Source organism: Micromonospora sp. NPDC048909, from assembly GCF_040649635.1.
GTDB lineage: Bacteria > Actinomycetota > Actinomycetes > Mycobacteriales > Micromonosporaceae > Micromonospora.
Genome location: NZ_JBEZFU010000001.1, coordinates 1,160,572 through 1,275,914 on the forward strand (window position 1 = coordinate 1,160,572; position 115,343 = coordinate 1,275,914).

The window sequence follows — 115,343 nt, forward strand, 5'->3', positions numbered from 1 at the left end:
GTGCCCCGCGCGGGGGGGGCGCGGGGCTCCGGGGTGTTTGGGGGGGGGGGGGGGGCCCCCCGTCGGTGTCACGCCTCGCCCGAAATGCTGCGGTGGGCCGGGGCGCGGGCCCCGGCCGCCGGCTCAGCCGGAGAACGGCTCGAAGCTGACCACGGTCACCTTGATGTCGGCGCCGCTCGGCGCCGTGTAGGTGCAGGTCTGCCCGGCCCGGCCACCCAGGATGGCCTTGCCCAGCGCCGACTCGGGGCTGTAGACGGTCAGGTCGGTGGTCGACGCGATCTCGCGGGAACCGAGCAGGAACGTCTCGGTGTCGTCCTTGTCGTCGTCGAAGTAGATCGTCACGACCATGCCGGGCGAGACCGCGTCGGCCGACGGAGCCCCGCCGACCTTGGCGGTGCGCAGCAGCTCCTGCAGGTAGCGGATCCGCCCCTCGGCCTTGCCCTGCTCCTCGCGGGCGGCGTGGTAGCCACCGTTCTCCCGCAGGTCGCCCTCCTCGCGCCGAGCGTTGATCTCGGCCGCGATGACCGGCCGGTTGGCGATCAGCTCGTCCAGCTCGCCCTGGAGTCGGTCGTAAGCGTCCTGGGACAGCCAGGTGGCGGGCGCCTCGTTGCCAGTGGACACAGGCGGTCTCCTCAGTTGTGCGTGGCTGGCTGACAGGTGAACTACCAAATTACCAGTGCGGTACGACAAGAGGTGGCGTCGATCACCCCTGGTGCCATCGTCCGGCACGCTTTGTCAGGGTGTCGACCGAGTTCCGTCAGCCGATCGTCCCGCCGTCGGGACGGGCCCGATCGCTGAACCTCAGGTCGCTCAGCCGGTCGGGCGGCAGCGCAGCACCTCGCCGATGAACGCCCGCCCGGTGGTCGCCAGCAGGTGGCTGGTGGTCACGTGCCGCTCCCCCGGGGGCGCGGTGACGGTGATCTGCTCCCGGGCCACCTCCGCGCCGTCCCGGTCCCGGGCGCGCAGCAGGCACACCGTCGACCCGCCGGCCGGCACGGTCACCCGGAAGTCGAGTCGTAGCTGGTTGTCGGTGATGTCCGTGTACGTGATGACCTGTGCGTCGTAGTTCGGGTCACCGTACTGCCGGTAGAGCCGGACCGAGATCAGGCTCAGCACGGACACCAGCACGACCAGGGCCACCGTGGCCAGCAGGACGCGGCGGCGGCCACCGGGCTCCCGGCGACGGCCGTAGCGCCCCGGCGGGAAGACCGGCGCTCCCGGTGCAATTGTGGCGTGCGTCTCGCTCACCGGCGGGTATCTCCTGGCGTTGTTGTCGGTGGCATCGGCAAGAATGGCAGTGTCCATTCTTCCAGCCCGGCTCTCGGTAAAGCATGGCAGGTCGACCACGGGTGTCGACCGGCCGGCGTCCCGCGGGCCGCCGGCACGGAAGGATCACGGCAGGTCCGCCGGCTCGGCCCCGGGCCCACCGGTCGACCCAGACGAGGAGTGCCGACGTTGGCAGAGCAGTTGCGTCTCATGGCCGTTCACGCGCACCCGGACGACGAGTCCAGCAAGGGCGCCGCGACCATGGCGAAATACGTCGCCGAGGGGGTGGACGTCCTGGTCGCCACCTGCACCGGCGGTGAGCGCGGCAGCGTGCTCAACCCGAAGCTCGACCGGCCGGACGTCTGGGCCAACATCGGTGAGATCCGCCGCGCCGAGATGGACGCCGCCCGGGCGATCCTCGGCGTCGAGCAGGCCTGGCTCGGTTTCGTCGACTCCGGGCTGCCCGAGGGCGACCCGCTGCCGCCGCTGCCCGAGGGGTGCTTCGCCCTCCAGGACGTCGAGGTGGCCGCCCGCCCGCTGGTGCGGCTGATGCGCCAGTTCCGTCCGCACGTGGTCACCACGTACGACGAGGAGGGTGGCTACCCCCACCCCGACCACATCATGTGCCACAAGGTGACGATGGCCGCCTTCGAGGCCGCCGGCGACCCGGAGCGCTACCCCGAGCTGGGTGAGCCCTGGCAGCCGCTCAAGCTCTACTACGACATCGGCTTCTCCAAGGCCAAGATCATGGCGCTGCACGAGGCGATGCTCGCCGCCGGTCTCGAGTCGCCCTACGAGGAGTGGCTCAAGCGCTGGGACGAGCGGCCCGACAAGGGCCCGCGGATCACCACCCGGGTCGAGTGCGCGGAATACTTCCCGGTCCGCGACGACGCGCTGCGCGCCCACGCCACTCAGGTCGACCCGGACGGCTTCTGGTTCCACGTGCCGATGGAGCTGCAGAAGCGCGCCTGGCCGACCGAAGACTTCGAGCTGGTGCGTTCGATGGTCGACAGCCCGATGCCCGAGTCGGACCTCTTCGCCGGGGTGCGGGAGACGGCGCATGCCCGCTGAGTCAGCGCGGCGCTACGCTGGTCACCAGTCGCACATCGGAGGAACGCCATGTTGACCGCTGCCCAGGTGCTCGCGGAGAACAACTTCGGGGACACCCGCACGGGCGGCCTGGCCGGGCCGATGGGTCTCTTCCTCATCCTGGTGCTGGGCGCTGCCACCGTCCTGCTGATCCGCAACATGAACGCGCGGCTGCGCCGGCTGCCCGACCGCTTCCCCCAGCAGGGCCGACCGGTCGAGTCGGGTCGGACCGAGGCGGAAGTCGCCGATCCGACAGACGGGACCGGGGGGCCGGATTCATCCTCGGACGCTCCCATGGGCCGTCAGCAGCGCCGGAACGGGTAGTCGGCGCATGAATCACGCCCAACCCGGTCGTCGACCCCTGTTGCGACCACCGGGTTTGGCTTAGCCTTCCGCCGGGGGGACCAAAAGTCCCCGAGCCGTGCGCGGAAGGGGGTGCCGATGACTGTCACAGCAACGGCCACCCGCCGTACGCTCGATCGTCCCGTCCGCGGGGCGGGTCGGTGACCTCCGGCAGGGCCGGCGAGCAGGTCGACCGGCTCGGATTGCGTGAGACTCCACCACGGGTGCTGGTGCTCACCGCCGCGGTCACCCTGACCGCCCTCGTGGCCGCCGCGGTCGGGCTGAGCCTGCCGGACCGCCTCCCCGCCGACGACCCGATCCCCGCCCCGGCGCGCTACGGCATCGCCGTGGCCGTGCTCGCCGTGGCCCAGCTGTTCCGGCTGCGGTTCCGCGCCGCGGGCGGCATGGTGAGCATCACCTGGGGCGAGGCCGCCCTGATCATCTGCCTCTACCTGGTGCCGCCCGGCTGGCTCCCGTCCGCCACGCTGCTCGGCGCTGGGCTCGCCTGGTCGGCGCTCTCGGCGTTCGGGGAGCGGCGGCCGGCGCTGGAGGTCGTCCGGATCGCGGCGTCACTGGCCGCCGCGTCCGCGGTCGCCGTGTCGGTCACCACCGCGCTGGGGCGTCCGCTGCTCGCCGCGCCCACCCCGACGCTGGCCGCCGCCATGGTCGCCGGGTCGGTGACCTACCTGCTCGTCACGGCCTGGCTGGGCGGGGTCACCCTCGGCCTGCGGCACGGCGTGCCGATCGGGCCGGCGCTGCTCGCCGCCGTGCGCGGCAAGCAGCTGATGTTCGTCGGCAACGTCGCGGTCGGCCTGGTCGTGGTGGCGCTGCTCGAGGTCGACCCGCGTTGGCTGCTGCTGCTCCCTCCACCGCTCTGGCTGCTCCAGCAGACCTACCGGCACCGGCTCCGGGCCGATCAGGAGCGCCGGACCTGGCGGGCGTTCGCCGACGCCACCGCCGCGCTCAACCAGCTCGACGAGCGGGGGGTGGCCAGCGCGGCGGTCACCGGGGCGCTGGCCCTCTTCGACGCCGAGCTGGTCGACGTGGACGTGGCCCGCGGTGACGGCCGTTGGCGGCGCTACCGGGGCGACGCGGCCGGTGGCCTGGTCGACCGGGAGATCGCCCAGCCCGGGTCCGAGGAGCCGGACGAACACGAGCTGGTGCGCCCGCTCGCCGTCGGCGCCGTGCCGGTCGGCCGGCTGCGGGTCCGCTTCCCCCGCACCGCGCCACCCACCGGCCGGGAACGGGACGCCGTGGCCGCGTACGGTGACGCGCTCGCCGCCGCGCTGCACGACGCGGCGACCCATCGCGAGCTGCGGCTGGTCACCGCCCGCTCGTCGTACGAGGCGGTGCACGATCCGCTCACCGGGCTGGTCAACCGGGCGGCGATGCTCGGCAAGGGCGACCAGGCGCTGCGGCAGCTCGCACACGACCATCCGGTGGCCCTGCTGCTGCTCGACATCGACCAGTTCAAGGAGGTCAACGACACGCTCGGGCACGCCGCCGGTGACCAGCTGCTGCGGCTGACCGCCAACCGGCTGGGCGCGCTGGCCCGCACCGGCGACCTGCTCGGCCGCCTCGGCGGCGACGAGTTCGCGCTGCTGCTGACCTCGGTGCCGGTGGTCGCCGACCGGACGGCCCCGATGGCGTACGCGCTGCGCCAGGCCCGCGAGATCGCCGAGCGGCTCGCCACGCCGACCGAGGTCGCCGGGGTGCGGATGTCCGTCGAGGTCTCCGTCGGTGTGGTGGTCGCCGACGCCGGCACCGCCGACCTGACCGAGCTGCTGCGCCGGGCCGACATCGCGATGTACCAGGCCAAGGAGGGCGGCGGCAACGTCGCCGCGTACGACAGCACCCGGGACGCGGCCAGCACCGACCAGCTCGCGCTCCTGGCCGAGCTGCGCGAGGCGCTGAAGGTGGAGGACCAGCTCGTGCTGGCGTTGCAGCCGGCGGTCGACCTGTCGACCGGGGCGCCGACCGGGGTGGAGGCGCTGATCCGTTGGCGGCACCCGCGCCGGGGTTGGCTCAGCCCGGTCGACTTCATCCGGCCGGTGGAGAACAGCGAGCAGCTCGGCACCTTCACCCGCTATGTGCTGGACAAGGCGCTGGCGGTCGCCGCCGGTTGGGCGCGCGAGGGGCTGGAGGTGCCGATCTCGGTCAACCTCTCCGCGCGCAGTCTGCTCGACCCGCGGCTGCCCACCGAGATCGCCGAGGCGCTGCGGCGGCACCAGGTGCCCCCGCAGCGGCTGGTCCTGGAGATCACCGAGACGGTGGTGATGAGCGAGCTGGAGGTCATCGACGAGGTGCTGGCCACGCTGCGCTCGATGGGCGTGCAGCTCGCGGTGGACGACTTCGGCACCGGATTCTCGTCGTTGACGTTCCTGACCCGGATCGCGGTGGACGAGTTGAAGGTGGACCGTTCGTTCGTGATCCGGATGGTCGACTCTCCGGAGGCGGCGGCGATCGTGCGGACCACCGTCGGGCTGGCGCACGAGTTGGGGCTGCGGGTGGTGGCCGAGGGGGTGGAGACCGCCGAGCAGCGCTCTGCCCTGGCCGAGCTGGGCTGCACCGCGGCCCAGGGCTACCACTTCTTCAAGCCGATGCCGGCCGACAAGATCAGCGCGGTGCTCGGCACCCTCCTGGACGAGGCCCGCCCCAACGTCTTCCCCCTCCGCGCCGACGGCGCCTCCTGACCCCCACCCGGGCCCGGCGGCGGGTGGATAGGGTCGTTGGGTGAATCGACTCGCCGACGCCACGAGCCCCTATCTGCTCCAGCACGCGGAGAACCCGGTCGACTGGTGGCCGTGGTGCGAGGAGGCCTTCGCCGAGGCGCGCCGCCGGGACGTACCCGTGATCATCTCGGTCGGCTACGCCGCGTGCCACTGGTGCCACGTGATGGCGCACGAGTCGTTCGAGAACGAGTCGGTGGCCGCGCTGATGAACGGCGACTTCGTGTCGATCAAAGTGGACCGCGAGGAGCGGCCGGACGTCGACGCGGTCTACATGACCGCCACCCAGGCGATGACCGGCCAGGGCGGCTGGCCGATGACGGTCTTCGCCACCCCGGACGGAACCCCCTTCTTCTGCGGCACCTACTTCCCCCGCGACAACTTCCGCCAGCTGCTCCAGTCGGTGGCCACCGCCTGGCGTGACCAGCGCGAAGCCGTGCTCCGGCAGGGCGCCGCCGTGGTCGAGGCGATCGGCGGGGCCCAGGCCGTCGGCGGACCCTCCACGCCGTTGGAGGCCACGCTGCTCGACGCCGCCGCCGCGCAGCTCGCCGAGGAGTACGACGAGACGAACGGCGGCTTCGGCGGCGCGCCGAAGTTCCCGCCGCACATGAACCTGCTCTTCCTGCTCCGGCACCACCAGCGCACCGGATCGGACCGGAGCCTCGAGATCGTCCGGCACACCTGCGAGGCGATGGCCCGCGGTGGCATCTACGACCAGCTCGCCGGCGGCTTCGCCCGCTACTCCGTAGACGGGCACTGGACCGTGCCGCACTTCGAGAAGATGCTCTACGACAACGCGCTGCTGCTGCGGACGTACACCCAGCTCTGGCGGCTCACCGGCGACCCGCTCGCCGCCCGGATCGCGGCCGAGACCGCCGCGTTTCTGATCGATGACCTGGGCACCCCGGAGGGCGGCCTCGCCTCCGCCCTGGACGCGGACACCGAGGGCGTCGAGGGGTTGACCTACTCCTGGACTCCCGCCCAGCTCACCGAGGTGCTGGGCGCGGAGGAGGGCGGGTTCGCCGCCGACCTCTTCGCGGTCACCGAGACGGGATCGTTCGAACACGGCACGAGCGTGCTGCGGTTGGCCCGGGACGTCGACGACGTCGATCCGGCGGTGGCCGCCCGTTGGGAGACGGTCCGGGCCCGGCTTCGTGAGGTGCGCGACACCCGGCCACAGCCGGCCCGCGACGACAAGGTGGTGGCCTCGTGGAACGGGCTCGCGGTCACCGCGCTGGTCGAGCACACCGCGCTGACCGGCGACCCGGTGACCGCCGCCGCGGCGACCCGGATCGCCGAGGTTCTCGCCCAGCGGCACCTGGTGGACGGCCGGCTGCGCCGGGTCTCCCGGGCCGGCGTGGTCGGCGCGCCCGCCGGGGTGCTGGAGGACTACGGCTGCGTGGCCGAGGCATTCTGCGCGATGCACCAGCTCACCGGCGAGGGGCGCTGGCTGGAGCTGGCCGGCCGGTTGCTCGATGTCGCGCTGGAGAGGTTCGCCGCCCCGGACGGCGGGTTCTACGACACCGCCGACGACGCCGAGCGGCTGGTCACCCGGCCGGCCGACCCGACCGACAACGCCACGCCCGCCGGCCGGTCGGCGGTCGTCGCGGCGCTGGTGGCGTACACGGCGTTGACCGGCGAGACCCGCTACCGGGAGGCGGCGGAGGCCGCGCTGGCCACCGTGGCGCCGATCGTCGGCCGGCACGCCCGGTTCACCGGGTACTCGGCGGCCGTCGGGGAGGCGCTGCTCTCCGGGCCCTACGAGATCGCGGTGGTCACCGACCAGCCGGTGGGTGACCTGCTGATCGCGGCCGCGCACCGGCACGCCCCGCCGGGGGCGGTGATCGTGGCGGGCCGGCCCGACCAGCCCGGGGTGCCGCTGCTCGCCGACCGGCCGATGGTCGAGGGGCGGTCCACCGCGTACGCCTGCCGGGGGTTCGTCTGCGAGCGGCCGGTCACCGAGGTGGCTGACCTGGTCGGGCAGCTCGCCGGCCGGTAGCGGCGGCGCCGCCGGGCCCCGATAGGCTGGCGCCGCTATGGATTCCCGTACCGGTCTGCCAGTTGTCGGCATGGTGGGTGGTGGCCAGCTGGCCCGGATGACCCACCAGGCCTCGATCGCCCTCGGCCAGTCGCTGCGCGTCCTCGCGCTGGCCCCCGACGACGGCGCCGCGCTGGTCGCCGCCGACGTCCAGTACGGCGATCACACCGATCTCGCCGCGCTGCGCACCTTCGCCAAAGGCTGCGACGTGGTCACCTTCGACCACGAGCACGTGCCGAACGAGCACGTCCGCACGCTCGCCGCGGAGGGGGTCACGCTCTATCCGCCGGCCGACGCGCTGCGGTACGCGCAGGACAAGCGGGCGATGCGGGAGCGGCTGACCGAGCTGGGCGCCCCGGTGCCGGCCTGGCGGCCGGTCGGCACGCCGGACGACCTGGTCGCCTTCGGCACCGAGGTGGGCTGGCCGGTGGTGCTCAAGGCGGCCCGTGGCGGCTACGACGGGCGTGGCGTCTGGATGGTGACCGACGCGGCGCACGCTGCCGAGCTGGCCGGCACGCTGCTCGCCGGTGGCACCGAGCTGATCGTCGAGGAGCGGGTGCCGCTGCGCCGGGAGTTGGCCGTGCAGGTGGCCCGCTCACCGTTCGGTCAGGTTGCCGCCTACCCGGTGGTGGAGACCGTGCAGGCCGACGGCATCTGCGTCGAGGTGCTCGCACCGGCCCCGGATCTGCCGGAGGAGCTGGCGCTCGCCGCCCAGCAGCTCGCCATCGACCTGGCGACCTCGCTCGGCGTGGTGGGCCTGCTGGCGGTCGAGCTGTTCGAGGTGGCGGGGCCGGACGGCAGCCGGATCGTGGTCAACGAGCTGGCGATGCGGCCGCACAACTCGGGGCACTGGACCATCGAGGGCGCGCGTACCTCGCAGTTCGAGCAGCACCTGCGGGCGGTGCTCGACTACCCGATGGGCGACACGTCGCTCGCCGCGCCGGTGGTGGTGATGGCGAACGTGCTGGGTGGCGAGCCCGGCGGGATCTCCGTCGACGAGCGGCTGCACCACCTCTTTGCCGCGGAGCCGGGCGCGAAGGTGCACCTCTACGGCAAGCAGGTCCGCCCGGGCCGCAAGATCGGGCACGTCACGGTACTCGGCGACGACCTGGACGACGTACGGGCGCGGGCCGCGCGGGCGGCCCGCTGGCTGCGAGAGGGACACGAGTGAGCGCGAGGAGTGAGCTTGCGAGCCCCGCAGTCGGGAACGAAAGGCAGTCGAGAGTGACGGTCGTCGGGCTGATCATGGGCAGCGACTCGGACTGGCCGACCATGAAGGCCGCGGCCGAGGTCCTCGACGAGTTCGGGGTGCCCTACGAGGTCGGCGTGGTCTCCGCGCACCGCACCCCGGTCAAGATGATCGAGTACGGCCGCACCGCCGCCGACCGCGGCCTCAAGGTGGTCATCGCGGGGGCCGGCGGTGCCGCCCACCTGCCCGGCATGGTCGCCTCGGTGACGCCGCTGCCGGTGATCGGCGTGCCGGTGCCGCTGAAGCACCTGGACGGGATGGACTCGCTGCTCTCCATCGTGCAGATGCCGGCCGGTATCCCGGTCGCCACCGTGTCGATCGGCAACGCCCGCAACGCCGGTCTGCTCGCCGTCCGGATCCTCGGGGCGGCCGACACCGAGCTGCGCGCCCGGATGGTCGCCTACCAGGAGGGCCTGGAGCAGATGGTCGCCGAGAAGGACGCCAAGCTGCGCGCCACTCTCGCCTGATCCACCCGGGTTCGGGAAGGTTGCACCGCCTGCCGTCACCCACCCGTCCGTCGCGCTGAGTAACCCGCCGGCCGGGGTCGCGTCGCCAACCCCGATTCCTTTGCTCTGCTTCAGCGGCGGCAACAGGCACGGAGGGTGACAGAGGGCGATGAACTCAGTGCCGCCGGTGCCACCGGTAACCGCTGCTCACGCTCCTGTTGCCGGGAGTGAAGCAGAGCAAAGGAGCGCGACAGGCCAATGGCCTGGCCGTGCCGACGGTGACCCTCCGTCGCGGGCGCGCCCCCTACGGTGAGTAGCCGTCTGCGGGGGCCGCCAGGGCCGAGCGCCGACGAACGCCGGAAGTGCGAGCGCCGGAGGTGCGAGCCGTCGAGCGGCATGCGCTGTCGACAACGGTGGGGACCGTCAGGAGCCGGCCCTCATCTCATGCCGCGCAGCGCGGTCTGCAGGCGCTCCTGGGCGCGGCGGCGGCGCTCGTTGCTCGCGCCGAGGATCAGCAGCAGGATGCCGACCGGGATCAGCGCCAGCCACGGCCCGAAGGCGAACAGGGCGTGGATGGCGGTGGTCGCGGTGACCGTGGCCCCGACGATCACCGGCGCCTGCTGCCGGCTCGACGAGCCGAAGACGAGCACGGCGACCCCGCCGAGCAGCAGCAGCACCTGCCGTAGCGTGCTGGACTCAGTGGCCAGCACGATCGCCAGGGTCGGCACGAAGGCGGCGACCAGCGCCGGCCCGTACGCCACCCAGCTGCTCATGTCCGGCCGGTGACGCAGCTCCAGCACGCCGACCAGCAGGGCCAGCGCGGCGAACGGCAGGGTGTACGCCTCGGGCAGCGCCACGTCGGCGACCCGCATCAGGATCCACCAGGCGGTGATCTCGCAGACCACCACGGACCAGAAGAGGATCCGCCGCTCCACCGGGCGGCGGCCCGGCCGGGCCGCGGCGATGCCCAGCACGGCGCCCCAGGCGGCCAGCAGGGCGGCGATGTGCCGGGGCGAGTCGAAGGCGAGCGCCAGCGCGATCAGCGCGGCGGCGTATCCGCTCCACTCCACTGTCGCGGCCTCGCGCTGGGCCTCGGGACGGCGGAGTCGGGGCAGCGTCGCGGCGAAGACCTGCAGCGCCGCGCCGACCGCGAGCACCCCGAAGGCGGACCAGACCGCCGCCAGCCCGGCGACCAGGCCGGCGGTGAGCACGAAGAGCTGCGCCATCAGCGAGGCGAAGAGCCAACCCAGGATGCGGGCCCGCTGGGTGGTGCCGAAGAACGCCGCCACCGCGCCCACGCCGACCGCGCCGCCGAGGGTGAAGAGTGTCAACTCCCGGGTGGCCAGGCTGCCGGCAAGTCCCGCGCCTCCGGCGGCCAGACCGATGGCGAACACCAGCACCCGGGCCAGCCGCAGCGATCGGGCCGGTTCGACCAGCGGGGGCGGCGGGGTCAGCGCCAGTCCCAGCATCGAGATGGTGAAGACCGAGAGCGCGGCGAGCACGCTGGCCGGCCAGCCACTGCCCAACGCGATCGGGGTGATCAGCAGGGTGACCGCCGCGCCGGGCAGCACCACGGGCACCGCGCGGGAGCGCCGCCCGCCGCTGAAGCCGGTGGCGGCCAGCGCCGCGGTCACGGTCAGCAGTAGCGCGGTGAGCACGTGGGTCGGGTCGACCGCGCCGGGCGGTGGGGTGAGCAGCTCCGGAGGTGGGCCCTGCCAGATCCGGGCCAGCGTCTGATGCGGCTCGACCAGCGCGACCTCCAGGGCCTGCGCGATCGAGGCGAGCGCCAGGGCGGTCGGCAGCGCCGCCGCGGCCAGCGCCCCGGCAGCCGGGCTGACCCGCCAGCGGCGCCGCTCCGAGTCGTCCGGCAGCCGGCGCATCGCCCCGTTCAGCAGCACCGACCAGCGTCGCACCGGCTGGGCCGACCCGGCCGGCGGGACGGTCGCCCCGCGGACCAGCTCGGCCAGCACGCCGAGCAGGGCCGCGGCGGCCGCGTAGACGCCGACGGCGAGGCCGGTGGGGAAGGCAGCCAGCGCACTGACCGTGGCGCCGCCGGCCACCGCCACGCTGGCCCACGGCAGATACTGCGGCACCTGCCGGCGGACCGCGGCCACCGCGGCCAACCCGAGGCTGGACGCGGCGAGCGCGCCGGTCAGGACCACCTGCGCCGAGTGGCCGAACTCGGCGGCGAGCGCGGCGACCGCACCGGGGAGGGCGAGCAGCGCGGCTCCGGCCGCGGCCCCGCCGATCTGCACCAGGTGCGGCGGCATGCCTTCGGTCTCGATCTCATCCACCAGCGGTCCGGCGAGGTTGCGGGCGAGCGCGGCCACCACCACGCCGATCAGCGCGATGCTGCCCAGCGCCAGCGCGGTCGTCCACGGCCGGACCAGGCCGGCGCCGGCCGCGTGCAGGGCGACCACCCCGGCGACCGTGGCCCGGGACAGTGCGGCCCGCGGGTCGATCGCGGCCACCGCGGCCATCCCGAAGACGGTGGCGACCATGCCGCCGACCAGGACCGGTGACCACCAGGGCAACTCGAACGCGGCCGGTGCCCCGATGGTGGCGAGCACCACGGCCACGCCGGAGACGTCGTAGCGCCACGGGGGCGGCAACAGGATCCCGGCGGCGACCGCGAGCAGCGCCAGCGCGATCGGCGCCTGCCAGGTCGAGCCGCCGGTGGGCGCGGCCGGCCAGCCGGAGAGGTCACCGGCCCAGATCGGGCCGGGAGTGGCGAGCACCCCGACTCCGCCACGCAACGCGGTCCAGCCCGCGAGCAGGCCGATCAGCAGGCCACCCACGGCGAGGCCGAGGATCGGCCCGCGTCGCCACTCCTCCGGCATGGCGCGGGCCGCCACGGCCACGACCAGCACCAGCCCGGCGGCGACCGCCAGCTGCCCGCCCGGGGCGAGCACGGCGGCGATCCGCAGCAGCGTGGCGATCAGCGCGGCGGTCACCGCGGCGGCGGCGAGGTCCGAGCCGTCCAGGGTGAGGTCCGAGCGGCGGCCGGCGTCGATCGACGGGGCCAGGAAGAGCAGCACCGCGGCGACCAGCAGCAGCGCGGCGACCCAGGCGTCGGCCACGGTCGCTCCGGGGGCGCCGAAGGCGGCGGCGGTCACCACCAGCGCGCCGAGCCCGGTGCCGACCGCCAGCGGCGCCGGGATGTGCCGCTGGGAGACCTGCACGATCGCGGCGTAGCCGAGCGTCACGCAGACCGCCAGGAAGGCGGCGGCCAGCACCGGAATGGTCACCTCGCGCAGGCTCGCCGGGGTGGGCGTCGAGTCGGTGGGCACCGTCGCGGCGACGAACGCGGCCACCGCCCCGGGCAGCGCGAACGCGGCGCCACCGGCGGCCCAGGCGGAGACGAGGTCGGTCGCTGCCGGGGCGATCCGGACCCGGGGCGCCACCGCCACCAGGACCCCCGCCGTGAAGAGCACCAGCAGGACGGCCGCGGTGAGCGCTGGCCGGGCCAGCCCGGCGCCCGCGCCGAACAGGCCCACCCCGGCCGCGCCGATCGCGTGCGCCAGGGCGGCCCGGGTGGTCCGGGCGGAGAGACCGGCCACCCCGATGCCGACCGCGGCCAGCACCATCGGCCACGGCGCCACCGCCCAGCCGAGATCGAACGAGGCCGGTACGGCCAGCGCGGTCAACGCCGCCCCGGCCACCGCGAACTCGCGGCGGATGTCCGGCGGCAGGGCCAGCACCGCCGCGACGGTGAGCAGGAAAGCGCTCGCGGCGAGCTGCCAGGCGGCCGGACCCACCGCGGCAGCCAGCTCGGCGGGGTAGCGGTCGAGGTCACCCGCCCAGGCGGGCAGCGCGGCCCGTACCGGGGCGACGCCGGCGCGCAGCGCGCCCCCGGCGACCACGAGCCCGCTCACCGTCAGCGCCACCGCCGACGCGAGCTGCGGCCCGCGCCGGGCGGCCTCCGGGACGGCCCGGACGGCGAGCCCGGTGACCGCGATGACCGCGGCGATGAGCAGCAGCGCCCGCCCGGGCAACGCCACCGAGGCGATCCGGCTCAGCGCGCCGATGACGGCCAGGGTCAGGATGCCGGCGCCGACGTCGGGCAGCGGCGGGCGGCGCAGCGCCAGCGTGCCGGCCAGCGCGACGGCGGCCGCGAGCAGCAGCACCAGCCCCGCGCCGGTGGCGGTCGGCACTGTGCTCGCCCGGAGCAGGGCGGTCACCGCGTACGCCAGGGCGACCGCGACCGCGATCCCGTGCAGCAGCCAGGTCAGCTCGCGCAGCCCGGGGACCGGACGCGCGGGCTGGTCGGCCGGGGTCGGTTCCACCGGCGCGACCACCTCGCCGTCCTCCTCCGGCGCGCCCTCCGGCCGGCTGTCGGCACTCCGTTGCCGGGGCGCGGCCCCGGGGGCGGTGGCCGCCGGCGGCTCGGGAAGGTCTCGGCGGACCGGCCGCTCGATCACCACCCCGGAGCGCACCAGCCAGAGGTCGAGCAGGGCGACCACGGTCAGCGCCAGGGCCCAGCCGCCGGGCCCGGTGATCCGGTCGTACGCCAGCAGCGGCACCACCGGCTGGGCGGCGAGCACGGTGGCGAACCGGGGAGTGCGCAGCCCTGTCCAGCCGGCGTAGCCGACCGACACCGCGGCGGTGGCCGCGAAGATCACGCCGGTGAAGACCGCGCCCGAGGCGCCCCCGTTGCCGATCCGGTCCACCGCCCAGAGCGCGTACCCGGCGAGCGGCACCAGCAGCAGGCCGACCGCGGCGATCGTCTCGGCGGTGGAGGTCAGCCCGCGCCGGGCCAGCACCGGCGGGGCGAGCAGCAGCAGCACCGTCGCGACGACCAGAATGGCGAGCCGGGCCAGCGCGTCCATCGAACTGGTGGCCACCGCGGCGAAGACCACCGCGGCCACGCCGAGCAGCAGCGCGCCCAGCCCGAGCGGGATGTTCTGCACCTCCCGGGAGGACGCCTCCGGCGGGTGCTCGGGATCGTCCGCGTCCAGCCAGTTGGCGGGGGGCGGCGGGGGCGGCTCGCCCGGACCGGGCGGGTTGCCCTGCCGGGGCACCCGGGGCGGGGCGCCGGTGGCGGCGGTGGGTGGGCGGCGACCGGGCCGCTTACGCAGCACCCGGCGCGGCCGGGTGGCCTGCTTGACCCGCTCCTCGCCGGCGTGCGAGAGGATGTCGCGCTGGAAGAGCGCGGCCTGCATCTTGGCGGCGATCTGCCGCTGTTCACGGGCGATGGCGGCGTCGCGCGCCTTCATCTCCGCGATGGACCGCTCGATGTCCGCCAGATGTTCCACCCACTGAGGCTGTTCGGCGTTGCAGTGCGGGCAGCGGACGGCCGGCTTGATCTCCCGGCCGCACGAGGAGCACTGAAAGGTCGCCACGACACCCCTCCGCCCGCACTGTGGACTCCCACTGTCGCAGCATGCCCAAAGCTGGCGCGATTTTCGACAGTTGTCGGCGGGTCCGGGACAAACGAGTCCGGGGGCACACAGGAAACGGCCGGCCGCGGAGCAGTTCCGCGACCGGCCGTCGTGACGGGTGGGTCAGGGGCGGCCCATCCCCCGGTACTCCCAGCCGGCCTGCGTCCACAGTGCCGGGTCGAGGCAGTTGCGTCCGTCGACCACCTTGCGGCCGGCCACCAGCTCGCCGAGCGCGACCGGGTCGGCGTTGCGGAAGTCGGCCCACTCGGTGAGCACGCAGACCAGGTCGGCCCCGTTGGCCGCGTCGGCCATGCTGGTCTCGTAGGTCAGCTCGGGCATCGCGCGGCGGGCGTTGTCGGTGCCCTGCGGGTCGAAGACGTGCACGTCCGCGCCGGCCTTGTGCAGCAGCGCGGCGACCGAGAGCGCCGGTGCGTCGCGTACGTCGTCGGTGTTGGGCTTGAAGGTGGCGCCGAGCACGGCGACCCGGGTGCCGGAGAGGTCCGGCCCGGCCGGGCCGGAGCGGCGCCCGAGCAGCTCGGCGGCGAGTTGGAGCACCCGGGTGCGGCGGCGCTGGTTGATCAGGTCGACCTCGTGCAGGAACCGCAGCGCCTCGCCGGCGCCCAGCTCCTGGGCCCGGGCCTGGAAGGCGCGGATGTCCTTGGGCAGGCAGGCGCCACCGAAGCCGAGGCCGGCCTGGAGGAACCGGTTGCCGATCCGCGGGTCGTAGCCGATCGCCCGGGCGAGCTGGGTGACGTCGCCGCCGGCGACCTCGCAGACCTCGGCCATCGCGTTGATGAAGGAGATCTTGGTGGCCAGGAACGCGTTCGCGGCGACCTTGACCAGCTCGGCGGTGGCGAAGTCGGTGACCACCAGGGGCACCTCGCGGTCCTCGGTGGCGGCCAGGTCGAAGACGCCCTTGTGCGCGGCGTAGAGCATGCCGTTGGCCCACTCGCTCTTCACGCCGACCACGATCCGGTTGGGCCGCAGCACGTCGTCGACCGCGAAGCCCTCCTGGAGGAACTCGGGGCTCCAGGCCACCTCGACGCCGAGGTCGGCCGGGGTGTGCTTGCCGACCAGCTGCTCCACCCACTCGGCGGTGCCGACCGGCACGGTGGACTTGCCGACGATCAGCGCCTTGCGGGTCAGGTGCTGCGCCAGGCTGGTCACCGACGCCTCGACGTACGACAGGTCGGCGCCCATGCCGTCGGCGCGCTGCGGGGTACCGACGCAGATGAAGTGCACGTCACCGAACTCGGCGGTCTCGGCGATGTCGGTGCTGAACCGCAGCCGCCCGGCGGCGATGTTGCGCTTGAGCAGCTCGTCCAGCCCGGGCTCGTGGATCGGCACCTGACCGGCGTTGAGCATCGCGATCTTGTCGGCGTCGACGTCGAAGCCCAGCACGTCGTAGCCCAGTTCCGCGTAGCAGATGGCGTACGTCGCACCGAGGTAGCCGGTGCCCAGGAAGGTCACCCGCGGCCGAGCGGCGCCCGAGGGCGGCGTGACCGCCGCGATGGCGGGCACCGGCTGGCTGTTGGGGTACGGGATCGTCACGCCTGTCTTCTCCGCTCGCACTGGGCGGCGCACCGTCGCGTCGCGCTCTGCTGTGGCGCCGAACCGGGCACCGGAGGGGTGATGCTGGTCTTTCCTATGCTCGCCGGGCGACGTCGGCGCTCATCAAGCACGAGCGTACGCCGCGGTAACTTGTACCTGAACCTTGGTCGCTATCCTTCAGTCTGCGCGGTCAGCGGTCAGCGGACTGCACAGACTGCGCATGATAGCGGTGAAGGGGAGGGGCCGGCATGGCCGCAGAGGAGTCGTTCGACGTCTACCGGTTGCCCGAGGAGCACGAGGCGATCCGGGAAGCGGTCCGTGAGGTGTGTACGGCGAAGGTGGCGCCGAACGCCGCCGAGGCCGACGAGACCGGCGAGTTCCCGAAGGCGTCCTACGAGGCGCTGCGTGCGGCGGACTTCCACGCCCCGCACATCCCGGTCGAATACGGCGGCGCCGGCGCGGACGCCCTCGCCACCGCCATCGTGATCGAGGAGGTCGCGCGGGCCTGCGCCTCGTCCTCGCTGATCCCGGCGGTCAACAAGCTCGGCACCATGCCGCTGCTGCTGGCCGGCTCCGAGGAGCTCAAGCGCCGCTACCTCACGCCGGTCGCCGCGGGCGACGCGATGTTCTCCTACTGCCTCTCCGAGCCGGAGGCCGGCAGCGATGCCGCGTCCATGACCACCCGCGCGGTGCGTGACGGGGATCACTGGATACTCAACGGCGTGAAGCGGTGGATCACCAACGCCGGGGTGTCCGAGTTCTACACCGTCTTCGCCGTCACCGACCCGTCCGCCCGGTCCCGGGGTATCTCCGCGTTCGTGGTCGAGAAGTCGGACCCGGGGGTGAGCTTCGGCGCGCCGGAGAAGAAGCTCGGCATCAAGGGCTCACCGACCCGCGAGGTCTACCTGGACAACGTCCGGATCCCGGCGGACCGGATGATCGGTGCCGAGGGGACCGGCTTCGGCACCGCCATGCGCACCCTCGACCACACCCGGGTCACCATCGCCGCCCAGGCGGTCGGCATCGCCCAGGGCGCGCTCGACTACGCCAAGGGCTACGTGCGTGAGCGCAAGCAGTTCGGCAAGGCGGTCGCCGAGTTCCAGGGCGTGCAGTTCATGCTCGCCGACATGGGCATGAAGCTGGAGGCGGCCCGGCAGTTGACGTACGCGGCGGCCGGGAAGTCCGAGCGCGGCGACGCCGACCTGACCTACTTCGGCGCGGCGGCCAAGTGCTTCGCCTCCGACGCGGCGATGGAGATCACCACCGACGCGGTGCAGCTGCTCGGCGGCTACGGCTACACCCGGGACTATCCGGTCGAGCGGATGATGCGCGACGCCAAGATCACTCAGATCTACGAGGGCACGAACCAGGTGCAGCGGATCGTGATGGCCCGCCAGCTGCTCGGCTGAGCGGCTGGTCGGGGGCGGGCCGGGGATGCCGGCCCGCCCGCGGTCTCAGCGGATGCCGGTGCTGTCCTCGGGCCGGTTGGTGGAGCGGGGCGGCGCCGACCAGGGCGACTCGCCGCCGGTGCGCCGCGGGAGCGGCTCGGTCGGCGTCGACGGGTCCGGGTAGCCCAGGGTGAGCGGGGCGGTGTCCCCGTCGGTCGAGTCGGCCGGCGGCCAGTCGGTGAGCGTGAAGTCACGCGTCGGCGTGTCGGACGGCGCCGGGACGGGGGCCGCCTCGACCGCCGGGTGCGGCCAGCGACGCCAACGCTGCACGCTGAAGGTGGCCATGAGCAGCAGCAGGCCGATCAGGAAGAGCGTGCCGTTCTCCACCGGCAGCTGCAGCGGGAGCGGATCGCCGAACACCTTCCAGCCGTCCGGGATGGCCTCGCGCACCTCGAACGGTGCGGCGAACATCCCGATGTACGGGGTGACCAGCAGCAACCCGGCCGCCAGCGTGCCGGCCGGCGAGATCCGCAGCGTGCCGAGCAGGCCCAGCAGGACACCACCGACACCGAGGTAGACGGCCGGCTCGATCAGGTTGGCGGTGTTGAACGTTCCGATCTCCACCCAACGGTCGACGGTTCGGCTCGACCCGTCCTGTCCGAGCGTGACCAGCACCCACGTGACGGGTGCCACCACCAACCCGGCGAGGAAGCTCCAGAGATGACGCATTCGCGCACCGTACCGTTTTCGACATGACCGAGCACCCCTCCACCGCACCGTCGGGCAAGCCGACGTCCTACTCCCGGGTCACGTTGAGCCGGATCATGACGGCCGTGGACGTCAACCTCTACGGCACCGTGCACGGCGGTGTCCTGATGAAGTTCGTCGACGACGTGGCCGGGGCCGCCGCCGCCCGGCACAGCGGCGGCACGGCGGTGACCGCCGCGATCGACGAGATCGTCTTCTCCGAGCCGGTCCGGGTCGGCGATCTGGTGCACGCGCACGCCCAGGTGAACTGGAGCGGCCAGACCTCGATGGAGGTCGGCGTCCGGGTGGTCGCCGAGCGGTGGGACTCGGCCGAGGACGAGCCGGTGCGGGTGGCCACCGCGTATCTGGTCTTCGTCGGGGTGGACGTGAGCGGCGCGCCACGGGCGGTCCGGCCGGTGCTGCCGGAGACCCCGGAGGACGAGCGCCGTTTTCGGGAGGCGGAGATCCGGCGGGCGCACCGGCTGGCCCGCCGCCGGGCGATCCAGGCCCACCGGGCCGGCTGAGGGACCGGTGCCCCACACAGGGTGGCTGGTGGGGGTGTGGGCCGGGCACGCGTCGGCGGCGGCACCCGGTGCGCAGAATGGCGCTCTGAGGTAGGGCAAGATGGCGCCACGGCCCATTCACAGTGTCGTGTCAGGGCCAGGGGAGGGTGGAGCAGTGGGTGACGTGCTGTGGACGCCGCCGGCGGACGTACGCGAGCGGTCCCGGATCGGGAACTACCTGCGCTGGCTGCGGGAGCACCGCGGCCTGGACTTCGCCGACTACGACGCGCTGTGGCGCTGGTCGGTCACCGACCTCGAGGCGTTCTGGAGCTCGATCTGGGAGCACTTCGAGGTGGTCGCGCACACCCCGCCGACCGCGACGCTGGTCGACCGGAGCATGCCCGGGGCGCGCTGGTTCCCCGGCGCCACGCTCAACTACGCCGAGAACGTGCTGCGGCTGCCGGGCCGGGGCGACGACGACCCGGTGGTGATCGCGTACGGGCAGACCCGCCCGCCGGTCACCCTCACCGCGGCCGAGCTGCGCGAGCAGGTCCGCCGGGTGGCCGCCGGCCTGCGCCGGCTCGGCGTCACCGCCGGCGACCGGGTGGCGGCGTACGCGCCGAACATCCCGGAGACCTACGTGCTGCTGCTCGCCACCAGCAGCCTCGGCGCGATCTTCTCCTCCTGCGCGCCCGAGTTCGGCACCCGCAGCGTCACCGACCGCTGGCAGCAGATCGAGCCGAAGGTGCTGGTCGCCGTCGACGGCTACCGGTACGGCGAGAAGGCGGTGGACCGGCGGGCCGAGGTGGCCGCCATCCGGGCCGCCCTGCCGTCGCTGCGGCACACGGTCGGCATCGGCTACCTCGACCCCGCCGGCGCCCCAGTGGGGGCGATCTCCTGGGCCGAGCTGGCCGCGCCGACCGACGAGCCGCTCAGCTTCACCCCGGTCGCCTTCGACCATCCGCTCTACGTGCTCTACTCCTCGGGCACCACCGGGCTGCCCAAGCCGATCGTGCACGGGCACGGGGGCATCCTGCTGGAGCACCTGAAGATGCTCGCGCTGCACCACGACCTGGGCCCGGCCGACCGGTTCTTCTGGTTCACCACCACCGGCTGGATGATGTGGAACTTCCTGGTCTCCGGGCCGGCGGTGGGTGCGGCGATCGTGCTCTTCGACGGCAACCCGGCCCACCCGGATCTGGGCGCGCTCTGGCGACTGGCCGAGGAGAGCGGCACCACCTACTTCGGCACGTCCGCGCCGTACCTGCTGGCCTGCCGTAAGGCCGGGCTGGTGCCCGCGGAGATCGCCGACCTCGGCGCGCTGCGCGGCCTCGGCTCGACCGGCGCGCCGCTGCCCGTCGAGGGCTTCACCTGGGTGTACGAGACGGTCGGTGACCAGCTCCAGCTCCAGTCCCTCTCCGGCGGCACGGACGTCTGCACCGGCTTCGTCGGTGGGGTTCCGCTGCTGCCGGTGCACGCCGGTGAGATCACCTGTCGGGCGCTCGGCGCCAAGGTCGAGGCCCGCTCCGCCGACGGCACCCCGGTCATCGGTGAGCTGGGCGAGCTGGTGATCACCGAACCGATGCCGAGCATGCCGGTGGGCTTCTGGAACGACCCGGACGGCGTGCGCTACCGGGAGGCGTACTTCGACGTCTACCCGGGAGTCTGGCGGCACGGCGACTGGATCACGATCAACGAGCGCGGTGGCTGTGTGATCACCGGACGCTCCGACGCGACTCTCAACCGGGGCGGCGTGCGGCTGGGCACCGCCGAGTTCTACTCCGTGGTGGAGGGGATGGACGAGGTCGTCGACTCGGTCGTCGTGCACCTGGAGGACGACGAGGGCGGCGCCGGCGAGCTGCTGCTCTTCGTGGTGCTCGCCGAGGGGCTGGAGCTGGACGACGCGCTCCGCCGCAAGATCTGCCGTGAGCTGCGGACCGCGCTCTCGCCCCGGCACGTGCCCGACGAGATCCACCAGGTCCGCGCGGTGCCGCGCACCCTGTCGGCGAAGAAGCTCGAGGTCCCGGTCAAGAAGATCCTCACCGGCACCCCGGTCGACCGCGCCGCCGCCAAGGGCGCCCTGGCCAACCCCGAGTCCCTGACCGCCTTCGCCCAACTGGCCCAGCGCCGCGCCCCGCACGACCACCCCACCCCCGCCTCCTGACCGGCCCGGGGCGGGGCGGGGAGAGGGGGGTCAGGTCAGGGCGCGGGTGACCTTTTCCGTCGTCTCGCGGGCGGGAAGGCGGGACGGGTCGAGGTTGCCGCAGAGCACGAGGCTGGCGCCGACGCTGAGCGGGGCGAGCAGCCAGTCCACCGGGTCGGGGTGGCGGGCTGCGTCGACCAGGACCCGGTCCCCGGCGGTGAGGCCGAACTCCGTCGCCCGGGCGGCCGCCCGGGCCAGCAGGTCGGCGTCGCCCGAACCGGCCGCGTACGGGGTGAAGTGGTCGCCGTGGCCGCGTACCTGCACCACGAAGTCGGCGAAGCCGGACGGCACGTCGCGCAGGGGCAGGGCGAACGGGGCCAGCGCGAACGCGTACCGCTCGCCCGCCGGCCAGGCCTGCGCCTCGGTCACCCGGTCGGCGGCGGCGAAGAGCACGTCGACGGGGCCCGGCGCGTCGGTCACCGTGAGCCCGGCGGACCAGCAGCCCAGCAGCACCGCGGCGGTCTGCCAGTGCGGCGGCAGGAGCACCCCGGCGGTGTCGTCGGGCCCGAGGGCGACCTCGTCGACGAGCAGGTTGGCCGTCTTGGCCACCCAGTTCGCCAGCGTGGCGCCGGAAAGTTCCGTGCGTTCGCCGGTGGCGTCGTCGTACCAGGTGAGCAACGGTCGCGTGGGGTCGGGCGCCACCGCGTCGGCGAGCGTCCGGGCAATGTTCTCGGCCATCGGCGCGAACGATACGCGCTCGCGGGCCGTACTCGATGACGATGACAAGTCGGCGTACCGTCGGGTCGCAGTCAGCGTCCGGGGCGGGCTCCGGCGTAGGCTTATCCCCCGGAGTGTTGTTCCCCACAGATCCACCAGCATCAAGGAGTCGCCCCGTGACCGCCGGTCGCCCGCCCCGCGTGCTCATCGACGCCACGAGCGTCCCCGCCGACCGCGGCGGCGTCGGTAGATACGTTGACGGCCTGCTCGGCGCCCTCGGCAAGGTGTGCGGGTCGGGGGTGGAACTGGCCGTGGTCAGCCTCCGCACCGACCTGGAGCGCTACACCCGGATGCTGCCCGGCGCGGAGATCATCCCCGCCCCCGCGGCCGTGGCGCACCGCCCGGCCCGGCTCGCCTGGGAGCAGACCGGGCTGCCGATGCTCGCCCAGCAGGTCGGCGCGCAGGTGCTGCACTCGCCGTTCTACACCTGCCCGCTGCGGGCGGGATGTCCGGTCACGGTGACCGTGCACGACGCGACCTTCTTCACCGAGCCGGAGCACTACGACAAGTCCCGGCGCACCTTCTTCCGCAGCGCGATCAAGACGTCGCTGCGCCGCGCCGACCGGGTGATCGTGCCCAGCAAGGCCACCCGCGACGAGCTGATCCGGCTGCTGGACGCCGACCCGACCCGGATCGACGTCGCCTACCACGGGGTCGACCACGCCGCCTTCCACGCCCCGAGCGAGGAGGAGAAGGCCCGGGTGCGGGCCCGGCTGGGGCTCGGCAGCAGCAGCTACATCGCGTTCCTCGGCGCCAAGGAGCCGCGCAAGAACGTGCCCAACCTGATCCGCGGCTGGGCCCGCGCCGTCGGCGACCGACCGGACCCGCCGGCGCTGGTGGTGGCCGGCGGTCAGGGGCACGACGACGACATCGACCGCGCGGTCGCCGAGGTGCCGTCGCACCTGCGGCTGCTGCGCCCGGGCTACCTGCGCTACGCGGACCTGCCCGGTTTCCTCGGTGGCGCGCTGGTCGCCGCCTACCCGTCCTACGGGGAGGGTTTCGGCCTGCCGATCCTGGAGGCGATGGCGTGTGCCGCGCCGGTGCTCACCACGCCCCGGCTCTCGCTGCCCGAAGTGGGCGGTGACGCGGTCGCCTACACCAGCGAGAGCCCGGATCAGATCGCCACCGACCTGACCGCCCTGCTCGACGACGAGCAGCGCCGCTTGACGCTCGCCAAGGCCGGGTTCGACCGGGCCAAGGAGTTCACCTGGGAGTCCAGCGCCGAGGTGCACATCGCGGCGTGGAGTCGGGCCCGGTCCTGATGCCGCGCGTGGCCCGGGCAACCAGCCGCCCGTGCGAGCGACCGTCGGGCATGATGTGCTGATGCTCTACGCCGTCATCCCGGCGGGTGGCAGCGGCACAAGATTGTGGCCGCTGTCCCGAGCCGGGCACCCCAAATTCCTGCACCCGCTCACCGGGTCGTCCGCCTCGCTGCTCCAGGCGACCGTCGAGCGGTTGGCGTCGCTGACCACAGCGGAGCGGACGCTGGTGGTCACCGGCGCCGCGCACGTGACGGCGGTGGCGCGGCAGCTGACCGGCCTGCCGGAGGAGAACATCCTGGTCGAGCCGTCGCCGCGGGATTCCTGCGCGGCGATCGCGCTGGCCGCTGCGGTGATCGCCCTGCGTGACCCGGACGCGGTGATGGGCTCGTTCGCGGCCGACCACCTGATCGGCGACCCGCAGCGGTGGGCGGAGGTGGTCCGGGAGGCGATGCGCGGCGCCGAGAAGGGGTTGCTGATGACGGTCGGGATCACCCCGACCCGCCCGGAGACCGGCTACGGCTACCTGGAGTGCGGCAAGCTGCTCGGCGACGGCGCGCTGCGCATGGTCGCCGAGTTCAAGGAGAAGCCCGCCGCCGACGTGGCCGAGGCGTACGTGCGCTCCGGCCGGCATCTCTGGAACGCCAGCATGTTCGTCTGGCGGGTGGACGTCTTCCTCGCCGAGCTGGCTCGGCAGCAGCCGGCCCTGCACTCCGGCGTCACCGCGATCGCGGCGGCGTGGGGCACCCCGGAGCAGGACGACGTGCTGGGCGCCGTCTGGCCGACGTTGCCGAAGATCTCCGTCGACTACGCGGTCATGGAGGGCGCGGCGACCGCCGGGCGGGTGGCGACGGTGCCCGGCGACTTCGGCTGGAACGACGTCGGTGACTTTCACACCCTCGGCGACGTGCTGCCGGCCGACTCGGCGCGCAACGTGGTGCTCGGCGGCGCGAAACCGGGAGTGCTGCTGCGCGACAGCACCGGCCTGGTGGTGGTGCCGCACTCGGGGCGGCTGGTCGCCGCCATCGGGGTGCACGATCTGATCGTGGTGGACACTCCGGACGCGGTGCTGGTCTGCCCGCGTGACCGGGCCCAGGACGTCAAGGCCGTGGTCGACGAGCTCAAGGAGCGGGGCGAAGAGGGCTACGTCTGAGCGCCGCGCGGGCCGGCGCGACGAGCTGGACGGTCCCGTCGGCCAGCGGCTCGGGCAGCCGGTCCGGCGGGAACCAGCCGAGCGCGGCGGACTCGTCGCTGACCTGCTCCACCGCGCCGGCCGGGGCGACGACGGCGAACCGGACGTCGTGGTGCAGCGAACCGCCCTGGCAGCCGACCGGGTGGATGTCCACGTCGATCGGTACCGGGTCGATCCGCAGGCCGGCGATCCCGGACTCCTCGGTCGCCTCGCGCAGCGCGGCGCCGACCAGCGTCGGGTCGCCCGGCTCGCAGTGCCCGCCGAGCTGCACCCAGCGGTGCAGCTTGCCGTGCAGGCAGAGCAGCACCCAGGTGCCGGTGGCGTCGAGCACCAGCACGCTGGCGGTGACGTGCCCCGGGCGGTGCTCCCGGCTCATCGCCACCGGCCCGGCGGCGAGCAGCGCGAGCGTCCGGTCCCGGGCCACGGCGGCGGCCGGGCTGGTCGGTGTCCAGCCGGCCAGCAGCGTGGTCGCGTCCGCGTGCAGCGCCGCGTACGTGGTGGCCGGAGCGGTGGTGGGCGGGGCTTCGGGCATGCCGACACTGTACGAGCAGGTGCCGCCTACCCTTGCCGGGTGACCCTGCAACTCCTCGAGTTCGTCGTCGGCGGCAACGAGGCCAGCGATCTGCTACCGGTCCGGTCCGCGGCGCTGCTGCGCGCACACGGTGCCCGGCGCGGCTTCTGGACGGTGCTGGACGAGGGGCCGGTGGAGCGTTGCCTGGCCCTGCTGTTGGAGCGGGACGACGGAGCCTGGGTCGCCCACCACGTGCCCGCCGACGCCGGAATGGAGAACGGCCGGACCGAGGACGGCGAGGCGCTCGCCCACCACGACGGCTGGGTCTACGTCTTCGGTTCGCACTTCGGTTCCAAGGCCGGTCCGCTGCGGCCCCGACGGGCCTTCGTCGCCCGGTTCCGCGAGGACGACGCGACGACCGGCCCGCTGCCGGTGCAGGTGGTGCGGAACCGGTTCCGGGTGCACCGGGCGATCAACGACGCGCTCGCCGGCGCGGCGTTGACCCCGCTGCCGCCGGGGGAGCGGGTGCGGGCCCGGTTCATCGTGGAGACCCTGGCCCGGGGCACGGCGAGGGCGAAGAGCTGGGTCAGCCGGCTCGCCCCGGACGATCTGCCGTTGAACGTGGAGGCGGCGGCCTTCACCCCGACCGGGACGGTGCTGCTCGGGCTGCGCTTTCCGGTCACCGCGGACGGCGAGCCGATCCTGGTCGAGCTGGCCGGCGTACCGGCCATGTTCGACGCCGAGCCGGCCTGGCCGCTGGCGGTGCGGGCGTACGCGCTCAGCGGGGTGACTCCGCCCGGCGCGTTGACCGGGTTCCGGGCGATCGCCGCCGGCCCGGACGGCGGGTACGCGGCCGTGATCGGGTCCATCGACGCGCTCGGCAAGGGCTCGGTGCTGCTCGACGACCATCCCGGCGGCGGTGAGGTGACCTCCCGGCACATCCGGTTCCGGCTGCCCGCCAATCCGTCGCCGGCCCTCGCCGGCGACCCGGCCGACGTGCCGGCGGGGGACGCCCACCTGCTCGCCGGGGAGGTGGTCGCCGACCTGGCGCCGTTCCACCACGTCGAAGGGCTGGCGGAGCTGGACGGCCGATGCTTCTACGTCACCGACGAGGATCACCGGGTGGCGCTCTGGGTGGGTTGACGCGCCGGTTCGCAGGGCCGCAGCGGGTCGTCGGTCGGCGGCGCGCCCGATGGCGGTCGCCGGGCGGGCTGGCGGTGCGGCGGTGGCTGGCGGTCGGGCCGCGTCGCGTGCGCCGGGCGGGACAGCCGGGCGGCACCCCTGCGGTGCAAGGGCCGCAGACCCTCGTGGTGCCGCCCGGTCGCCGGTCCTCCCCGGTCCCGGTGCCCGGATGCCGAGCGCGTTTGACGCGCCGACACCGCTGGTGGGCAGTGGAAGCATGCCCAACCGGCCCCGAGGGCGTCGAGGTTTTTCAGCCGTGGCTTAAAGATGGAGATAAGTGCCGGCCGGTAGAGTGCAAACGGTCGTCCGGTAACCCCCACCGGGCGAACGGGAGCGGGTCATGCTGAAGATCTACTTTTCCGGTGAGGACATCCTCCGGACCCGGGTCGCGCCCGGAGCCGACCCGGTCTGGGAGATGGTGCTCAGCCTGCACCTGCTGCAAGGTCGGAGCCGGGATCCGCTGATGGCCACCTGGCGCCGGGCGGTGGCCCGTGGCCTGCGCCAGGACATCGCCTCCGACCAGCTCCGGCTGCTCTTCGCGCTGAACCCGCCGCGCGGCTACTTCCCCGACTTCCTCACCCCGTACGCGAGCGTCAGCGGCTTCGAGTCGGGTCTGGACGCGGTCCGCAGCACGCCCGTGCCGCTGCTGCACCACGACCTGACCGTGCTGGCCGCCGAGAACCTGCTGCCCTCGTCGGCGTCGGCGCTGGCCCGGGGTGAGCCGGAGGTGCTGCGGCAGCTGACCGACTCGATGGAGCAGTACCGGTCGCTGGCGATCAGCCCGTACTGGGCACGGATCCAGGCGGCCGTGGAGGCGGACCGCAGCCGCCGGGCCCGCGCCCTGCTCGACGGCGGGGTGGAGGGGTTGCTGACCAGCCTGCGGCCGGCGATGCGGTGGGACTCCGGTGTGCTGGAGGTCCGCGACTACCCGGACAGCCGCGAGCTGCACCTGGACGGGCGAGGGCTGCTGCTCGTGCCGTCGTTCTTCTGCGCGCGTACCCCCGTCGCGCTGCTCAACCCGGCGCTTCCGCCGGTGCTGGTCTATCCGGTGGACCGCCTCGGTGGGCTGGCCCCCGCGTCGGGGGAGGGCGGCGGGGTGTCCGGGCCGAACCCGGGCCGGGAGGCGCTGGCCGCGCTGCTCGGTCGGACCCGGGCGGCGGTGCTGGAGGTCAGCGACGACGGCTGCACCACGGGCGAGATGGCCCGACGGTTGAACATCTCGGCGGCGGCGGCCAGCCAGCACGCCACCGTGCTGCGCAACGCCGGACTGCTGGTCAGCCAGCGGGACCGCAACACCGTGCTGCACACCCTGACCCCGCTGGGCCGCGCCGTCCTGGAGAGCTGACCCCGGAGGTCAGAGAGCCAGGGTCAGCGGGCCAGGGTCAGCGGGCCAGGGTCAGCGGGCCGGGGTCAGAGGGCCAGGGCGGCGCTGGCGGTGCTGTGCGCGGGCGGTGGCAGCAGCAGGGACGGGACTCCCTCGGCGGCCAGGGCGATCCGCAGCCGGTGCAGGTCGGCGCCGAACCGGACCAGGTCGGTCGGGTCCACCGGGGTCGGCGGTGAGCCGAGGATCAGGGTGGTGGCCTGCTCCGGCCAGCCGGGCACCGCGTCGATCAGCCCGGCGCGCAGCTCGTCGTTCTCGGCGACCAGGGTGAAGACCGTGCCGGGCGCGACCACGTCGGTCACCGCGGCGAGGGCGCGGCCGACTGCGGCCGGGTCGGCCGGGCTCGGGCCAGGACCGTCCGGCAGGGTGACGGCGGCGGCCAGTCCGGCCGTCCTCGCCTCGGCGGTGCCGAGCGAGAAGAGATCCTGCGCGGCGTCCCGGACCAGCGCGGTCGCGCCGACCTCGTCCGGGTCGGAGCGGGTGGTGGCCAGGTAGCCACGGACCACCGCGACGGGCACCTGGTCGATCTTGCCCTTGATCAGCTCACCGGCGCCGGCCAGCTCGTCCACCACCGCCATCTGGGTCAGCTGGAGCTCGTTGCCGTACGCGTCGACCTCGCCGCGGTGGTCCCGGATGGCGTCCATCCCGGCCACCCCGAGGGCCACGTCGGTCAGCCCGTTGCGCCACGGCCGCCCCATGGTGTCGCTGATGATCACGGCGACGTCCAGGTCGTAGCGCTCGCGCAGCGTGGCGCGTAGCGCTCGCGCCGAGGCGTCCGGGTCCTTCGGCAGCAGCACCAGCCGGGTCTTGTCGACGTTCGAGGCGTCGATCCCCGCCGAGGCCATCACGAAGCCGTGGTGGGTCTGCACGATCCTGGTCGCGCCCCGGGCGGCGACCACCCGGGCCGTCTCGGCGGCCAGCACCTCGTCGCGGGCGGTGTCCCGCTCCGGCCCGTCCGCCGGGACGTCCACCAGCCGCCCCTCCGCCTTGGAGACGATCTTGCTGGTCACCACCAGCACGTCGCCGTCGCGCAGCCAGGGCGCCGCGGCGGCGATCAGCGCCGCCACGTCGTCGCCCTCGGACACTTCGCCGATGCCCAGCACCGGCAGGATCTCCAGCTTCACCGCAGCTCCACCGCGGCGCGGACCATCGCCGCCGTCGCCGCCTCGTCGGTCATCCGCAGCGGTACCGCGCGGACGGTCACCTCCGGCACCAGCGTGCCGGCATCCTCCTCGGCGACCAGCCAGCCGTTCAGCAGGCCGCCGGCCGACCGGCCGCCGTAGAGGCCGCCCACGCCCGCCGCGCTGCACTCGACGCCGAGCACCGCCAGGCAGCGGTCGGCCATGCCGCGTACCGGCGCGCCGCCGATGATCGGCGAGACGCCCACCACGGGGGCCGGGCCGTCGATGATCGCCTCGCGCAGCCCGGGCACGGCCAGCACCGGGGCGATGCTCACCACCGGGTTGCTGGGCGCGATCAGAACGATGTCGGCCGAGGCGATGGCGTCGAGCACCCCGGGCGCCGGCTTGGCGGTCTCGGCCCCGACGAAGACGAACCGGTGGGTCGGGATGTCCGCCCGGTAGCGCACCCACCACTCCTGGAAGTGGATCGCCCGCTGGCCGCCGTCGACGTCGTCCGTGCCGGCGGCGCTCGCGGCCGCGGGGCTCGTCCCGCTCACGATCGCGTGGGTCTCCAGCCGGTCGTCGGTCGCCGGCAGCAGCCGTACGCCGGGTTGCCAGCGGGTGGCCAGCGCCTCGGTCACCGCGGAGAGCGGATAGCCGGCGTTGAGCATCGTGGAGCGCACCAGGTGGGTGGCGATGTCCTTGTCGCCCAGGCCGAACCAGGTCGGCTCCGCCCCGTAGGCGGCCAGCTCGGCCTTGACCGTCCAGCTCTCGCCGACCCGCCCCCAGCCCCGCTCCGGGTCGGCGCCGCCGCCCAGGGTGTACATCACGCTGTCCAGGTCGGGGCAGATCTTCAGACCGTGCAGCCACAGGTCGTCGCCGACGTTGACCACGGCGGTCACCTCGGCGCCCACCTGGCGGGCGTACTCCCGCACGCCGACCAGGAACCGGGCGCCACCGATGCCGCCCGCGAGAACCACGATGCGCATGTCGTCCATCCTCGCGCACGAGGCGCCTGCGGTCCGCCGGTGGTCGGGGAGACTAGGCTCACGTCGGCAACTGTCCGCTTTCGCCCCGAGGGGGAGCTCGTGACCAGCCCCGCCGAGCCCGCGTCCGCCGACGCGACGCAGGCCCGCCAGCTGACCAAGCCGCTACGCGAACTGGCGGCGCTCGTGCTGCTCGGCGCGAATGCCGTTCTGCTCTTCGTCGGCCTGATCAGACTGCTGACGCCCGCCGATTTCGGGACCTTCACCGACCGGGCGGGCGGCACCTTCTTCGCGTTCATCGGCGTCGAGGCGGTGGTGTTGCCGGTGCTGGCCGTGCTGCTCGCCACCCACGTCCAGCCGGTGCTGGCGAAGGCCAAACTGATCACCCAGGTGGCGCTGGCCGAGTACGCCGCCAGCGCGCTCTTCGGTGCGCTGACCTTCCTGATGTGGCTGGTCGGCCGGCTGGCGGAGGGCGAGGTGCTCGACGCCCTGCTCGGCCTGCTCACCCGGGTCGCCTGGCTGGCGATCTTCGCGGTCGCCGCGTACGTCGTCTTCACCGTCTGGCGGGCGCTCTACTACGTGCCGAAGCCCAAGCCCCAGCCGGGCGTCTACGGCTCGCCGCAGGCCGGCTGGCCACAGCAGCCCGGTGGCTGGCCCGGCGCCGGCCAGCCGGGGGGCGGCTATCCGGCTCCCGGTCAGCCCGGTGGCTACCCCGCTCCCGGTCAGCCCGGCGGTTACCCGGCCCCGGGTCAGCCCGGCTACCCCGGCCCGTACGCCGGCCAGCCCGGCCAGTACGGCCAGCCGACCCCGCCGTTCGCCCCGGCGCCCCAGTCGGCGCCGCCGTTCAACCCCGCGCCGCACTCGGCGCCGCCGGCCAACCCGGTTCCGCAGTCGGCCCCGCCGGCCAGTCCGGCCCCGTACTCGGCGCCGCCGTTCGGGCAGCCGCCGTCGGCCGACCCGACCCAGGCGATCCCGCGCCAGCCCGCCGAGCCCACCCAGGCGATTCCGCGCCCGACCGACGGCGAGAGCGACCGTACTCAGCGGATCAACCCGGGCGACGACCCGAACGCCCCCCGCTGACCCGGCCGCGTCGCGCACCGTCGAGCCGCGCGCACCTTCGGTGAAGGAGTGGCCTCCCGCGCCAGGGAGGCCACTCCTTCCGTGTCGTCGCCGCCTGATCCCGCGCGGGGTGGGGTTGCCCACGGTGCGGGCGGAGGTGGCGGCGCGGTCCCGATCACGGCTTAGGCTGAGCGGATGGTTGATCGCACCGAGTCCGGCCCGACCGAGGCGAGCGTGCGCCGGGCGTTGCGCCGGGCCGCGACCGGGCGGGCGCTGGACGTCGACGAGGCGACGGCGCTGCTCGGCGCTCGCGGTGAGGCCCTCGACGAACTGCTCGGCGTCGCCGCCGGGATCCGCGACGCGGGGTTGCGTGAGGCCGGCCGTCCCGGCGTGGTCACGTACTCCAAGAAGGTCTTCATTCCGCTGACCCGGCTCTGCCGGGACCGCTGCCACTACTGCACCTTCGCCACCGTGCCGCACCGGCTGCCGGCGCCCTTCCTCGACCGGGACGAGGTGCTCGCGATCGCCCGGGCCGGTGCCGAGCAGGGCTGCAAGGAGGCGCTGTTCACCCTCGGCGACCGGCCGGAGGAGCGCTGGCCGGCGGCCCGCCAGTGGCTGGACGAGCGGGGCTACGACTCCACGTTGGACTATGTGCGGGCCTGCGCCGTGGCGGTGCTGGAGGAGACCGGCCTGCTGCCGCACCTGAACCCCGGGGTGCTCTCCTGGTCGGAGCTGCAACGGCTCAAGCCGGTCGCGCCGAGCATGGGGATGATGCTGGAGACCACCGCGACCCGGCTCTGGTCGGAGCCGGGTGGCCCGCACTTCGGCTCGCCCGACAAGGAGCCGGCGGTGCGGCTGCGGGTGCTCGACGACGCGGGCCGGGTCGGGGTGCCGTTCACCACCGGCATCCTCATCGGCATCGGGGAGACGCATGCCGAGCGGGTCGACGCGATCTTCGCGATCCGTCGCGCGCACCGGGAGTACGGCCACCTCCAGGAGGTGATCGTGCAGAACTTCCGCGCCAAGCCGGACACCGCGATGCGCGGCATGCCGGACGCGGAGCTGCACGATCTGGCCGCGACGGTGGCGGTGGCCCGGGTGCTGCTCGGGCCGCGAGCCCGCATCCAGGCGCCGCCGAACCTCATCGCGGGCGAGTTCGACCTGCTGCTGCGTGCCGGCATCGACGACTGGGGCGGGGTGTCGCCGCTGACCCCGGACCACGTGAACCCGGAGCGTCCCTGGCCGCACCTGGACGACCTGGCCCGGCGTACCGCCGAGGCCGGGTTCACCCTGCGGGAGCGGCTCACCATCTACCCGGAGTACGTCCGCGCCGGTGACCCGTGGCTCGACCCGCGGCTGCTCGCACACGTCACCGCGCTGGCCGACCCGCAGACCGGGCTGGCCGTCGCGGACGCGCGCCCGGTCGGCCGCCCGTGGCAGGAGCCGGAGGAGGTGTTCGGCGGGCGAACCGACCTGCACATCACCATCGACAGCACCGGCCGCACCGACGACCGCCGGGGCGACTTCGACAGCGTCTACGGCGACTGGGCCGAGGTCGCCACGAAGGTGACCGCGGCACCGGCCGCCGCCGGCTCCGGCGACGCCGACCTTCGGGCCGGCCTGCGGCTCGCCGCCGACGACCCGGCGGCTCTGCTGGAGCCCCGGCACTCCGACGCCGCGCTGGCGCTCTTCGGCGCCGACGGGCCGGCGCTGGACGAGCTGTGCCGGCTCGCCGACGACGTCCGCCGCGCGACCGTCGGCGACGACGTCACGTACGTGGTCAACCGGAACATCAACTTCAGCAACGTCTGCTACGTCGGCTGCCGGTTCTGCGCCTTCGCCCAGCGGGAGCGGGACGCGGACGCGTACCGGCTCTCGGTCGACCAGGTGGCCGACCGGGCCGAGGAGGCGTGGGCGGCCGGCGCGACCGAGGTGTGCCTGCAGGGCGGCATCGACCCGAAGATGCCGGTGACCGGGTACGCCGACATCGTGCGGGCGATCAAGGCGCGGGTGCCGCAGATGCACGTGCACGCCTTCTCACCGATGGAGATCGTCACCGCCGCCGCGAAGGCGGGCGTGCCGGTGCGGGAGTGGCTGACCCTGCTGCGGGAAGCCGGGCTGGATACCATCCCGGGCACCGCCGCGGAGATCCTCGACGACGAGGTCCGCTGGGTGCTGACCAAGGGCAAGCTGCCCGCCGCCGCCTGGGTCGACGTGGTCAGCACCGCCCACGAGCTGGGCATCCGCTCCAGCTCCACGATGATGTACGGGCACGTCGACCACCCGGGGCAGTGGCTGGCGCACTTCCGGGTGCTGGCCGGGGTGCAGGACCGCACCGGTGGTTTCACCGAGTTCGTGGCGTTGCCGTTCGTGCACACCAACGCGCCCATCTACCTGGCCGGCATCGCCCGGCCCGGGCCGACCTGGCGGGAGAACCGGGTGGTGCACGCGATGGCCCGGCTGCTGCTGCACGGGCGGATCGACAACATCCAGTGCTCCTGGGTGAAGCTCGGCGACGCGGGCACGGTGGCGATGCTCCAGGGCGGCTGCAACGACCTGGGCGGCACGCTGATGGAGGAGACCATCTCCCGGATGGCCGGCTCGGCCAACGGTTCGGCCCGTACCGAGGAGCAGTTGCGGGCGATCGCGACGGCCGCCGGGCGTCCGGCGCGTAAGCGCAGCACCGCGTACGGTCATCTGCTGCCCTGAGGTCGAACCTTTTCGCGTCGCCGGCCGTACCAACGGACGCCGGCGGCGGTAGCGGCGAGGACCGCCGTCGGCGCCCCCCGGCGGGCTCCGGCGGCGGCCGTCACGCGGCGCGCGGCCGGCTCCCGTCCGACCTCGCGGGCGTGCCCGCGCCGCCGGAAAGGTTGCCCATGACCAGTGAAGTGCGGAAGCGGCCCTGGCCGCGACTGACCCGCCGGCAGACGTTGACCGCGGCGGCGAGCGCGACGCTCGGTGCCGCCGCGCTCACCGTGCCCGGCCTGTCGGCCGCCCAGAACGCCCCCGGCGCAGCCGCGGCCGACGAGCCGATCGTGGTGCACCTGCGCGACGCCGCCACCGGCACCATGGACGTCTTCGTCGGCACCTCCCGGATCGAGGTACGCGACCGCGGCCTGGCGGAGCGACTGCGGCGCGCCGCCCGTCGCTGACCGATCCCACCGCACTCCATCCGGCCACGGCGCGGACTCATCCGGCGCCCGGCCGGTCCTCGACCCGTCCCCCGCCCAGTGAGGTTGGTCCGCCATGTCTTCGCACCGCGAGGCTCCGGAAATCGCCAAGGATCCGGTCGCCGATTCCGCTGACCTGTACGCGTTCGTCAGCCCCGATCGCCCCGACTCGGTGACCTTGATCGCCAATTATGTGCCGCTGCAACTTCCTTCCGGCGGCCCGAACTTCTTCGAGTTCGGCGACGACGTGCGCTACGAGATCCATATCGACAACGACGGTGACGGGCGTCCCGATGTCACCTACCGGTTCGAATTCACCACCGAGATCACGAATCCGAACAGTTTTCTCTACAACACCGGGCCGATCGAGTCGCTGGACAGCCGGAACTGGAACCGGCGGCAGTTCTACAGCCTGACCCGGGTGGCCGACGGTCGGGAGCACCGCCTCGCGCACAAGCTGCCCTGCCCACCGTGCAACGTCGGCCCGCTCTCCACGCCGAACTACGCGGAGCTGGTCCGTCAGGCGACGTTCACCCTCTCGACCGGCGAGCGGGTCTTCGCCGGGCAGCGGGCGGACGGCTTCTTCGTGGACCTGGGTGCGGTCTTCGACCTGGGCACCCTGCGGCCGTTCCAGCAGCTGCACGTGGCCGGGAAGAAGCTGTTCAAGGCCGAGGGGGAGCCGGTCAACGCCACGGACCGGATGAACGTGCACAGCATCGCCGTCCAGGTGCCGCTGGACATGGTGCGCCGCCGGGCCAACCGGTACGCGGTCGGCGACCAGGCGTCGGTGATCGGCGTCTGGACGGCGGCGTCCCGCCGGCAGGTCCGGGTGCTCGGCGGCGATCCGGGCGCGGAGGTCTCCACCGGCCCGTTCACGCAGGTCTCCCGGCTGGGCAATCCGTTGTTCAACGAGGTCGTCGTGCCGATGTCCAAGAAGGACCTGTGGAACTCGCTGCCGCCGTCGGAGGACAAGCGGTTCGCCCGGTTCGTCGAGCAGCCGGAGCTGGCCGCCCTGCTGCCGGCGCTCTACCCGGGAGTCTTCGCCAACCTGGAGCGGCTCAACAAGTCCAAGAAGGCCCGAGCGGACCTGGTGGCGCTCCTGCTGACCGGGGTGCCGGCCGGGCTGATCGACGGCTTCACCAACGCCACCGGCGACGTCCAGGCCGACATGCTGCGGTTGAACACCGCGATCCCGCCGAGCCGCCGTCCGGACCGGTTCGGGGTGCTCGGCGGCGATCTCGCCGGCTTCCCCAACGGTCGTCGGGTCGGCGACGACGTGGTCACCATCGCGCTGCGGGCGATCGCCGGGCTGACCGTGCCGCTGGTGGACAAGGCGTTCCGGCCGGACGCGGCGGCCGCCGCGGTCACCCCCGGGTTGAGCGCCGCCGACGTGACCGCGCCGTTCCTGGCCGGCTTCCCGTTCCTCGGCACGCCGTACGACGGGTTCGGCAACCCGTCGGCGGCGGCGTGACGGGGGAGCGGGCATGGAACCGAGCGCGTACGGGCCGTCGGAGACCGGCAGCGTCGTCCTCGACGTGGGCGGTGCGACCGGCGCACTGATCATCTACACCGGACGGGAACTGCACGGACGTGAAATCGAGATCAGCCCGGCCGACCGGCCGGACGGGCCGCGTACCCACGCCGCGGTCCGCGAGCGGCGGGTCCAGGACGGGGTCTTCCACAGTGCCGTCTACCCGTACCTGCCCGCCGGGGTCTATACCGTCTGGTGGGACGAGCGGAGGACGGCCGGAGCGATCTGCGTCACCGGCGGGGTGGTCGCCGAGTTCGTCTGGCCGAGCAGCGTTCCGTCGGGTTTCGACTGACGTCGGGCCGGCCGCCGTGCGCCGCGCCCCGTCCACCATGTGGACGGGGCGCGGTTGTCGTGTCCCGCTCGACGGGCGGTCCGGCGCTACTCGGGTTAACCTGTGCCCCACCAAGATCAGCATTGCTGTCGGGGCCTTCCGGCGGCGTGTCCACGTCCGCCCGACCGGGCCGCTGAGGAGGTCGCCACGGGAGAAATCTCCGGCAACTCGCCGGTGAGGGCGTTACTCGGCCGGGGTCTGAATCGATAGGGCAGGTTGCGAGGGCCGGGTGGCCGGATGGCCGTCCGGGGGTCTGTCGGGAGGGCGACTCCATTATCAAGTTTGGCTTGACGGCGCACGCATTACACGCGTGTAATTTGAATGGGGTTGTTCGCACGGAACGCAACAAACCGGACCGTACGGACTAGCACGCCTTTCGCGTGGGGGGTTGCAGCGGCGATGACGCCGGTGCGCGACAAGGAGGCATTTGATGGACGGCCAGCTTGAGGTGGCCGACCTGCTCGGAAACGCGCCGGAGTGGCAGGAGCGAGCGCTCTGCTCGCAGACCGATCCGGAGGCGTTCTTTCCCGAGAAGGGCGGCTCGACCCGTGAGGCGAAGCGGATCTGCTCGCGTTGTGAGGTCAAGACGGAGTGCCTCGAATACGCTCTCGGCCACGACGAGCGGTTCGGGATCTGGGGTGGGCTCTCCGAGCGGGAGCGGCGCAAGCTGAAGCGGCGGGCGGCCTGACCGGTGCCGGTTCCGGGCGGTGGGGGCCGCCCGGTTCAGGCCCTGTCCGGCGTGCCAGGTGCGGCGGTGCACGGTGGCCCGGTCGGGGGGCGAGCCGCTAGGCCAGTTCGTCCGGGTCGACCCCGAGCAGGTTCGCCACCTGCTCGATGATCACGTCGTGCACCAGGTCGGCGAGATCTTCCCGGTCCATCGCCCGGAACTCCAGCGGACGGCGGTAGAGCACGATCCGTGGCGGCACCTCCTGCCGGCCCGGTCGGCCGGGCAGCAGGCGGGCCAGCGGCACCTCGCCGTCCTCCAGCACGTCGGAGTCGTAGACGTTCAGGTCCGGCGGGACGTCCTCCACCGCGAACTCGACCCCGGCCAGCTCCTTGGCGAACCGGCGCTCCAGGGTCTCCACCGTGTCCAGGACCAGGTCGTCGAAGACCTCGGCCTTCGTCCGCGCCAGCGGCACGGTGGCCGGCACCAGCCGCCCGCGCAGGCCGCGCCCGTGCCGGTCGCGGTGGGCGCGCCGGCCGGAACCGGGGCGGCGGTGTTCCGGGCTCGTCATGAGGCAAAGGGTAGCCCCCACGCGGGCCTGGCCTGCGGCAGCGCCGCGCGCTGGCGCGCCGGAGTCCGGGGCGGCGGGCCGGCGCCGCGAATTGTGATCACCGTGACGGGCGTGTCGCAACGCGAAGCGGTGCGCCGGACCCGGTAATGGGGATACCCTGCCGCCGTGAGGTCACCACGGCGCTGCTCCCGTAACGGCTGCCCCCGGCAAGCGGTCGCCACATTGACCTATGTCTACAACGAGTCGACCGCGGTGGTCGGCCCGCTGGCCGCCTTCGCCGAGCCGCACACGTACGACCTCTGTGAGCCGCACGCGCGCAGCCTGACCGCCCCCCGGGGCTGGGACGTGGTACGCCACGAGGGCGAGTTCGAGCCGCCGCCGCCCACCACCGACGACCTGGTCGCCCTCGCCGAGGCGGTCCGGGAGGCGGCCCGCCCGGCCCCCCGCCCGCCGGAGGACGACCGCGACCAGCAGGCCCACTCGACCGGCCGGCGCGGCCACCTCCGGGTCATCCCGCCGAACCTCTGAGCGGGGCGGTCAGCCGAGCGGCACCTGGACCGCGACGTCGTGCTTCGGGTAGTAGCTCTCCACCCGGTCGGCGCCGTACTTGTCGCGGAACATCGCCACCACGTGGTCGACCTGGTCCGGTTCGGTGATCGGGGTGGCGGGCGCGTTCACGGCCGTACCGTTCGCGGCCACCCGGATCATCGGCGTCCGGCTCACGTTCTTGTACCAGTCGCTGTCCGAGCCGGTCACCGGCACCAGGAACATGCTCTGCTCCTCCTGCACGAACCACACCGGGTGGCTGATCTGCCGTCCGCTCTTCCGCCCGGTGACGGTGATCTCGATTTCCTGCTCACCGTCGAACGCGTCCATGACCGCCTCAGTGCTCACGCCAACCTCCGTCAAGCTCCCTGAGCTGCTCCTGACTGTCAGGCTATGGAGCCGGACGGCGGCCCGGTGCCGGTTCGCCGAACACCCGCGGCGGGCGCGGCGGCCGGGTCAGTGCCCGAGGAAGCGGCCGAAGAGCGCCGCGCGTCGGGACGGGCGGCCGGTGCGGGTCTCGGCCGCGTCGGCCGAGAACATCACCCGCAGTCCGGCGTTGACCGCGAGCCAGCGCACCGGCTCCGGCTCCCAGCGCGGTGACCGGTGGCCCACCCAGGGCAGCGCGGTCAGCTCACTCGGCACGCCCCGGATCAGGTCGGCGAGGGTGCGCCCGGCGAGGTTGGTCGTCGAGACCCCGTCGCCGACGTACCCGCCGGCCCAGGCGAGCCCGGTCGCCCGGTCCAGCCCGACCGACGCCGACCAGTCGCGGGCGACGCCGAGCGGGCCACCCCAGCGGTGGGTCAGCGGCACGTCCGGGCCGAGCACCGGGAAGAGGTCGCCGAGGGTACGCCGCAGTGCCGCGAAGACCGCCGGCTCGCGGTCGTAGCCGGGCCGGACCCGGGAGCCGAAGTGGTAGGGGGCGCCGCGCCCGCCGAAGGCCAGCCGGCCGTCCGCGGTGCGCTGCCCGTAGATGATCACGTGCCGGTGGTCGGAGAACGTCTCCCGCTCGGCCAGCCCGATCCGCGCCCAGGTCGGCTCGGGCAGCGGCTCGGTGGCGACCATCAGCGAGTAGACCGGCACCACGGCGCGCCGCTGGCCGGGCAGCGCCGGCGTGTACCCCTCGGTGGCGCGGACCACCACGGGCGCGCGGACGACCCCGGTGGGGGTGACCACCCGGCCCGGACTCAGCTCGCGGACCGGCGTCCGTTCGTGGATGGTCACCCCGAGCCGCTCCACCGCCCGGGCCAGGCCCCGGGCCAGCTTCGCCGGGTGCACCGCCGCGCAGTGCGGCGTGTACGTCCCGCCGCGTACCCCCTCGGCGGCGCAGCGGGCGGCGGCCTCGCCGGCGTCCAGCAGCGCCAGGTCCGCCGGGCCGAAACCGAACGTCCGCGCCTCGTCGACGGCGGCCCGGGCCCGGCCGAGCTGGGCGTCGCTGCGGGCGAGCACCACCGTCCCGCCGGCCGCCCAGTCACAGTCGATGCCCTCGGCCGTTACCACCCGCCCCACCTCGCGCACCGTCTCCTGCATGGCCCGCTGCATCGCGATCGCCGCGTCCGGGCCGTGCCGGCGGGCCAGCCCGGTGAGCGAGGTGGGGAAGAGCGCCGAGCACCAACCGCCGTTGCGCCCGGACGCCCCGAAGCCGGCGATCTCCTGCTCCAACACGGTGATCCGCAGCGTCGGGTCGGCGCGGGCCAGGTAGTAGGCCGTCCAGAGCCCGGTGTAACCGGCGCCGACGATCACCACGTCGGCGTCGGCGTCGGCGGGCAGCGACGGCCGCGGCGTCAGCGGATCGTCCAGCGTGGAGAGCCAGTACGACAGGTCCTGGTAGCGCATCAGCACTCCGGTGCGTCGGCCGAGGGCGTCGACGCGCCGGTCAGAGGCGCTGCCATGCCTCGGTGAGTACGGCACGCAGGATCTGCTCGATCTCGTCGAACTGCTGCTGCTCGGCGATCAGCGGCGGGGCGAGCTGCACCACCGGGTCGCCCCGGTCGTCGGCGCGGCAGTAGAGGCCGGCCTGGAAGAGCGCGGTGGAGAGGAAGCCGCGCAGCAACCGCTCCGACTCGGCCTCGTCGAAGGTCTCCCGGGTGGTCTTGTCTTTGACCAGCTCGATGCCGTAGAAGTAGCCGTCGCCCCGCACGTCGCCGACGATCGGCAGGTCGTTGAGCTTCTCCAGGGTCGCGCGGAACGCCCCCTCGTTGGCCCGGACGTGCCCGACCAGGTCCTCGCGGGCGAAGACCTCCAGGTTGGCCAGCGCGACCGCGCAGGAGACCGGGTGGCCGCCGAAGGTCACCCCGTGGGCGAACATGCCGGTCTCGGTGAGGAACGGCTCCATCAGCCGGTCGCTGGCGATCATCGCGCCGAGCGGCGCGTAGCCGGAGGTGATGCCCTTCGCGGTGGTGATGATGTCCGGCTGGTAGCCGTAGCGGAGGGCGCCGAAGTACTCGCCGAGCCGGCCCCACGAGCAGATCACCTCGTCGGAGACGAGCAGCACGTCGTACGCGTCGCAGATCTCGCGGACCCGCTCGAAGTAGCCGGGCGGCGGCGGGAAGCAGCCGCCGGAGTTCTGCACCGGCTCCAGGAAGACCGCGGCCACCGTGTCCGGGCCTTCCCGCTCGATCGCCCGGCCGATCTCGTCGGCGGCCCAGCGGCCGAACGCCTCAGGCGAGTCACCGTGCTCCGGGGCGCGGTAGAAGTTGGTGTTCGGCACCTTGATGCCGCCCGGGACCAGCGGCTCGAAGTCGCTCTTGATGCCCGGCAGGCCGGTGATCGACAGGGCGCCCATGGAGGTGCCGTGGTAGGCGATGTAGCGGCTGACCACCTTGTGCTTGTTGGGCTGGCCGGTGCGCTTGAAGTAGGCGCGGGCGAGCTTCCACGCCGCCTCCACCGCCTCTGAGCCGCCGGTGGTGAAGAAGACCCGGTTCAGGTCGCCCGGGGTCAGCGTGGCGATCTTCTCGGCCAGCTCGACCGCCTTGGGGTGGGCGTAGGACCAGAGCGGGAAGTAGGCCAGCTCGCCCGCCTGCTTGGCGGCCGCCTCGGCCAGCTCGGTGCGGCCGTGGCCGGCGTTGACGACGAAGAGGCCGGCGAGGCCGTCCAGGTAGCGGCGCCCTTGGGAGTCCCAGATGTACGCGCCCTCGCCGCGCACGATGGTCGGTACCTCGCCGGCGGAGTAGCTCGCCATCCGGGTGAAGTGCATCCAGAGGTGGTCGGTGGCGTTGGCCATGTCAGCCCCATCGGTCGTCGGGCCGGTTCAAGGGGTGACGCCGGCCGCTCTGCCCACGGTTATCGCACAGCCCGACCCGGAAAGGCAAGTGGTATCGGTGGTGTTCTGGCGGTACGACAACGGATTTAGCGAGCCGGCACGTTGATGGCAACGGAATCCGTATTGCTATTTTCACGCCCGGGTCGCCCACGCTCGGCGCGGCGGCGACCGACCCTGGTTCGGCCCCTTTGCTCTGCTTCACCCCAGGAAACGCCGGCCGTCCGGTATCCGGACGCCGGGTGTTGCCCCCGCTGAAGCAGAGCAAAGGGCGGACAGGGGGTGTCCCGGGTCCGCCGGTGCGAAGGCGTGGCTGATTCACTCGGGCTCATGGAAGTCGGGGCGTTGAGGTGGCGCGGATACCGCGACTTCCCGGGCGTCGAGTGGATCAAGCGGCTGAGCGTCAGGCCGTACCCCAGGTGTAGGTCTGCTTGCGGAGCTTGAGGTAGACGAACGCCTCGGTGGAGAGCACGCCCTCGACGGCCCGCAGCCGTTGCAGGATCTCCAGCAGGTGGTCGTCGTTGCGGCAGACCACCTCGGTGAGCAGGTCGAACGAGCCGGCGGTGATGACCACGTAGTCGACCTCCACCAGTTCGGCCAGGCGGTCGGCGACCGCCTCCAGGTCGCCGTCGGTGCGCAGGCCGATCATCGCCTGGCGGGGGAAGCCGAGCTGGAGCGGATCGGTGACCGCGACGATCTGCATCACCCCGGCGTCGAGCAGCCGCTGGACCCGCTGGCGTACGGCGGCCTCGGAGAGCCCGACGGCCTTGCCGATGGTGGCGTACGGCCGGCGTCCGTCCTCCTGGAGCTGCTCGATGATCTGCTTGGCAACGTCATCGAGCAGAGCGTGGCTGGCACCGTCACGGACGGTGACCCGCCGCCCGCCGTTGCCGTTCTCCTGCTGCCGGTTCGTCATCGACCGCTCCCCATGTCCGTTCCCGCGCGGTTAGCCTAGTGCCTCGCGCAGTCTGGCGTATTTCGTCGTCTAGAGCTAATCCCGCAACGGAATCCCTTGTAAGGAAGGTCACCCCATGTCAGGATCAGTCGTCAATCGCACCTGACCCTCCCGCCGGCGCCGTCACCCCCGTCCCCGCCGCCGACGATGACCCCCTTTAAGGAGTCGTCACATGCGTAGTCCCCTCCGGCCACTCTCCCGGCGCGGCCTGCTCACCGGCGCCCTCGGCTCGGCCACGATGCTCGCCGTCGGCGGCGCCCTCACCGGGTGCGGCACCAAGGGCGCCCAGCAGACCGAAGCCGGTTGCGTCAGCGAGGATCTCTCCGGCACCGAGAAGAAGCTCGCCTTCTCGAACTGGCCGCAGTACATGGACGTGGACGAGAAGGACGAGTCGAAGCGGCCCACCCTCGACGCGTTCATCGCCAAGAGCGGCATCCAGGTGACGTACACCGAGGACGTCAACGACAACAACGAGTTCTTCGGCAAGGTGCAGAACCAGCTCGCCGGCTGTCAGCCCACCGAGCGCGACATCATGACCCTCACCGACTGGATGGCCGCCCGGATGATCCGGCTCGGCTGGATCCAGAAGCTCGACAAGTCCAAGATGCCCAACGTCGAGGCCAACCTGCTGCCGTCGCTGAAGGGCCGCTCCTTCGACAAGGACAACCAGCTCGCCATCCCGTGGCAGTCCGGCCTGGCCGGCCTCGCCTACAACGGCAAGGTCACCAAGGAGATCCGGACCGTCGACGAGCTGCTCACCCGCCCCGACCTCAAGGGCAAGGTGACCGCGCTGTCGGAGATGCGCGACACGATGGGCCTGCTGCTCCAGTCGAACGGCCACGACCCGTCGAACTTCACCGCGGCGCAGTTCGACGACGCGCTCAACAAGCTGAAGAAGGCGGTCGACTCCGGCCAGATCCGCAAGTTCACCGGCAACGACTACGCGCCCGACCTGGCCAAGGGCGACATCGCCGCGTGCGTCGGCTGGTCCGGCGACGTCATCCAGCTCGGCTTCGAGGACGAGAAGGTCAAGTTCGTGGTGCCCGAGTCCGGCGTGATGCTCTGGTCGGACAACATGCTGGTGCCGAACAAGGCCACTCACAAGGGCAACGCCGAGCAGCTCATGAACTACTACTACGAGCCGGCGGTCGCCGCCCAGCTCGCCGCGTACGTGAACTACATCTGCCCCGTGCAGGGCGCGCAGGCCGAGATGGAGAAGATCGACCCGGAGCTGGCCGCCAACCCGTTGATCTTCCCGGACGAGGCGATGCTGTCGAAGTCCAAGGTCTTCATGGCACTGGACGAAAAGCAGGAGCGCGAGTACGAAGGCAAGTTCCAGCAGGTCATCGGGGCCTGACGACGGGATGGGCGGGATGACAGTGGCACGCGAGACCCCGGCCGGCGACCTGCGACTGGCCAACCTCACCAAACGGTTCGGCATCTTCACCGCGGTGGACGACCTGAGCCTCACCATCCCGCAGGGCTCGTTCTTCGCCCTGCTCGGGGCGTCCGGGTGCGGCAAGACCACCACGCTGCGGATGATCGCCGGCCTGGAGGAGCCGACCAGCGGGCAGGTGCTGCTCGGCGACCGGGACATCGCCCGGCTGCGTCCGTACAAGCGGCCGGTGAACACGGTCTTCCAGAGCTACGCGCTCTTTCCGCACCTGAACATCTTCGAGAACGTGGCTTTCGGGCTGCGCCGGCGCGGCATCCGCTCGGTCGACGACGAGGTCCTGCGGATGCTGTCGCTGGTACAGCTCGACGACTACGGCAGCCGCCGGCCGGCCCAACTCTCCGGCGGGCAGCAGCAGCGGGTCGCGTTGGCCCGCGCCCTGATCAACCAACCGCAGGTGCTGCTGCTGGACGAGCCCCTCGGTGCGCTCGACCTCAAGCTGCGCCGGCAGATGCAGATCGAGCTGAAGCGGATCCAGACCGAGGTCGGCATCACCTTCGTGCACGTCACCCACGACCAGGAGGAGGCCATGACGATGGCCGACACGGTCGCGGTGATGAACGCCGGCCGGATCGAACAGCTCGGCGCGCCGGCCGACATCTACGAGTACCCGGCCACCGCGTTCGTGGCGAACTTCCTCGGCCAGTCCAACCTGCTGGCCGGCGAGGCCGCCGGCACCACCGGCAGCGAGGTGCCGGTGACCGCGCACGGCACCCGCTACTCGGTGCCCGCCGACCGGGCCCGCGCCGACCGCGGGCCGGTCCACCTGGGCGTACGCCCGGAGAAGCTGCACCTGGTCGACTCCGTCGACCAGGTCCCCGCCGGCCACCAACACGTCACCGGGTTGGTCACCGACGCCTCCTACGTCGGGGTCAGCACCCAGTACCTGCTGCGCACCGGCTGGGGCAGTGAGCTGTCGGTCTTCGCCGCGAACAGCGGCGCGACGGCGCGGCTGGCCGTCGGCGCGGAGGCGGTGGCGCACTGGGATCCGCGGCACGCGTTCCTGCTGCCGCGGGAGCCGGGCGAGACCGACCGGACCACGCCGGTACTGGACGAGCCGGTCGGTGTGACGCCATGAGCCTCGCGCACATGACCACCGGGCAGCCGGCGGCGGGACCGCCGCCGGCCGCCCGGCGCGGGCGGCACCGGTTGCTGCCGTACCTGCTGCTGCTCCCCGGCGGGGCCTGGCTCTTCGTCTTCTTCGCCGTGCCGCTGTTCCAGCTCGCCGCGGCCAGCCTCTACGACCCCACCGGCTCGCTCTCCACCGGGTACGCGCTCACCTGGGCGTTCGGCAACTACCCGGACGCGCTGACGGCGTACTGGCCGCAGTTCGCCCGGTCGTTCCTCTACGCCGGGCTGGCATTGGTGCTCGCCCTGCTGATGGGCTACCCGCTGGCCTACGCGATCGCGCAGAAGGCCGGCCGGTGGAAGAACCTGCTGCTGGTCTGCGTGGTCGCGCCGATGTTCACCAGCTTCCTGGTCCGCACGCTGGCCTGGAAGACGATCCTGTCGGACAACGGCTGGCTCGTCGGGCTGCTGCGCGACATCCACCTGCTCGGGCCGGACGGCCGACTGCTGGCCACGCCGTTCGCGGTGGTGCTCGGCCTGACGTACAACTTCCTGCCGTTCCTGGTGCTGCCGCTCTACGCCAGCCTGGAACGGCTGGACTACCGGCTGCTCGAGGCGGCGAGCGACCTGTACGCGAGCCCCGTCCGGGCGTTCCGCAAGGTCACCCTGCCGCTCTCCATGCCCGGCCTGGTCGCCGGCACGCTGCTCTTCTTCATCCCGGCCAGCGGTGACTACATCAACGCCGAGCTGCTCGGTACCCCGAACGAATACATGATCGGCAACGTCATCGACTCGGCCTTCCTGGTCCGGCTCGACTACCCGCAGGGCGCGGCGCTGTCGTTCCTGCTGATGGCGGCGATCCTCGCGGTGGTCTTCGTCTACCTGCGCCGAGCCGGCACGGAGGAGGTCCTGTGAGCGCGAGGAGTGCAGCGCAGCGGAGCCCCGCAGTCGCGAACGAAAGGGGGGCCCTGTGAGGTTCTCCCGATGGCTGGCTGATCGGTGGGTGATGGGCCTGGCGCTGCTGGTGCTCGGCTACCTGTCGCTGCCGATCGTGGTGGTGGCCGGGCTGTCGTTCAACCGCCCGTCCAGCCGGCTCTCCTACGACTTCAACGAGTTCACCCTCGACAACTGGCGCAACCCGTGTGCCACCTCCGACATGTGCGACGCGGTGCTGCGCAGCGTGCAGATCGGCTTCATCGCCACCGTGGTCGCCACGCTGCTCGGCACGCTGATGGCGTTCGCGCTGGTCCGGCACCGCTTCCGTGGCCGGGCCGGGATCAACGTGCTGATCTTCCTGCCGATGGCCACCCCGGAGCTGGTGATGGGCACCTCGCTGCTCGCCCTCTTCGTCTCCGCCGGGGTGCCGCAGGGCTTCTGGACCATCGTCATCGCGCACGTGATGTTCTGCGTCTCGTTCGTGGTGGTCACCGTCAAGGCGCGGCTGGCCGGGATGGACTCCCGGCTGGAGGAGGCCGCGATGGACCTCTACGCCAACGAGTGGCAGACCTTCCGGCGGATCACCCTGCCGCTGGTGCTGCCCGGCATCGTGGCCGCCGCGCTGCTCGCCTTCTCGTTGAGCTTCGACGACTTCATCATCACGAACTTCAACGCCGGCACCACCGTCACGTTCCCGATGTACGTCTGGGGTGCCGCCCAGCGGGGCATCCCGCCGCAGGTCAACGTCATCGGCACGGCGATGTTCGTGATCGCGCTGCTGCTGGTGCTGGCCAGTACGCTGCGCGGCCGGCGGACCCGCCGGGCCGCCCTGCCGGTCAGCCCGGTGGGCGGAACCGCCCGGCGCCCGTCATGACCCGCCCCGGCATCGGCCGGGCGCTGGCCGACGCGGCGCCCGTGCCGTACTGGCTGGACCGCCCGGAACGGCCCGACCCGCTCCCGCCGCTGCACGGCACGCATGCCGCCGATCTGCTCGTCGTCGGCGGCGGTTACAGCGGGCTCTGGACCGCGCTGCTGGCCAAGCGGGACGACCCAGGCCGGGACGTGCTCCTGGTCGACGCGGGCAGCTGCGGCTGGGCGGCGTCCGGACGCAACGGCGGGTTCTGCGCCGCCTCCCTCACCCACGGGCTGGCCAACGGGGCCGAGCGGTTCCCCGGCGAGATCGACGAGCTGGAACGGCTCGGCCGGGAGAACCTCGACGCCATCGCCGCGACCGTCGCCGAGTTCGGCATCGACTGCGACTTCGAGCGCACCGGCGAACTCGCGGTCGCCGTCGAGCCGTACCAGCTCGACGGGCTCGCCGAGGAGGCTGAGCTGGCCCGCCGGTACGGCCACGACGTTTGGCTGCTCGACGCCGACGAGGTACGCGCCGAGGTCGACTCGCCGACGTACCTCGGCGGGATGTGGGACCGCAACCGGGTGGCCATGCTCGACCCGGCGAAGCTCGCCTGGGGGCTGCGCCGGGCCTGCCTGAGCCTCGGGGTGCGGATCGCCGAGCACACCCGGGTGACCGGGCTGCGCCGCGACGGGGCCGCGCTAGGGGCCAACACCGTCGGTGGCCGGGACGCCGCACCCGGCCATGTCCGCGCCCGGCAGGTCGTGCTCGCCACGAACGCGTTCCCGCCGTTGCTGCGCCGGCTGCGCTCCTGGCTGGTGCCGGTCTACGACTACGCGCTGATGACCGAGCCGCTCGGCGACGACGAGCGGAAGTCGATCGGCTGGGCGAATCGCCAGGGTCTCGCGGACACCGGCAACCAGTTCCACTACTACCGCATCACCACCGACGGACGGATCCTCTTCGGCGGGTACGACGCCGTCTACCACTACGGCAACCGGACGACCCCGGCCCTGGAGCAGCGCTGGGACACCTTCAACGCGCTCGCCGACCACTTCTTCACCACGTTCCCGCAGCTGGACGGTCTCCAGTTCAGTCACCGGTGGGGCGGGGTGATCGACACCTGCACCCGGTTCTGCCCGTTCTTCGGCACCGCCTACGACGGGCGGCTGGCGTACGCGGCCGGCTACACCGGCCTCGGCGTCGGGGCCACCCGGTTCGGCGCCCGGGTGATGCTCGACCTGCTCGCCGGCGGGGACACCCCGCTGACCCGGCTCGACCTGGTGCGCAGCGCGCCACTGCCGTTCCCGCCGGAGCCGTTCCGCGCGGCCGGCATCAACCTCACCCGCTGGTCGCTCGCCCGCGCCGACGAGCGCGAGGGGCGGCGCAACCTCTGGCTCCGTACGCTCGATCGTCTTGGTTTGGGGTTCGATTCCTGATGCGCATCCTGCTCGTCGGCGCCGGTGGCGTCGGCTCCGCCGCCGTATCCATCGCCGCCCGCCGCTCCTTCTTCGAAACGATGGTGGTCGCCGACTACGACCTGGGCCGGGCGAGCCGGGCCATCGCCGAACACGACGGCCGGTTCGTCGCCGCCCCGGTGGACGCCTCGTCGGCGGAGGCCGTCGCCGCGCTCTGCCGGGAGCACCGGATCACCCACGTGCTCAACGCCGTCGATCCGCGCTTCGTGCTGCCGATCTTCGAGGGTGCCTTCGCGGCCGGGGCCGACTACCTGGACATGGCGATGTCGCTGTCCCGCCCGCACCCCACCCACCCGCACGCGGAGACCGGCGTGAAGCTCGGCGACGAGCAGTTCGCGCGCGCCGATGAGTGGGCCACGGCCGGCCGGCTGGCGCTCTGCGGCATCGGCGTCGAGCCCGGGCTCTCCGACGTCTTCGCCCGCTACGCCGCCGAGGAGCTCTTCGCCGAGATCGACGAGATCGGGGTACGCGACGGCGCGAACCTCACCGTCGACGGCTACGACTTCGCCCCGTCCTTCTCCATCTGGACGACCATCGAGGAATGCCTGAACCCGCCGGTGGTCTGGGAGGCCGACCGCGGCTGGTACACCACGGCGCCCTTCTCCGAGCCTGAGGTCTTCGAGTTTCCCGAGGGGATCGGCCCGGTCGAGTGCGTCAACGTGGAGCACGAGGAGGTGCTGCTCATTCCGCGCTGGGTCGACGCGAAGCGGGTCACCTTCAAGTACGGCCTCGGCGACGAGTTCATCGAGGTGCTCAAGACGCTGCACAAGCTGGGACTGGACTCGACCGCACCGGTCCGGGTCGGCGGCGCCGCGGTGTCGCCCCGGGACGTGGTGGCCGCCTGCCTGCCCGACCCGGCCACCCTGGGCGAGAGGATGCGCGGCAAGACCTGCGCCGGCACCTACGTCACCGGCACCGGCGTCGACGGCCGCCCCCGGCGGGTCTACCTCTACCACGTGGTCGACAACGAGTGGTCGATGAAGGAGTACGGACACCAGGCGGTGGTCTGGCAGACCGCGGTCAACCCGGTGGTGGCGCTGGAGCTGCTCGCCGGCGGCGACTGGGCCGGGACCGGCGTGCTCGGCCCGGAGGCGCTGCCGCCACGACCCTTCCTGGACCTTCTCACCGGATACGGCTCACCCTGGGGGATGCAGGAGCGATGAGTCGCTACGGAGCGATGTACGGGCCCGACCTGACCTTCCTCGGGGTGCCCGCGTGTGACCTGTCCGAGCCGGCGTCGTTCGCCGACGCGGACGTGGTGATCGTCGGGGCGCCGTTCGACGGGGGCACCTCGCACCGGCCGGGTACCCGGTTCGGGCCGTCGGCCATCCGGCAGGCCTGCTACCTGCCGCACGACGGTTCCCGCCCCTCGCTGGCGCTGCGCGTCGACGGCCTGCAGGACCTGCGGGTGTACGACGCCGGCGACGTGGAGATGTTCGCCGGCGACATCGAGCGGTCGCTGGGCGCCCTCGAAGCCGCGGTGCACGCGGTCGCCTCGTCGGGCGCGATCCCGATCGTGCTCGGCGGCGACCACTCCATCGCCCTGCCGGACGCCACCGGGGTGGCCCGGCAGCACGGGCTGGGCCGGGTGTCGCTGGTGCACTTCGACGCGCACGCCGACACCGGCGACATCGAGTTCGGCAGCCTGCACGGGCACGGCCAGCCGATGCGCCGGCTGATCGAATCCGGGGCGGTGCGCGGCGACCGGTTCCTCCAGATCGGACTGCGCGGCTACTGGCCCGGCCCCGACACGCTGTCCTGGATGGCGGAGCAGCGGATGCGCTCGTACGAGATGACCGAACTGGTGGCCCGGGGTCTCGACGACTGCCTGTCGGAGGCCTTCGCCATCGCCACGGACGAGTGCGAGGGGGTGTTCCTCTCCGTCGACGTGGACGTGGTCGACCCGGGCATGGCGCCGGGCACCGGGACACCCGAGCCGGGCGGGCTCACCTCCCGCCAACTGCTCGACGCGGTCCGCCGCTGCTGCTACGAACTGCCCGTGGTCGGAGTGGACGTGGTCGAGGTCGCCCCGCCGTACGACCATGCCGACATCACCGCGTACCTGGGCAATCGGGTGGTGCTGGAGGCGCTGTCGGCGATCGCCCGCCGCCGCCGCGACGCCGCCGGCGGCCCACCCTGGGATCCCCGCCAGCCCCTGCTCGACGGCCGCTGACCACGCCGGTACCCAATCGCCGCTCTGCGGGGCGATAATCGGGCGATGGGCCAGACCACCGCCGAGCAGTCGCCACCCCGCCGCCCCGACGCGCGGGCGGCCGTCCTGGTCACGCTCGGCTGGTACGCCGTGCTCATCGCGGCCGGCTTCGGCGGGGCCGCCCTGCTCTCCGGGGCCGTACCGGCTGGCTGCGGCGACGAGTGCACCTCGGAGCGGGACGGCTGGCTGCTCTTCGGCCTCTACACCGTGACGCCGGCGCTCTTCGTGGCGATGCTGGTCAGCCTCGTCCTGCTCCGGCTGACGGCGACCCGTCTGCGCTCCGCCCTCGCGGCCGGCACGCTCTCCGCCGTACCCCTGCTGCTGCTCGCCGGCGGCCTGGCCGCCCTGATCCTGCGGTAGTCCTGGCTCCGCCGCGATCGGCTCGGTCTCCGGTGGCCGATCGGATCGTGACGCAGGGGTGGGTGTGGGAGCTAGCACGGCGGGGGCCGGGGCGGGAAGTTTCCACAGGAGGGTGGGTTGTCCACAGGGCGCCTGCTCGGGGTCGAGTGGAGTGCTGGAGTGCTGCAGCGTGCCGGGGCATGTCAGAGCTGTACCGCTACTCGGATCTGCTGAGATCGGGCGTTACCCGGGAGCAGGTGCGACAACGTCTCGAGGCTGGGCAGCTGGGTCGGCTTTCGAGAGGGGTCTACGGGCCGGCTGACGATCCGATCCGCCGCCTGCCGGCGCTCTTCCGGCGGCTTCCCGAAGGTGCCGTCGTCGGGTTCTCCACCGGCGCTCAACTGCACGGCTTCGGGGCTGCCCGCGGAGACGTCCACGTGATCGTGCCCGCAGGTGTGGTCGTACCGAGGATCAGAGGCATCGTCGCCCACGAGGCTGTGCTGCCGGTTCGGGATCCCGTGCAGCTGGCCGGAGTGCCCTGCGCACCGGCTGCCCGATGTGCCGTCGACCTTGCCCGGACGGCGCGCCGGATGGATGCGATGCCGTTGCTGGACCTGTGTCTGCGGGTGGGCGCGTGCCGGCCGGAGGAGCTTCTGATTGAGGCAACGCGCCATGCCCGGTTGCGCGGCGTATGCCAGGCAAGGCAACTGGTCCGGCTCGCCGACCCGCGCTCGGAGTGTCGGCAGGAGAGTCAGTTGCGGCTTCTGCTGATCGATGGCGGTCTGCCCGCACCTGAGCCCCAGTTGTGGGTGCGGGACAGGAACGGCATCCCGCTCTACCGGCTTGATCTCGGCTACCGGAAACGCCGCGTCGGCGTCGAGTACGACGGCAGGACCCACCTCGATCGCGACCGTCTCCGGCGTGACCGGTCACGAATGAACTGGCTCGCGGCCAACGGTTGGCGGATGCGCTACTTCACCGACATCGACCTCTATCAACGCCCGCAACAGATCCTCGCCACCATCACCCCGCTCCTCCACCCTGACCCCGCCCCTGCCCGGTCGATCTTGCAGTTGTGGTGCCTCACAAAACGCGCGAACCGCGAGCAAACAGGCACCACAACTGCAAGATCGCCGGGGCGCGGCGGGGTTGGGTGGGGGTCAGGCCGCCAGGTGGGAGCGGATCAGGAATCGCACGCCTTCGGGGGCTTCGAGGGAGAAGCCGCTGCCTCGGCCGGGTACGACGTCGACGGTGAGGCGGGTGTGTTTCCACAGCTCCCACTGGCTCGTCGACATCCAGAACTCGACCGGCTCCGGTACGCCGTCGATGCGCAGCGACGCGAGCAGCACGTCCGAGCCGCCGGTGCGGAACTCGCCGGCCGGGTAGCACATCGGGGCGCTGCCGTCGCAGCAGCCGCCGGACTGGTGGAACATCAGCGGCCCGTGCTGCTCCCGCAGTGACCGGAGCAGCACGGCCGCGGCCGGCGTCACGCCCACCGGATCAGCCATCAGAAGAAGCCGAGCTTCTTGGGGGAGTAGCTGACCAGCAGGTTCTTCGTCTGCTGGTAGTGCTCCAGCATCATCTTGTGGTTCTCCCGGCCGATGCCGGACTGCTTGTACCCGCCGAACGCGGCGTGCGCCGGGTAGGCGTGGTAGCAGTTGGTCCAGACCCGGCCGGCCTGGATCGCCCGCCCCGCGCGGTAGGCGGTGTTCATGTCCCGGGTCCAGACGCCCGCGCCGAGCCCGTAGAGCGTGTCGTTGGCGATCTTCACGGCGTCGTCGAGGTCAGCGAAGGAGGTCACCGAGACCACCGGGCCGAAGATCTCCTCCTGGAAGATCCGCATCGAGTTGTCGCCCTCGAAGATGGTTGGTTCAACGTAGTAGCCGCCCGACAGGTCGCCACCCAGGTCCGCCCGTGATCCTCCGGTCAGTACCTTCGCGCCCTCCTGCCGGCCGATGTCCAGGTAGGACAGGATCTTCTCCAGCTGGTCGTTCGACGCCTGCGCGCCGATCATCGTGTCGGTGTCCAGCGGGTGCCCCTGCTTGATCGCCGCGGTGCGGGACACGGCCGCCGCCAGGAAGTCCGAGTAGTGGCCCTGCTGGATCAGCGCCCGGGACGGGCAGGTGCACACCTCACCCTGGTTGAGCGCGAACATGGCGAATCCTTCGAGCGCCTTGTCCAGGAAGTCGTCGGAAGCAGCGCTGACGTCGTCGAAGAAGAGGTTGGGGCTCTTGCCGCCCAGCTCCAGGGTCACCGGCTTGATGTTCTCGCTGGCGTACTGCATGATCAGCCGCCCGGTGGTGGTCTCGCCGGTGAACGCCACCTTGGCCACCCGCGGCGAGGAGGCCAGCGGCTTGCCCGCCTCGACGCCGAAGCCGTTGACCACGTTGACCACGCCGGGCGGCAGCAGGTCGGCCACGAGCGACAGCCAGTAGTGGATGGACGCGGGGGTCTGCTCGGCCGGCTTGAGCACCACGGCGTTGCCGGCCGCGAGGGCCGGGGCCAGCTTCCAGGTCGCCATGAGCAGCGGGAAGTTCCACGGGATGATCTGCCCGACCACGCCGAGCGGTTCGTGGAAGTGGTAGGCGACGGTGTCGTCGTCCAACTCGCCGAGGGAGCCCTCCTGAGCCCGGATCGCCCCGGCGAAGTAGCGGAAGTGGTCGATGGCGAGCGGGATGTCGGCGGCCAGCGTCTCGCGTACCGGCTTGCCGTTCTCCCAGGTCTCGGCGACTGCCAGGGACTCCAGGTTCTCCTGCATCCGGTCGGCGATCCGGTTGAGGATCAGCGACCGTTCGGCGACCGAGGTGCGGCCCCACGCGTCGGCGGCGCCGTGCGCGGCGTCGAGCGCCTTCTCGACGTCGTCGACGGTGCCCCGGGCCACCTCGCAGAAGGTCTGCCCGGTGACCGGGGTGGGGTTCTCGAAGTACCGTCCGCCGTGCGGCTTGACGTACTCGCCGCCGATGAAGTGGTCGTAGCGGGACTGCCAGTGGGTGGGCGCGTCATAGCGCGTCATGGTTACCTCCGCCGTCAAGGTGCGGTGACGGCGGCGACGTTAGTTTCGCCGACGTTGCAGCCACGTTGCGCGCGGTAGGTCGTACTCCCCGGCGAGCTGTTGGATGCGAGCCACCGCGAGGGGCCGGCGCGGCGCGCCCGGCGGCAGCGCCCGGGCCAGCGCCTGCCAGGCTGCCAGGTCGTCGGCGCCGGTGGGCGTCGCGGTCCAGGCCGTGAGCAGCGCCGGGTCCGCGGCGGCCAGCACGGCCGCGCGGAGCTGGCCGTCGATCAACCGGCGCAGGCGCGTCACGCCCGGTGCGTCCGACCCGGGCAGCAGAGCGCCGGGGTACGCCTCGAGCGCGCCCGCCGGGTCGCCCCGGTCGAGCAGTTCGACGACGGTACGGAAGTCGGCGCGCACCCTTGCCCGCAGCCGGTACGGGCGGGAGTCGAGCAGCTCCGGGCCGAGCACCCGGCGCAGCCGGGACAGCTCGGCGCGCAGGGTCACCGGGTGCAGCCGGTCGTCGCCGTACAGGTCGAGGCCGAGCTGCTCGCCGGTGCGCCCCTCGGGGTGGTCGATCAGCAGCGCCAGCAGCTCGCTGTGCCGGCGGCCGAGCCGGATCCGCCGCCCGTCGACGCGCAGCTCCGCCTCGTCCCGGCCGAGCGCGGCGACGGTGAGCACGCCCGGCTCGACCGGGTCGGCGACGAGCTGCGCCTCGGCGGCCCGGGCGGTGGCGCGCACCAGGGCCAGGCTCTGCGGGTTGGCCAGGTGGTCGCCGCCGGTGATGTCGACCGCGCCGAGCAGCCGGCCGGTGCCCGGGTCGTGAATCGGCGCGGCGGCGCAGGTCCAGCGCTGCACCGGCCGGCTGAAGTGTTCGGTGGCGAAGATCTGCACGCTGTGGTCGACCGCCAGGGCGGTGCCGGGGGCGTTGGTGCCGGCGTGCGCCTCGTCCCACCGGGCGCCGGGCACGAAGTTCATCCGCTCCGCGTGCCGGAGCACCCCAGGGTGCCCCTCCACCCAGAGCAGCCGCCCGTACGCGTCGCAGACCGCCATCAGGTGGGCGCCGTCCTGCGCGATGCCGCCGAGCAGGTCGCGGAAGAGCGGCAGCACCCGGGCCAGTGGGTGGGCGGCTCGGTAGCTCTCCAGCATGTCGTCTGTCAGGTCGATCGGCGGGGTGGTCTCCGGGTCGAGCAGCGCCCCCGCCGAGCGGCGCCACGAGTTGGCGACCACGTCCCGCAGTCGCCGGTCGGTGCGGCGGGCAGCCTCCGGGCCGCCGGCGAGGAAGGCCTCGTGCGCGGCGCCGACCTGCGCGATCCGCTCCACCGGATCGACGCCGAATTCCAGGGCGAGCCACGGGTCGGCCATGGGCGACCTCCTCCCGCCCATGGTGACCCAGCTCACCCTCGATCGCCAAGCACGGGGCGGTCGATCGAAATCTAGCCATTGACAAGATAGCTCTCGCGGCGATAACTTGACGACGACAAGATTGGGTGTTCGGGGAGGTCGGGACGATGGAGTTCGCAATGGTGCGGCAGCTGTGGCAGTTGATCGAGCCGGTGCATGCGCTGCTCTACTACGCACCCGAGGTGGCCCAGGAGGCCGCCGCGCTCGGCCTGGCCACCGACGAGCGTTGGCCCGGCTACTTCGCATTCCGCTCCGCCCCGCTCGGCGCGGCCGGCCCGAACCTGGTCACCGCCACCTACTACAGCTTCAGTCCGAGCATGGTTGCCGAGTACGTCCCGGCGGTCTGGGCGACCGCCGACCCGGACAAGGTTCTCGCCGCCCGGCTGTCCGGGATGGACCGCGCGTTGCGCGCGGTGCTCGGCGACCGGGTCGACTCGCCGGAGCTGGCCGAGGCCGCGGCGCTGGCCTGCCGGGCTGCGCGGGCCGCAGATCTCGCCGGTCGGCCGTTGGCGGCGGCCAACGCCGACCTGCCCTGGCCGGACGCCCCGCACCTGGCGCTCTGGCAGGCCGCCACGATCCTGCGGGAACACCGGGGCGACGGACACGTCGCCGCGCTGCTCACCGCCGGGCTCGACCCTGTCGAGGCGCTGGTCTCCTTCGCCGCCGTCGGCGCCGCGCCGGAGGAGGTCTTCGCCAGCCGGCGGTGGTCCGCGCCGGAGTGGGCGGCCGCGCGGGACCGGCTCGCCACCCGCGGCCTGGTCGACGGCGCGGGCGTGGCGACCGACGCCGGCCACCGGCTCCGCGACGAGGTGGAGCGGCGGACGGACGAACTGGCCGTCGCGCCGTGGCGGGCGCTGGGCCCGGCGAGCGGGCGCTTCGCCCAGCTGGTCGCGCCGCTCACCGGGGCCGTGGTGGCGTCCGGGCTGCTGCCCGCACAGAGCACCCTCGGGATCCGCCGCCCCCGCTGACCTGTCGTGACGTAGCTCACTGCCGGCCCTCGGCTGCTCCGCGTCGGCACGGATGAACGCCCCAGAGGGCGCGGCACGTGCGTCGGCGTACCGCTCTGGCTTGCCCGCATTTGTCCCCGCACCGGCGGCGTGGAGGATGGCTGCGGCGGGTGCTTACAGAACCCTTAACTCCTGCTTGAGACGGTGTGCCGGACGACGAGGGAACCACGGGGAGCGGAAGCGTGCGGGTGCTGGTGGCGGACGACGAGCGGTTGTTGGCGGACACCGTCGCCGAGGGGCTGCGTCGCCTCTCGATGGCGGTCGACGTCTGCTACGACGGCGACGGTGCGCTGGAGCGGATCGGGGTCAACCGGTACGACGTGGCCGTGCTGGACCGGGACATGCCCGGTCACACCGGTGACGAGGTGTGCCGGAGCCTCGCCGGGTCGGACGCCGGCACCCGGGTGCTCCTGCTCACCGCGGCGGCCGGCATCCGGGACCGGGTGGAAGGCCTCGGGCTGGGCGCCGACGACTACCTGACCAAGCCCTTCGCCTTCGCCGAACTGGTCGCCCGGGTACAGGCGCTCGGCCGGCGGTCCGCCCCGGCGGTGCCGCCGGTGCTCGAGCAGCACGGTGTGCTGCTGGACGTGGCCCGGCACGCGGTCACCCGGGACGGTCAGCCGCTCAACCTGAGCCCGAAGGAGTTCGCCGTGCTGCACGTGCTGATGCGCGCGGACGGCCAGGTGGTCAGCGCGGAGGACCTGCTGGAGCAGGCATGGGACGAGTTCGCCGACCCGTTCACCAACGCGGTGCGGGTCACCGTGATGACCCTGCGCAAGAAGCTCGGCCAACCGGCCGTGATCCACACCGTGCCGAAGGCCGGCTACCGGCTCGGCGGGCCGGAGTGAACCCGCGCCGCCGCGTCCTGCTGGTCGGCGTGCTCGCCCTGCTCGTCGGGTACGCCCTGACCGGCCTGACGAAGTTGGTGCTGAGCCTGGTCTGGTACCGCGGCGTGCAGTTCTGCGACCTGTCGCTGCCCGGGTCGGGGGTGCTGTGCGAGCCGGCGCGCCGACTCGACGCCCTCCTGCTCCCGCTGGCGATGTTCGTCCTGCTCGTGGCCACGGGGACCGCCATCTGGGGCGCCGCGGTGTGGTGCCTGCGTCCGGTGCGGGACCTCGCCGGCCCTGTCGCGCAGGTGGGCCCGCAGAACCTCGGTCACCGGATCCGCCCGCGGGGCCGCGACGAGCTGGCCGGGCTCTCCCGTGCCATCGACGAGATGATGGAGCGCATCTCCGCCGGATACGAGGGGCAGCGGCGGTTCGCCGCGAACGCCTCGCACGAACTGCGTACGCCGCTCGCGGTGCAGCGGACGCTGATCGAGGTCAGCATGGCCCAGTCGCTCACCGGCGAGCAGCTCCAGCTGCTGACCGCCCAACTGCTGGAGACCAACGAGCGCAACGAGCGGCTCATCGAGGGGCTGCTCACGCTCAGCGAGAGCGACCAGGGGCTGCGCTCCCGTACGCCCCAGCGCCTCGACGAGATCGTCACCACCGTGCTCGCCGCGCACCAGGACCGGGTGACGGCGGCCGGCTTGACGGTGGAGACCCACCTGGCCCCGCGGGTGGTGCTGGGTGAACGGGTGCTGCTGGACCGCCTGGTGACCAACCTGGTGGAGAACGCCATCAAGTACAACCGGCCCGGCGGCACGCTCACCGTCGCGGTCGGCGCGACACCGGCGCTGACGGTGGTCAACACCGGCCAGGTGGTGCCGGCCGAGGCGGTCGCCGGTCTCTTCGAGCCGTTCCGGCGGCTGGCCCGGGACCGGACGAACCACGGCGGCGGGGCGGGGCTCGGCCTCGCCATCGCCCGCTCGATAACCCAGGCGCACGAAGGACTCATCGACGCCCGACCCGCCGAGTACGGCGGCCTGCGGATAGACGTCCAGCTACCCGCACCGCACTGACCCGGCGCAGCTCCGAGCGCCCCCGACGGGACCGCGTACCGCGGCACCCCGGCCTCCGTCGTGCCCGGAAACCGGCCGGCCCGCACCGCCGCGGGCGTCGGCCAACCCCGCAAGGCCGTCGACCAACGCCGGTCGGCCAACGCCGTCGACCGACCCGGAAGTAGGAGATGACATGTCCCGCACGAAGCCACCCGAGGCCGCCCCGGCCCGGGTCGACGTGCCGGAGGCCGCCCGGTGGCTCGCCGGCCGGGTGCTCCGCACCCCCGTGCTGCGCTCCCCGGCGATCGACCGGCTCGCCGGCGTCCGGGTGCTGATGAAGGCGGAGAACCTGCAGGCCGGCGGCTCGTACAAGATGCGCGGCGCACTGCTCGCGGTCGGCCGGCTCGCCGCGGCCGGACACCGCGGGGTGGTCGCGCAGAGCACCGGCAACCACGCGGTGGCGGTGGCGCTGGCGGCTCGCCGGTACGAGCTGACCGCCACGGTGGTGCTCCCGGCCGACGCGGCGCCGACCAAGGTCGCGCGGGCCCGGTCGGCGGGGGCGCGGGTAGTCCTCGCCGGCACCACCGTCGAGGAGCGGGTGGCCGTGGCCCACCGGATCAGCGACGAGACCGGTTCTCCGCTCGTCGACGCGTACGACCATCCGGACGTCGTCGCCGGCCAGGGCACCGCCAGCCTGGAGCTGATCGAGGAGGCCGAGCGGGCCGGCACCCCGCTGGACGCGCTGGTGCTGCCGGTCGGTGGCGGCGGCGGCGCGGCCGGTGCCTGCCTGGCTGCGGGTGACCGCCCGATCGAGGTGTACGGCGTCGAGCCGGTCGGCTGCGACTCGCTGGCCCGCAGCCTGGCCGCCGGCCGGCCGACCCCGGTCGAGCCGGCGCCGACGATCGCCGACGGCCTCCGGCCGTCCTGTGTCGGCACGCTGCCGTTCGCCATCCTGCGGACCAGCCTGCGCGGGGTGGTCCGGGTGGACGACGAGGAGATCGCGGCGGCGTTCCGGCTGCTGCTGCTGGAGCTGAAGGTGTTGGCCGAGCCGTCCGGGGCGGCCGGCCTGGCCGGGGCGCTACGCCTCGCGGCCGAGGCCGGACGGCGACACGGCACGGTCGGCGTGGTGCTGACCGGCGGCAACGTGGAGGCGGAACTGGTCGCCCGGCTGGCGACCGCCCGGCCCGCCCAACTGACGAGCATGGAGGGGGTGGCCGCATGAGCGCGCCGATCCGGATCGGAATTCTGTTCGGCGGGCCGTCGGCGGAGCACGAGGTCTCCTGCGCCTCCGCGCTCGGCGTGGCCCGGGCCCTGGCCGGCGGCGGGTACCGCGTCGTCGCCATCGGCGTCACCCGCACCGGCGGCTACCGGCTGGTCCCCGACGCGGTGCTGGCCGACCTCGTGGCCGGCACGGCGGCGGAACGGGCCATCGACGACCGGCTGACGGTGACCGGGCCAGCGGTGGAGCTGCGGCCGGGGCCCTGCCCCGGCACGGCGGTGGTCACCGCGGCGGACGCGCCCGGCGCGGTGCACGCCGAGCTGGACGTGGTCTTCCCGGTGCTGCACGGCCCGTTCGGCGAGGACGGCGTGGTGCAGGGGCTGCTCGAGGCGCTGGGCGTGCCGTACGTGGGGTGCGGGATCCTCGCCTCGGCGGTCGGGATGGACAAGGTGGCGATGAAGCGGGCGCTGCGTGCCGAGGGCGTGCCGATCACCCCGCACGTCTCGTTCGACGCGGAGACCTACCGGGCCGCCGAGGACCCGGAGAAGCTGGTGCTGGGGCTGCGCCGGCCGCTGTTCGTGAAGCCGGCCCGGATGGGCTCCTCGATCGGGATCTCCCGGGTGACCGACGGCGACGATCTGGCGACGGCGGTCGAGGAGGCGCTGCGGCACGACAACCTCGTCGTGGTCGAGCAGGGGGTGACCGGCCGGGAGCTGGAGTGTGGCGTGCTCGGCGGCTCCCGCCCGGAGGCGTCGACGGTGGGCGAGGTGCGGGTCACCGGCGGCTGGTTCGACTACCAGCAGAAATACTTCGGCGACGCCGACCCGATGGTCGTACCGGCGCCGCTGCCCGACGAGGTGACGGAGCGGATCCGGGAGCTGTCGTTGCGCGCGTTCGCCGCGATCGGCGGCTGGGGGCTGGCCCGGGTCGACTTCCTCTACGCCGAGGCGACCCGCGATCTCTACGTCAACGAACTGAACACCATGCCGGGCTTCACCGCGCATTCGATGTATCCGAAGGTGTGGGCGGCCGCCGGGGTCGGCTACCGGGAGATCCTCGACCGCCTGGTCGGGCTCGCCTTCACCCGGCACGCGGCCCGCCCCGCCGGCACCGTCGCGGGGGGTGCCCGGTGATCCTGCTCTCCGACCCCCGCGTCGCCGCGGTGACCGGAGCCGACGACGGCGAAGAGCTGGTGGACCTGCGCGAGCTGCCGGAGCTGCGGCTGGACGCCCGGGCGGCCGATCCGGCCGGGGCGTACGCCCGGCTGCGCCAGGGGGTCGCGGACCGGTTGCTGGCCGCGCAGCGCTCGCTCCCCGCCGGCCTGCGCCTGCTGGTCATCGAGGGGTACCGGCCGTACCGCGCGCAGCTGGACATCTTCACCGGCTACCAGGAGGTGCTGCGTCGCAGCCACCCGGACTGGTCGCCGCAGCGGGTGTACCGGGAGACCACGAAGTTCGTCGCCCCGGTCGAGGTGGCGCCGCACAGCACTGGCGGTGCGGTGGACCTGACGCTCTGCACCGACGACGGGGTCGAGGTGGAGATGGGCACCGCCGTGGACGCCACCCCCGAGGCCAGCCGCAACGCCTGCTACACCGCCGCGCCCTCGATCGGCGCCGCCGCCCGCCGGCACCGGCGGATCCTGGTCGACGCGCTGAGCGAGGTGGGCCTGGTGAACTACCCGACCGAGTGGTGGCACTGGTCGTACGGCGACCGGTACTGGGCGCTGCTCACCGGCGCGCCGCACACCCGTTACGGGCCGATCTGACCCACCGTCGGGATCCCGGTTCCGGCGGCGGTGAACGATTCGGCGCTCCCCATCCGTACCAGGCGTCGTAGGACACCACCGGACGACGGGAGACAACGGTGAAGGTGCAGCGAAAGCACGTGCTGGCGGCTGGTGTGGCGGTGGCCGCCGTGGCGGCCGTGGCGGTGGGCACCGGTCTCGGGTTCGCGGACACCGCACCGGCACGGGAATCGGTGTGCCAGGGGTCGGTGACCTTCTCGGCCGAGGGCGGGGCGCCGGCGGCGACCAGCGACCGGTTTCCGGTGGGCACCCGGCTGCGGGTGACCAATCTGGACAACAACAAGGCGGCCACGGTGACGGTGACCGGCCCGTCGGGCAGCTGCGTGCTGCTCAACGCCGCCGCGATGGAGCTGGTCCGCGAGCCGGGCAAGAACGTCATCCGCCGCAACGTGGTGGAGCGGGTGGACGACGCCGCCGCCCAGCCCGCCCCGGCGCAGCCGGACGGCTCGGTCCGACCCGGTGCGGCCTCGCCCGGCGCGCCCGGTCCGGCCCCCCGCTCGGCCTGCTCGGGGGCGATCACCTTCTTCGCCGAGAGCGGGGCGGCGCCGGCGGCGACCAGCGACCGCTTCCCGGCGGGCACCCGGCTGCGGGTGACCAACCTGGACAACAACAGGGCGACCACGGTGACGGTGACCGGCCCGTCGGGCAGCTGCGTGCTGCTCAACGACGCCGCGATGGAGCAGATCCGGGAGCCGGGCAAGAACCTGGTGCGCCGCAACACCGTCGAGGTGCTGCGCTGACGGAGGCGGGAAGCAGGGGCCCGGCTGCGGGCCCCTGCTGCCGGCTCAGCCGAAGGCGACGTCGAGGATGTCCAGCCCCCGGGCCAGCTCGACGTCGGAGATCACCAACGGGGGCAGGAAGCGCAGCACGTTGCCGTACGTGCCGCAGGTGAGGGTGAGCAGGCCGGCGGCGTGACATGCCGCTGACACCGCTGCGGTGGCGGCCGGATCCGGGGTGAGGGTGCCCGGCTGCACCAGCTCCACGGCGAGCATCGCACCGCGACCGCGTACCTCGGCCACCCGCGCGTTCCGGTCGGCGATCGCCCCCAGCCGAGGGGCCAGCACCGACTCGATCCGCCGGGCCGCGGCCGTCAGGTCCAGCTCGTGCATGGTCTCGATGCTGGCCAACGCGGCGGCGCAGGCGATCGGGTTGCCGCCGTACGTGCCGCCGAGGCCGCCGACGTGCACCGCGTCCATCAGCTCGGCGCGGCCGGTCACCGCGGCCAGCGGCAGCCCGCCGGCGATCCCCTTGGCCAGGGTGATCAGGTCGGGCTCGACGCCCTCGTGCTGGCAGGCGAACCAGTCGCCGGTGCGGCAGAACCCGGTCTGGATCTCGTCGGCGACGAAGACCACCCCGGCCGCCGTCGCCCACTGGCGCAGCGCGGGCAGGAACCCCGGCGCCGGTACGACGAAGCCGCCCTCGCCCTGGATCGGCTCGATCAGCAGCGCGGCCACGTTCTCCGCGCCGACCTGCTTCTCGACCAGCTCGATCGCTCGGGCCGCGGCCGTCGCGCCGTCCAGCCCGCCGTCGCGCAGCGGGTACGACATCGGCACCCGGTAGATCTCTCCGGCGAACGGCCCGAACCGGTGCTTGTAGGGCATGTTCTTCGCGGTCAACGCCATGGTTAGGTTGGTCCGGCCGTGGTACGCGTGGTCGAAGACCACCACCGCCGGCCGTCCGGTGGCGTGCCGGGCGATCTTCACGGCGTTCTCCACCGCCTCGGCACCCGAGTTGAACAGCGCCGACCGCTTCTCGAACCCGCCCGGGGTCAGCGCGTTGAGCTGTTCGCAGACCGCCACGTACGACTCGTACGGCGCGACCATGAAGCAGGTGTGGGTGAAGCGTTCCACCTGCGCCCGCACCGCCTCGACCACCTTCGGGGCCGAGTTGCCGACGTTGGTGACCGCGATGCCGGCGGCGAAGTCGATCCACTCCCGCCCGTCGACGTCGGTGATCGTGCCGCCAGCAGCGGAGTCCACGTAGGACGCGATGACGCTGCCGACCCCCCGGGCCACCGCGCCGCCACGCCGCTTCTGCAGCTCGTCCGATGTCGTCATGAGTGTCAGCCCTCGATGTTGTGCATGACGTGCTTGATCCGGGTGTAGTCCTCCAGGCTGTAGACCGAGAGGTCCTTGCCGTGGCCGGAGTGCTTGAAGCCGCCGTGCGGCATCTCGGAGACGAACGGGATGTGCGTGTTGACCCAGACGCAGCCGAAGTCGAGCCGGCGGGTCATCCGCATCGCCCGGCCGTGGTCCCTGGTCCAGACCGACGCAGACAGGCCGTAGTCCACGCCGTTCGCCCAGCGCACCGCCTCGTCCTCGTCGGAGAAGCGCTGCACGGTGATGACCGGCCCGAAGACCTCGTCCTGGATGATCTCGTCCTGCTGCCGCAGGCCGGAGACGACGGTCGGGGAGTAGAAGTAGCCGCGCTCGCCCACCCGGGTGCCGCCGGCCTGGATCGCGGCGTGGTCGGGGAGCCGGTCCACGAAGCCGCTGACCCGGGTCAACTGGTTGGCGTTGTTCAGCGGGCCGTAGAGCACGTCGGCGTCGTCCGGTGCGCCGGTCTTCGTGTTGCGAGCCTGCTCGGCCAGCGCCGCCACGAAGTCGTCGTGGATGCCGGGGCCGGCCAGGACCCGGGTCGCCGCGGTGCAGTCCTGCCCGGCGTTGAAGTAGCCGCCGACGGCGATCGCCTCGGCCGCCGCCGCCAGGTCCGCGTCGTCGAAGATCACCACCGGGGCCTTGCCGCCCAGCTCCAGGTGGGTGCGCTTCAGGTCGGGGGCGGCGGCGGAGGCCACCTCCATGCCGGCCCGGGTCGAGCCGGTGATCGACACCAGCTGCGGGGTCGGGTGGGAGACGAGGGTACGGCCGGTGTCCCGGTCGCCGCAGACCACGTTGAACACGCCCGGCGGGAAGAACTCGGCGGCGATCTCGGCCAGCAGCAGCGTCGACACCGGCGTGGTGTCCGACGGCTTGAGCACCACCGTGTTGCCGGCCGCCAGCGCCGGGGCGATCTTCCAGACCGCCATCATCAACGGGTAGTTCCAGGGCGTGACCTGGGCGCAGACCCCGATCGGCTCGCGCCGCACGTACGAGGTGTGCCCGGCCATGTACTCGCCGGCCGACCGGCCCTCCAGCATCCGGGCCGCCCCGGCGAAGAAGCGGAACTGGTCAACCGACGGCGGCAGTTCCTCCTCGGCGGTCAACTGACGCGGCTTGCCGGTGTTGCGGACCTCCGCGTCGACCAGGTCGGCGGCCCGGGCCTCGACCGCGTCGGCGAGCTTGAGCAGCGCCTTCTGCCGCTCGGCCGGGGTGGCGTCCCGCCAGCCCTCGAAGGCGCCGGCGGCGGCCTTCATCGCCGCGTCCACGTCGGCGGCGCCGGAGACCGGTGCCTGCGCGAAGACCTCACCGGTGCACGGGTCGACCAGGTCGGCGTACCCGCCGTCCACCGGGTCGACGTACTGGCCGTTGACGAAGTTGCGCAGCTGCTGCTGGTCACTCATGAGGAGTCTCCGAGGGGTGGCCGAGGATGAGGTCAGCGGAGGTTATCGCAATCTGACTGCCATCTTCGCTACTGAATTCGCGGCAGACAAGGCCTTGGGCGACTGTTTCCGTGAGCCGATGGCGTCGTCTACGCTGCGCACGTGGAGCCGAGAGCCTGCTACGTCGCCGGTCGCCCCGTTCACGGTGCGGGCGAACTGACCGTCCACCACCCGTACGACGGCCGGGCGGTGGGGCGTACCACCCTGGCCACGCCCGACCAGGTCGAGACCGCCGTCGCGGCGGCGGCCGAGGTGGCCGCGGAGGCCGCGGCCCTGCCCGCTCACGCCCGCGCGGCGGCCCTGGACCACGTGTCGCGGCGGCTCGCCGAGCGGGCCGAGGAAGTCGCCGCGTTGATCACCGCCGAGAACGGCAAACCGTTGAAGTGGGCCCGCGCCGAGGTCGGACGGGCCGTCTCCACGTTCCGGTGGGCGGCGGAGGAGGCCCGGCGGTTCTCCGGTGAACTGCAACGCCTCGACACCGACCCGGCCGCGGGCGGACGGATCGCGCTGGTCCGCCGGGCGCCCCGTGGCCCCGTGCTGGGGATCGCGCCGTTCAACTTCCCGCTCAACCTGGTGGCGCACAAGGTGGCCCCGGCGATCGCGGTCGGTGCGCCGATCATCGTCAAGCCCGCGCCGGCCACCCCGCTCTCCGCGCTGCTCCTGGGCGAGCTGCTCGCGGAGACCGACCTGCCGCCGGGGATGTTCTCGGTGCTGCCGCTGCCCAACGAGCGGGCCGCCGAGCTGGTCACCGACCCGCGGCTGCCGGTGGTCTCGTTCACCGGCTCCGGCCCGGTCGGCGCGGCGATCCGCCGCTCGGTGCCCGAGAAGCACGTCACCCTGGAACTGGGCGGCAACGCGGCCGCGGTGATCTGCGCGGACTGGACCTCGGACGAGGACCTGACCTTCGCCGCGCAGCGGATCGCCACCTTCGCGAACTACCAGGCCGGGCAGTCGTGCATCGCCGTGCAGCGGGTCTACGTGCACGAATGGATCTACGACGGATTCCTGCCGCGGCTGGTCGCCGCCGTGCAGGAGCTGCGCACCGGCGACCCGACCGACGAGCGCACCGACGTGGGGCCGCTGGTCTCGGAGGACGCCGCGCGCCGGGTCGAGGCCTGGGTGGACGAGGCTGCGGGGGCCGGCGCGACCATCGAGGTCGGCGGCCGGCGCGACGGCGCGACGTACCCGCCCACCGTGCTCACCGGGGTGCCGACCGACGCCAAGGTGGTCGCCGAGGAGGTCTTCGGGCCGGTGCTGGTGGTCGCCCCGGTCACCGACGACCAGGCCGCGTTCGCCGCGGTCAACGACTCGGCGTACGGGTTGCAGGCGGGCGTCTTCACCCACGACATCCAGACCGCTTTCCTCGCCGGTCGGGTGCTCGAGGTGGGCGGGGTGATCGTCGGAGACGTCCCGTCCTACCGCGCCGACCAGATGCCGTACGGCGGGGTGAAGGGCAGCGGCGTCGGGCGCGAGGGGCTGCGCAGCGCCATGGACGACTACACCGAACCCCGCGTCATGGTCCTCACCGGCCTGCGGCTCTAGCCCACCCGGCAGCCGGTCTGCGGCACGGTCACCAGGTGCCGTCGTCGCGGACCCGGGCCGGCGCGCGGCCGAGCAGCAGGGTGGTCAGCGCCTCGTCGACGTCCGCGCCCAGGAACCACTCGCCGGCCTGGTCCAGCGCGAAGACCCGGCCCCGCTCGTCGACGGCGAAGATGCTGTCGCCGTGCTCGGAGCCGAACGGGAAGAGCCGCACACCCAGCACGGCGCCGAAGTCGGCCAGGACGTCGGCGCTGTGCGCACCGTGCAGCGGGTTGGTGGTGAACCGGTTGATCCAGACCTGCTCGCCCGGCCCGCGCCGGCGGCTCGCCAGCGCCGGGAAGGCGGTGATCGCCCGTACGGCGGCGGGAAACGCCTCGTGCTGGTGCTGCCGGCCGACGACCTCGCAGGTCTCCCCGATCGCGCCGGTCGCCAGCGCCGAGTTGAAGATGCCGTCCTCCCAACCCGCGTCCATCAGCGCGTCGCCCACCTCGGCGGGGAAGCGCCCGGGGTGGTGCGGGGAACGCGACTCGGGCCGCCACACGGTGGTGAACGCCAACTCCGCCCAGGAGAAGACGTTGAAAAAGACCAGGAAGTTCAGGCACGAGTCGCAGGGACGCTCGGCCGCGCCGCCGGCGGGGTCGCCCGGCTCACGAACCCGGAACACCTCGAAGCGGGCCGCGCCGAGCAGCGTCTCGGCGTCGCCCATGCCCATCGGCGCGATGCCCTCGGCGGCGCGGCGGTGGTCGTACTCGTGCAGCACGTCGGAGACCACGATCAGCTCGGCGTGCCGGTCCCCACCGCGGGTCAGGTGACCCGGGGGAAGCTCGTCAAGATAGCGGCGGACGAGGGGATGGTGCCGCAGCCGCACGTCACCCTTCGCGCCCTGGGCCCGGAACAGCCGGCCGGAGACGTTCAGGTGCGCGGTGGCGGCCGGGGTCGGCAGCCGGCGGATCTCCCGGAGCACCTGGCTCGCCGGATCGACGGTTCGCGGCGGGGTCGGCCCGGTCGGGCGGGTGCGCCGGTACATCTCCTCGACCACGGCGGGCGGCACCCGCGGCCAGGTGGTCACCTCGCCGGTCTCCCGGTCGACCACCGTCGTCGGCAGGTCACCCGGCAGCGTCCGCGCCTGACCGGAGACCGTGGACGAGATGACGAAGCCGAGGTCGAACTCGGCGACGATCGGGGTGCACTCGTAGCCCAGGCGTTGCGAATCGCGACGGGCCCAGACAGCGGCGAGTTGCTCGGCCTGTTCACGGTCGATCACGCATCGAAACTACCGGACCCCACGGATTTCGTGGCGCCCGGTATGGTTCGCCCTACACACGGTGACGGGGAGGGCGGCGTGGCGGAAAGCCTTGACCGGGAAGGGAATCAGCGCCTCCGGGCGCGGTTCGACGAGGTGTACGGGCAGTACCAGCAGCTCAGGTCCGGTTTGGACGAACTGCGGGGCCGGCTCGCCGAGCTTCGGGTGACCGAACGCTCAGCCGACGGTCGGGTGAGTGCGACCGTCGGGCCCCGCGGCGAGCTGATCGCGGTGGAGCTGCACCCCGCCGTCTACGGGGACCGGGACGCCGTGGCGCTGAGCCGGACGATCACCGAGACCGTGCGGCGGGCGAACGCCGCCGTGGCGACCGCCACCCAGGACCTTTTGGCCGGCTACCTGCCCGCCGGATCGGGCTCGATGGAGTTCCTCCGCACCGGTGACTTCAACGCGTTGCTGAGCCGGGCCGACACCGGCCTCGGCCAGGGCAGGTGACCGACGTGGCCGACGGGCAGCTCTGGCTCGACCCCGGCCGGGCCCGGCGCGGGGGTGCCGACCTCTCCCTCGCCGGCGAGGCGGTGACCGCGCGGCGTGCACAGGTCGGCGGCGGGATCGCGGCGGCGAGTACGCAGCGCCCGTGGGGCCGGGACGACATCGGGGCGGCGTTCGAGCGGGTCTACCGGGGAGCGGAGGAGACCGTGCTGCGGGCCTGGGACGGGGTCGGCCGGTGCCTCACCGGCCTCGGCGCCGACGTGGTGCGTTCGGTCGACGCCAACCTGGAGACCGACGCCGCCGCCGGCGGGCGGCTCGACCGGATCGCCGACCCGCGGCGCCACCCACGCTGACCGGAGGAGGCCCCGATGAGCCTGCTACCCAGCCCGGTCCCGCACCCGCTGGACCACTCACCCTGGGATCTGCCCGGTTGGATGTACGAGGCCCTCGACTGGGTGGTCGGCGTCGAGTGGCCCGAGGGGAACGAGCGCGCCGTCTGGGACCTCGCCGACCAGTGGTACGCGGTGGCCGCCGCGCTGGCCGGCCCACAGGCCGACGCGATGGCCGCCGCCGCGGAGGTGCGCAGCGGCTACGGCGGCATCGGCGCGGTGGCGGAGGCCTTCGACGCGGCCTGGCGGCGGGTGGCCGAGGGCGACGAGGCGCCTTTGCCCATCCTGCTGGCGGTCAGCACCGACCTGGGCCGGCTCGTCGAGGAGTGCGGCTGCGACATCGAGGGCGCCAAACTCGAGGTCTGGATCGAGCTGGGCATCCTGGTCGTCGAACTGCTGTCGGTGGCCGTCGCCGCCGCGCTGACCGCCGGTGCGGCCTCGCCCGCCGCCGGCGCCGCGATCACCGCCAGCCGGTTGATCGTGCAGCAGATCTTCAAGCGGCTCACCGCGCAACTCGCCCGCAAATCCCTTCAGCACGGGCTCCGCGAGGCGGGCGAGCGGGCGGCCAAACAGGTGACCGAGGCAGGCGTACGCGGACTCGCCCGGCGAGCGGCTGTCGGCGGGCTGACCGAGGCGGGTGAGGAGACCGGGGTCAGCCTCGCCACCCAGGCGTACCAGACCTCCACCGGTCGCCGGCACGGTCTGGACCTGACCGACCTCGGCGCGTCGGCGGTCGGCGGGCTCGCCGGTGGGGCGGCCGCGCCGCTGGCGGGGCTCGGCCGGCACGCCGGCGGGTGGCCCGCCCGCGCCGGCGAGCACCTGGGCCGGGAGATGGTCGGCGAGGTGATCGCCGAGAACGCCGCCGGGCTGGCGACCGGGCAGGGCCTGACCTCGCTGGAGGACGCGGCCCGGGCCGCCGTCTCCGGTGGGGCCGGCTCGGCGACCGCGCAGGCCGACACCGCCCTCCGGGCCCGACTCGACGGTCAGCTCGCCGCGCTGGGGGACACCGCGCTGTCCTCGACCAACCTCACGCCGGGACCGGCCGCTCAGCCGGGTCGGCCGTCGGCCGGCCTGCCCGATCTGGACGTACCTCAGCCCCGCCCGGCGGCCGAGGCCCCGGAGTCGGACGCGACGGGTCGCCCCGAGCCGCTGGCCGGCGCGGGCTCGGCTGGCGGGCTCGCCGGCGCGACCCTGCCAGCGGATTCCGGCCCGGCCCGCACGGCCCCGACAGTCTCCACGGAGCCCTCGACGCTCGGCCCGCCCGCCGCGAACGTGATCGACACCGGCCGCCCGGCACCCACATCCGCCGACGTCGCGCTGTCCGGATCCACGCCGGTCACTGCCGCCATTGCGGCACCCGAGTCCGGGCTCGCCCCCGGTGGCGCGGCGTCCGTCCCCTGTCCGGCCTCTGTCGGTGGCACGGTCTCCGTTCCCGGTCCGGCCGCTGCCGGTGGCACGGTCCCCGTTCTCGGTCCGGTGCCCGCTGGTGGCGCGGTGTCCGTGGAACCGTTGGCCAGCGCGCCGGCCGTCAGCACGCCGGTGGCCGCGCCGCCCGCCGCCGTACCGGTGCCGGCGACCGCGCCGGGACCGACTCCGGCACCCGCTGCGCCGGCCGTGCCCACCCCGGGCCTCCCTGCCGCCGTCAACACCGGCGCACCGATCGCACCGCCGCCCTGGGCGTCCTCGATCGCCCCGCCGGCGGTCACCGACCGGGTGGACCGGCTGCCGCCGGGACGTCCGGCGGCGGACGCGGCGGCTACCGCACCGGCGCCGTCGGCGCCGTCCCCGCAGCCGCTCCGTCCGGTTCCGCCTGCTCCGCCGGTGCCGTCGGTTCCACCTCTCCCGCCGGTTCCGCCGGTTCCGCCGGTGTCGCCGGTTTCGCCGGTCGAGGCGGTGGCACCTGGGCTTGTCGGCACCGAAGGGCTGCGGCCGAGGACCCCCGAGTGGTACGCCGCCGTCTGGGCGGCCGACCGGGATGCCTTCGAGCGACGCCGCTACCGGGGCCACTTCGAGCACCAACGGACGAACTACGAGGCGAAACTCCGCCGGGACCGGGCCGCGGAGCTGCGGGTGGCCGCCGACCGCAGCTACGACGGGGCCCGGTGGCTGATCGGCCAGGGGCGCGCCATGGCGCGCGCGGCCCGCAACGCCGACGCGGAGCGGCTCTTCCAGGAGGGACGTCGCCGGGAACGCCGGCGTCACCAGCAGTTGGACCTCGCCAAGGCGGCGCTGGCCGGCGCCGCCGCACCGACCGTGGTCGGCGTCAGCGAGCCGGACTTCCGCGAGATCAACGACGACGTCGGCGACCTCGCACCCGGCGCGGTCGAGACGGTGGACCGTTCGGCGCTGACGGGAGACGACCATCCGCCACCGATCGACCGGACCCGTTCCTACGGCCGGCCGGGCGGACTACGCCCGCCGTTGAAGCTGCACCAGACCGACGTCGAGCGGCGGATGCCCCGCGAGCCTGACGGTCGGGTCACCCGCACGGCGGATCCGCGCCGGGGCGGTTGGTTCCGGCTGATGAACGACGGCGGTCCGGCCGCCGATCCGACCCGGGGCATCAACTGCGTCGACTGCACGCTGTCGCTCTTCGACACCTGGATGCACGGCCGTCCCCGGGTGGCCGCGCCACGGACCTTCGACGCCTACGCCGCCGGCGACATCACCCGGCCGCTCAACGGCGAACAGCACGGAACCCGACGGATCGAGGACGTCACCGGGGGACGGTTCCAGCGGCTCTGCGAACCCGGCGCCGACGCCCAGCCGGCCCAGCGGCGGCACGCCGTCGACCACGGCTACCGCAACCTGCACGACCAGTTGCTGTTGGGCGGGCACGGCAGCTACGCCTTCGTGGTCAACACCTGGGAGGGCGGCGGTTCGCACATCTGGGTCGCCGTCAACCAGAACGGCAGCGTGCTCTATCTCGACCCGCAGACCGGCCGGATCGCGTCACAGCCGATCTACCGGCACACCGGCGCCCCGTATCCGTACAACGTGGTGGACGTCGACATCCTCGTGCTCGGCCCGGACGGCCGCCCGATGCCGATGTCCGGCCTCCGCCGGGGCCGGTTCAGCGTCCGCCCCGACCTGCCCGAATACCCGCCCGCCACCGAGCACGAAGGGTACGGCGAGCCGTACCTCAACCGCATGCACCTGATCGCCGGCCCGGGATCGGCCGCAGGGGCGGGGGACGTGCCGGTCGGTGCGATCCTGGCCGGCTGCCCAGACCTCAACGCGGCCTTCGCGACTGGAGTGGCCCCGAACGAACTGGCCGCCGTGCTGGACGCGCCGACGTTACTGCGACTCGTACCGCGACTCGACGAACTCGCGGCGCGGGACCTGGCCACTTTCTTCGCCGACCCCCGGGTCCGGGAGATGTTGGACGAGTCCCAGCGGAGGCCGCCTACAGAGGAGCCACAGCTCGCCGAGAAACTCGTCCGGCAGGTGGTGGAACGGCCCGACCTGGCGCGCATGATCCTGGCAACGCCCGAGCTGCTCAACTCGTTGACCGCCCGTCCGCTGACGCTCTATCACCTCAGCAGCCACCAGCAGGCGATAGACGTCCTCGGTGAGGTGCTCGACGACATCGCGGTACGAGGTGCCGAGGCGGTGGCGGCGGAGGGTCCACCGTCGCCCCGACCGACCCCGCTCACCGAAGAGCAACGGCGCATCAGCCGCAGCGTCGCTGTCAAGCCCGCAGGGGTACTCCAGCAGGGATTTGACCGTGACCGTCGGGCCGACGCCTCGTACCGCGGGCGCTATCTCGACAATCTGTATCTTGACGCCGCTGCCGCGCAGGTGGACCTGAACCAGCTCGCTATCGCGCTCGCTCATGTCGACGGGGTGCAGGTCGGCCAGCCTGGTTGGCGGAAACAGCCCAAGGACCGGCGACGGGCCGAGGACAAGGTGAACAAGTACCAAGGGGATGCTTCGCGGCTGCTCGACCTCGCTGCGGCGAAGGTCGAGTTCCGATCCCTCGACCATCTCTATGCGGCACTTGCCCGGGTACGCGACCACCCCGATCTCGCAATTGTGGCGTTCGAGGACCGGTTCGTTGAGCTCCAGGGCAGCGGCTACCGGGACGTGCAACTCATCCTGAAGATGCGGAACGGCCACCTCGCCGAATTCCGGTTGCACCTGGCGACTCTTGACGAGGTAGCCGTCTGGGAGCACTCCCTGTTCGAAGTGCGACGTGATCTAGAATCCCTCGCACGCGCTGAGGGCCGGCCGCTGACTCCCGAGGAGCGGGCGATCGCAGACGGCATTCTGCGTCAGGAGCAGGAGCTCTTCTGGCGAGCGTTGCTGGCGACGTACGAGGAGAACGGTTGATGACGGGAATGCCCGGCCTGGTGCTGCCTTCGTACTACCTCTACTACGCGTCGCCGGTGAAAATCGTTGCCACCCCCGATGGTGGGGCGCGCGTCTGGCGGATATCGATAGACACCGGCGGCTGGCTGGAGGAGAACGAGCTCTTCAGTGAGATTGTGTTCGCGGTCGGCGGCGAGATCTTCAGTCGTCGGGTTGAAGAGTTCGTGCAGGAAGTGGAGGCCTACCGCTCCCACTACCTCTCCGGCGAAGGTCCGGTCTTCGCTCTCTACGAGACAATCAAGGCGATCGAGGAGGTTGCCGAACAGGAACGGCGTGACCTGACGGCGCGGGAAATTGCCTTGATCCGCGGAATCCGGCGGAAGACGTTCGTCATCTTCGAGGAGCAACTTCAGCGTGCGGGAGACCAGGGCGCCGACCCCGGGTTGGCGGCTTAGTCGATGGGGTTGGCCTATTACCTGATCGACCGCGAGGGTGTCGAGAAGAGTCCGCGCGGCATTTTCGTGATGGGCGTGCGGAGTGGGGCGCGATTCTGTGGGACCACCGAGAGCACGCCTGGGTCTACGATCCGGGTCTGGTCACCCGATTTCTCGACGACTACCGAAATGCCGACCGCTACCGGTCAGTGGAGCGTCAGGTCGTCCAAGGGTTCGTCCGCGATATCACCGGCCAGACGACGATGCCGGATGAAGCGGTATTCCGCGCCGTGCTGGCAGGCGGCGTGGGCCACTAGCGGCCAAGCCGGTCGGTAGCGACCGTCGTCGTGATGCTTTCGCACCACCTAAACTGGTTGCCGCCCACTCCCTTCTCGGCAAGGGTCGCCGGTATGGCTGATTCGCCCGCTGACAACGCCAGGGACAAGCCTGGAGACGGTGCCCCCGCCCAGGGCTTCGCCTGGTCGAACATGTTCGTGCACCCCGACGACGACCCGCGCTCCGAGGGCGGCTTCGACGACGAGCGGACGATTCTCGTCGGGTATCTCCGCGACCAGCGGCTCACGTTGCAGTTGAAGTGCGCCGACCTGGACGCCGAGGCGTTGGCTCGGCGGGCCGTGCCTCCGTCGACGTTGTCACTGCTCGGTCTGGTCCGGCACATGGCCGAGGTGGAACGCGGCTGGTTCCGCCGGGTGATGGCCGGCGAGGAGGCGCCGAAGATCTACTACACCGAGAACGATCCGGACGCCGACTTCAACGGTGCGGTGGCGGACCCCGACGTGGTCGCCGAGGCGTGGCGGAACTGGCGGGCGGAGGTGGAGTTCGCGGAACGGCTGGTAGAAGAGACGGCCGACCTCGGCGCTCGGGGGCGTACGCGCCACGGCAGCGAGATCTCGCTGCGCGAGCTGCTGGTCCACATGATCGAGGAGTACGCCCGGCACAACGGGCACGCCGATCTGCTCCGCGAGCTGATCGACGGCCGGATCGGCCAGTAGGGCTCAGGTAGACCATCGTGACCTGCGACGCCGCGATTCCGGCCACCGATCGACCCGGCGGGAGCCGGCCTCGGTGAACCACCCGCAGAGCCAGCCGCCGGAGGCGAGCCGGGCAGCCGTGACGGCGGGTCGCGGCGGGCCGCGCAGCGTGGCGGAGGCGATCGCCGTACAGGAGGAGTTGCGCCCCCGGGTCGATCTGGTGGGGCCCGGCCCGGCCGCGCCCGCGACGGTGGCCGGGCTTGATGTCGCGTACGCCGAGAGCGGTGACCTCCTGGCCGCGGCCGTGACCGTGCTCGACGCCCGCACGCTCGACGTCGTCGATGAGGCGGTGAGCGTCGGGCGGCCCGCCTTCGGGTACGTCCCGGGGCTCTTCGCCTTCCGGGAGCTGCCCGCGCTGCTCGCCGCGCTGGACCGGCTGAGCACCCGGCCCGACCTGCTGGTCTGCGATGGGCACGGGCTGGCTCACCCACGCCGGTTCGGGCTCGCCTGCCACCTGGGCGTGGTCACCGGTCTGCCGGCGATCGGGGTCGGGAAGACGCCGCTGATCGGTGCCTGGACACCGCCGGCGGCCGAACGGGGTGCCTGGTCGCCGCTGCGCGACGGCGATGAGGTGGTGGGTCGGGTGTTGCGGACGCGCGCCGGGGTGAAGCCGGTCTTCGTCAGCGTCGGACACCGGATGAGCCTGGCGAACGCCACCGACCAGGTGCTCGCGTTGACCCCCCGCTACCGGTTGCCGGAGACCACCCGCGCCGCCGACCGGTTGTGCCGCGACGCCCTCGCCGCCGCCCAGGAACGCGACGCCCTCGCCGCCGCGCAAGCGGCCTCCACCCGGGACGCCGCCGCGCAGGAAGCCAGGCGGGCTGCCGCCACCCAGGAGGCCGCCACGCGAGAGGCCGGCGGACGGGAAGCCGCCGGCCGGGACCGGACGCAAGCCGGAGTGGACGGGCCGCCAGGAGGGTAATGCGGCGCACATCCGGGGCGCTCTATGACCGGTGGGCCAGGTGGGGCGGTAGTAGCCTGACCGGCGGACCCCACCCCGGGGCGGAGAGACGGCGAGGTGGTCATGGCGATACGTCGGCACGCGGCGCGGTTCGCGGCGGTCTGCGCATTGCTGGTCGGCCTGGTCGCGCTCGGCGCGTCTCCGGCGCAGGCCGACGAGGACTCGGTGCGGGTGCGTTCCGCCAGCAGTTTCAACGCCGGCGGCTCCGCACAGGGGGTGAATGTGGAGGTGCGCAAGCGCACCGACGGCTGCGTGATGCTGCGTACCTCGCTCGGGCTGCGCCTCTCCGGTCTCGCCGCGAACCAGGTCACGGTCCAGGTCAACTACGGCGGACGCTGGTTCCCGGTGCCCTCCGGCGGCGGCGACGGCGCGGTGACCACGCAGCAGACCTCGCCGGCGAAGCCGACCCTCTGCAAGGGCAAGGGCATCACCGTCCGGTACCGGGTCGGCTTCGCGGCCGGCGCACCGGACGGTCGGCTCACCGTGATCGGCGAGGCGACCACCGCGACCGGACGGGAGCTCGGCCGGGGCGCCGCCTCGTCCCGGGTGGTGAACAAGCGCGCCAGCGCCTCCCCGACCCCGTCGAAGAAGCCGTCGCCCACGCCGAGCCCGGTGGCCACCGCGGCCGCTGCCGACGCCGGCACCACCCCGGCCGCGCTCGCCGAACCGACCGGCGGCCCCGACACCACCGCCGCCGAGGAGTCCAGCGGCCTCTCCCCGGTGATGTTCTTCGGCATCGCCCTGGTCGCCGTCGGGGCGTTGCTGATCGTCTTCCTGGTCCGACGGTCCCGGGCGGACAAGGCCTCGGCCGACGAGCCGGGGATGCCGCTGCCGGGGAACCCGGGTGGCACCACCTACCGCTCCGCCGGTGGCCCCTCGGCCGCGCTCGGCAGGCCCAGCCAGGTGTACGGCCAGCCGCCCGTCCCCGGCGGGACGTACGGCGCGCCGCCCCCGCGGTCGGGCGGCGGCGTCTACGGTGCCCCGCCGGCCGCCGCACCGGACGGCGGCGTCTACGGCGCCCCGCCGGCCGGACCGCCGGACCCGACCCGTGCGCTGCCCGAGCAGCCGGGTGCCCGGCTCCCCGCCCAGCCCGGCCCCGCCGCGCCGACCGGCTCGCCGGCTGCACCGAGTTCGGCGCCGCCGGCGCCCGGGCTTCCGGGCGGTCCGCCGCCGCCCGCCCAGGGGGGCGACCACACGGTCTTCATGCCCCGGCTCCCCGGCTGAGCGAGGCGTAGCCGGTGCGCTCCGATACGCTCAGGGTGCTTGCCGACCTGCACCCAAGGAGTAGAACCGGTGTCTGATCTGTCCCAGGTTGTGAAGGCGTACGACGTCCGAGGGACGGTGCCGGACCAGTGGGACGAGCGGGCCGCCGAAGCCCTCGGAGCCGCCTTCACCCAGCTGCTCAACGCCACCGACGAGCCCGGCGACGCCGTCGTCATCGGCTACGACATGCGGGCCACCTCGCCCGGGCTGGCCGCCGCGTTCGCCGCCGGCGTCCGCGCCGAGGGGCGCTCGGTCATCGAGATCGGCCTCGCCTCCACCGACCTGCTCTACTTCGCCTCCGGCTCGCTCAACCTGCCCGGGGCGATGTTCACCGCCAGCCACAACCCGGCGCAGTACAACGGCATCAAGATGTGCCGCTCCGGCGCCCGGCCGATCGGGCAGGACAGCGGGCTCGCGGAGATTCGCGACCGGGCCCAGGCGCTGCTGGACAAGGGCGAGTCCCGCCCGGCCGGCGAGCCGCACCGCCCGGCCGAGCGCCGGGACATGCTCCCCGACTACGCGGCGTACCTGCGTAAGTTGGTCGACCTCTCGGGTATCCGGCCGCTGCGGGTGGTGGTCGACGCCGGCAACGGGATGGGCGGCTTCACGGTGCCGAGCGTGCTCGGCGACGCCGCGCTCGCGCCGTTGCCGCTGGAGATCGTGCCGCTCTACTTCGAGCTGGACGGCAGCTTCCCCAACCACGAAGCCAACCCGTTGGACCCGGCGAACCTGGTCGACCTGCAGCGGGCGGTGGTCGAGCACGGCGCGGAGATCGGGCTGGCCTTCGACGGCGACGCCGATCGCTGCTTCGTGGTGGACGAGCGGGGCGAGCCGGTCTCGCCGTCGGCGATCACCGCCCTGGTCGCCTCCCGGGAGTTGGCCAAGCACCCCGGTTCCACCGTCATCCACGGGCTGATCACCTCCAGCGCCGTCCCGGAGATCATCCGCGAGCACGGCGGAGAGCCGGTGGTCGCCCGGGTGGGGCACTCCTTCATCAAGGCGGAGATGGCCCGCACCAACGCGATCTTCGGTGGCGAGCACTCGGCGCACTACTACTTCCGGGACTTCTGGTTCGCCGACACCGGCATGCTCGCCGCCATGCACACCCTTGCCGCGCTCGGCGAGCAGTCGCTGCCGCTCTCGGTGCTGGCCGGCGAGTACGAGCGTTACGTCGCCTCCGGCGAGATCAACTCGACGGTCGCCGACCAGGCCGGCACGGTGCGCGACGTACGCGCCGCCTACCCGGACGCCGAGGCCGACGAGATGGACGGGCTCACCCTTCGCTTCCCGGACGGCGCGTGGTTCAACCTGCGTGCCTCCAACACCGAGCCGCTGCTGCGGCTCAACGTCGAGGCGCCCACCCAGGCGCGGATGATCTCTCTCCGCGACGAGGTGCTCGACCGGGTTCGCCGATAAGATCGCCTGCGCCGCCGGCACCGCCGACGGCTGAAGCCCGCACACGTGGAAGGAGCCGCGCCGTGGCCCTGGATCCGCAGTTGCTCGAGATACTGGCCTGTCCGGACACGCACCACGCACCGCTCGACTACGACGCAGCGGCGCAGACGCTGACCTGCACGGAGTGCGGCCGGATTTTCGAGGTCCGCGACGACGTGCCGGTGCTGCTGCTGGACGAGGCGCGCGGCGGTCCCGGGCAGCAGCCGTGATCGACGGTACGGCCGGGGTCAGCGGTAACCGCAACGCCGACGAGGCCCTGCTCGACGACGCCGCCGCGCTGGCCGAGCGCGACCCGGGCGGCATGCTGCGGCACACCGCCTCCGCCGGCGCGCAGGTGCGCGAGTCGGCGGCGCTGGCCGCCGAGGCGAACCTCGGGGTGCTCGCCGACGACGGGCGGCCCCGGGCCGTGGTGATCGCCGGGATCGGCACCGCCGGACGCACCGGGGACGTGCTCGCCACCGTCGCCGGACCGCGCTGCCCGGTGCCGGTCATCGCGCACCGCAGCGCCGGCGTGCCCGGCTGGGTCGGCGCCGCCGACGTGGTCATCGCGGTGAGCGCCTCCGGTCGCAGCCCCGAGGCGTTGGGCGCCGCCGAGGCGGCGCACCGGCGGGGCGCACGACTGGTCGCCGTCGGTGCGCCCGACTCGCAGCTGCAGTCGGTCGCCGAGCGGGCCCGCGCCCCCTTCATCCCGGTGCCCCGGCGCGCGCCGGCCCGGGCCAGCCTCTGGGCGCTCACCGTCCCGGTGCTGCTCGCCGCCCGTTCGCTCGGGCTGGTCAAGGTCAACGAGGCGGACCTCGCCGAGACGGCGGCCCGGCTGGACGCGGACGCCGACCGGAGCCGGCCCACCGCGGAGTCCTTCGTCAACCCGGCCAAGTCGCTCGCCCTCGGCCTGTCCGGCTCCATCCCGATCGTCTGGGGCTCGTCGCCGCTGGCCACGGTCGCGGCCCGCCGGTTCGGCGACACCCTCTCGGCCAACGCCCGCTACCCGGTGGTGACCGGGGCGCTGGGCGAGGCCGGCCGGGGGCGGGTGGGGCTGCTCGACGGCGTCTTCGGCGGCCTGGTCGAGGGGGAGCGGGACATCTTCTCCGACCCCGACGAGGACACCAGCGACGCGACCCGGCTACGGCTGGTGCTGTTGCGCGACGGCGGACTGAACGCGGAGGACGACACCGACGAGCCGCTGGCGGTCGAGGAACGCCGTGCGGACGCGGTGCAGACGCTGGCCGAGCGGCGGGGGGTGCGCTGCGACGTGGTGACCGCCGAGGGCGGCTCCGCGCTGGAGCGGCTCGCCTCGCTGATCGCCGTCCCGGACTTCACCTCGATCTACCTTGCCCTGGCCCACGGGCTGGACCCGATGGCGGTACCGGCCATCACCGAGATGAAGGAGCTGTCGAACCAGTGAACGAACGCAGCGAGCGGCACGGAGCGCTGGACGCGGGCCGCGCCGCACGGCGAAGCGGAGCGGTGGCGTGAGCGCGAGCGGCGGGAACAAGGCGATCGTCGCCGCCCTGCTGGCCAACGTCGGCATCGCCATCACCAAGTTCGTCGCGTTCCTGCTGACCAGTTCCTCGTCGATGCTGGCGGAGGCGATCCACTCGGTCGCCGACTCGGGCAACCAGGGTCTGCTGCTGCTCGGCGGCAAGCGGGCCAAGCGCGAGGCAACCCCGCAGCATCCCTTCGGCTACGGCCGGGAGCGCTACATCTATGCCTTCATCGTCTCCATCGTGCTGTTCAGCGTCGGTGGACTGTTCGCGCTCTACGAGGCGTACCACAAGTGGCACGACCCGCACGGGATCGAATCCTGGCAGTGGGTGCCGGTGACCGTGCTGGTGGTGGCGATCGTGATGGAGTCGTTCTCCTTCCGGACGGCGATCAAGGAGTCCAACCACATCCGGGGCAGCCAGTCGTGGGTGAAGTTCATCCGCCGGGCCAAGGCCCCCGAGCTGCCGGTGGTGCTGCTGGAGGACTTCGGCGCGCTGGTCGGTCTGGTCTTCGCCCTCTTCGGCGTCAGCATGACGCTGGTCACCGGCAACGGTGAGTGGGACGCGGCCGGCACCGCGATGATCGGCGTGCTGCTGGTGACCATCGCCGTGGTGCTCGCCATCGAGACCAAGAGCCTGCTGCTCGGCGAGGGCGCGGAGGCGCACGACCTGGCTGCCATCGAACGGGCCGTGACCGAGGGCCCCGAGGTGGAGCGGATCATCCACATGAAGACGCTCTACCTCGGGCCGGAGGAGCTGATGGTGGCCGCGAAGATCGGCGTGCCGCAGTGCGAGACCGCCGAGGAGTTGGCGGCCGGCATCGACGCCGTCGAGGCGCGGATCCGCGCCGCGGTGCCGACCGCCCGGGTCATCTACCTGGAGCCGGACATCTACCGTGCCGACGCCGCCCGCGAGGGCAACGGGTCCGCCTCGTCGACCGCCGCACCGCAGGACGCGTCGGACGAGGCGGCCGGACGGCCCGGGAGCTGACAGGTGGAACTGCTACACGGCCCGATCCGGGACTACGCCTGGGGCTCCCGCTCCGCCATCGCCGCCCTGCAGGGGCGTCCCGTGCCCAGTGACGGGCCCGAGGCGGAGCTCTGGCTCGGTGCGCACCCGGGCGCCCCGGCCTCGATCGAGCGCGCCGGCGCTCGGGTGAGCCTGACCGACGTGCTGGCCGCCGAGCCGGAACTCTGGCTCGGCGACCGCGCCGTCAACCGGTTCGGCCCCCGGCTGCCGTTCCTGCTCAAGGTGCTCGCCGCCGACGCGGCGCTGAGTCTGCAGGCCCACCCGGACGCCAAGCAGGCCCGGGCCGGGCACGCCGCCGACCTGGCGCGCCCGGCCGGGGAGCGCAACTACGTCGACCCGTACCCAAAGCCGGAGCTGCTGGTCGCGCTCTCGGATTTCGAGGCGCTCTGCGGTTTCCGCGACCCGGCGGCGTCCGCGGCGGCGCTCGCCGCGTTCGGCGTGCCGGCGTTGGAGCCGGTCGTGGCCGCGCTGCGGTCCGGCACGGCGGGGCTGCGCACGGCGGTACGCACGCTGTTGACCTGGCCGCAGCAGGAGCGGGCCGGGCTGGTGGCGGCGGTGGTCGCGGCGCCGGCCGACGGGCCGGACGCGGCGCTGGCCCGCGAGCTGGCCGCCAGCTATCCGGCCGATCCGGGGGTGCTGGTCGCGCTCCTGCTCAACCACGTGCGGCTGAAGCCCGGTGAGGCGATCTGGATGCCGGCCGGCAACCTGCACGCCTACCTGCGCGGCACCGGCGTGGAGATCATGGCGGCCAGTGACAACGTGCTGCGCGGCGGCCTGACGCCGAAGCGGGTGGACGTCGACGAGTTGCTGCGGGTGCTGCGCTTCGAGGTGCTCGACGAGCCGGTGAGTACGGCGCGCCGGGTGAGTGCCGGGGTGGACTGCTGGCCGGTGCCGGTGGACGACTTCGCGCTGCACCGGGTCACGGTGGGCACCGAGGTGCCGACTGCGGAGCTGACGGTGGCCGGTCCCCGGGTGGTGCTCTGCGCGAGCGGCTCGGTGACGGTGGACGACGGGTCGGGCGCGTTGACGCTCGCCTCGGGCCAGGCGGCGATCGGTGGCGCGTCGGGCGGTCCGGTGCGGATCAGTGGGTCCGGCGAGGCGTACGTCGCCTCCTCCGGCCTGCACTGAACGCCGCCGTCGCCGTAGCGGCAAGTCCGACTTTCCCGAAATAGCTTGACGGGTAGCTCGCGCAGTGTGACTCTATGAGTACGCAGCGTTATCGCGACGACGGTCCGAGAACGTGCGGGGAACCAAACCGGGGGGATGCACGGGGCGGCCGGGTGGTGGGCGGGAGACCGTTCACAACCGACCGCCCCGTGCGCTGTCCGCCACCAGTCCCCGCGTCGACGACCGGCCCGGGCCACCGCCGCTCGGCGCGCGTAAGGTGGAGGGTCGCGCAGCACATCGTCCGACAGGAGCTTTCATGACCAGCACCCTCCCGGTGTCCAGCGGGACGCCGTCCGAGGCCCGGCCGAGCACCGTCGCCGAGGGCGACTACAAGGTGGCGGATCTGTCGCTCGCCGAGTTCGGGCGCAAGGAGATCCGGCTCGCCGAGCACGAGATGCCCGGCCTGATGGCGATCCGCCGTGAGTTCGCCGACGCCCAGCCGTTGGCCGGCGCCCGGATCACCGGTTCGCTGCACATGACCATCCAGACGGCCGTCCTCATCGAGACCCTGGTCGCGCTCGGCGCGCAGGTCCGGTGGGCGTCCTGCAACATCTTCTCCACCCAGGACCACGCCGCCGCGGCGATCGCCGTCGGGCCGGAGGGCACGCCGGACGCGCCCGCCGGTGTCCCGGTCTACGCCTGGAAGGGCGAGACGCTCGAGGAGTACTGGTGGTGCACCGAGCAGGTGCTCACCTGGCCGGACGGCCAGGGCCCGAACATGATCCTCGACGACGGCGGTGACGCGACCCTGCTGGTCCACAAGGGCGTCGAGTTCGAGAAGGCGGGCGTCGTGCCGCCGGTCGAGTCCGCCGACTCCGAGGAGTACGCGGTCATCCTGGGCCTGCTGCACCGCACGCTCGCCGAGGACGGGCAGCGTTGGACCCGGGTCGCGTCCACCATCAAGGGCGTCACCGAGGAGACCACCACCGGCGTGCACCGGCTCTACGAGATGCACCGCGCCGGCACGCTGCTCTTCCCGGCCATCAACGTCAACGACGCGGTGACCAAGAGCAAGTTCGACAACAAGTACGGCTGCCGGCACTCGCTGATCGACGGCATCAACCGGGCCACCGACGTGCTGATCGGCGGCAAGATGGCCGTCGTGCTCGGCTACGGCGACGTGGGCAAGGGCTGCGCCGAGTCGCTGCGCGGCCAGGGCGCCCGGGTCGTGGTGACCGAGGTCGACCCGATCTGCGCGCTCCAGGCCGCGATGGACGGCTACCAGGTCGCCACCCTGGACGACGTGGTCGAGCAGGCCGACATCTTCGTCACCGCGACCGGTTGCTACGACGTCATCACCAACGAGCACATGGCCCGGATGAAGCACCAGGCCATCGTCGGCAACATCGGCCACTTCGACAACGAGATCGACATGGCCGGCCTGGCCAAGCGCTCGGACGTCACGCGGGAGAACATCAAGCCGCAGGTCGACCTCTGGCGCTTCGACGACGGCCACGCGATCATCGTGCTCTCCGAGGGCCGGCTGCTGAACCTGGGCAACGCCACCGGGCACCCGAGCTTCGTCATGTCGAACTCGTTCTCGAACCAGACGATCGCCCAGATCGAGCTCTTCACCAAGACCGAGGACTACCCGATCGGCGTCTACGTGCTGCCGAAGGCGCTGGACGAGAAGGTCGCCCGTCTGCACCTCGACGCGCTCGGCGCCAAGCTGAGCACGCTCTCCAAGGAGCAGGCCGACTACCTCGGCGTCTCGGTGGAGGGCCCCTTCAAGCCCGAGCACTACCGCTACTGATCGACGTCCGAACGGGCCGGCCGCGGGTGCGGCCGGCCCGTTCGTCGTATCCGGCCGATCAGTGCGGGCCGGAGCGGCGCCGGGGGCGGATCCAGGTCCAGACGCACCAGGCGAGCCAGGCCAGCGACACCGCGGTCGCCAGCGCCCGCAGCCGCAGGGCGCTCAGCAGGAGGATCACCGCGAGGACCGCCAGCCACGGCCCGAAGCCCTTCACGACCGCCACCGTCCGCGTACCAGCCGGCGGACCAGGGCGGGAGCCGTCCACGAGTAGACGCAGTAGGCGATCCAGAGCAGGCCGGCCAGCCCGGCGAGCAGATCCAGCCCGGCCAGGTTGAGCCCGACCATCACGGTCACCGCCACCAGCCAGGTGCGCAGCATCCCCCACCGGTGCAGCGGGCGGAGCGGCAGCAGCAGCGGATGGGCCAGCACCCGGGCTTCCCAGGCGGCGTTGGCGGCGTCCACGTCCGCCGGATCATGCGCCACCGCCTGCCCGAAGGACCGGTGCGCGGCGTCCATCCGGCCGCGCTGGGCGGCGGCCAGGCCGTGCAGCGCGAGCGCCGCCGGGTGCTCCGGCCAGACACCGAGGAACTCCCGGGCGATCTGCTCCGTCGCCCGGTCGTCGCCCCGGGTGTACGCCAGCTGGAAGCGGGACGCGAACACCGCCGGCGACTCCGGGGCGAGCGCGGCGGCCCGGGCGAGCAGCTGATCCGCCTTGTCGGTCTGACCCACCGCCGTGCAGAGGTCGGCGTACTGGCAGAGCAGCCACGGGCTCTCGGGGGTGATGGTCAGCCCGTCGAGCAGCGCCCGTTCGGCCGGGCCGTACTCGCCGCGGTGCCGCAGCGCCAGGCCGAGGCGGCCGAGCAGCTCGGCGTCCGGCCCGAGCTCGGCCAGCCCCTGCCGAGCGGTGGCCACCACGTCGTCCCACCGGTCGAGGTCGGTGAAGGCGGCGGCGCGCAGCCGGAACGCGGGCGCCCCGAGGGCGACGTCGGCGGGGAGCCGGGCGAGTTCCTCCAGGGCGGCGTCGGCCCGGTTCACCTCGAGCAGGTGGGCGGCCCGGGAGAGCGCCAGGTCGGGTGCGGTCATCCGCGATCGACCAGCAGGACCAGCGCGCCCTCGAGGAAGCCGAGGAGCAGGATCGCGGCGATGCCGGGCAGCCAGAGCGACGCCGGCTCGCCGCCGCGCAGCTCGTACGCCCGGAACCGGGTCTTCTGGGTGGCCGAGACGGCCAGCCAGACCAGCGCGCCGGCGAGCGACCCGACCAGCCGGGCCGGCCGGGCGTTGGCATCGGGGAGCAGCGTCACGGTGACCACGATCCGGGCGATCAGCGCGGCCAGGCCGGCGCCGAGCACGGTCAGCACCGCCCGGCGGGTAAGGCCTAGCCGGGCGCCGTTGAGGAGCGCGAGCACGGTGACCGCGGTCGGGCCGCCGAGGATCGCCGGCACCAGCAGCGACTGCGGGCGCCACGGCTTGCGTCTCGTCTGGTAGTCGGCCGGCGCGATGGTGGGGGTGAACAGATCGTCGGGCACGGTCGTCCTGTCTGCGGTAGGGGCCGTGCCGGATCCTGCCACAGCTCACCAACTCGCTGCCCGCCCGCGACCGGCCACCTTGAGCGGCCTCCGTGAGCGGCCACCGTGAGCGGCCGCCGTCAGTCGTCGCGCGGACGGGTGGTGTTGCTCATGAACGACTTGACGAGCCCCTCTGGTCAGGAGGAAGGTGTGGCTGCCCTAAGTTAGCTGAGGCGTACCTAACGACCCGGAGCTCCGATGTTCGCCACCTATCTGATCGGCCTGCGCGAGGGCCTGGAAGCGACCCTGGTGGTCAGCATCCTGGTCGCGTTCCTGGTGAAGTCGCAGCGCCGGGACCGGCTGCCCCAGGTGTGGGCCGGCGTCGGGCTGGCGGTGGCGCTCTCGGTGCTCTTCGGCTGGCTGATCGAGTACACCTCCACCACGCTGCTGGCCCGCTCCGAGGACCGCGAGCTGTTCGAGGCGGTGACCTCCGTCGCGGCCGTCGTGTTCGTCACCTGGATGATCTTCTGGATGCGCCGGGCGGCCCGGTCCATCGCCGGCGAGCTGCGCGGCAAGCTGAGCGAAGCACTCGCGGTCGGCTCCCTCGCGGTGGCCGGCATGGCCTTCCTCGCGGTGATCCGGGAGGGGCTGGAGACGGCGCTCATCTTCTACTCGGCGGCCCAGGGCGCGGCCGGCGACACCGGACCGCTGCTCGCGCTGATCGGCGGTATCGCCACCGCCGTGGTGATCGGCGGGCTGCTCTACGCCAGCGCCCTGCGGATCAACCTGTCCCGCTTCTTCACCTGGACCGGCGCGCTGCTGATCCTGGTCGCCGCCGGCATCCTCAAGTACGGCGTGCACGACTTCCAGGAGGCCGGCGTCCTGCCCGGCCTGAACAACCTGGCCTTCGACATCACCACCGTGCTCGACCCCAGCACCTGGTACGCGGCCCTGCTGGCCGGGATGTTCAACATCACCGCCGCGCCCACGGTGCTCGAGACGATCGCCTGGGTCGCCTACGCGGTGCCGGTCCTGGTTGTCTTCCTGCGCCCGACCCGCCGAGCGGCGGCGACCGCCCCCAAGGCCGCGCCGCAGGCCGCCGCGGACAGTGAGCCCGCGCCGCAGGCGGGCGCCGACAGCAACGCCGCGCTGAAGGCGGGTGCCGACAGCAAGCCCGCGCCGCAGGCCGACACCGACCGCGAGGCCGCGCCCGAGACGGGCACCCGGACCGAGGCCGACACCGACGAGCCGGCGTCCGCGCCGCACCGTGCCTGACCTGACGAGGAGAACTCAACAGATGCGTACCACCCGTTTCCTGGCGCTGGCCGCCGTCGGCGTGCTGGCCTCGGCCGGCGTCGCCGCGTGCTCCGACAGCGACGAGGGGGGCCCGGCCGCGGCCGGTGGCCCGATCGTGGTCAAGGCCAGTGACACCGCCTGCGACGTCGGCGACACCGATCTGAACGCCGGGACGGCCACCTTCAAGATCACGAACTCCGGCGGCAAGGTGACCGAGTTCTACGTCTACGCGAGTGGTGACCGGGTCATGGGCGAGGTGGAGAACATCGCCCCCGGGCTCAGCCGCGAGCTGCACGTCGAGCTGCCCGCCGGCACGTACGAGACGGCCTGCAAGCCCGGGATGAGCGGCAAGGGCATCCGGGGCGCGTTGAAGGTCAGCGGATCGGCCGCGCCGTTGACCGAGGACGCCGCGCTCGCTGGTGCCACCGAGAGCTACCAGCGCTACGTCAAGAGCCAGACGACCGCCCTGCTGGAGAAGACCGAGGAGTTCGTCGGCGCGGTCAAGGGCGGGGACGTGGCGAAGGCCAAGGAGCTCTTCCCGGTCGCCCGGACCTACTGGGAGCGGATCGAACCGGTCGCCGAGATCTTCGGCGACCTCGACCCCAAGATCGACGGCCGCGAGGAGGTCATCGAGGAGGGGATGGAGTTCACCGGCTTCCACCGGATCGAGAAGGACCTCTGGACGACCGGCGACATCAGCAAGGACGGCCCGATCGCCGACCGGCTGCTGGTCGACGTCAAGGAGATCGTGAGCAAGGCCAACGCCGAGAAGCTCTCCCCGCTCCAGCTCGCCAACGGCGCCAAGGAGCTGCTCGACGAGGTGGCCACCGGCAAGATCACCGGCGAGGAGGACCGCTACTCGCACACCGACCTCTGGGACTTCAGCGCCAACCTGGAGGGCTCGAAGGCGGCCATCTCCGCCCTGCGGCCCGCGCTGGAGCAGCGCTCGCCCGACCTGGTCAAGCAGCTCGACACCGAATTCGCCAACGTCGAGGCGCTGCTCGGCAAGCACCGGGCCGGCGACGGCTGGAAGCTGCACACCGCGTTGAGCAAGACCGAGCTCAAGGAGCTCTCCGACGGCATCAACGCGCTCGCCGAGCCGATCAGCAAGGTCGCGGCGGTCGTCGCCCGGTGACCGTGGACAGGGGGAGTCGATGAGCGGGAGCAGGGTGTCCCGGCGCCGAGCGATCACGCTCGCCGGCGCCGGGGTGGCCGGTGTGGCCGGAGTCGCGGTCGGCGCCGGCGCGCTGACCCGTGGCCCGGCGGAGCACGCCGCGGCCAGCGACCATGCCGCGGGCGCGGTGCCGTTCCACGGCGAACACCAGGCCGGCATCGTCACGCCGGCCCAGGACCGGCTCCACTTCGTCTCGTTCGACGTCATCACCAAGGACCGGGCCCGCCTGGTCGAGCTGCTCCAGGAGTGGACGGCGGCCGCCGCCCGGATGACCGCCGGCCGGGACGCCGGCGTGCTCGGCGCGGTCGGCGGCATTCCGGAGGCGCCACCGGACGACACCGGTGAGGCGCTCGGCCTGCCGCCGTCGCAGCTCACGTTGACCATCGGCTTCGGGCCGACGCTCTTCCGGGACGCCCAGGGCCGGGACCGGTTCGGCATCGCCGACCGGCGCCCCGCCGCCCTGGCGGACCTGCCCCGGTTCCCGGGTGACGCGTTGCAGCCGCAGATCTCCGGCGGAGACCTCTGCGTCCAGGCGTGCGCCAACGACCCGCAGGTGGCGGTGCACGCGATCCGCAACCTGGCCCGGATCGGCATGGGCGTGGTGAGCGTGCGCTGGTCACAGCTCGGCTTCGGCCGGACCTCGTCCACGTCCCGTGACCAGGCCACCCCGCGCAATCTCTTCGGTTTCAAGGACGGCACCGCCAACCTGAAGGCCGAGGACGGCGACCTGCTCGCCGACCAGCTCTGGGTGCCGGCGGGCGACGGGCCGGAGTGGATGACCGGCGGGTCGTACCTGGTCACCCGCAAGGTCCGGATGCTGGTCGAGACCTGGGACCGGACCTCGCTGGCCGAGCAGGAGGAGATCATCGGCCGGGCCAAGGGCAGCGGCGCGCCGCTCGGGCAGCGAGACGAGTTCGAGGAGCCGGACTTCGCCGCGAAGGGCGAGGACGGGCAGCCGCGGATCGCCGAGCACGCGCACGTCACGCTGGCGCACCCCAGCCGGAACAACGGCGCGCACCTGCTGCGCCGCGGCTACAACTTCGTGGACGGCTCGGACGGCCTGGGGCGGCTGGACGCCGGGCTCTTCTTCATCGCCTACCAGCGCGACCCGCGCAAGCAGTTCGTGCCGATCCAGACCCAGCTGGCCCGGCACGACGTGCTGAACGAGTACCTGCGGCACGTCTCCAGCGGCCTCTTCGCCTGCCCGCCCGGGGTCCGGGACGGCGGCGACCACTGGGGGCGCACGCTCTTCGCCTGAGCCCTGCCCCCGCTGGAGTCGGGTGGCTGGACGCTGTCGACCTGCCCCGGCAGTGAGGCGGGGCCGCGTGCCCGACGCTCAGGTGCCGGGTCGCTCGGCGGTCGCGCTCGCGGGTCGTACCACCGCGGGGCCGGCCTGGGTCGGCGGCGCGGGGGTGGTCGACGGCCGCAGCACCGGCGGGCCGGCCTCTGCCGGTGGCGCCGGTGGCGTTGCGGCCGGTGTGGCCGCCTCCGGCGCGGCCGGGCGGATCGGCTCGGCCGGCGGGGTGGGCATCAGCTCCGGCCAGAGCGCCGCGGTCACCGCGCGGGTACGGCGCATCCGGTGGGTCGCCCGGCGGTGCCGCTCGCCGAGGACCGCGGCCAGGTAGACGGTCTCCGACGCGGCCAGGGGCGGGGGTGGGGTGGTCACCGCGGCCACCTCGGTCCAGAGGCCCCGGGCCAGCCGGGTCCGATCCGGCTCGACGAGCTGGTGCACCCGGGCCAGATAGTGCCGGGCGGCGAGCGCCAGGTCGTCGTCGAGCCGGGTCAGGTCCAGCGTGTAGGCCCAGCTGACCAGCGGCGGTACGGCGGTCGGGACCGGTCGCCACACGGCTGCGGTGCGGGTGTGGATGACCAGCGTGCCGGCCACCAGGTCGCCGAGCCGACGGCCGCGTCGGTCGGTCAGCATCACCGTCACCCCGGCCACCCAGCTGAGCAGTGGCAGCACCAGGCCGGGCCACTCGACGGCGACCCCCACCAGGGCCCTGGTCAGTGACTGCCGCAGCTCGACCGGGCTGCCGTCGGCGCTGACCACCCGCAGGCCGACCGCGAACTTGCCCGGGGTGCGCCCGCCGGCGAACCGCTCGAAGAGCACCGGGTAGCCGACCAGCACCAGGATCAGCGCGATCGTGCCGGTCGCACCGGTGATCGCGGCGTCGACCAGCTCGATCGGCAGGGCCGCGAAGACGAGCCCCGCCAGCATGGCGAGCACCAGCGCGAGACCCAGCTGGCACAGCACGTCGAGCAGCAGGGCGAGCACCCGGGAACCGAGTCGGGCGGCCCGGATGTCCAGCTCGACGGCCTCGCCGCTGACCAGCCCGGCGTCGCTTTCGGCGACCGCCCGGGCGGCTGCCCGGGTGCCGGCGGGCGATGGTGGTTGCGCGCTCACCCCGACAGTGAACACTATGATCGCCGGGACGGGGGTGGGGCGTGGATCTCGACGCGTACGTCGCGGAGCACGGTGGCCAGTGGCGGCGGCTGGAGGAGCTGTGCAAGCGCCGCCATCTTGACGCCGCCGACGTCGACGAGCTGGTCGTGCTCTATCAACGCGCGACCACTCAGCTCTCCGCGCTGCGCAGCCGGTCGCCCGATCCGGCGCTGGTCAACCAGCTCTCCCAGTTGGTGCTGCGGGCCCGGGCCCGGCTCACCGGCCGGTCCCGCCCCTCCTGGGCGGCGGTCACCCGCTTTCTGCTGGTCGGCTTCCCCGGTGCGGTCTACCGTGCCTGGCCCTGGTGGTGCGGGGTGGCGACCGCGTTCAGCCTGCTCAGCTTCTTCCTGATCTGGTTCGTCGCGAACAACCCGGACACCGCCGGCGCGTTCATCGGCGAGCAGGCCGCGGCGGAGCTGGTCGACTCCGGGTTCGCCGGTTACTACACCGAGTTCTCCGCACCGACCTTCGCCTTCCACCTCTGGACGCACAACGCCTGGATCGCTGCCCAGTGCCTGGCGTCCGGGGTGCTGATCGTGCCGGTCTTCTACCTGCTCTGGGAGAACGCGCTGAACATCGGCGTGGTCGGCGGCGTAATGACCTCCTACGGCCGGGCGGACGTCTTCTTCGGCCTGATCACCCCGCACGGCCTGCTGGAGTTGACCGGGGTGTTCGTGGCGGCCGGGGTGGGGTTGAAGACGGCCTGGGCCTGGATCGCGCCGCCGGCCGAGCTGAGCCGGGGCCAGGCGGTGGCCCGGGCCGGGCGCTCCGCGATCCTGGTCGCCGTGGGCCTGGTCGGGCTCTTCGCGGTCTCCGCGTTCGTCGAGGCGTTCATCACCCCGGCGCCGGTGCCGATCGCGCTCCGGGTGGCCTGCGGCGCCGCCGTCTGGCTCGCCTTTCTCGCGTACGTCCTCATCCTCGGCCACCGCGCCACCTCCACCCCCCACCCCACCCAGCCGACCCCCGTTGATCATGAGGTTGACGGCGTGTTCGATCTCCCGGGCCGCCGCTAACCTCATGATCAACGGATCGGTCGGTCAGAGCTGGCCGAGGGCCTTGAGGCGTAGGTAGGTGTCGGCGAGGGTGGTGGCCAGGGCGCCGGCCGGGGCGTCGACCACCGTGACGCCGTGCCGGGCCAGGGCGCTGCGGACCCGGTCCCGCTCGGCCAGCGCCCGCCAGCCGGCCGCCGCGGCGTAGGCGTCCTCCGGTCGGGTCGGCGTGCCGGCGGTCAACGCCGACAGCACCGGGTCGTGGGTCGCCGCGATCAGCACCCGGTGCCGGGCGGCCAGCCGGGGCAACACCGGCAGCAGCCCCTCGCCGAGCGCGCCCGCCTCCAGCGCGGTGAAGAGCACCACCAGGCTGCGCTGGCGCTGCCGGCGGAGCACCTCACCGGCGATCAGCTCGAAATCCGTCTCGACCAGCGCCGGCTGGAGCGGGGCGAGCGCGTGCACCAGCCGGGGAAGCAGCGCCGGTCGGCCGGTGCCGGTGACGGTGGCCCGGACCGCGGTGTCCGCGGCCAGCAGGTCGACCCGGTCGCCGGCCCGGGCGGCGAGCGCGGTGAGCAGCAGGGCCGCGTCGATGGCGGTGTCCAGTCGGGGCTCGTCGCCGACCCGGATCGCCGACGTACGGCCGGTGTCGAGCACGCAGACCAGCCGTCGGTCCCGCTCCGGCCGCCAGGTACGCACCAGCACGTCCGCCTGCCGGGCGCTGGCCCGCCAGTCGATCGACCGCACGTCGTCGCCGACCACGTACTCGCGCAGCGTGTCGAACTCGGTGCCCTGGCCGCGTCCCCGGCTGACCTGGGTGCCGTCGATCACCCGCAGCCGGGCCAGCTTCTCCGGCAGATGCCGTCGGGAGTCGAACCGGGGCAGCACCCGCAGGGTCCACGGTGGCGTGGCGGGCCGGCCGGCGCGCTGGCGGAACGCCAGCCGCAGCGGGCCGAACGAGCGGACGGTCAGCGCGGCGGCGGCCCGGTCGCCGCGCCGGGTCGGAGTGAGCCGGCTGGGCAGCAGCAGCGTGCCGCCCGCGGGCACCGTGACGATCCGGTGCGGCGGGATGTCCGGGCGGGCGCCGGCCGACGGCACCCAGGCGTCGCGCACCTGGGCGCGCAGCGTACGCGGGGAGGGGTTGTCGATCCGGAGGGTGACCGTCGCGGTGCCGCCGAGGCGGACCACCCGCTCGCCCTCGCGCTGCGCGGTCAGCTTCGCCGGCGGGACCGCCAGTAGCCGGTCCACCGCCACCAGCAGCAGCACGCCGCCGGTCATCAGCAGCACCCCGGCGAACGGCGACGGCCAGAGCGGCAGGGTCAGCGCCCCGACCGCCAGCAGCACCGCCGCCCGCCATGTCATCGCGGCGTCGGCACGGTGGCGAGCACCGTGTCCAGTACCGCGTCGACCCCGACGCCCTCCAGCTCCACCTCCGGCCGCAGCCGGAGCCGGTGCCGCAGGGCGGGCCGGGCCACCGCCTTCACGTCGTCGGGAACCACGTGGTCCCGCCCGGCCAGCCAGGCCCACGCCTTGGCGGTGTTCAGCAGCGCGGTGGCACCACGCGGCGAGGCGCCCAACTCCAGGGCGGGGGTGCTGCGGGTGGCCCGGCAGAGGTCCACGAGGTAACCGAGGAGCGGCTCGGCGACGTGTACCCCGCCGACCCCCGCCCGGGCGGCGGCCAGGTCCGCCGCGGTCGCCACCGGTCGTACGCCGGCCGCGGCCAGGTTGCGCGGGTCGAAGCCGGCGTGGTGGGCGCGGAGCACCCCCAGCTCCTCCTCCCGGCTGGGCAGCGGCACGGTGAGCTTGAGCAGGAACCGGTCGAGCTGCGCCTCGGGCAGCGGGTAGGTGCCCTCGTACTCGATCGGGTTCTGGGTGGCGGCCACGATGAACGGGTCGGGCAGCGGGCGCCGTCCGCCCTCCACCGACACCTGCCGCTCCTCCATCACTTCCAGCAGCGCCGACTGGGTCTTCGGCGGGGTCCGGTTGATCTCGTCGGCGAGGAGGATGTTGGTGAAGACCGGGCCCTCGCGGAAGGTGAACGCGGCGGTGTGCGGGTCGAAGATCAGCGAGCCGGTGACGTCGCCGGGCATCAGGTCGGGGGTGAACTGCACCCGCTTCGAGTCCAGGTCCAGCGCGGTGGCCACGGTGCGGATCAGCAGCGTCTTGGCCACCCCCGGTACGCCCTCCAGCAGCACGTGCCCCCGGCAGAGCAGGGCGATCACCAACCCGGTGACCACCGCGTCCTGGCCGACGACCGCCTTGCCGACCTCGGCCCGCAGCCGGTGCAGGGCGGCGCGCGCGTCGTCGGGGCCGATGTGCGGCAGCTCGGTGGTTCCGGCGGGTCGGGTCACCGGGGTCCTCCTTCGGTCGGGTCGGTTCGTGGCGGTTCGGCGGGGTGCGCACGGTCGGGCGGGACGTCGACGACGGTACGGACGATCCGGTCCAGCGACCGGGCCAGATCCAGTAGCTGCCGGTCGGTGTCCGGGTCGGCGCCGTACAGCAGTTCCTCGGTCTCACCCGGGCCGTCGCCGGTGCGGGCGGCGACGGCTGCGGCCACCCGGTCCGGCGGCGTGTCCACCGGCAGGTTCAGCCGGGGCAGCAGGCGGGTCAGGGTGGCGGCCCGCAGCGTCCGGGCCGCCGGTCCACGCGCGCCGGCCTGGCGGTAGAGCCGGGCCCGACCGAGGACCGTCTCGGCGGCCCGTACGGTCACCGGCAGCGGTTCGGGTGCCGGCGCTCCGAGCCGGCGGGCCCGCCAGAGCACGGCCAGCAGTAGCGCCAGCGCGAGCTGCGCGAGCAGTGCCCAGAACCACGGTGGGAAGGCGGCCCAGAGCGGGTTCGGCTGGTCCTGGTCCGCGCTGCCGGCCGAGTTCTCGCCGTTTTCGCCGCCTCCGCTCGACGAGTCGTCGGAGCCGCTGCCCGGTGCGCCGGGCCGGGGGTTCGGGGTGCCGCTGCCCGGCTCCTCGACGGGGGAGTCGCCGGGGTCGGACGTCTCGCTCGGCTGACCCGCGGTGCCGGGGGCGCCCGGCGGGGGTGGGGCGGGACCGTCCAGATCCAGCCAGAGCACCCGGCCGCGCACCCCGAGCAGGGCGGTGGCCAGTTCCCGGTTGTCGGGCTCGTCGATCCGGTCGTTGCGGAACGGGTCGTCGGCGCCCACCACCACGGTCTCGGCGGCACCGGGCAGCCGGGCCAGCCCGGCCGCGAAACAGAGGTCGGCGACGCCGCCGGACGCGTACCGCTGGCGCGCGGCCGCGGCCTGGCGCACCGCGCCCAGCTCGGTCAGCGGGCAGGCTCGCCCGGCGGTCTCCGGACCGACCACCTTGGTGGTCCAGCGCCGGTCGGTCCGGCGCAACGGCACGGCGGCGCCGGCCAGCACCCGTCGGGACGGGTCCACCAGCACCAGCCGGGTGCCGGTGGGCAGCGTGCTCAGCCCGCCCAGGGTGTCCGGGTGCAGCAGGTCGGGGGCGGGCACGAAGAGGGTGGTGGGCCCGGCGCGGGTGGCCAGCAGCGCGGGCACGAGATCGGTCTCCCGCTGCACCGTGACTCCGCGCTGGCGCAGGGCGTCGGCCAGCCGGCTGCCACCGTGCCCGCTGGTCTCCACCGGCGAGAGGTAGCCCGGGTCGTCGGGGTCGGGCCGGTCCACCGCCCGGGTGATCAGGCTGGTGGCGATCAGCGCGGCGACCAGCCCGAACGGCACGGCGATCCGGTACCAGCGACGTCGTGGACGGGCCGGCATGGGGCGCGGCGCGGCGGAGCCCGCGGTGGTCGATCGGGCGGCGGTCTGCGGTGCGGCGGTCACGATCGGCCCTCCCGAGCGCCGGCCGGGTCGGACCGGGTGGCCGGTCCACCGGCGTTGCCGAGGGCGTCGGCCCCGCCGCTGTGCTGCCCGGGGACGGTGGCCGGGCCGCCGTCCGGTCCGGGTACGCCACCCGGCCCGGGCATGCTGTCCGGCCCGGGCGCGGCGGCCGGCGCGCCAGTGGTGGCGGACGGCTCGGCGAGCAACCGGTGCAGGTCGCCAGCGAGTTCCCGCATCCGCCGGTCGTGCTCGGCCGAGGCGGGCCGCTGGGCGTACCAGAGCTCGGCGAAGATCGCGCCGGCGGCCGCGACCGGAGGGCCGGTGGGCGGCCGGTTCCGCGCCGCGGTCGCGCCGACCTCGAGCACGGTGAGCCCGGGCTGCCGGGGCACCACCTGCCGGCTGACCAGTTCGCCGATCATGTCGCGCAGCCGCTCCCGGACCGCCTCGGCGTAGCGGCCCTCCGCGGCGAGCCGGTCGGCCAGCGAGAGGTGTGCGGTGCCCGGAGTGTCCGGCGGCAGCGGCGCGAGCGCAGTCGGCTCGGTTGCGGTGGCGGCCTTGCGCTCGGGGCGCCGCCGGCGTCGGAAGCGGGGGAGCCGGGGCCGGCGGATCCGCGGCAGGCGGATCCGGGGCAGCCGGCGGGGTACCCAGGCCGGAAAGGTGTGCCAGGCCAGCGCGGCCAGCACTGCGGCGACGACCAGCAGCAACGCCAGCAGCGGCAGCGGCACGTGATCACCGAGCGCCGCCGTGGTCTCGGTCCACCACCGGCTGAAGCTCATCGGCCGGCCGCCCGCAGGACCGGCTCCGGCGAGCCGGCCGGCGCTCGGGAGAGCAGGATGTCCAGGCCCTCGGTGCGCATCCGGGTCTCCAGGTGCAGCACCGCGTCGAGGCAGGCCAGCGCCGGGTACGCGACGCTGTTCACGCCGGCCCAGACCAGCAGGGCGCCCGGCACCGCCCAGCCGGCGTCGAGCAGGTCGAGCCGGTTCAGCCCGAGCAGGGCGCCGGTCGCCAGTCCGACCCGGAGCACCCACCAACCGAGATAGCCGAGCAGTCGGATCAGCCCGGCCCGGGCCCCGCCGCGTACGGCCAGCGCTGCCGCCCGGGGCAGGGCGCGCGGCGCCGAGACGCGGTCGACGACGAGCGCGGGCACGAGCCCGCCGAGCAGGGCGAAGCCGGCGAACCAGGTCGGCCCGAACAGTGCGGCGGTGAGCATCAGGGCGCCGACCACCGGTGCGAGCAGCAGCGTGGACCCCCACCGGGCGCCGGCGGGCCGGAGCACGTCGCGGGGACGGGCGGGGCGGCCGAGCAGCGCCGCGCCGGCGGCCCGGGCGGCCGGGTTGCCGAGCAGCGTGATGATCACCGCCTCGGTCGCCGCGCCGACGGCCAGCAGGAGCCAGTACGAGGCGAAGTGTCCGCTGGCGAACCACCAGATCGGCGGGCCCGCGCCGGCGGCGAGCCGGAGGGGCAGCAGCAGGAGCTGTTCGCCCACGGCCAGCACGGCGGCGAACGGCACCAGGATCCGGGCCTGTTCGCGCAGCAGCAGGACCGCCGAGTCCAGCAATTCGCCCACGGTGAGCGGGCGGCGCGGAAGCACGGCGATCGGGCCGGCGTCGGGCACGCGTACTCCTGGGGGACGAGCGACGGTGGCGCGCGGCGGCGCACGCAGGGATCATGGTTACACGCCCGGTTCGATCTGGTGGTCCGCAGGTCGGGTGCCGGCGCGCGGTCCCGGCGGCGCGGATCTCTGTGGCAAGCTTGCCGGCGGCGATACTGTGCCGGGTGACGCCGGTCCCACCGAACTGAATGGGGATGGAATATTAATCCCATGAGAGCCCGGGTACTGGTGGTCGACGACGACCCCGCGCTCGCGGAGATGCTCGGCATCGTGCTGCGCAGTGAGGGCTTCCTGCCCTCATTCGTCGCTGACGGGGAACGGGCGCTGGCCGCGTTCCGCGACAGTCGGCCCGACATCGTGCTGCTTGACCTGATGCTGCCCGGAATGAGCGGTATCGACGTGGCGCGGGCGATCCGGACGGAGTCCGGCGTGCCGATCGTGATGCTGACCGCCAAGAGCGACACGGTCGATGTGGTGCTCGGGCTGGAGTCCGGCGCCGACGACTACGTGGTCAAGCCGTTCAAGCCCAAGGAGCTGGTGGCCCGGATGCGGGCCCGGCTGCGTCGGGGTGAGGACGTGGCGCCGGAGATGCTGAACATCGGGCCACCCGGCAACCAGATCAGCATCGACGTTCCCGCGCACACGGTCAGCCGCAACGGCGAGGAGGTGAAGCTGACGCCGCTGGAGTTCGACCTGTTGGTCGCGCTCGCCCGCAAGCCGCGTCAGGTCTTCACCCGCGAGGTGCTGCTCGAACAGGTCTGGGGATATCGGCACGCGGCCGACACCCGGCTGGTCAACGTGCACGTGCAGCGGCTCCGGGCCAAGATCGAGCCGGATCCGGAGCGGCCGGAAATCATCCTCACCGTGCGGGGCGTGGGCTACAAGGCGGGTACCGGATAGCCTGGTCACACTGTGGCCTCCTCCCCGCTCCCGCACCCCGAGACAGCGATTCCCCGCCGGCGAGGCGTCGGCGGGGAGCTGTGGCGTGCGCTGGTCGGGCGGGTCGCCCGGCTGATCGCCGGCGGGCACCAGACCTGGCGGCGCTCGCTCCAGGTCCGGGTGGTCACGATCACCCTGGTCGCGTCCAGCCTCCTGGTCGGCGGGTTCGCCTATTTGATCGCTGACAAGATCACCGGGATCCTGCTGGAGAACGCCAAGACCGACGTCCGCCTCCGGCTCAACAGCGGCGCGGACTACACGGCGAAACAGGTCTACCTCTACGGCCAGCCGCAGGAGGCCCAGCTCCAGGAGACCATCGAGGGCACGGTCAACTACCTGGCCGGCGGTGACCCGCAGCAGACCAGCGGGGTGGTGGTCGCGATCACCGCGGACGGCTTCCCGGGGCTCATCCAGACCCGCACGGCCCCGGTGGCCAACGTCCAGCCGCTGATCAGCCGGGAGCTGCGGGCCGCGGTCGCCAACGGCAACGTGGCCAGCCAGATCGGTACCGGCCGGCTCACCGGCGAGCGGACCAAATACCTGGTGTACGGCTCGCCGGTGCCGACCCGGTTCGGCCAGATCGAGCTCTACTACCTCGTGCCGCTGGCCCGCCAGGACGCCACCGCCGCCGACGCACGCGCCACCGTGGTGGCCACCGGTGCGGCCCTGGTGGTGCTGCTCGGGCTGCTCGCGGCCCTGGTCACCCGGCTGGTGGTGAATCCGGTCCGGGTGGCCGCCCGGACGGCCCAGCGGCTCTCCGCGGGCCTGCTCGACCAGCGGATGGTGGTCAACGGGGAGGACGACCTCGCGCTGCTCGCCGCCTCGTTCAACCAGATGGCGACCAACCTCCAGCGGCAGATCATGCGGCTGGAGGAGATGTCCCGGCTGCAACGCCGGTTCACCTCGGACGTCTCGCACGAGCTGCGTACCCCGCTCACCACGGTCCGGATGGCGGCCGACCTGATCTTCGCCGAGCGAGACGAGTTCGATCCGGCGGTGTCGCGCAGCGCCGAGCTGCTCCAGGCCGAGCTGGACCGGTTCGAGGAACTGCTCACCGACCTGCTGGAGATCAGCCGGTTCGACGCGGGCTTCGCCATGCTCGACTCCGAGCCGACCGACCTGGTGCCGGTGGTGCACCGGGTGGCGGAGCGGCTGGCCGGCCTGGCCGAGCGGGTCGGCGTACCGATCGAGCTGGACCTGCCCGGCGCCGAGGTGATCGCCGAGGTGGATCCGCGTCGGGTCGAGCGGGTGCTGCGCAACCTGGTCGGCAACGCGGTGGAGCACGGCGAGGGCCGACCGGTGCTGATCACGCTGGGCATGGACGAGGCCGCCGTGGCGATCACCGTCCGGGACCACGGCGTGGGGCTCAAGCCGGGCGAGGAGAAGCTGGTCTTCAACCGGTTCTGGCGGGCGGACCCGTCCCGGGCCCGGCAGACCGGCGGCACCGGGCTGGGCCTGTCGATCAGCCTGGAGGACGCCCGGCTGCACGGCGGCTGGCTGGAGGCGTGGGGCGCGCCCGGGCAGGGCGCCCAGTTCCGGCTCACCCTGCCGGCCCGCGCCGGGGACCGGCTGACCACCTCGCCGCTGCGCCTGGTGCCCGAGGACGCCCGGCTGCCGTTCGGCGGCCCGCGCGACGGCGGCCCGTTGGCGATCGGCCCGGGCTCGGACGGCGCACTGGCCATCACCCCGGCGCCGGCCGTCGACGCGCAGACCACCCGGGCGGAGGTGCGTTCGTGAGGCGACGGTTCATGGCCGGGGCGCTCTGTGGCGCCCTGGCGGTCGCCGCGTTCACCGGGTGCGGCATACCGGAGCGCTCCGACGTGCAGATCGACGAGCGGCGGGAACCGGCGGCCGAGCCCGGCTCGGTCAACGGCCGGCCCAGCGAGCCGCCGAGCCGGGCGTCGAGCGGCGCGGACGCCGCGAAGTTCGTCGCCAACTTCCTCGCCGCTGCGGCCGGCGAGCCGGACCGGGCGTACTACCGGGTCAAGCAGTTCATCGCTCCGGAGGCCAAGGGCAAGCTCCAGGAGAAGCAGGGCAGCGAGGTCGCGTTGACCGTGGTCCGGACGATGGACCGGCCGGTCTTCACCGGCAACAGCGACGGCACCACCACGGTGCGGATCGTCGTGCAGCAGCTGGGTCTGCTCCGCACCGACGGCGTCCTGGTGCCGCCCGTCTCCACCGAGACGCAGTACGAGTTCAAGTTGCGCAGCGCCTCCCCCGCTGGCCCGGGCGACGACGGCGGCGGCCTCTTCCTCCTGGACCCGCCGAACGTGCTGCTGCTCAGCGACACCGCGCTGCGGGACTACTACCAGGGCGAGTCGATCTACTTCTGGAACACGGCGCGGACCCAGCTGGTGCCCGACCAGCGCTACCTGCCGCTGGCCGTGCCGGCCGAGCGGCGGCTCAACGAGGTGGTGAAGTGGCTGGTCGGCGGTCCGTCCGACTGGCTGCGGCCGGGCGTGGTGGGCCTCCCCGACCGGACCGAGATGATCAACAACGCCACCGGCGGGAACGGCCGCTGGGAGGTCAACCTGGACATGTCCAGCGACGACCGGGCGAGGGTCGACCAGCTCGTCACCCAGCTCGCCTGGTCGCTGCCGGAGCTGGACGGTCAGCTGGAGCTGAAGATCCGCAACAACCCGGCGGCGACCGCGGACCTCGCCGAGCGGCGGCGGTCGGCCCCGCTCTATCCGCTCACGCAGGGCCCGCAACGCTTCGGCGTGTACGAGGGGTCGGTCCGCCCGCTCGACTTCACCGGTGAGTCCAGTGGCCCGGTGCCGGTGAAGCCCGAGGAGAACCGCAACGTGGTGTCGGCCGGATTTGCCCGGGCCGGCGAGGAGGTCCTCGCCGCGCTGGTGGTGAAGGCGTCCGGTGGGCGGCAGCGGTTGTCGGTCGGCGCCGGCGCCAACCCGGTGACTCGCTTCGCCAAGAGCCCGGATCACGGCGCGTTCGGCCGGCCGGTCTGGCTGCGGGCCGCCGACCCGCAGCAACCCCAGGGGCTGGTGGTGGCCGACGGCAAGCTCTACCGGTTCAACGTGAGCGGACAACTCACCCAGGTGGTACTCAACCTCCCGGCCGGTGAGGTGACCGCGGTCGCCGCGTCGCTGGACGGCCAGCGGATCGCCCTGGTCGCCGGCGGCGCGCTCTACGTGGCCGCGGTCAACCTCGACGGCGGCGGGGTGGCGGTCGGGCCGCCCCGACGGGTGGTCACCTCGCTGACCGGTCTCTCGGCGGTGGACTGGGGCGGCGAGGACCGGCTCTTCGTGGCCGGCTCGGGCGGCCGGTCGGCGATCAACGAGATCAGCGTTGACGGCGCCGCGCAGACCCCGATCGCCGACGAGGTGGGCGCCAAGGTGACCCACCTGTCCGCCTACCCGACCAACCCGAGCGTCCAGGTGCCGGCCGGGGCCTTCATGTACGAGGCGAACGGGGTGGCCTACCGGAGCAACCCGCTCGACCGGATCCAGCCCGAGCAGGTGCTCGACGTCGCGCCGCCGCCGACCGGGGTCCGCCCCGGCAACCCGTCCGCCCCCTTCTTCCTCTACTGACGCCGTGCGCGGCCTGGGCGGGCTCTGGACGGACCTCGGGGACCTGGTGCTGCCCGCCGACTGCGCCGGCTGCCGGCAGCGCCGCCCCGGGCTGCGGCACGGGGTCTGCCCCGGGTGCGTGGCGGTGCTCGACGCGCTGAGCCCGCATCCGGTCCGCCCCACCCCCGCCCCGCCCGGGCTGCCAGCCTGTTTCGCCCTCGGCCCGTACGCCGGCCCGCTGCGGGAGGCGCTGCTCGCGTACAAGGAGCACGGCCGGCACGGGCTGGCCCGGCCGCTGGGCGCGTTGCTCGCCGAGGTCGTCGCCGGTGCCGTCGGCCCGGTCCAGCCGGTAGCGCTGGTCCCGGTGCCGGACACCGCTGCGGCGGCCCGAGCCCGCTACGGCGACCACCTGGACCGGCTGGCCCGGGCCTGCGCCGACCGGCTGCGCCGGGCCGGTTGGCCGGTGCGGGTGCTCCGGCCGCTGCGGGCGCTGCCCCGGCCAGACTCGGTGACGCTGGACAGCGCCGGTCGCGCGGCCGCCGCCGAGGCGGCGTTCCGGCCCCGGCCGGACCGGTGGCCCGGACGGCGCACCGCGGACGCGGCGGCGCTGGTGCTGCTCGACGACATCGTCACCACCGGGGTCACCCTGGCCGCCGCGGCCCGCACGCTGCGCGCGACCGTCGGTTCACCCATGGTCGCCGCGGTGCTCGCGGCGACCGAGAAACGGCAACGGCCGTAACCGTTCGTGTTTCCGTTTCACCCGTAGGTGTAATGAGCTGTGAAAATCCTGGCCGTTCCGGCAACCAGGGGTGACTGCCGGGGGAACAGGAGTTAGCGTTTTCCTGTCGGGGGTAGGAGGTCTTCCCACCCGCTCCCGGCGGGGAAAGGAGGCGTAGCCGCACTGACCGGTCGACGCCGAGCGGGGGTCTCCCCCCGGGCGAACGGCCGGGTCGACCGGATCGAAGACGTCCGAACAAGGGAGGTCACGTGGACATCGTGGTCAAGGGCCGAAATGTCGAAGTGCCGGACCATTACCGGGTGCACGTAGCCGAGAAACTCGCCAAGATTGAACGCTACGATCACAAACTTATTCGAGTCGATGTCGAGCTGTTCCACGAGCGCAATCCGCGCCAGGCCGATCATTGCCAGCGGGTGGAGATCACCTGCGTTTCCCGTGGCCCGGTGATCCGGGCCGAGGCCTGCACGAACGACTTCTACAGCGCGCTCGACGCCGCCATCGCCAAGCTCGACACCCGGCTGCGCCGTGCGGCCGACCGGCGCCGGGTCCACCGGGGCCGGCACGCGCCGCTCTCGGTCGCCGCCGCCACCGCCGGCCTGCCGGTCGCCGACCTCGGCACCGACCCACTGGGTGCGCTCAGCGACGACGGTCGTGCCTCCACCGCCACCGCGGTCGCGGAGCGGGTCGAGGAGGAGCACGACGACCAGCCCTGGCACATCGCGCGGGAGAAGGTGCACCCCGCCGAGCCGATGACCATCGACGACGCGCTGTTCCAGATGGAACTCGTCGGCCACGACTTCTACCTGTTCCAGGACAAGGAGTCCGGCCGTCCGAGCGTGGTCTACCGTCGGCACGCCTACGACTACGGAATCATCTCGCTGGCCACCTGAGCGCCGGCCGGGTCGACCCGGAGAGCCGCGGTGGTCACCACCGCGGCTCCCCGACCCGTCAGTGGACCTCCGCCGGCAGCAGGCCGAAGACGAGATCGTCGAGCCGGGTGTCGTCGAGACCGGGCAGTCGGCCGCGGAGCAGACCCTCCCGGTGGAAGCCGACGTTCTCCAGCACCCGCTGCGAGGCGACGTTCTCCGGCACGGTGGCGGCGGCGAGCCGGGCCAGGCCCGCCGACCCGAAGCCCCAGCCGGCGAGGAGTCGGACGGCCCGGGTGGCGTACCCGTGGCCGCGCCACTCTGGCAGCAGCGCGTAGCCGATCGTGCCCTCGCCGGCGTGCGGGTCGCTCACCGAGAGCCCGCAACTGCCGGCCGGCGCACCGCTCGCCGCGTCGAGGATCAGCATCCGGGCCAGCTCACCGGTGAGCCACTGGCTCTCCGACAGCAGGCAGCGGCGGTCGATCGCGGCCCGCTCCGGCGGCACCGGCGGAGCCTGGTTCGCGACCACCTCCGGCCGGGTGTGCAGCCGGAACATCACGTCCGCATCCGCCGGGGTCAACCGCCGCAGGGTCACCACGCCGTCGGTCAGCCGCCCCTGCGGCAGGTCGGGCAGCGGTCGCGGGGCCGGCCCGGGCGGGTCGTCGGCGAGGCGTACCCAGGTCAGCAGGTCGTGTCGACCGCTGCCGCGCGTCTGGCCGGCGCCCGGCGTAGCCCCTCGTAGCGGAAGCCGGCGGCCAGGGCCACCCGCTGGCTGGCGGCGTTCTCCGGGTCGGTGAGCAGCTCCAGCCGGGCCCACCCGGCGCCGAAGGCGTGTTCGCCGAGCGCCCGGGCGGCCGCGGTGGCCACCCCGCGCCCGCGCGCCGAGGGCGTCAGCCAGTAGCCGATCTCGGCGGTGCCGAGGTGCGGAGCCGGCCGGTCGAGACCCACCGCGCCGAGCAGTCGGTCCGTGGCCGGGTCGGCGATGGCGTACGCCGCCCCGCCGCCGGACCGGACCGCCGGGGCGCCCTCGGCGATCCACCACCGGGCGTCAGCCTCGGTGTACGGCGCCGGCAGGGCGGTGAGGAAGCGCTGGCTCAGCGGGTCGGCGCAGCCGGCGACCACGTCGGCGACGTCGTCGGGGCGGAACGGCCGCAGCCGGACCCCGTGGGTTTCGATGACCTCCGGCGTCACGTCAGGTCCTCGGCGAGCAGGGCCCCGACCCAGGCGTCCGTCCGCTCGCCGCGGTGGGCGACCCCGGCCCGGGCGGTGCCCTCGAAGGTGAAGCCGGCCTTCTCGGCGGCACGCCTTGAGGCGGTGTTGCCCACGTTGGCCCGCCACTCGATCCGGGCCAGGCCGAGGGTCGTGAAGCCCCAGGCGCAGAGCGCGGCCAGCGCGGCCGGCATGAAGCCCTGGCCCCGGGCGGCCGGAGCGGTCATGAAGCCGACGTCGGCGAGGAGCGGGTCGCTGGGGGAGAGTCGCAGGTCGATCGAGCCGGCGTACCGGTCGTCGGCGTCGGCGAAGACGAAGCAGGCGTTGGTCCCGGCTGCCCAGCCGTTCCGGACGAAGTCGAGGAACCCCTCGGCGTCCGACCGCTCATAGGGGTCGGGCACGGTGGTCCAGCGGATGCTGTCGGGGTCCCGGCAGGTCTCGACGACGGCGTCCAGGTCGCGCTCCTCCATCGGCCGGATCCGCAGCTCGGTGGCGCCGGCGGTGGCGAAGAGGGTGGGCTGCGGCCGGCCGAAGACGGCGGCCCGCCGGGCCTGGACGGTGCCGGCGGCGGCCGGGCCGGCCGTGCCGACCGCGGGCACCTCGCCGGGGAACAGCGAGCCGATCCAGCCCTCGGCGCTGCCCCCGGGGGCCGGATCGGCGAGCCGGAGCCGACCCTCGATCCGGAACCCGGTCCGGAGCGCGACCAGCCGGGACGCGTGGTTGCCCACCTCCGCCTGCCAGATCAGCCGCCGCAGCTTGAGCGTGTCGAACGCCCAGCGGGCGACCGCCCGTGCGGCCCGCACGGTCACACCGCGGCCGCGCGCCCAGGGCGCCGTCCAGTAGCCGATCTCCGCGGAGCCGAGGCGGGTGTCGATCGTGACCAGGCCGCAGGAGCCGAGCACCTCCCCGGTTGCCGCGTCGCAGACCGCGAACGGGGCTCCGGTGCCGTTCGCCCAGTCCTGACCGCTGACCTCGGTGACGAACGTGCTGGCGTGTTCCGGCAGGTATGGCCGGGGTACGGTCGTCCAGCGCTGGATGTCCGGATCCTGGCACGCGCGGTGCACCGCCTCAGCGTCGGTGGCGCGCCACGGGCGCAGCAACAGGCCGTCTTCGGTGATCTCCACAGGCTCCACGGCAGCATCGTGCCGGATCGTTCGCCCACGGCGTAACCGGATATCCGCCGGTCTTCGCGCCGGGCGTGCGATATGTCGCTTTCCAGGGTGCGGTCCACCGCCACCAGTGACCATCGCCCCGATGTAGCGCCTACGATGGTTCGAGACTGTCTAGGGGAGCGTTGATCCGTGTCGATTCTGGAAAAGGTCCTTAACGCGGGCGAGGGCCGGATGGTACGCCGGCTCAAGGCCGTCGCCAACGCCGTGAGCTCGATCGAGGACGACTACGTCAACCTCACCGACGACGAGCTGAGCGGCATGACCGAGCAGTTCAAGGAGCGGCTGGCCGACGGGGAGACCCTCGACGACCTGCTGCCGGAGGCGTTCGCGGTGTGCCGGGAGGCGGCTGCCCGCGTGCTCGGCCAGCGCCCGTACGACGTCCAGGTGATGGGCGGCGCGGCGCTGCACTTCGGCAACATCGCCGAGATGAAGACCGGTGAGGGCAAGACCCTGACCTCGGTCATGCCGGTCTACCTCAACGCGCTCTCCGGCAAGGGCGTGCACGTGATCACCGTCAACGACTACCTCGCCCAGCGCGACGCCGCCTGGATGGGCCGGGTGCACGAGTTCCTCGGCCTCAGCGTCGGCGTCGTGCTGCCGAACCGGCCGGCCACCGAGCACAAGGCCGCCTACGAGTGCGACATCACCTACGGCACCAACAACGAGTTCGGCTTCGACTACCTGCGCGACAACATGGCCTGGTCGAAGGAGGAGCTGGTCCAGCGGGGCCACAACTTCGCCGTGGTCGACGAGGTCGACTCGATCCTGATCGACGAGGCCCGCACCCCGCTGATCATCTCCGGCCCGGCCGAGCACTCGGCCCGCTGGTACGGCGAGTTCGCCGGCGTGGTAGCCCGGTTGCAGTCGGGCAAGGACGGCGAGGGCGACTACGAGGTCGACTACGCCAAGCGGACCATCGCGGTCACCGAGCGGGGCGTGGCCAAGGTCGAGGACCGGCTGGGCATCGACAACCTCTACGAGTCGGTGAACACCCCCCTGGTCGGCTACCTGAACAACGCGATCAAGGCCAAGGAGCTCTACAAGCGCGACAAGGACTACATCGTCAGCGACGGTGAGGTCCTGATCGTCGACGAGTTCACCGGCCGCATCCTGCACGGGCGCCGCTACAACGAGGGCATGCACCAGGCGATCGAGGCCAAGGAGGGGGTGGAGATCAAGCAGGAGAACCAGACCCTGGCCACCATCACCCTCCAGAACTACTTCCGCCTCTACGAGAAGCTCTCCGGGATGACCGGTACCGCCCAGACCGAGGCGAGCGAGTTCAACAAGGTCTACAAGGTCGGCGTGGTGACCATCCCGACCCACCGGCCGATGGTCCGCGAGGACCGGCCGGACGTGATCTACAAGACCGAGAAGGCCAAGTTCAACGCCGTGGTGGAGGACATCGCCGAGCGGCACCAGCTGGGCCAGCCGGTGCTGGTCGGCACCGTCTCGGTGGAGAACTCCGAGATCCTCTCCCAGTTGCTTCGCCGCCGCGGCATCCCGCACTCGGTGCTGAACGCGAAGTTCCACGCCCGCGAGGCGGAGATCGTCGCCCAGGCCGGCCGTAAGGGCGCGGTCACCGTGGCCACCAACATGGCCGGCCGGGGCACCGACATCCTGCTCGGCGGCAACCCCGAGTTCCTCGCGGCCAACGAGCTGCGTCAGCGTGGCCTCGACCCGCTGGAGAACGAGGAGGAGTACGCCAAGGCGATGGAGGAGGTCCTGCCCACCTGGAAGCAGGCCTGCGACGCCGAGGCCGACGAGGTGGCCGCCGCGGGCGGCCTCTACGTGCTGGGCACCGAGCGGCACGAGTCGCGCCGGATCGACAACCAGCTGCGCGGCCGCTCCGGCCGCCAGGGTGACCCCGGCGAGTCCCGGTTCTACCTGTCCCTGCAGGACGAGCTGATGCGGCGCTTCCGGGCCGGCGCGGTCGAGGCGGTGATGGAGCGCTTCAACATTCCGGAGGACGTGCCCATCGAGTCGAAGATGGTCACCCGTCAGATCAAGAGCGCCCAGGCCCAGATCGAGGGCCAGAACGCCGAGATTCGCAAGAACGTGCTGAAGTACGACGAGGTGCTCAACAAGCAGCGCCAGGTGATCTACGCCGAGCGGCTCCGCGTGCTCAACGGCGAGAACCTCTCCGACCAGGTCCGCAACATGATCGACGATGTGGTCGAGGCGTACGTGCAGGGCGCCACCTCCGAGGGCTACGGCGAGGACTGGGACCTCGAGCAGCTCTGGTCCAGCCTCAAGCAGCTCTACCCGGTGGGGATCACCATCGAGGAGTTGGAGGAGGAGGCCGGCGGATCGCGCACCGGCATGGACGCCGACTTCCTGATCTCCCGGCTCAAGGAGGACGCGCACGCCGCGTACGACCGGCGCGAGGCGGAGCTCGGCGACGAGGGCGTCCGGCAGCTCGAGCGGATGGTGCTGCTCCAGGTCATCGACCGGAAGTGGCGTGAGCACCTCTACGAGATGGACTACCTCCAGGAGGGCATCAGCCTTCGGGCCTACGCCCAGCGCGACCCGGTGGTGGAATACCAGCGCGAGGGCTTCGACATGTTCGCCACCATGATGGACGGCATCAAGGAGGAGACGGTCGGCTTCCTCTACAACCTGGAGGTCCAGGTCGCGGAGCCGGAGCCGGAGGCCGAAGAGGTCGCTCTGCTGGACAAGCCGGTGGAGCTGCGGGCGAAGGGCCTCAACCGGGCCCCGCAGCAGCAGCCCCTGCAATACTCCGCGCCCACCATCGACGGTGAGGCGGGCGGCGGTTCGGTCGCTGTCGAGCAGACCGAGCAGCAGGCGCCGGCGCTCGGCGTCGGCCGGCCGGCGAAGGCCGCTCCGGGCGGGCCGGGGACGACCGCCCCGACCGCTCCGCAGCGCCCCGCCACCGGCGTGCGCGGTCCGGCCGTCGCGGGCAACACGGCCCGCCGCGCGGCGACCGGTCAGGCGGAGGCCAGCAACGGCCCGTCCCGCAACGCGCCCTGCCCGTGCGGCTCCGGCCGCAAGTACAAGCGGTGCCACGGCGCGCCCAACGGCGGCGCCTGATCACCGCGCCGGCGCCAGACGGCGTCGGCCACACCCGTTGGAAACCCGGGGCGCCCACCGACCAATGTCAGGTGGGCGCCCCGGGCGCATTCTGCGCCCCGGCCCTTGCCGGCCCCGGCCCTTGCCGGCCCCGGCCCTTGCCGGCCCCGGCCCTTGCCGGCCCCGGCCCTTGCCGGCCTCGGCCCCGCTCCGGCCCCGGCGTCGGCCCCGGCGTCGGCCTCGGCCCCGCCCGGCCTCGACCCCGGTTCCGGCCCCGCCCCGGCCCCGCCCCGGCATGGTCAACTCGGCCGCTGTGAAGGCGGGGTGTCTACGGCGCAGGTCACCCCAACGTCACGGAAGCCGAGTCGATCAACAGCGCCCGGGGCGCCCCTGACCTCGGGTGCCGTCCGGCGCGCCGTCACAGGACGTGCAGCGCGGTGCAGAGCCAGCGGCCGCGGCGGTGTTCCAGGCGCAGCGCCATCGCCCAGGTGCGCCCGACCGGGCCGGTGAGCACCGCGGCCACCTCCACCGCACCGTCGCGGGGCTCACCGGCGCGTAGCCGGCGCAGCCGGATCGTCGGGCGGGTCGACCTTCGGCGGGCCGGGCCGTTGCGGTTGGCGGCGTTCGCCAGCTCGGTCAGCAGGTCGTGCGCCCGGGCCGGGTCGAGCAGGGAACGCAGCTGCCCCGGAGGCCGGTAGCCGTTGAGCACCTCCAGGCAGGTGCCGACGAAGCGGTGGGCGGCTCGGGTCGCCTCCGGGGTGGCGGTCACCAGCGCGGCGGGTGGCAGCGGTGCGGCGGCGTGTCTGCCGGGGCCGGCGGGCACCGGCCGGAGCGCGGCTCGGCGGGCCGGCGGGCGGCCTGCATCGGGCCGCACCGGCGCGAAGAGGTCGAGGGCGAGCTGGCCGTGGGTCGGTGGCGACCAGCCGTCGCCCTCGTCGGCGTAGGGCGGGTCGAGCGGGGGCGCGGGGCGGAGTCGGATCGGGGGCCGGGATGGCCCGGGACGGCGGACGTCGCTCATCGGCTGCTCCCCGATCTTGCGTTTGCCTTCGTTTGCCTTCGACTGGCTTCATTCTCGGGCATGGCAGAGCCCTTGGTCAATGCCTCTCTGAGTGCGGCGAACTACTCCGAGTCGCGGTCGGTCAGCGGATTACCCCGCACCCACTCGGCCGTCTCGTCGTACTTCTGCTGGATGTACTCCTCCAGCCGGGCGCGCTCCACACGCCACTGGCCCCGACCGCCGATCTTGATGGCGGGGAGCTCGCCGCTGCGCACCATGTGGTAGACCTGCGAATCCGACACGTTCAGCTCGAGGGCCACGTCGGACAGCAGCAGGAACCTGGGCTCCACGGGAACTCCCTCGATTGGCGTCGCTTGCCTCAGTTTGCCACCGACTGCTGACCTGGCCCAGCCTCCGGGCGCGGCTGGCGACGCCATCGTGGCGGGACACACCGGCGGGGAACTTCCACCGACCGGATGCGAGGTGTATGACGGTCACGGCGTACGGCATGATCGGCGCCCGGGCCGGCTGCCGCCGGCGGAGGACCTGAGCGGGGAGAAGACCGGTGACCGACGAGCTTGTCCGGGTGTACGTCCCGGCGACCGTGCCGATGCTGGCCCGGCTGCGCGAACACGGGCTCACCGCTGCCGAGGCGCACGCGGTCACCCCGGCGTTGCGCGAGTGGTACGCCGAGGGCGACGAGGAGGAGTTGGAGTACGTCGCCTTCACCCGCGCCGCGCAGGACGCGTTGCAGCTGCTCCGGGCCGATTCCGCCGCGCCCCGCCGCCGGGTGGTGGTCTCCGCCGATCTGCCGGCGGCCGTGGTCGGCCGCTCCGACGGCGAGCTGGGGTCCAGCATCGTCGGGCTGAGCGGCCCGGTGCCGGTGGGCGCCGTCGCGGCGATCCACCTGGACGGCGCCGACGCGGTCGAGGACGTCGCCGCCGCGGCGGAGGTGGTGACCGAGGCGCTCGCCGGGGACCCGGACGCCCAGTTCACCGTCGACAGCGCCGAGGACCACGAGCTGGAGTGGTACGACGTGACCGAACTCGACGTGCTGCTCCGCGCCGCCTCCTGACGGCGGTTCGGTCAGCGGGCCGCCTCCGGCTCCAAGGTCTCCTCGTCCGGCTCTGCGTCCGCCGCGGACGGGCCGAGCGTCCGGCCGAAGGCGATGAGCGCGGTGAGCGCCCCGACGAAGAGCACCCAGATGCCGTTGTCCACCCGGGAGGTGCCGAGGGTGGTCTGGGCGACCGAGTCCGCTTCGCTCAGCGCGCCGGCCAGGTCGAGCAGCGAGCGCCCGCCGATCCGGATGATCACCTCGGCCAGCAGCAGGAGCAGGCCCGGCCCCGCCCCGGCCAGCAGGTACGCCGGCCAACGCGGGGCCAGCGCCGCGCCGCGCCGGGCGGCCCGACGCCGGGCCCAGGTCAGGTACCCGAAGGCCAGCAGCCCGGCCACCAGCCCGGCCAGCAGGGACTCGGTGCGGGACACCCACTTGGCCGCGTTGACCAGCGACTCCTGGGTGTCTCCGGCGCCGTAGAGGTCGAAGAGGGCGTCCCGGGCGCGGCTGAATGCGACCACGAAGACCAGCGTGCCGAGCGCCGAGGCCACCACCGCGCCGACCACCGGCGCGGTACGGGCGCCGGCCACCGCACTGCCGACGATCGCCGCCGCGGCGGCGGTGCCGGCGATGACGTTGGTCGTCGCGTTGTCGGCGTAGGTGAGGTTCACCGCCAGCGCGGCGGCGAGGCCGACCACCATGCCGGCGCCGATCGCCCCGACGAAGCGCACGGTCGTCTGGTCGTGGCCCCGGCGGGCGAGCAGGTTCCCGGCGGCGAGCGCGCCGGCGGCCCCGGCGACGAGGGCGGCCGAGATGACTCCGGGCAGCGCGAAGGCGGAGAGGCTGATCGCGGTGATGCCGGCCGCCGCGGAGAGGATCGCCTCCCGGGTCGACCAGAGCATCGCGGCCAACCAGCCCAGCGCGAGCAGCGCCAGCACCGCGGCGGCGGGGGCGAGCACGGACCCGTCGACCGGCTCCGCGGAGGCGTCGTCGGCGACCTCGTCATCGGCGAACCGGTCGTCGACGGGGGCCTGGTCGTCAGCGGGGGCCTCGTCGTCGGAGACAGACTGGTTCTCGGCGACAGCCTGCTCATCCACCGCAGCCCGGTCGTCGTCCGCTGTCTCGTCGCCTGCCGGGGCGAGGTCGTCGACCGCAGCCTCGTCCGGAGTCCGGGCCGCGACCGCCGCCGGGGCGGCCTCGCCAGCCGTGGTCGGTGCGGTGTCGCCGACCGTGGGCTGGTCCGGCTCCGCGGCCGTCGAGCCGCCGGGCTGCTTGGTCATCGTCTTCCCTTCACGGGTCGGCAGGTCACCGGTCATCCAGCCTAACCGCCCCGCGTTCCCACCTTCGGAACCCACCACCCGGCCCCCCGCACACCGGGCGCCGGCCCCGGGCGGCGGGGTCGGCGGGGCGGTCACCGGCGCGTGGGAGAATCGGCGCAGGTCCCGCCGTCGTCGCCGGTCAACCCGGGGTGGTGTGCGGCTTCCGGCCGTCCGGCCGGTGCCCGCGGGTCCGGTTCCGCCACCGCTGTCGAGATCGCCAGGAGCCTGTCATGGACGCCGTGTTCTCCGTACCCGAGCCGCGCAACGAGCCGGTCCGCACCTATGAGCCGGGCGGTGCCGACCGGGAGCGGCTCCAGCGGCGGCTGACCGAGCTGGCCGCCGAGCGGATCGACCTGCCGATGACCATCGCCGGCGAGCAGCGGATGGCCGGTGGCGAGTCGATCAACGTGGTGCAGCCGCACAAGCACGCCCACGTGCTGGGCGTCACCGCGCACGCCACCCACGACGACGCTCGGGCGGCGGTCAAGGCGGCCAAGGACGCGGCGCCGATGTGGCGGGCGCTGCCCTTCGAGGAGCGGGCCGCGATCTTCCTGCGCGCGGCCGAGCTGCTCGCCGGCCCGTGGCGCGACACCCTGAACGGCGCCACCATGCTCGGCCAGTCCAAGACGGCGGTGCAGGCGGAGATCGACGCGGCCTGCGAGCTGATCGACTTCCTCCGGTTCAACGTGCACTTCGCCCGGAACCTCCTCGCCGAGCAGCCGATGTCGTCGGCGGGGGTGTGGAACCGCTTCGACCACCGCCCGCTGGAGGGCTTCGTCTACGCGGTCACCCCGTTCAACTTCACCGCGATCGCCGGCAACCTGCCCTCGGCGCCGGCCCTGATGGGCAACACCGTGGTCTGGAAGCCGGGTCCGACCCAGCAGTTCGCGGCGCACTTCACCATGCGGCTCTTCGAGGCGGCCGGCCTCCCGCCCGGTGTGATCAACATGGTCACCGGGCGCGGCGAGGAGGTCTCCGATGTCGTGCTCGCCGACCCCGATCTGGCCGGCATCCACTTCACCGGCTCCACCAAGGTCTTCCAGCACCTGTGGCGGACCGTCGGCGAGAACATCGCCCGCTACCGCGGCTACCCCCGGCTGGTCGGCGAGACCGGCGGCAAGGACTTCGTGGTCGCGCACACCAGCGCCGACGTGGACGCGCTGCACACCGCGCTGATCCGGGGCGCCTACGAGTACCAGGGCCAGAAGTGCTCGGCGGCCTCCCGGGCGTACGTGCCGCGCTCGCTCTGGGAGGGCGGCCTGCGCGACCGGCTGGCGGCGACCGCCGACTCGCTGACCTACGGCGACGTCACCGACTTCCGCAACTTCGGCGGCGCGGTGATCGATGACAAGGCGTTCTCCCGGCACACCGCGGCGCTGGAGTTGATCTCCGGTGACGACACCTGCCGGATCCTGGCCGGCGGCACCGCCGACGACTCGGTCGGCTGGTTCGTCCGGCCGACGCTCTTCGAGTGCACCGACGCCGCGCACGAGACCTTCACCACCGAGTACTTCGGGCCGATCCTCGGCGTGCACGTCTTCGACGACGGCCGCTTCGACGAGGTGGTGGCCCAGGCCGAGTCGATCGCCCCGTACGCGCTGACCGGGTCGATCTTCGCGACGGACCGCCAGGTCGTCGACGCGGTCGCCGAGAAGATGCGGTACGCGGCCGGGAACTTCTACATCAACGACAAGCCGACCGGCGCGGTGGTCGGGCAGCAGCCGTTCGGCGGCGCCCGCGCCAGCGGCACCAACGACAAGGCCGGCTCCTGGCACAACCTGGTCCGCTGGACGTCCCCGCGGACGATCAAGGAGACCTTCGTCCCGCCGACCGATCACACCTACCCGCACATGGGCTGAGCGGTCCCCGGCCGCCGGCGGCGCGACCCGCGTCGCCGGCGGCCTACCGGCCCCGCCGCAAGGCATCGATAGTCCTCAACGGACTGTCGCCCGCCGACAGTGCACATTGGAAGTCCTGTCGGGTGGCAAACCGCCAAATCCTGGACGCCGCGACGGCAAAGTGGCAGCGTAATGCCCATGGCGGATTCCGGAGTCAACCCCACGGCGGCGGCCCTGCTCGGGCTGCTCCATGAGGGCCCGATGACAGGCGGCCAGTTGATGGCCGCCGCCGAGCGCCGGCTGGCGCCGTACTGGTCGATGACCCGCAGCCAGGTCTACCGCGAGTTGCCGGTGCTGGCCGAGCGGGGGATGGTCCGGATGGGCAAGCCCGGCCCGCGGCTGAGCCAGCCGTACGCGATCACCGCGTCCGGGAAACGGACATTCTCCAAGTGGTTGGCCGAAAACCCCGGGCGGGACACGATCCGCAACCCGATCGCGCTGCGGATGGCCTTCGGCAACCTGCACTCGGCCAGCCAGCTCAAGAACCTCTACGCGTCGGCGAACGAATACCACACCGAGGCGCTGGCGCAGGTCCGGGAGCAGGTCAAGAACGCCAAGAAGGAGGGCGAGACGTACGACGCGACCGCCCTGGAGTTCGCCGTCGCCTACCACAAGGCGGCGCTGTCCTGGCTGAAGACCGCCCCCGTCGGGTGACCTCCCGGCGGGTTCGCCAAGGGGAACGCGCTGCTCCGCGCGCGGCACAGTACGCTTATCTGTCGTGACCGCTGCCGATTACGCCGAACAGCTCAAGGAACTCGACGCCACCCTGCGCAACATCGAGGCCGTGCTCGACCTTGACCGGCTGCGCGACGACAAGGCCCGGCTGGAGCAGGAGGCCTCCGCCCCCGATCTCTGGGACGACCAGGCCAAGGCCCAGCACGTGACCTCCCAGCTGTCGTACGTCAACGGCGAGATCGGCAGGCTGGGCAGCCTCCGCGCCCGGCTCGACGACGCCCGGGTGCTGCTGGAGCTGGCCGAGGCGGAGTCCGACCCGAGCGTGCTCGGCGAGGTGGAGAGCGAGATCACCGGGCTGACCAAGGCCATCCAGGAGATGGAGGTCCGCACCCTGCTCTCCGGCGAGTACGACTCCCGGGAGGCGCTGGTCGCCATCCGGGCCGGGGCCGGCGGGGTCGACGCGGCGGACTTCGCCGAGATGCTGCTCCGGATGTACCTGCGCTGGGCCGAGCGGCACGGCTACCCGACCGAGGTCTACGAGACCTCGTACGCCGAGGAGGCCGGGCTCAAGTCGGCCACCTTCACGGTCAAGGTCCCGTACGCCTTCGGCACGCTCAGTGTCGAGTCGGGCACGCACCGGCTGGTCCGGATCAGCCCGTTCGACAACCAGGGGCGTCGGCAGACCAGCTTCGCCGGTGTCGAGGTGCTGCCGGTGGTGGAGCAGACCGACCACATCGACATCCCCGAGAACGAGATGCGGATCGACGTCTACCGCTCCTCCGGCCCGGGTGGACAGAGCGTCAACACCACCGACTCGGCGGTCCGGATCACCCACATCCCGACCGGCATCGTGGTGACCTGCCAGAACGAGAAGTCGCAGCTGCAGAACAAGGCGTCCGCGCTGCGGGTGCTGCAGGCCCGACTGCTGGAGCGCAAGCGCCAGGAGGAGCAGGCCAAGATGCAGGGCCTGAAGACCGATGCGGCCGGCTCGTGGGGCGACCAGATGCGCTCGTACGTCCTGCACCCGTATCAGATGGTGAAGGATCTCCGAACCGAGCAGGAGACCGGCAATCCGAGCGCGGTCTTCGACGGTGATCTGGACAGCTTCATCGAGGCCGGGATCCGCTGGCGCAAGCAGCGGGAGCTCGCCGGCGACAGTGCGTGACGGCATGCGGGCGGAACGCGTCATCGATCTCCACACAACCCACTAAATCGATGACGCGACTCGCATGGGCGGGGCGTGGGGCTTGGCTCTCCGGTTACACCGCGTAGACTCACCACCCGTGATTCAGCTTGAGCAAGTGACGAAGACGTACCCGAAGGCGTCCCGGCCTTCGCTCGACAACGTGTCCGTCTCAATTGAGAAGGGCGAGTTCGTCTTCTTCATCGGGCCATCCGGCTCCGGCAAGTCCACCATCATCAAGATGCTGCTGCACGAGGTCAGCCCCAACAAGGGCCGCGTCGTGGTGAACGGCAAGGACGTCACGTCGATGCGGTCCTGGAAGCGACCACACTTCCGGCGCTCCATCGGCTGCGTGTTCCAGGACTTCCGGCTGCTCCCCAACCGCACCGCGTACGAGAACGTGGCGTTCGCCCTCGAGGTCATCGGCAAGACCAAGGCCGTGGCCCGCCGGGTCGTGCCCGAGGTGCTGGAGCTGGTCGGGCTCGGTGGCAAGGAGCACCGCTACCCGCACGAGCTCTCCGGTGGTGAGCAGCAGCGGGTGGCCGTCGCCCGGGCCTTCGTGAACCGTCCGTTGATCCTGCTCGCCGACGAGCCGACGGGAAACCTGGACCCGGACACCTCGATCGAGATCATGCGTCTGCTGGACCGGATCAACCGCACCGGCACGACCGTCGTGATGGTCACGCACGACTCCAACATCGTCAACCAGATGCGCCGCCGCGTCGTGGAGATCGAGAGCGGCCGCATCGTGCGCGACCAGGCCCGCGGCGTCTACGGGTGACCCCACCCGTCACCCCCGCCGCCTGACGACGACGAACACCTCATGCCGGAGACCCGGAGGAATTCCCGATGCGCGTGAAATACGTCCTGTCCGAGGTACTGGTCGGACTGTGGCGCAACGTCACCATGACCATCGCCATGATCATTACGATGACCGTGTCGCTGTTCATGCTGGGCGCCAGCGGCCTTCTCTACCAGAAGGTCGGGGACATGAAGGACCTCTACTACGAGAACGTCGAGGTCTCGATCTTCCTGACCCAGGAGGTGACCGAGCAGCAGCGCACCGACCTCGATGGCCGGCTGAAGAGCGACCCCCTGGTCAAGGAGGTCGACTACGTCAACAAGGACCAGGCCTACGAGCGCTTCCAGCAGATGTACTCGGACGCTCCGGACCTCGTGAACGCGGTCAAGCCGGACCAGTTGCCGGAGTCGTTCCGGCTGACGCTGGTGAACCCGGAGCAGTACAAGAACATCTACGACCAGTACAAGGACACCGAGGGCGTCGACGAGATCGTCGACCAGAGCAAGCTGCTGGACAAGGTCTTCGGCGTGCTCACCTCGATCCAGAACTTCGCGCTCTTCATCGCGGTGGTCATGGCCGCCGCGGCGCTGCTGCTGGTCGCGAACACCATTCAGGTGGCCGCGTACAGCAAGCGGCGTGAGGTCGCGGTCATGAAACTCGTCGGCGCGTCCAACTGGTTCATCCAGGCACCGTTCGTGCTGGAGGCGGTGGTCGCCGGTCTGTTCGGCTCGATCCTCGCCCTGGGCTGGCTGGTCGTCGGCAAGTACGTCATCGGCGGCGGCTCGCTGTCGGCTCTCGAGGGTCTGATCACCCCGATCTCCTGGTCGGACATCTTCCTGATGTTCCCGCTGATCGCCGTGGTCGGCAGCGTGGTCACCGCCATCACCGCGTGGGTCACCCTCCGCTTCTACCTGCGGGTCTAGTCGTCATACGGGTCGTCCCGGCGTCGTCGTCAGGGCCCTTCCGCGCCAGGAATAATTGGCGCGGGAGG

The 115,343-nt window shown here is 73.1% G+C and carries 97 protein-coding genes and 3 pseudogenes; 66 read left to right on the forward strand and 34 right to left on the reverse strand.

Translation table 11 applies throughout. The features are described from left to right. Positions 1 to 123 precede the first annotated feature (123 nt). Both greA and AB0C04_RS05615 read right to left on the reverse strand, forming a co-directional pair. On the reverse strand, positions 124 to 621 hold the full coding sequence (gene greA, locus AB0C04_RS05610) for a transcription elongation factor GreA (protein ID WP_350867213.1): 498 nt from the start codon (positions 619 to 621) through the stop codon (positions 124 to 126). A gap of 189 nt (positions 622 to 810) precedes the next feature. Beyond that, complete coding sequence (locus tag AB0C04_RS05615) at positions 811 to 1,248, reverse strand: DUF4307 domain-containing protein (protein WP_357048706.1); 438 nt, start codon at positions 1,246 to 1,248, stop codon at positions 811 to 813. A gap of 207 nt (positions 1,249 to 1,455) precedes the next feature. Between AB0C04_RS05615 and mca the strand changes: the two genes are divergently transcribed. From mca to purE, 6 genes are all read left to right on the forward strand, one after another. Next, the gene (gene mca / locus AB0C04_RS05620; protein WP_357048709.1) at positions 1,456 to 2,337 is read left to right on the forward strand and encodes a mycothiol conjugate amidase Mca; all 882 of its coding nucleotides are present in this window, start codon (positions 1,456 to 1,458) and stop codon (positions 2,335 to 2,337) included. Between the two features lie 48 nt (positions 2,338 to 2,385). Further along, positions 2,386 to 2,679: a hypothetical protein gene (locus tag AB0C04_RS05625; RefSeq protein WP_357048712.1), complete on the forward strand. Its 294-nt coding sequence runs from the start codon at positions 2,386 to 2,388 to the stop codon at positions 2,677 to 2,679. A 221-nt stretch (positions 2,680 to 2,900) separates the two neighbouring features. Continuing rightward, positions 2,901 to 5,390, forward strand: coding sequence for a bifunctional diguanylate cyclase/phosphodiesterase (locus AB0C04_RS05630; protein WP_357049151.1), 2,490 nt, complete (start codon positions 2,901 to 2,903; stop codon positions 5,388 to 5,390). Between the two features lie 40 nt (positions 5,391 to 5,430). Further along, entirely contained in the window at positions 5,431 to 7,425 is a 1,995-nt protein-coding gene (locus tag AB0C04_RS05635) for a thioredoxin domain-containing protein (RefSeq protein WP_357048714.1), read from the forward strand. 37 nt (positions 7,426 to 7,462) lie between these two features. After that, positions 7,463 to 8,635, forward strand: a complete 1,173-nt coding sequence (locus AB0C04_RS05640) for a 5-(carboxyamino)imidazole ribonucleotide synthase (RefSeq protein ID WP_357048717.1) — start codon at positions 7,463 to 7,465, stop codon at positions 8,633 to 8,635. Positions 8,636 to 8,688: 53 nt separating this feature from the next. Continuing rightward, positions 8,689 to 9,180 (forward strand): 5-(carboxyamino)imidazole ribonucleotide mutase, encoded by a 492-nt coding sequence (purE, locus tag AB0C04_RS05645; RefSeq protein WP_357048720.1) that lies wholly within the window; start codon positions 8,689 to 8,691, stop codon positions 9,178 to 9,180. 416 nt (positions 9,181 to 9,596) lie between these two features. Here the strand turns inward: purE and AB0C04_RS05650 are convergent, their stop codons facing one another. Together AB0C04_RS05650 and AB0C04_RS05655 are read right to left on the reverse strand one after the other, a co-directional pair. Continuing rightward, positions 9,597 to 14,501 carry a permease gene (locus tag AB0C04_RS05650; protein ID WP_357048723.1) on the reverse strand — a complete coding sequence of 1,635 codons (4,905 nt, stop codon included), beginning with the start codon at positions 14,499 to 14,501 and terminating at the stop codon, positions 9,597 to 9,599. Positions 14,502 to 14,663: 162 nt separating this feature from the next. After that, positions 14,664 to 16,091, reverse strand: coding sequence for a UDP-glucose/GDP-mannose dehydrogenase family protein (locus AB0C04_RS05655; protein WP_357048726.1), 1,428 nt, complete (start codon positions 16,089 to 16,091; stop codon positions 14,664 to 14,666). A gap of 248 nt (positions 16,092 to 16,339) precedes the next feature. Here AB0C04_RS05655 and AB0C04_RS05660 point away from each other — a divergent pair, with 248 nt between their 5' ends. Further along, entirely contained in the window at positions 16,340 to 17,500 is a 1,161-nt protein-coding gene (locus AB0C04_RS05660) for an acyl-CoA dehydrogenase family protein (protein ID WP_357048729.1), read from the forward strand. A 45-nt stretch (positions 17,501 to 17,545) separates the two neighbouring features. On the opposite strand, the gene AB0C04_RS05665 is transcribed toward AB0C04_RS05660, so the two are convergent. Then, complete coding sequence (locus AB0C04_RS05665) at positions 17,546 to 18,208, reverse strand: hypothetical protein (RefSeq protein ID WP_357048732.1); 663 nt, start codon at positions 18,206 to 18,208, stop codon at positions 17,546 to 17,548. A gap of 23 nt (positions 18,209 to 18,231) precedes the next feature. On the opposite strand from AB0C04_RS05665, the gene AB0C04_RS05670 reads away from it, so the two are divergent. Together AB0C04_RS05670 and AB0C04_RS05675 are read left to right on the forward strand one after the other, a co-directional pair. Continuing rightward, positions 18,232 to 18,750 (forward strand): hotdog domain-containing protein, encoded by a 519-nt coding sequence (locus AB0C04_RS05670; RefSeq protein WP_350867188.1) that lies wholly within the window; start codon positions 18,232 to 18,234, stop codon positions 18,748 to 18,750. A gap of 154 nt (positions 18,751 to 18,904) precedes the next feature. Continuing rightward, positions 18,905 to 20,893, forward strand: a complete 1,989-nt coding sequence (locus AB0C04_RS05675) for an acetoacetate--CoA ligase (protein WP_357048735.1) — start codon at positions 18,905 to 18,907, stop codon at positions 20,891 to 20,893. A gap of 30 nt (positions 20,894 to 20,923) precedes the next feature. On the opposite strand, the gene AB0C04_RS05680 is transcribed toward AB0C04_RS05675, so the two are convergent. Then, positions 20,924 to 21,610, reverse strand: coding sequence for a TIGR03089 family protein (locus AB0C04_RS05680; RefSeq protein ID WP_357048738.1), 687 nt, complete (start codon positions 21,608 to 21,610; stop codon positions 20,924 to 20,926). Between the two features lie 155 nt (positions 21,611 to 21,765). Between AB0C04_RS05680 and AB0C04_RS05685 the strand changes: the two genes are divergently transcribed. Then, entirely contained in the window at positions 21,766 to 22,911 is a 1,146-nt protein-coding gene (locus AB0C04_RS05685) for a glycosyltransferase family 1 protein (protein WP_357048741.1), read from the forward strand. Positions 22,912 to 22,972: 61 nt separating this feature from the next. Further along, positions 22,973 to 24,061 (forward strand): mannose-1-phosphate guanylyltransferase, encoded by a 1,089-nt coding sequence (locus AB0C04_RS05690; protein ID WP_357048744.1) that lies wholly within the window; start codon positions 22,973 to 22,975, stop codon positions 24,059 to 24,061. On the opposite strand, the gene AB0C04_RS05695 is transcribed toward AB0C04_RS05690, so the two are convergent. Continuing rightward, positions 24,030 to 24,632 (reverse strand): NUDIX domain-containing protein, encoded by a 603-nt coding sequence (locus AB0C04_RS05695; protein ID WP_357048747.1) that lies wholly within the window; start codon positions 24,630 to 24,632, stop codon positions 24,030 to 24,032. The genes AB0C04_RS05690 and AB0C04_RS05695 overlap by 32 nt on opposite strands. Before the next feature lie 39 nt (positions 24,633 to 24,671). Here AB0C04_RS05695 and AB0C04_RS05700 point away from each other — a divergent pair, with 39 nt between their 5' ends. Continuing rightward, on the forward strand, positions 24,672 to 25,754 hold the full coding sequence (locus tag AB0C04_RS05700) for a hypothetical protein (protein ID WP_357048750.1): 1,083 nt from the start codon (positions 24,672 to 24,674) through the stop codon (positions 25,752 to 25,754). A gap of 379 nt (positions 25,755 to 26,133) precedes the next feature. Beyond that, a complete protein-coding gene (locus AB0C04_RS05705) occupies positions 26,134 to 27,138 on the forward strand; it encodes a winged helix-turn-helix domain-containing protein (RefSeq protein WP_357048753.1) in 1,005 nt (334 codons plus the stop codon). Positions 27,139 to 27,203: 65 nt separating this feature from the next. Here the strand turns inward: AB0C04_RS05705 and AB0C04_RS05710 are convergent, their stop codons facing one another. Together AB0C04_RS05710 and cofD are read right to left on the reverse strand one after the other, a co-directional pair. Beyond that, the gene (locus AB0C04_RS05710) at positions 27,204 to 28,298 is read right to left on the reverse strand and encodes a coenzyme F420-0:L-glutamate ligase (protein WP_357048756.1); all 1,095 of its coding nucleotides are present in this window, start codon (positions 28,296 to 28,298) and stop codon (positions 27,204 to 27,206) included. Further along, entirely contained in the window at positions 28,295 to 29,284 is a 990-nt protein-coding gene (gene cofD, locus AB0C04_RS05715) for a 2-phospho-L-lactate transferase (RefSeq protein ID WP_357048759.1), read from the reverse strand. The genes AB0C04_RS05710 and cofD overlap by 4 nt, the downstream gene beginning before the upstream one ends. Positions 29,285 to 29,383: 99 nt before the next feature. Here cofD and AB0C04_RS05720 point away from each other — a divergent pair, with 99 nt between their 5' ends. The 6 genes from AB0C04_RS05720 (at position 29,384) to AB0C04_RS05745 (ending at position 36,060) form a co-directional block, all read left to right on the forward strand. Beyond that, positions 29,384 to 30,361: a hypothetical protein gene (locus tag AB0C04_RS05720; RefSeq protein ID WP_357048762.1), complete on the forward strand. Its 978-nt coding sequence runs from the start codon at positions 29,384 to 29,386 to the stop codon at positions 30,359 to 30,361. A 174-nt stretch (positions 30,362 to 30,535) separates the two neighbouring features. Further along, positions 30,536 to 33,049 (forward strand): bifunctional FO biosynthesis protein CofGH, encoded by a 2,514-nt coding sequence (locus tag AB0C04_RS05725; protein WP_357048765.1) that lies wholly within the window; start codon positions 30,536 to 30,538, stop codon positions 33,047 to 33,049. A gap of 167 nt (positions 33,050 to 33,216) precedes the next feature. Continuing rightward, positions 33,217 to 33,492 (forward strand): hypothetical protein, encoded by a 276-nt coding sequence (locus AB0C04_RS05730; protein ID WP_357048768.1) that lies wholly within the window; start codon positions 33,217 to 33,219, stop codon positions 33,490 to 33,492. A 94-nt stretch (positions 33,493 to 33,586) separates the two neighbouring features. Then, positions 33,587 to 34,981 carry a DUF4331 domain-containing protein gene (locus tag AB0C04_RS05735; RefSeq protein WP_357048771.1) on the forward strand — a complete coding sequence of 465 codons (1,395 nt, stop codon included), beginning with the start codon at positions 33,587 to 33,589 and terminating at the stop codon, positions 34,979 to 34,981. 13 nt (positions 34,982 to 34,994) lie between these two features. Continuing rightward, positions 34,995 to 35,333, forward strand: a complete 339-nt coding sequence (locus tag AB0C04_RS05740; RefSeq protein ID WP_357048774.1) for a phospholipase — start codon at positions 34,995 to 34,997, stop codon at positions 35,331 to 35,333. Positions 35,334 to 35,802: 469 nt separating this feature from the next. Continuing rightward, a complete protein-coding gene (locus AB0C04_RS05745; protein ID WP_007455784.1) occupies positions 35,803 to 36,060 on the forward strand; it encodes a WhiB family transcriptional regulator in 258 nt (85 codons plus the stop codon). A gap of 97 nt (positions 36,061 to 36,157) precedes the next feature. Here AB0C04_RS05745 and AB0C04_RS05750 read toward each other — a convergent pair whose 3' ends face one another. Beyond that, positions 36,158 to 36,607 (reverse strand): metallopeptidase family protein, encoded by a 450-nt coding sequence (locus tag AB0C04_RS05750; RefSeq protein ID WP_074316962.1) that lies wholly within the window; start codon positions 36,605 to 36,607, stop codon positions 36,158 to 36,160. A gap of 165 nt (positions 36,608 to 36,772) precedes the next feature. On the opposite strand from AB0C04_RS05750, the gene AB0C04_RS05755 reads away from it, so the two are divergent. Further along, positions 36,773 to 37,135 carry a DUF3499 domain-containing protein gene (locus AB0C04_RS05755; RefSeq protein WP_350867145.1) on the forward strand — a complete coding sequence of 121 codons (363 nt, stop codon included), beginning with the start codon at positions 36,773 to 36,775 and terminating at the stop codon, positions 37,133 to 37,135. 9 nt (positions 37,136 to 37,144) lie between these two features. On the opposite strand, the gene AB0C04_RS05760 is transcribed toward AB0C04_RS05755, so the two are convergent. From AB0C04_RS05760 to AB0C04_RS05775, 4 genes are all read right to left on the reverse strand, one after another. After that, positions 37,145 to 37,501 (reverse strand): nitroreductase/quinone reductase family protein, encoded by a 357-nt coding sequence (locus AB0C04_RS05760; RefSeq protein ID WP_350867142.1) that lies wholly within the window; start codon positions 37,499 to 37,501, stop codon positions 37,145 to 37,147. A 108-nt stretch (positions 37,502 to 37,609) separates the two neighbouring features. After that, positions 37,610 to 38,986, reverse strand: coding sequence for an FAD-binding oxidoreductase (locus AB0C04_RS05765; RefSeq protein ID WP_357048779.1), 1,377 nt, complete (start codon positions 38,984 to 38,986; stop codon positions 37,610 to 37,612). Between the two features lie 40 nt (positions 38,987 to 39,026). Further along, entirely contained in the window at positions 39,027 to 40,373 is a 1,347-nt protein-coding gene (locus tag AB0C04_RS05770) for an aspartate aminotransferase family protein (protein ID WP_357048782.1), read from the reverse strand. 439 nt (positions 40,374 to 40,812) lie between these two features. After that, on the reverse strand, positions 40,813 to 41,325 hold the full coding sequence (locus tag AB0C04_RS05775; RefSeq protein WP_350868842.1) for an Lrp/AsnC family transcriptional regulator: 513 nt from the start codon (positions 41,323 to 41,325) through the stop codon (positions 40,813 to 40,815). 211 nt (positions 41,326 to 41,536) lie between these two features. On the opposite strand from AB0C04_RS05775, the gene AB0C04_RS05780 reads away from it, so the two are divergent. The 9 genes and pseudogenes from AB0C04_RS05780 to AB0C04_RS05820 form a co-directional block, all read left to right on the forward strand. Further along, positions 41,537 to 42,721 carry a spermidine/putrescine ABC transporter substrate-binding protein gene (locus tag AB0C04_RS05780; protein ID WP_357048785.1) on the forward strand — a complete coding sequence of 395 codons (1,185 nt, stop codon included), beginning with the start codon at positions 41,537 to 41,539 and terminating at the stop codon, positions 42,719 to 42,721. Between the two features lie 16 nt (positions 42,722 to 42,737). Next, the gene (locus tag AB0C04_RS05785; RefSeq protein WP_357048788.1) at positions 42,738 to 43,895 is read left to right on the forward strand and encodes an ABC transporter ATP-binding protein; all 1,158 of its coding nucleotides are present in this window, start codon (positions 42,738 to 42,740) and stop codon (positions 43,893 to 43,895) included. Then, positions 43,892 to 44,800, forward strand: a complete 909-nt coding sequence (locus tag AB0C04_RS05790) for an ABC transporter permease (RefSeq protein WP_357048791.1) — start codon at positions 43,892 to 43,894, stop codon at positions 44,798 to 44,800. Before AB0C04_RS05785 ends, AB0C04_RS05790 begins: the two co-directional genes overlap by 4 nt. Positions 44,801 to 44,855: 55 nt before the next feature. Further along, positions 44,856 to 45,695: an ABC transporter permease gene (locus AB0C04_RS05795; RefSeq protein WP_357048794.1), complete on the forward strand. Its 840-nt coding sequence runs from the start codon at positions 44,856 to 44,858 to the stop codon at positions 45,693 to 45,695. Then, positions 45,692 to 47,113 carry an FAD-dependent oxidoreductase gene (locus AB0C04_RS05800; protein WP_357048797.1) on the forward strand — a complete coding sequence of 474 codons (1,422 nt, stop codon included), beginning with the start codon at positions 45,692 to 45,694 and terminating at the stop codon, positions 47,111 to 47,113. Before AB0C04_RS05795 ends, AB0C04_RS05800 begins: the two co-directional genes overlap by 4 nt. Beyond that, on the forward strand, positions 47,113 to 48,315 hold the full coding sequence (locus tag AB0C04_RS05805; protein ID WP_357048801.1) for a saccharopine dehydrogenase C-terminal domain-containing protein: 1,203 nt from the start codon (positions 47,113 to 47,115) through the stop codon (positions 48,313 to 48,315). Before AB0C04_RS05800 ends, AB0C04_RS05805 begins: the two co-directional genes overlap by 1 nt. After that, positions 48,312 to 49,325, forward strand: a complete 1,014-nt coding sequence (gene speB, locus AB0C04_RS05810) for an agmatinase (protein WP_357048803.1) — start codon at positions 48,312 to 48,314, stop codon at positions 49,323 to 49,325. The genes AB0C04_RS05805 and speB overlap by 4 nt, the downstream gene beginning before the upstream one ends. Before the next feature lie 45 nt (positions 49,326 to 49,370). Then, positions 49,371 to 49,724: a hypothetical protein gene (locus AB0C04_RS05815; protein ID WP_357048806.1), complete on the forward strand. Its 354-nt coding sequence runs from the start codon at positions 49,371 to 49,373 to the stop codon at positions 49,722 to 49,724. A 578-nt stretch (positions 49,725 to 50,302) separates the two neighbouring features. Beyond that, positions 50,303 to 50,671 (forward strand): annotated as a pseudogene (locus AB0C04_RS05820) (hypothetical protein); the annotation flags it as partial. Between the two features lie 192 nt (positions 50,672 to 50,863). Here the strand turns inward: AB0C04_RS05820 and AB0C04_RS05825 are convergent. Genes AB0C04_RS05825 through AB0C04_RS05835 form a run of 3 tightly spaced genes read right to left on the reverse strand, consistent with a single transcriptional unit; the run spans position 50,864 to position 54,057 of the window. Beyond that, a complete protein-coding gene (locus AB0C04_RS05825) occupies positions 50,864 to 51,211 on the reverse strand; it encodes a DUF779 domain-containing protein (RefSeq protein WP_357048809.1) in 348 nt (115 codons plus the stop codon). Then, positions 51,211 to 52,716 (reverse strand): aldehyde dehydrogenase, encoded by a 1,506-nt coding sequence (gene adh / locus AB0C04_RS05830; protein ID WP_357048812.1) that lies wholly within the window; start codon positions 52,714 to 52,716, stop codon positions 51,211 to 51,213. The genes AB0C04_RS05825 and adh overlap by 1 nt, the downstream gene beginning before the upstream one ends. A gap of 39 nt (positions 52,717 to 52,755) precedes the next feature. After that, positions 52,756 to 54,057, reverse strand: coding sequence for a GAF domain-containing protein (locus tag AB0C04_RS05835; protein WP_357048815.1), 1,302 nt, complete (start codon positions 54,055 to 54,057; stop codon positions 52,756 to 52,758). Between the two features lie 146 nt (positions 54,058 to 54,203). Here AB0C04_RS05835 and AB0C04_RS05840 point away from each other — a divergent pair, with 146 nt between their 5' ends. The 7 genes from AB0C04_RS05840 (at position 54,204) to AB0C04_RS05870 (ending at position 60,748) form a co-directional block, all read left to right on the forward strand. Continuing rightward, entirely contained in the window at positions 54,204 to 55,064 is an 861-nt protein-coding gene (locus AB0C04_RS05840) for a hypothetical protein (protein ID WP_357048818.1), read from the forward strand. Between the two features lie 221 nt (positions 55,065 to 55,285). Then, positions 55,286 to 55,951: a response regulator transcription factor gene (locus tag AB0C04_RS05845; protein ID WP_357048821.1), complete on the forward strand. Its 666-nt coding sequence runs from the start codon at positions 55,286 to 55,288 to the stop codon at positions 55,949 to 55,951. Continuing rightward, the gene (locus AB0C04_RS05850; protein ID WP_357048825.1) at positions 55,948 to 57,006 is read left to right on the forward strand and encodes a HAMP domain-containing sensor histidine kinase; all 1,059 of its coding nucleotides are present in this window, start codon (positions 55,948 to 55,950) and stop codon (positions 57,004 to 57,006) included. The genes AB0C04_RS05845 and AB0C04_RS05850 overlap by 4 nt, the downstream gene beginning before the upstream one ends. Positions 57,007 to 57,178: 172 nt before the next feature. Continuing rightward, entirely contained in the window at positions 57,179 to 58,207 is a 1,029-nt protein-coding gene (locus AB0C04_RS05855) for a pyridoxal-phosphate dependent enzyme (RefSeq protein WP_357048828.1), read from the forward strand. Further along, positions 58,204 to 59,337: a D-alanine--D-alanine ligase family protein gene (locus tag AB0C04_RS05860; protein ID WP_357048831.1), complete on the forward strand. Its 1,134-nt coding sequence runs from the start codon at positions 58,204 to 58,206 to the stop codon at positions 59,335 to 59,337. Before AB0C04_RS05855 ends, AB0C04_RS05860 begins: the two co-directional genes overlap by 4 nt. After that, entirely contained in the window at positions 59,334 to 59,969 is a 636-nt protein-coding gene (locus tag AB0C04_RS05865; protein ID WP_357048834.1) for a M15 family metallopeptidase, read from the forward strand. The genes AB0C04_RS05860 and AB0C04_RS05865 overlap by 4 nt, the downstream gene beginning before the upstream one ends. A gap of 98 nt (positions 59,970 to 60,067) precedes the next feature. Continuing rightward, positions 60,068 to 60,748, forward strand: a complete 681-nt coding sequence (locus AB0C04_RS05870) for a hypothetical protein (protein WP_357048837.1) — start codon at positions 60,068 to 60,070, stop codon at positions 60,746 to 60,748. A gap of 45 nt (positions 60,749 to 60,793) precedes the next feature. On the opposite strand, the gene gabT is transcribed toward AB0C04_RS05870, so the two are convergent. Beyond that, positions 60,794 to 62,065, reverse strand: coding sequence for a 4-aminobutyrate--2-oxoglutarate transaminase (gene gabT, locus AB0C04_RS05875; RefSeq protein ID WP_357048840.1), 1,272 nt, complete (start codon positions 62,063 to 62,065; stop codon positions 60,794 to 60,796). A gap of 5 nt (positions 62,066 to 62,070) precedes the next feature. Then, the gene (locus AB0C04_RS05880) at positions 62,071 to 63,507 is read right to left on the reverse strand and encodes a gamma-aminobutyraldehyde dehydrogenase (RefSeq protein ID WP_357048843.1); all 1,437 of its coding nucleotides are present in this window, start codon (positions 63,505 to 63,507) and stop codon (positions 62,071 to 62,073) included. A 141-nt stretch (positions 63,508 to 63,648) separates the two neighbouring features. Between AB0C04_RS05880 and AB0C04_RS05885 the strand changes: the two genes are divergently transcribed. After that, on the forward strand, positions 63,649 to 65,088 hold the full coding sequence (locus AB0C04_RS05885; RefSeq protein ID WP_357048846.1) for an aldehyde dehydrogenase family protein: 1,440 nt from the start codon (positions 63,649 to 63,651) through the stop codon (positions 65,086 to 65,088). A 28-nt stretch (positions 65,089 to 65,116) separates the two neighbouring features. Here the strand turns inward: AB0C04_RS05885 and AB0C04_RS05890 are convergent, their stop codons facing one another. Further along, on the reverse strand, positions 65,117 to 66,349 hold the full coding sequence (locus AB0C04_RS05890; protein WP_357048849.1) for an SUKH-3 domain-containing protein: 1,233 nt from the start codon (positions 66,347 to 66,349) through the stop codon (positions 65,117 to 65,119). 78 nt (positions 66,350 to 66,427) lie between these two features. On the opposite strand from AB0C04_RS05890, the gene AB0C04_RS05895 reads away from it, so the two are divergent. The 13 genes and pseudogenes from AB0C04_RS05895 to ahcY all read left to right on the forward strand — a co-directional run bounded on the left by AB0C04_RS05895 (position 66,428) and on the right by ahcY (position 82,133). Continuing rightward, the gene (locus AB0C04_RS05895; RefSeq protein WP_357048852.1) at positions 66,428 to 66,841 is read left to right on the forward strand and encodes a YbaB/EbfC family nucleoid-associated protein; all 414 of its coding nucleotides are present in this window, start codon (positions 66,428 to 66,430) and stop codon (positions 66,839 to 66,841) included. Then, positions 66,838 to 67,191: a hypothetical protein gene (locus tag AB0C04_RS05900; RefSeq protein WP_357048855.1), complete on the forward strand. Its 354-nt coding sequence runs from the start codon at positions 66,838 to 66,840 to the stop codon at positions 67,189 to 67,191. The genes AB0C04_RS05895 and AB0C04_RS05900 overlap by 4 nt, the downstream gene beginning before the upstream one ends. Positions 67,192 to 67,206: 15 nt before the next feature. After that, positions 67,207 to 71,559 carry a toxin glutamine deamidase domain-containing protein gene (locus AB0C04_RS05905; RefSeq protein ID WP_357048858.1) on the forward strand — a complete coding sequence of 1,451 codons (4,353 nt, stop codon included), beginning with the start codon at positions 67,207 to 67,209 and terminating at the stop codon, positions 71,557 to 71,559. Then, entirely contained in the window at positions 71,559 to 71,993 is a 435-nt protein-coding gene (locus tag AB0C04_RS05910) for a hypothetical protein (protein ID WP_357048861.1), read from the forward strand. Before AB0C04_RS05905 ends, AB0C04_RS05910 begins: the two co-directional genes overlap by 1 nt. 389 nt (positions 71,994 to 72,382) lie before the next feature. Then, positions 72,383 to 72,985, forward strand: coding sequence for a DinB family protein (locus AB0C04_RS05915; RefSeq protein ID WP_357048864.1), 603 nt, complete (start codon positions 72,383 to 72,385; stop codon positions 72,983 to 72,985). 118 nt (positions 72,986 to 73,103) lie between these two features. After that, positions 73,104 to 73,766: pseudogene (nfi, locus tag AB0C04_RS05920) on the forward strand (deoxyribonuclease V); the annotation flags it as partial. Between the two features lie 282 nt (positions 73,767 to 74,048). Then, positions 74,049 to 75,209 (forward strand): hypothetical protein, encoded by a 1,161-nt coding sequence (locus AB0C04_RS05925; protein ID WP_357048867.1) that lies wholly within the window; start codon positions 74,049 to 74,051, stop codon positions 75,207 to 75,209. A 69-nt stretch (positions 75,210 to 75,278) separates the two neighbouring features. Beyond that, complete coding sequence (locus AB0C04_RS05930; RefSeq protein ID WP_357048870.1) at positions 75,279 to 76,664, forward strand: phosphomannomutase/phosphoglucomutase; 1,386 nt, start codon at positions 75,279 to 75,281, stop codon at positions 76,662 to 76,664. A gap of 62 nt (positions 76,665 to 76,726) precedes the next feature. Continuing rightward, a complete protein-coding gene (locus tag AB0C04_RS05935; RefSeq protein ID WP_350868887.1) occupies positions 76,727 to 76,912 on the forward strand; it encodes a Trm112 family protein in 186 nt (61 codons plus the stop codon). After that, entirely contained in the window at positions 76,909 to 78,105 is a 1,197-nt protein-coding gene (locus tag AB0C04_RS05940; RefSeq protein ID WP_357048874.1) for an SIS domain-containing protein, read from the forward strand. Before AB0C04_RS05935 ends, AB0C04_RS05940 begins: the two co-directional genes overlap by 4 nt. A gap of 67 nt (positions 78,106 to 78,172) precedes the next feature. Further along, a complete protein-coding gene (locus tag AB0C04_RS05945) occupies positions 78,173 to 79,174 on the forward strand; it encodes a cation diffusion facilitator family transporter (protein ID WP_357048877.1) in 1,002 nt (333 codons plus the stop codon). 3 nt (positions 79,175 to 79,177) lie between these two features. Next, positions 79,178 to 80,341, forward strand: coding sequence for a mannose-6-phosphate isomerase, class I (gene manA, locus AB0C04_RS05950; RefSeq protein WP_357048881.1), 1,164 nt, complete (start codon positions 79,178 to 79,180; stop codon positions 80,339 to 80,341). A 295-nt stretch (positions 80,342 to 80,636) separates the two neighbouring features. Beyond that, positions 80,637 to 82,133, forward strand: a complete 1,497-nt coding sequence (gene ahcY, locus AB0C04_RS05955) for an adenosylhomocysteinase (RefSeq protein WP_357048884.1) — start codon at positions 80,637 to 80,639, stop codon at positions 82,131 to 82,133. Positions 82,134 to 82,191: 58 nt separating this feature from the next. Here ahcY and AB0C04_RS05960 read toward each other — a convergent pair whose 3' ends face one another. Genes AB0C04_RS05960 through AB0C04_RS05970 form a run of 3 tightly spaced genes read right to left on the reverse strand, consistent with a single transcriptional unit; the run spans position 82,192 to position 83,659 of the window. Further along, positions 82,192 to 82,347, reverse strand: a complete 156-nt coding sequence (locus AB0C04_RS05960; RefSeq protein WP_357048887.1) for a hypothetical protein — start codon at positions 82,345 to 82,347, stop codon at positions 82,192 to 82,194. After that, positions 82,344 to 83,216, reverse strand: coding sequence for a hypothetical protein (locus AB0C04_RS05965; protein WP_357048890.1), 873 nt, complete (start codon positions 83,214 to 83,216; stop codon positions 82,344 to 82,346). The genes AB0C04_RS05960 and AB0C04_RS05965 overlap by 4 nt, the downstream gene beginning before the upstream one ends. Further along, positions 83,213 to 83,659, reverse strand: a complete 447-nt coding sequence (locus AB0C04_RS05970) for a hypothetical protein (RefSeq protein WP_357048894.1) — start codon at positions 83,657 to 83,659, stop codon at positions 83,213 to 83,215. The genes AB0C04_RS05965 and AB0C04_RS05970 overlap by 4 nt, the downstream gene beginning before the upstream one ends. 237 nt (positions 83,660 to 83,896) lie before the next feature. Here AB0C04_RS05970 and efeU point away from each other — a divergent pair, with 237 nt between their 5' ends. From efeU to efeB, 3 genes are read left to right on the forward strand one after another with little or no spacing between them, the layout of a single operon-like run. After that, positions 83,897 to 84,913: an iron uptake transporter permease EfeU gene (efeU, locus tag AB0C04_RS05975; protein ID WP_357048898.1), complete on the forward strand. Its 1,017-nt coding sequence runs from the start codon at positions 83,897 to 83,899 to the stop codon at positions 84,911 to 84,913. A gap of 22 nt (positions 84,914 to 84,935) precedes the next feature. Further along, the gene (efeO, locus tag AB0C04_RS05980; RefSeq protein WP_357048901.1) at positions 84,936 to 86,069 is read left to right on the forward strand and encodes an iron uptake system protein EfeO; all 1,134 of its coding nucleotides are present in this window, start codon (positions 84,936 to 84,938) and stop codon (positions 86,067 to 86,069) included. A 19-nt stretch (positions 86,070 to 86,088) separates the two neighbouring features. Then, positions 86,089 to 87,366, forward strand: a complete 1,278-nt coding sequence (gene efeB / locus AB0C04_RS05985) for an iron uptake transporter deferrochelatase/peroxidase subunit (RefSeq protein ID WP_357048904.1) — start codon at positions 86,089 to 86,091, stop codon at positions 87,364 to 87,366. Positions 87,367 to 87,444: 78 nt separating this feature from the next. On the opposite strand, the gene AB0C04_RS05990 is transcribed toward efeB, so the two are convergent. Next, complete coding sequence (locus tag AB0C04_RS05990) at positions 87,445 to 88,512, reverse strand: RDD family protein (protein ID WP_357048907.1); 1,068 nt, start codon at positions 88,510 to 88,512, stop codon at positions 87,445 to 87,447. A 41-nt stretch (positions 88,513 to 88,553) separates the two neighbouring features. Here AB0C04_RS05990 and AB0C04_RS05995 point away from each other — a divergent pair, with 41 nt between their 5' ends. Continuing rightward, positions 88,554 to 89,564, forward strand: a complete 1,011-nt coding sequence (locus AB0C04_RS05995) for a stage II sporulation protein M (RefSeq protein ID WP_357048910.1) — start codon at positions 88,554 to 88,556, stop codon at positions 89,562 to 89,564. A gap of 24 nt (positions 89,565 to 89,588) precedes the next feature. Here the strand turns inward: AB0C04_RS05995 and AB0C04_RS06000 are convergent, their stop codons facing one another. From AB0C04_RS06000 to AB0C04_RS06020, 5 genes are read right to left on the reverse strand one after another with little or no spacing between them, the layout of a single operon-like run. Then, on the reverse strand, positions 89,589 to 90,899 hold the full coding sequence (locus tag AB0C04_RS06000) for a DUF58 domain-containing protein (RefSeq protein ID WP_357048913.1): 1,311 nt from the start codon (positions 90,897 to 90,899) through the stop codon (positions 89,589 to 89,591). Beyond that, the gene (locus tag AB0C04_RS06005; RefSeq protein WP_357048916.1) at positions 90,896 to 91,888 is read right to left on the reverse strand and encodes a MoxR family ATPase; all 993 of its coding nucleotides are present in this window, start codon (positions 91,886 to 91,888) and stop codon (positions 90,896 to 90,898) included. The genes AB0C04_RS06000 and AB0C04_RS06005 overlap by 4 nt, the downstream gene beginning before the upstream one ends. Next, positions 91,885 to 93,333, reverse strand: coding sequence for a DUF4350 domain-containing protein (locus AB0C04_RS06010; protein WP_357048919.1), 1,449 nt, complete (start codon positions 93,331 to 93,333; stop codon positions 91,885 to 91,887). Before AB0C04_RS06010 ends, AB0C04_RS06005 begins: the two co-directional genes overlap by 4 nt. Next, positions 93,330 to 94,106: a DUF4129 domain-containing protein gene (locus AB0C04_RS06015; RefSeq protein ID WP_357048922.1), complete on the reverse strand. Its 777-nt coding sequence runs from the start codon at positions 94,104 to 94,106 to the stop codon at positions 93,330 to 93,332. Before AB0C04_RS06015 ends, AB0C04_RS06010 begins: the two co-directional genes overlap by 4 nt. Further along, positions 94,103 to 94,945, reverse strand: coding sequence for a hypothetical protein (locus AB0C04_RS06020; protein ID WP_357048925.1), 843 nt, complete (start codon positions 94,943 to 94,945; stop codon positions 94,103 to 94,105). Before AB0C04_RS06020 ends, AB0C04_RS06015 begins: the two co-directional genes overlap by 4 nt. Positions 94,946 to 95,152: 207 nt before the next feature. On the opposite strand from AB0C04_RS06020, the gene mtrA reads away from it, so the two are divergent. The 5 genes from mtrA (at position 95,153) to raiA (ending at position 101,037) form a co-directional block, all read left to right on the forward strand. Further along, on the forward strand, positions 95,153 to 95,842 hold the full coding sequence (gene mtrA, locus AB0C04_RS06025; protein WP_357048928.1) for an MtrAB system response regulator MtrA: 690 nt from the start codon (positions 95,153 to 95,155) through the stop codon (positions 95,840 to 95,842). A gap of 90 nt (positions 95,843 to 95,932) precedes the next feature. Next, a complete protein-coding gene (gene mtrB / locus AB0C04_RS06030) occupies positions 95,933 to 97,618 on the forward strand; it encodes an MtrAB system histidine kinase MtrB (RefSeq protein WP_357049154.1) in 1,686 nt (561 codons plus the stop codon). Next, the gene (locus tag AB0C04_RS06035) at positions 97,615 to 99,429 is read left to right on the forward strand and encodes an LpqB family beta-propeller domain-containing protein (protein ID WP_357048932.1); all 1,815 of its coding nucleotides are present in this window, start codon (positions 97,615 to 97,617) and stop codon (positions 99,427 to 99,429) included. Before mtrB ends, AB0C04_RS06035 begins: the two co-directional genes overlap by 4 nt. 46 nt (positions 99,430 to 99,475) lie before the next feature. Then, the gene (locus tag AB0C04_RS06040) at positions 99,476 to 100,147 is read left to right on the forward strand and encodes a ComF family protein (protein ID WP_357049157.1); all 672 of its coding nucleotides are present in this window, start codon (positions 99,476 to 99,478) and stop codon (positions 100,145 to 100,147) included. Between the two features lie 248 nt (positions 100,148 to 100,395). Then, positions 100,396 to 101,037, forward strand: coding sequence for a ribosome-associated translation inhibitor RaiA (gene raiA / locus AB0C04_RS06045; protein WP_357048935.1), 642 nt, complete (start codon positions 100,396 to 100,398; stop codon positions 101,035 to 101,037). A 58-nt stretch (positions 101,038 to 101,095) separates the two neighbouring features. Here the strand turns inward: raiA and AB0C04_RS06050 are convergent. After that, a pseudogene (locus tag AB0C04_RS06050) lies at positions 101,096 to 102,204 on the reverse strand (GNAT family N-acetyltransferase). Then, on the reverse strand, positions 102,201 to 103,355 hold the full coding sequence (locus tag AB0C04_RS06055; RefSeq protein WP_357048938.1) for a GNAT family N-acetyltransferase: 1,155 nt from the start codon (positions 103,353 to 103,355) through the stop codon (positions 102,201 to 102,203). Before AB0C04_RS06055 ends, AB0C04_RS06050 begins: the two are co-directional and overlap by 4 nt. Positions 103,356 to 103,523: 168 nt before the next feature. On the opposite strand from AB0C04_RS06055, the gene secA reads away from it, so the two are divergent. Next, positions 103,524 to 106,445, forward strand: a complete 2,922-nt coding sequence (secA, locus tag AB0C04_RS06060) for a preprotein translocase subunit SecA (RefSeq protein WP_357048941.1) — start codon at positions 103,524 to 103,526, stop codon at positions 106,443 to 106,445. A 397-nt stretch (positions 106,446 to 106,842) separates the two neighbouring features. Here the strand turns inward: secA and AB0C04_RS06065 are convergent, their stop codons facing one another. Both AB0C04_RS06065 and AB0C04_RS06070 read right to left on the reverse strand, forming a co-directional pair. Then, positions 106,843 to 107,442, reverse strand: a complete 600-nt coding sequence (locus tag AB0C04_RS06065) for an Rv3235 family protein (protein ID WP_357048944.1) — start codon at positions 107,440 to 107,442, stop codon at positions 106,843 to 106,845. 101 nt (positions 107,443 to 107,543) lie between these two features. Further along, the gene (locus tag AB0C04_RS06070) at positions 107,544 to 107,771 is read right to left on the reverse strand and encodes a helix-turn-helix domain-containing protein (RefSeq protein ID WP_357048947.1); all 228 of its coding nucleotides are present in this window, start codon (positions 107,769 to 107,771) and stop codon (positions 107,544 to 107,546) included. 215 nt (positions 107,772 to 107,986) lie between these two features. Here AB0C04_RS06070 and AB0C04_RS06075 point away from each other — a divergent pair, with 215 nt between their 5' ends. Next, complete coding sequence (locus AB0C04_RS06075; RefSeq protein ID WP_357048950.1) at positions 107,987 to 108,496, forward strand: hypothetical protein; 510 nt, start codon at positions 107,987 to 107,989, stop codon at positions 108,494 to 108,496. 11 nt (positions 108,497 to 108,507) lie between these two features. On the opposite strand, the gene AB0C04_RS06080 is transcribed toward AB0C04_RS06075, so the two are convergent. Beyond that, a complete protein-coding gene (locus tag AB0C04_RS06080) occupies positions 108,508 to 109,755 on the reverse strand; it encodes a hypothetical protein (protein WP_357048952.1) in 1,248 nt (415 codons plus the stop codon). A gap of 269 nt (positions 109,756 to 110,024) precedes the next feature. On the opposite strand from AB0C04_RS06080, the gene pruA reads away from it, so the two are divergent. The 5 genes from pruA (at position 110,025) to ftsX (ending at position 115,275) form a co-directional block, all read left to right on the forward strand. After that, positions 110,025 to 111,653, forward strand: coding sequence for an L-glutamate gamma-semialdehyde dehydrogenase (pruA, locus tag AB0C04_RS06085; RefSeq protein ID WP_357048955.1), 1,629 nt, complete (start codon positions 110,025 to 110,027; stop codon positions 111,651 to 111,653). 177 nt (positions 111,654 to 111,830) lie between these two features. Beyond that, on the forward strand, positions 111,831 to 112,346 hold the full coding sequence (locus AB0C04_RS06090; RefSeq protein ID WP_357048958.1) for a PadR family transcriptional regulator: 516 nt from the start codon (positions 111,831 to 111,833) through the stop codon (positions 112,344 to 112,346). A 64-nt stretch (positions 112,347 to 112,410) separates the two neighbouring features. Further along, positions 112,411 to 113,532 (forward strand): peptide chain release factor 2, encoded by a 1,122-nt coding sequence (gene prfB, locus AB0C04_RS06095; protein ID WP_350868945.1) that lies wholly within the window; start codon positions 112,411 to 112,413, stop codon positions 113,530 to 113,532. 118 nt (positions 113,533 to 113,650) lie between these two features. Then, on the forward strand, positions 113,651 to 114,331 hold the full coding sequence (gene ftsE, locus AB0C04_RS06100; protein ID WP_109802316.1) for a cell division ATP-binding protein FtsE: 681 nt from the start codon (positions 113,651 to 113,653) through the stop codon (positions 114,329 to 114,331). Positions 114,332 to 114,399: 68 nt separating this feature from the next. Then, entirely contained in the window at positions 114,400 to 115,275 is an 876-nt protein-coding gene (ftsX, locus tag AB0C04_RS06105) for a permease-like cell division protein FtsX (protein ID WP_350868947.1), read from the forward strand. The last annotated feature ends 68 nt before the right edge of the window (positions 115,276 to 115,343 follow it).

Bases quoted from the DNA above. Each gene is read 5' to 3' on its own strand.
- AB0C04_RS05910 (WP_357048861.1), top strand. From the start codon at position 71,559: ATGACGGGAATGCCCGGCCTGGTGCTGCCTTCGTACTACCTCTACTAC.
- AB0C04_RS05800 (WP_357048797.1), top strand. From the start codon at position 45,692: ATGACCCGCCCCGGCATCGGCCGGGCGCTGGCCGACGCGGCGCCCGTG.
- AB0C04_RS05740 (WP_357048774.1), top strand. From the start codon at position 34,995: ATGGAACCGAGCGCGTACGGGCCGTCGGAGACCGGCAGCGTCGTCCTC.
- AB0C04_RS05660 (WP_357048729.1), top strand. From the start codon at position 16,340: ATGGCCGCAGAGGAGTCGTTCGACGTCTACCGGTTGCCCGAGGAGCAC.
- AB0C04_RS05695 (WP_357048747.1), bottom strand. From the start codon at position 24,632: ATGCCCGAAGCCCCGCCCACCACCGCTCCGGCCACCACGTACGCGGCG.
- efeU (WP_357048898.1), top strand. From the start codon at position 83,897: ATGTTCGCCACCTATCTGATCGGCCTGCGCGAGGGCCTGGAAGCGACC.
- AB0C04_RS06080 (WP_357048952.1), bottom strand. From the start codon at position 109,755: ATGACCAAGCAGCCCGGCGGCTCGACGGCCGCGGAGCCGGACCAGCCC.
- AB0C04_RS06065 (WP_357048944.1), bottom strand. From the start codon at position 107,442: ATGAGCGACGTCCGCCGTCCCGGGCCATCCCGGCCCCCGATCCGACTC.
- AB0C04_RS05775 (WP_350868842.1), bottom strand. From the start codon at position 41,325: ATGACGAACCGGCAGCAGGAGAACGGCAACGGCGGGCGGCGGGTCACC.
- AB0C04_RS05965 (WP_357048890.1), bottom strand. From the start codon at position 83,216: ATGACCGCACCCGACCTGGCGCTCTCCCGGGCCGCCCACCTGCTCGAG.
- AB0C04_RS05905 (WP_357048858.1), top strand. From the start codon at position 67,207: ATGAGCCTGCTACCCAGCCCGGTCCCGCACCCGCTGGACCACTCACCC.
- AB0C04_RS06000 (WP_357048913.1), bottom strand. From the start codon at position 90,899: ATGACATGGCGGGCGGCGGTGCTGCTGGCGGTCGGGGCGCTGACCCTG.
- AB0C04_RS05835 (WP_357048815.1), bottom strand. From the start codon at position 54,057: ATGGCCGACCCGTGGCTCGCCCTGGAATTCGGCGTCGATCCGGTGGAG.
- cofD (WP_357048759.1), bottom strand. From the start codon at position 29,284: ATGCGCATCGTGGTTCTCGCGGGCGGCATCGGTGGCGCCCGGTTCCTG.
- AB0C04_RS05725 (WP_357048765.1), top strand. From the start codon at position 30,536: ATGGTTGATCGCACCGAGTCCGGCCCGACCGAGGCGAGCGTGCGCCGG.
- AB0C04_RS05705 (WP_357048753.1), top strand. From the start codon at position 26,134: ATGCTGAAGATCTACTTTTCCGGTGAGGACATCCTCCGGACCCGGGTC.
- AB0C04_RS05640 (WP_357048717.1), top strand. From the start codon at position 7,463: ATGGATTCCCGTACCGGTCTGCCAGTTGTCGGCATGGTGGGTGGTGGC.
- pruA (WP_357048955.1), top strand. From the start codon at position 110,025: ATGGACGCCGTGTTCTCCGTACCCGAGCCGCGCAACGAGCCGGTCCGC.
- AB0C04_RS05770 (WP_357048782.1), bottom strand. From the start codon at position 40,373: ATGGCCAACGCCACCGACCACCTCTGGATGCACTTCACCCGGATGGCG.
- AB0C04_RS06015 (WP_357048922.1), bottom strand. From the start codon at position 94,106: ATGAGCTTCAGCCGGTGGTGGACCGAGACCACGGCGGCGCTCGGTGAT.
- AB0C04_RS05780 (WP_357048785.1), top strand. From the start codon at position 41,537: ATGCGTAGTCCCCTCCGGCCACTCTCCCGGCGCGGCCTGCTCACCGGC.
- speB (WP_357048803.1), top strand. From the start codon at position 48,312: ATGAGTCGCTACGGAGCGATGTACGGGCCCGACCTGACCTTCCTCGGG.
- AB0C04_RS05790 (WP_357048791.1), top strand. From the start codon at position 43,892: ATGAGCCTCGCGCACATGACCACCGGGCAGCCGGCGGCGGGACCGCCG.
- AB0C04_RS05730 (WP_357048768.1), top strand. From the start codon at position 33,217: ATGACCAGTGAAGTGCGGAAGCGGCCCTGGCCGCGACTGACCCGCCGG.
- efeO (WP_357048901.1), top strand. From the start codon at position 84,936: ATGCGTACCACCCGTTTCCTGGCGCTGGCCGCCGTCGGCGTGCTGGCC.
- AB0C04_RS06090 (WP_357048958.1), top strand. From the start codon at position 111,831: ATGGCGGATTCCGGAGTCAACCCCACGGCGGCGGCCCTGCTCGGGCTG.
- AB0C04_RS05805 (WP_357048801.1), top strand. From the start codon at position 47,113: ATGCGCATCCTGCTCGTCGGCGCCGGTGGCGTCGGCTCCGCCGCCGTA.
- AB0C04_RS05765 (WP_357048779.1), bottom strand. From the start codon at position 38,986: ATGCGCTACCAGGACCTGTCGTACTGGCTCTCCACGCTGGACGATCCG.
- ftsX (WP_350868947.1), top strand. From the start codon at position 114,400: ATGCGCGTGAAATACGTCCTGTCCGAGGTACTGGTCGGACTGTGGCGC.
- AB0C04_RS05665 (WP_357048732.1), bottom strand. From the start codon at position 18,208: ATGCGTCATCTCTGGAGCTTCCTCGCCGGGTTGGTGGTGGCACCCGTC.
- AB0C04_RS05735 (WP_357048771.1), top strand. From the start codon at position 33,587: ATGTCTTCGCACCGCGAGGCTCCGGAAATCGCCAAGGATCCGGTCGCC.
- ahcY (WP_357048884.1), top strand. From the start codon at position 80,637: ATGACCAGCACCCTCCCGGTGTCCAGCGGGACGCCGTCCGAGGCCCGG.
- AB0C04_RS05625 (WP_357048712.1), top strand. From the start codon at position 2,386: ATGTTGACCGCTGCCCAGGTGCTCGCGGAGAACAACTTCGGGGACACC.
- gabT (WP_357048840.1), bottom strand. From the start codon at position 62,065: ATGACGACATCGGACGAGCTGCAGAAGCGGCGTGGCGGCGCGGTGGCC.
- AB0C04_RS05815 (WP_357048806.1), top strand. From the start codon at position 49,371: ATGGGCCAGACCACCGCCGAGCAGTCGCCACCCCGCCGCCCCGACGCG.
- AB0C04_RS05785 (WP_357048788.1), top strand. From the start codon at position 42,738: ATGACAGTGGCACGCGAGACCCCGGCCGGCGACCTGCGACTGGCCAAC.
- efeB (WP_357048904.1), top strand. From the start codon at position 86,089: ATGAGCGGGAGCAGGGTGTCCCGGCGCCGAGCGATCACGCTCGCCGGC.
- AB0C04_RS05840 (WP_357048818.1), top strand. From the start codon at position 54,204: ATGGAGTTCGCAATGGTGCGGCAGCTGTGGCAGTTGATCGAGCCGGTG.
- AB0C04_RS05670 (WP_350867188.1), top strand. From the start codon at position 18,232: ATGACCGAGCACCCCTCCACCGCACCGTCGGGCAAGCCGACGTCCTAC.
- mtrA (WP_357048928.1), top strand. From the start codon at position 95,153: ATGAGAGCCCGGGTACTGGTGGTCGACGACGACCCCGCGCTCGCGGAG.
- AB0C04_RS05860 (WP_357048831.1), top strand. From the start codon at position 58,204: ATGAGCGCGCCGATCCGGATCGGAATTCTGTTCGGCGGGCCGTCGGCG.
- AB0C04_RS05750 (WP_074316962.1), bottom strand. From the start codon at position 36,607: ATGACGAGCCCGGAACACCGCCGCCCCGGTTCCGGCCGGCGCGCCCAC.
- AB0C04_RS05825 (WP_357048809.1), bottom strand. From the start codon at position 51,211: ATGGCTGATCCGGTGGGCGTGACGCCGGCCGCGGCCGTGCTGCTCCGG.
- AB0C04_RS05690 (WP_357048744.1), top strand. From the start codon at position 22,973: ATGCTCTACGCCGTCATCCCGGCGGGTGGCAGCGGCACAAGATTGTGG.
- adh (WP_357048812.1), bottom strand. From the start codon at position 52,716: ATGACGCGCTATGACGCGCCCACCCACTGGCAGTCCCGCTACGACCAC.
- AB0C04_RS05680 (WP_357048738.1), bottom strand. From the start codon at position 21,610: ATGGCCGAGAACATTGCCCGGACGCTCGCCGACGCGGTGGCGCCCGAC.
- AB0C04_RS05855 (WP_357048828.1), top strand. From the start codon at position 57,179: ATGTCCCGCACGAAGCCACCCGAGGCCGCCCCGGCCCGGGTCGACGTG.
- AB0C04_RS05880 (WP_357048843.1), bottom strand. From the start codon at position 63,507: ATGAGTGACCAGCAGCAGCTGCGCAACTTCGTCAACGGCCAGTACGTC.
- AB0C04_RS05925 (WP_357048867.1), top strand. From the start codon at position 74,049: ATGGCGATACGTCGGCACGCGGCGCGGTTCGCGGCGGTCTGCGCATTG.
- AB0C04_RS05915 (WP_357048864.1), top strand. From the start codon at position 72,383: ATGGCTGATTCGCCCGCTGACAACGCCAGGGACAAGCCTGGAGACGGT.
- AB0C04_RS05745 (WP_007455784.1), top strand. From the start codon at position 35,803: ATGGACGGCCAGCTTGAGGTGGCCGACCTGCTCGGAAACGCGCCGGAG.